Source organism: Companilactobacillus sp. y65-5 (assembly GCF_057541095.1).
Map to the genome: position 1 here is coordinate 1 of NZ_BAAJOA010000006.1, position 115,343 is coordinate 115,343.

At 41.6% G+C, this 115,343-nt stretch carries 109 protein-coding genes (1 of these 109 running past the window's edge); 26 read left to right on the top strand and 83 right to left on the bottom strand.

Translation table 11 applies throughout. The annotated features are described in order from the left end of the window. On the top strand, positions 1 to 834 hold an 834-nt coding region (locus AC27FM_RS10145), incomplete at its 5' end, for an RNA-guided endonuclease TnpB family protein (RefSeq protein WP_487087963.1). A gap of 427 nt (positions 835 to 1,261) precedes the next feature. On the opposite strand, the gene carB is transcribed toward AC27FM_RS10145, so the two are convergent. The 5 genes from carB to serC form a co-directional block, all read right to left on the bottom strand. Then, the gene (gene carB, locus AC27FM_RS10150; RefSeq protein WP_487087965.1) at positions 1,262 to 4,402 is read right to left on the bottom strand and encodes a carbamoyl-phosphate synthase large subunit; all 3,141 of its coding nucleotides are present in this window, start codon (positions 4,400 to 4,402) and stop codon (positions 1,262 to 1,264) included. Further along, complete coding sequence (locus AC27FM_RS10155; protein ID WP_487087967.1) at positions 4,389 to 5,477, bottom strand: carbamoyl phosphate synthase small subunit; 1,089 nt, start codon at positions 5,475 to 5,477, stop codon at positions 4,389 to 4,391. The genes carB and AC27FM_RS10155 overlap by 14 nt, the downstream gene beginning before the upstream one ends. Before the next feature lie 194 nt (positions 5,478 to 5,671). Beyond that, entirely contained in the window at positions 5,672 to 5,944 is a 273-nt protein-coding gene (locus tag AC27FM_RS10160; RefSeq protein WP_487087969.1) for a LysR family transcriptional regulator, read from the bottom strand. 70 nt (positions 5,945 to 6,014) lie between these two features. After that, positions 6,015 to 7,190, bottom strand: coding sequence for a phosphoglycerate dehydrogenase (locus tag AC27FM_RS10165; RefSeq protein WP_487087971.1), 1,176 nt, complete (start codon positions 7,188 to 7,190; stop codon positions 6,015 to 6,017). Positions 7,191 to 7,230: 40 nt separating this feature from the next. Next, positions 7,231 to 8,298 carry a 3-phosphoserine/phosphohydroxythreonine transaminase gene (gene serC / locus AC27FM_RS10170; protein WP_487087973.1) on the bottom strand — a complete coding sequence of 356 codons (1,068 nt, stop codon included), beginning with the start codon at positions 8,296 to 8,298 and terminating at the stop codon, positions 7,231 to 7,233. 302 nt (positions 8,299 to 8,600) lie between these two features. On the opposite strand from serC, the gene AC27FM_RS10175 reads away from it, so the two are divergent. After that, entirely contained in the window at positions 8,601 to 9,224 is a 624-nt protein-coding gene (locus tag AC27FM_RS10175; protein ID WP_487087974.1) for a histidine phosphatase family protein, read from the top strand. A gap of 53 nt (positions 9,225 to 9,277) precedes the next feature. Here AC27FM_RS10175 and AC27FM_RS10180 read toward each other — a convergent pair whose 3' ends face one another. Beyond that, a complete protein-coding gene (locus AC27FM_RS10180) occupies positions 9,278 to 10,222 on the bottom strand; it encodes a D-2-hydroxyacid dehydrogenase (RefSeq protein WP_487087976.1) in 945 nt (314 codons plus the stop codon). Positions 10,223 to 10,443: 221 nt separating this feature from the next. On the opposite strand from AC27FM_RS10180, the gene AC27FM_RS10185 reads away from it, so the two are divergent. Beyond that, positions 10,444 to 11,163 carry an MIP/aquaporin family protein gene (locus AC27FM_RS10185; RefSeq protein WP_487087977.1) on the top strand — a complete coding sequence of 240 codons (720 nt, stop codon included), beginning with the start codon at positions 10,444 to 10,446 and terminating at the stop codon, positions 11,161 to 11,163. A gap of 62 nt (positions 11,164 to 11,225) precedes the next feature. Here AC27FM_RS10185 and AC27FM_RS10190 read toward each other — a convergent pair whose 3' ends face one another. Next, complete coding sequence (locus tag AC27FM_RS10190) at positions 11,226 to 12,446, bottom strand: ABC transporter permease (protein ID WP_487087978.1); 1,221 nt, start codon at positions 12,444 to 12,446, stop codon at positions 11,226 to 11,228. Next, complete coding sequence (locus AC27FM_RS10195) at positions 12,439 to 13,335, bottom strand: ABC transporter ATP-binding protein (RefSeq protein WP_487087980.1); 897 nt, start codon at positions 13,333 to 13,335, stop codon at positions 12,439 to 12,441. The genes AC27FM_RS10190 and AC27FM_RS10195 overlap by 8 nt, the downstream gene beginning before the upstream one ends. A 112-nt stretch (positions 13,336 to 13,447) precedes the next feature. On the opposite strand from AC27FM_RS10195, the gene AC27FM_RS10200 reads away from it, so the two are divergent. Then, the gene (locus tag AC27FM_RS10200; protein ID WP_487087981.1) at positions 13,448 to 14,359 is read left to right on the top strand and encodes a DMT family transporter; all 912 of its coding nucleotides are present in this window, start codon (positions 13,448 to 13,450) and stop codon (positions 14,357 to 14,359) included. 3 nt (positions 14,360 to 14,362) lie between these two features. Here the strand turns inward: AC27FM_RS10200 and AC27FM_RS10205 are convergent, their stop codons facing one another. The 5 genes from AC27FM_RS10205 to AC27FM_RS10225 all read right to left on the bottom strand — a co-directional run bounded on the left by AC27FM_RS10205 (position 14,363) and on the right by AC27FM_RS10225 (position 20,142). Continuing rightward, positions 14,363 to 14,782 (bottom strand): cupin domain-containing protein, encoded by a 420-nt coding sequence (locus AC27FM_RS10205; protein WP_487087983.1) that lies wholly within the window; start codon positions 14,780 to 14,782, stop codon positions 14,363 to 14,365. 132 nt (positions 14,783 to 14,914) lie between these two features. Next, complete coding sequence (locus AC27FM_RS10210) at positions 14,915 to 15,352, bottom strand: MerR family transcriptional regulator (RefSeq protein ID WP_487087985.1); 438 nt, start codon at positions 15,350 to 15,352, stop codon at positions 14,915 to 14,917. A 123-nt stretch (positions 15,353 to 15,475) separates the two neighbouring features. Continuing rightward, entirely contained in the window at positions 15,476 to 18,055 is a 2,580-nt protein-coding gene (locus tag AC27FM_RS10215) for an ABC transporter permease (protein WP_487087986.1), read from the bottom strand. Between the two features lie 9 nt (positions 18,056 to 18,064). Then, the gene (locus AC27FM_RS10220) at positions 18,065 to 18,766 is read right to left on the bottom strand and encodes an ABC transporter ATP-binding protein (protein WP_487087988.1); all 702 of its coding nucleotides are present in this window, start codon (positions 18,764 to 18,766) and stop codon (positions 18,065 to 18,067) included. 125 nt (positions 18,767 to 18,891) lie between these two features. Further along, complete coding sequence (locus AC27FM_RS10225) at positions 18,892 to 20,142, bottom strand: MFS transporter (RefSeq protein WP_487087990.1); 1,251 nt, start codon at positions 20,140 to 20,142, stop codon at positions 18,892 to 18,894. 239 nt (positions 20,143 to 20,381) lie between these two features. Between AC27FM_RS10225 and AC27FM_RS10230 the strand changes: the two genes are divergently transcribed. After that, positions 20,382 to 22,580 (top strand): L-type lectin family protein, encoded by a 2,199-nt coding sequence (locus tag AC27FM_RS10230; protein ID WP_487087992.1) that lies wholly within the window; start codon positions 20,382 to 20,384, stop codon positions 22,578 to 22,580. Positions 22,581 to 22,636: 56 nt separating this feature from the next. Here the strand turns inward: AC27FM_RS10230 and AC27FM_RS10235 are convergent, their stop codons facing one another. From AC27FM_RS10235 to AC27FM_RS10290, 12 genes are all read right to left on the bottom strand, one after another. Continuing rightward, the gene (locus AC27FM_RS10235) at positions 22,637 to 24,580 is read right to left on the bottom strand and encodes a M13 family metallopeptidase (protein WP_487087994.1); all 1,944 of its coding nucleotides are present in this window, start codon (positions 24,578 to 24,580) and stop codon (positions 22,637 to 22,639) included. Between the two features lie 130 nt (positions 24,581 to 24,710). Then, positions 24,711 to 25,175: a universal stress protein gene (locus tag AC27FM_RS10240; protein WP_487087996.1), complete on the bottom strand. Its 465-nt coding sequence runs from the start codon at positions 25,173 to 25,175 to the stop codon at positions 24,711 to 24,713. Between the two features lie 17 nt (positions 25,176 to 25,192). Beyond that, positions 25,193 to 26,419, bottom strand: coding sequence for a carboxylate--amine ligase (locus tag AC27FM_RS10245; RefSeq protein WP_487088258.1), 1,227 nt, complete (start codon positions 26,417 to 26,419; stop codon positions 25,193 to 25,195). A gap of 318 nt (positions 26,420 to 26,737) precedes the next feature. Beyond that, positions 26,738 to 28,627, bottom strand: a complete 1,890-nt coding sequence (gene asnB, locus AC27FM_RS10250) for an asparagine synthase (glutamine-hydrolyzing) (protein ID WP_487087998.1) — start codon at positions 28,625 to 28,627, stop codon at positions 26,738 to 26,740. A gap of 12 nt (positions 28,628 to 28,639) precedes the next feature. Beyond that, positions 28,640 to 29,809 (bottom strand): metallophosphoesterase family protein, encoded by a 1,170-nt coding sequence (locus AC27FM_RS10255; protein ID WP_487088000.1) that lies wholly within the window; start codon positions 29,807 to 29,809, stop codon positions 28,640 to 28,642. Between the two features lie 168 nt (positions 29,810 to 29,977). Then, positions 29,978 to 30,502: a GNAT family N-acetyltransferase gene (locus tag AC27FM_RS10260; protein WP_487088001.1), complete on the bottom strand. Its 525-nt coding sequence runs from the start codon at positions 30,500 to 30,502 to the stop codon at positions 29,978 to 29,980. 17 nt (positions 30,503 to 30,519) lie between these two features. Next, a complete protein-coding gene (locus tag AC27FM_RS10265) occupies positions 30,520 to 31,194 on the bottom strand; it encodes a hypothetical protein (RefSeq protein ID WP_487088002.1) in 675 nt (224 codons plus the stop codon). Beyond that, complete coding sequence (locus AC27FM_RS10270; RefSeq protein ID WP_487088004.1) at positions 31,184 to 32,008, bottom strand: ATP-binding cassette domain-containing protein; 825 nt, start codon at positions 32,006 to 32,008, stop codon at positions 31,184 to 31,186. Before AC27FM_RS10270 ends, AC27FM_RS10265 begins: the two co-directional genes overlap by 11 nt. Further along, the gene (locus tag AC27FM_RS10275) at positions 32,008 to 32,496 is read right to left on the bottom strand and encodes a hypothetical protein (RefSeq protein ID WP_487088006.1); all 489 of its coding nucleotides are present in this window, start codon (positions 32,494 to 32,496) and stop codon (positions 32,008 to 32,010) included. Before AC27FM_RS10275 ends, AC27FM_RS10270 begins: the two co-directional genes overlap by 1 nt. A 39-nt stretch (positions 32,497 to 32,535) precedes the next feature. Next, a complete protein-coding gene (locus tag AC27FM_RS10280; RefSeq protein WP_487088008.1) occupies positions 32,536 to 33,081 on the bottom strand; it encodes a DNA-3-methyladenine glycosylase I in 546 nt (181 codons plus the stop codon). A gap of 93 nt (positions 33,082 to 33,174) precedes the next feature. Continuing rightward, entirely contained in the window at positions 33,175 to 33,645 is a 471-nt protein-coding gene (locus AC27FM_RS10285) for a universal stress protein (protein WP_487088010.1), read from the bottom strand. A 133-nt stretch (positions 33,646 to 33,778) separates the two neighbouring features. Further along, positions 33,779 to 34,903: a glycerate kinase gene (locus AC27FM_RS10290; protein WP_487088012.1), complete on the bottom strand. Its 1,125-nt coding sequence runs from the start codon at positions 34,901 to 34,903 to the stop codon at positions 33,779 to 33,781. Between the two features lie 64 nt (positions 34,904 to 34,967). Between AC27FM_RS10290 and AC27FM_RS10295 the strand changes: the two genes are divergently transcribed. Beyond that, on the top strand, positions 34,968 to 35,768 hold the full coding sequence (locus tag AC27FM_RS10295; protein WP_487088014.1) for a tyrosine-protein phosphatase: 801 nt from the start codon (positions 34,968 to 34,970) through the stop codon (positions 35,766 to 35,768). Positions 35,769 to 36,219: 451 nt separating this feature from the next. After that, positions 36,220 to 39,897 (top strand): LPXTG cell wall anchor domain-containing protein, encoded by a 3,678-nt coding sequence (locus AC27FM_RS10300; RefSeq protein ID WP_487088015.1) that lies wholly within the window; start codon positions 36,220 to 36,222, stop codon positions 39,895 to 39,897. A gap of 119 nt (positions 39,898 to 40,016) precedes the next feature. Here AC27FM_RS10300 and AC27FM_RS10305 read toward each other — a convergent pair whose 3' ends face one another. From AC27FM_RS10305 to AC27FM_RS10350, 10 genes are all read right to left on the bottom strand, one after another. Then, positions 40,017 to 40,205 (bottom strand): hypothetical protein, encoded by a 189-nt coding sequence (locus tag AC27FM_RS10305; protein WP_487088017.1) that lies wholly within the window; start codon positions 40,203 to 40,205, stop codon positions 40,017 to 40,019. Between the two features lie 483 nt (positions 40,206 to 40,688). Further along, positions 40,689 to 43,043: a phosphoketolase family protein gene (locus AC27FM_RS10310; protein WP_487088019.1), complete on the bottom strand. Its 2,355-nt coding sequence runs from the start codon at positions 43,041 to 43,043 to the stop codon at positions 40,689 to 40,691. A 104-nt stretch (positions 43,044 to 43,147) separates the two neighbouring features. Continuing rightward, positions 43,148 to 43,873: a GntR family transcriptional regulator gene (locus AC27FM_RS10315; RefSeq protein ID WP_487088021.1), complete on the bottom strand. Its 726-nt coding sequence runs from the start codon at positions 43,871 to 43,873 to the stop codon at positions 43,148 to 43,150. 145 nt (positions 43,874 to 44,018) lie between these two features. After that, positions 44,019 to 45,005, bottom strand: a complete 987-nt coding sequence (locus tag AC27FM_RS10320) for a choloylglycine hydrolase family protein (protein ID WP_487088023.1) — start codon at positions 45,003 to 45,005, stop codon at positions 44,019 to 44,021. A 170-nt stretch (positions 45,006 to 45,175) separates the two neighbouring features. Continuing rightward, positions 45,176 to 45,670 (bottom strand): PTS sugar transporter subunit IIA, encoded by a 495-nt coding sequence (locus tag AC27FM_RS10325; RefSeq protein WP_487088025.1) that lies wholly within the window; start codon positions 45,668 to 45,670, stop codon positions 45,176 to 45,178. Beyond that, positions 45,670 to 46,536 (bottom strand): MurR/RpiR family transcriptional regulator, encoded by an 867-nt coding sequence (locus AC27FM_RS10330; RefSeq protein ID WP_487088027.1) that lies wholly within the window; start codon positions 46,534 to 46,536, stop codon positions 45,670 to 45,672. Before AC27FM_RS10330 ends, AC27FM_RS10325 begins: the two co-directional genes overlap by 1 nt. Positions 46,537 to 46,550: 14 nt before the next feature. Next, the gene (murQ, locus tag AC27FM_RS10335) at positions 46,551 to 47,441 is read right to left on the bottom strand and encodes an N-acetylmuramic acid 6-phosphate etherase (protein WP_487088029.1); all 891 of its coding nucleotides are present in this window, start codon (positions 47,439 to 47,441) and stop codon (positions 46,551 to 46,553) included. A 1-nt stretch (position 47,442) separates the two neighbouring features. Continuing rightward, entirely contained in the window at positions 47,443 to 48,510 is a 1,068-nt protein-coding gene (locus tag AC27FM_RS10340) for a MupG family TIM beta-alpha barrel fold protein (RefSeq protein WP_487088031.1), read from the bottom strand. A gap of 15 nt (positions 48,511 to 48,525) precedes the next feature. Then, positions 48,526 to 49,983 (bottom strand): PTS transporter subunit EIIC, encoded by a 1,458-nt coding sequence (locus AC27FM_RS10345; RefSeq protein ID WP_487088033.1) that lies wholly within the window; start codon positions 49,981 to 49,983, stop codon positions 48,526 to 48,528. 19 nt (positions 49,984 to 50,002) lie between these two features. Next, complete coding sequence (locus tag AC27FM_RS10350; RefSeq protein WP_487088035.1) at positions 50,003 to 50,896, bottom strand: alpha/beta hydrolase; 894 nt, start codon at positions 50,894 to 50,896, stop codon at positions 50,003 to 50,005. Between the two features lie 202 nt (positions 50,897 to 51,098). Between AC27FM_RS10350 and AC27FM_RS10355 the strand changes: the two genes are divergently transcribed. Beyond that, the gene (locus tag AC27FM_RS10355) at positions 51,099 to 52,043 is read left to right on the top strand and encodes a Dyp-type peroxidase (RefSeq protein ID WP_487088037.1); all 945 of its coding nucleotides are present in this window, start codon (positions 51,099 to 51,101) and stop codon (positions 52,041 to 52,043) included. A gap of 38 nt (positions 52,044 to 52,081) precedes the next feature. Here AC27FM_RS10355 and AC27FM_RS10360 read toward each other — a convergent pair whose 3' ends face one another. The 4 genes from AC27FM_RS10360 to AC27FM_RS10375 form a co-directional block, all read right to left on the bottom strand. Beyond that, complete coding sequence (locus AC27FM_RS10360) at positions 52,082 to 53,560, bottom strand: PH domain-containing protein (RefSeq protein WP_487088038.1); 1,479 nt, start codon at positions 53,558 to 53,560, stop codon at positions 52,082 to 52,084. Then, the gene (locus AC27FM_RS10365) at positions 53,550 to 54,035 is read right to left on the bottom strand and encodes a PH domain-containing protein (protein ID WP_487088040.1); all 486 of its coding nucleotides are present in this window, start codon (positions 54,033 to 54,035) and stop codon (positions 53,550 to 53,552) included. Before AC27FM_RS10365 ends, AC27FM_RS10360 begins: the two co-directional genes overlap by 11 nt. A 61-nt stretch (positions 54,036 to 54,096) precedes the next feature. Beyond that, on the bottom strand, positions 54,097 to 54,621 hold the full coding sequence (locus AC27FM_RS10370; RefSeq protein WP_487088042.1) for a ClbS/DfsB family four-helix bundle protein: 525 nt from the start codon (positions 54,619 to 54,621) through the stop codon (positions 54,097 to 54,099). Between the two features lie 108 nt (positions 54,622 to 54,729). Then, positions 54,730 to 55,839 carry an SLC13 family permease gene (locus AC27FM_RS10375; protein ID WP_487088043.1) on the bottom strand — a complete coding sequence of 370 codons (1,110 nt, stop codon included), beginning with the start codon at positions 55,837 to 55,839 and terminating at the stop codon, positions 54,730 to 54,732. Between the two features lie 195 nt (positions 55,840 to 56,034). On the opposite strand from AC27FM_RS10375, the gene AC27FM_RS10380 reads away from it, so the two are divergent. Continuing rightward, the gene (locus AC27FM_RS10380) at positions 56,035 to 56,187 is read left to right on the top strand and encodes a DUF6095 family protein (RefSeq protein WP_487088045.1); all 153 of its coding nucleotides are present in this window, start codon (positions 56,035 to 56,037) and stop codon (positions 56,185 to 56,187) included. 81 nt (positions 56,188 to 56,268) lie between these two features. Further along, positions 56,269 to 56,463, top strand: coding sequence for a hypothetical protein (locus AC27FM_RS10385; RefSeq protein ID WP_487088047.1), 195 nt, complete (start codon positions 56,269 to 56,271; stop codon positions 56,461 to 56,463). Positions 56,464 to 56,519: 56 nt separating this feature from the next. Here the strand turns inward: AC27FM_RS10385 and AC27FM_RS10390 are convergent, their stop codons facing one another. Beyond that, positions 56,520 to 58,121 carry an Nramp family divalent metal transporter gene (locus AC27FM_RS10390; protein ID WP_487088049.1) on the bottom strand — a complete coding sequence of 534 codons (1,602 nt, stop codon included), beginning with the start codon at positions 58,119 to 58,121 and terminating at the stop codon, positions 56,520 to 56,522. A gap of 38 nt (positions 58,122 to 58,159) precedes the next feature. After that, the gene (locus tag AC27FM_RS10395; RefSeq protein WP_487088050.1) at positions 58,160 to 58,600 is read right to left on the bottom strand and encodes a universal stress protein; all 441 of its coding nucleotides are present in this window, start codon (positions 58,598 to 58,600) and stop codon (positions 58,160 to 58,162) included. A gap of 349 nt (positions 58,601 to 58,949) precedes the next feature. Between AC27FM_RS10395 and AC27FM_RS10400 the strand changes: the two genes are divergently transcribed. Continuing rightward, complete coding sequence (locus AC27FM_RS10400; RefSeq protein ID WP_487088052.1) at positions 58,950 to 59,612, top strand: metal-dependent transcriptional regulator; 663 nt, start codon at positions 58,950 to 58,952, stop codon at positions 59,610 to 59,612. Between the two features lie 3 nt (positions 59,613 to 59,615). Here AC27FM_RS10400 and AC27FM_RS10405 read toward each other — a convergent pair whose 3' ends face one another. Beyond that, positions 59,616 to 60,524: an ROK family protein gene (locus AC27FM_RS10405; RefSeq protein ID WP_487088054.1), complete on the bottom strand. Its 909-nt coding sequence runs from the start codon at positions 60,522 to 60,524 to the stop codon at positions 59,616 to 59,618. 152 nt (positions 60,525 to 60,676) lie between these two features. On the opposite strand from AC27FM_RS10405, the gene AC27FM_RS10410 reads away from it, so the two are divergent. Beyond that, complete coding sequence (locus AC27FM_RS10410) at positions 60,677 to 61,447, top strand: biotin--[acetyl-CoA-carboxylase] ligase (RefSeq protein ID WP_487088056.1); 771 nt, start codon at positions 60,677 to 60,679, stop codon at positions 61,445 to 61,447. 6 nt (positions 61,448 to 61,453) lie between these two features. Here the strand turns inward: AC27FM_RS10410 and AC27FM_RS10415 are convergent, their stop codons facing one another. From AC27FM_RS10415 to sdaAB, 9 genes are all read right to left on the bottom strand, one after another. Further along, complete coding sequence (locus AC27FM_RS10415; RefSeq protein ID WP_487088057.1) at positions 61,454 to 62,680, bottom strand: NRAMP family divalent metal transporter; 1,227 nt, start codon at positions 62,678 to 62,680, stop codon at positions 61,454 to 61,456. Between the two features lie 32 nt (positions 62,681 to 62,712). After that, complete coding sequence (locus AC27FM_RS10420) at positions 62,713 to 63,462, bottom strand: LamB/YcsF family protein (RefSeq protein ID WP_487088059.1); 750 nt, start codon at positions 63,460 to 63,462, stop codon at positions 62,713 to 62,715. A gap of 17 nt (positions 63,463 to 63,479) precedes the next feature. Then, positions 63,480 to 64,787 carry an acetyl-CoA carboxylase biotin carboxylase subunit gene (locus AC27FM_RS10425; RefSeq protein ID WP_487088061.1) on the bottom strand — a complete coding sequence of 436 codons (1,308 nt, stop codon included), beginning with the start codon at positions 64,785 to 64,787 and terminating at the stop codon, positions 63,480 to 63,482. An 11-nt stretch (positions 64,788 to 64,798) separates the two neighbouring features. Beyond that, positions 64,799 to 65,191 (bottom strand): acetyl-CoA carboxylase biotin carboxyl carrier protein, encoded by a 393-nt coding sequence (locus AC27FM_RS10430; RefSeq protein WP_487088062.1) that lies wholly within the window; start codon positions 65,189 to 65,191, stop codon positions 64,799 to 64,801. Between the two features lie 12 nt (positions 65,192 to 65,203). Beyond that, a complete protein-coding gene (locus AC27FM_RS10435) occupies positions 65,204 to 66,220 on the bottom strand; it encodes a 5-oxoprolinase subunit C family protein (protein ID WP_487088064.1) in 1,017 nt (338 codons plus the stop codon). Continuing rightward, positions 66,213 to 66,947 carry a 5-oxoprolinase subunit PxpB gene (gene pxpB, locus AC27FM_RS10440; protein ID WP_487088066.1) on the bottom strand — a complete coding sequence of 245 codons (735 nt, stop codon included), beginning with the start codon at positions 66,945 to 66,947 and terminating at the stop codon, positions 66,213 to 66,215. The genes AC27FM_RS10435 and pxpB overlap by 8 nt, the downstream gene beginning before the upstream one ends. Before the next feature lie 287 nt (positions 66,948 to 67,234). After that, a complete protein-coding gene (locus tag AC27FM_RS10445; protein WP_487088068.1) occupies positions 67,235 to 67,792 on the bottom strand; it encodes a ClbS/DfsB family four-helix bundle protein in 558 nt (185 codons plus the stop codon). Between the two features lie 180 nt (positions 67,793 to 67,972). Then, on the bottom strand, positions 67,973 to 68,845 hold the full coding sequence (gene sdaAA / locus AC27FM_RS10450; RefSeq protein ID WP_487088069.1) for an L-serine ammonia-lyase, iron-sulfur-dependent, subunit alpha: 873 nt from the start codon (positions 68,843 to 68,845) through the stop codon (positions 67,973 to 67,975). A gap of 11 nt (positions 68,846 to 68,856) precedes the next feature. Then, positions 68,857 to 69,528, bottom strand: a complete 672-nt coding sequence (gene sdaAB / locus AC27FM_RS10455; protein ID WP_487088071.1) for an L-serine ammonia-lyase, iron-sulfur-dependent subunit beta — start codon at positions 69,526 to 69,528, stop codon at positions 68,857 to 68,859. 193 nt (positions 69,529 to 69,721) lie between these two features. Here sdaAB and AC27FM_RS10460 point away from each other — a divergent pair, with 193 nt between their 5' ends. Then, entirely contained in the window at positions 69,722 to 70,933 is a 1,212-nt protein-coding gene (locus AC27FM_RS10460; RefSeq protein ID WP_487088073.1) for a GGDEF domain-containing protein, read from the top strand. Positions 70,934 to 70,984: 51 nt separating this feature from the next. Here AC27FM_RS10460 and AC27FM_RS10465 read toward each other — a convergent pair whose 3' ends face one another. The 5 genes from AC27FM_RS10465 to AC27FM_RS10485 all read right to left on the bottom strand — a co-directional run bounded on the left by AC27FM_RS10465 (position 70,985) and on the right by AC27FM_RS10485 (position 76,015). Then, positions 70,985 to 72,418: a C69 family dipeptidase gene (locus AC27FM_RS10465; protein ID WP_487088075.1), complete on the bottom strand. Its 1,434-nt coding sequence runs from the start codon at positions 72,416 to 72,418 to the stop codon at positions 70,985 to 70,987. Between the two features lie 83 nt (positions 72,419 to 72,501). Then, positions 72,502 to 73,908, bottom strand: a complete 1,407-nt coding sequence (locus AC27FM_RS10470; RefSeq protein ID WP_487088076.1) for a C69 family dipeptidase — start codon at positions 73,906 to 73,908, stop codon at positions 72,502 to 72,504. A 49-nt stretch (positions 73,909 to 73,957) separates the two neighbouring features. Next, positions 73,958 to 74,446, bottom strand: coding sequence for a cysteine hydrolase family protein (locus tag AC27FM_RS10475; protein ID WP_487088078.1), 489 nt, complete (start codon positions 74,444 to 74,446; stop codon positions 73,958 to 73,960). A 99-nt stretch (positions 74,447 to 74,545) separates the two neighbouring features. Next, on the bottom strand, positions 74,546 to 74,824 hold the full coding sequence (locus AC27FM_RS10480; protein WP_487088079.1) for a hypothetical protein: 279 nt from the start codon (positions 74,822 to 74,824) through the stop codon (positions 74,546 to 74,548). A 186-nt stretch (positions 74,825 to 75,010) separates the two neighbouring features. Beyond that, positions 75,011 to 76,015, bottom strand: coding sequence for an NAD-dependent epimerase/dehydratase family protein (locus AC27FM_RS10485; RefSeq protein ID WP_487088081.1), 1,005 nt, complete (start codon positions 76,013 to 76,015; stop codon positions 75,011 to 75,013). Between the two features lie 91 nt (positions 76,016 to 76,106). On the opposite strand from AC27FM_RS10485, the gene AC27FM_RS10490 reads away from it, so the two are divergent. Beyond that, complete coding sequence (locus AC27FM_RS10490; protein WP_487088083.1) at positions 76,107 to 76,754, top strand: TetR/AcrR family transcriptional regulator; 648 nt, start codon at positions 76,107 to 76,109, stop codon at positions 76,752 to 76,754. Between the two features lie 83 nt (positions 76,755 to 76,837). Beyond that, positions 76,838 to 77,866, top strand: a complete 1,029-nt coding sequence (locus tag AC27FM_RS10495) for an LCP family protein (RefSeq protein ID WP_487088085.1) — start codon at positions 76,838 to 76,840, stop codon at positions 77,864 to 77,866. A gap of 197 nt (positions 77,867 to 78,063) precedes the next feature. Here AC27FM_RS10495 and AC27FM_RS10500 read toward each other — a convergent pair whose 3' ends face one another. Then, positions 78,064 to 78,624 (bottom strand): TetR/AcrR family transcriptional regulator, encoded by a 561-nt coding sequence (locus tag AC27FM_RS10500; RefSeq protein ID WP_487088087.1) that lies wholly within the window; start codon positions 78,622 to 78,624, stop codon positions 78,064 to 78,066. Between the two features lie 116 nt (positions 78,625 to 78,740). Here AC27FM_RS10500 and AC27FM_RS10505 point away from each other — a divergent pair, with 116 nt between their 5' ends. Further along, positions 78,741 to 79,772, top strand: coding sequence for an SDR family oxidoreductase (locus AC27FM_RS10505; protein ID WP_487088088.1), 1,032 nt, complete (start codon positions 78,741 to 78,743; stop codon positions 79,770 to 79,772). Positions 79,773 to 79,831: 59 nt separating this feature from the next. Here the strand turns inward: AC27FM_RS10505 and AC27FM_RS10510 are convergent, their stop codons facing one another. Then, positions 79,832 to 80,155 (bottom strand): thioredoxin family protein, encoded by a 324-nt coding sequence (locus tag AC27FM_RS10510; RefSeq protein ID WP_487088090.1) that lies wholly within the window; start codon positions 80,153 to 80,155, stop codon positions 79,832 to 79,834. Between the two features lie 168 nt (positions 80,156 to 80,323). On the opposite strand from AC27FM_RS10510, the gene AC27FM_RS10515 reads away from it, so the two are divergent. Then, positions 80,324 to 80,593: a metal-sensing transcriptional repressor gene (locus AC27FM_RS10515; RefSeq protein ID WP_487088091.1), complete on the top strand. Its 270-nt coding sequence runs from the start codon at positions 80,324 to 80,326 to the stop codon at positions 80,591 to 80,593. A 30-nt stretch (positions 80,594 to 80,623) separates the two neighbouring features. On the opposite strand, the gene AC27FM_RS10520 is transcribed toward AC27FM_RS10515, so the two are convergent. The 5 genes from AC27FM_RS10520 to AC27FM_RS10540 all read right to left on the bottom strand — a co-directional run bounded on the left by AC27FM_RS10520 (position 80,624) and on the right by AC27FM_RS10540 (position 84,997). Next, entirely contained in the window at positions 80,624 to 81,553 is a 930-nt protein-coding gene (locus AC27FM_RS10520) for a DMT family transporter (RefSeq protein WP_487088093.1), read from the bottom strand. A gap of 113 nt (positions 81,554 to 81,666) precedes the next feature. Beyond that, on the bottom strand, positions 81,667 to 82,596 hold the full coding sequence (locus AC27FM_RS10525; protein WP_487088095.1) for a DMT family transporter: 930 nt from the start codon (positions 82,594 to 82,596) through the stop codon (positions 81,667 to 81,669). A 66-nt stretch (positions 82,597 to 82,662) separates the two neighbouring features. Next, positions 82,663 to 83,496, bottom strand: coding sequence for a putative RNA methyltransferase (locus AC27FM_RS10530; protein ID WP_487088096.1), 834 nt, complete (start codon positions 83,494 to 83,496; stop codon positions 82,663 to 82,665). Between the two features lie 83 nt (positions 83,497 to 83,579). Beyond that, on the bottom strand, positions 83,580 to 84,281 hold the full coding sequence (locus AC27FM_RS10535; protein WP_487088260.1) for a VIT1/CCC1 transporter family protein: 702 nt from the start codon (positions 84,279 to 84,281) through the stop codon (positions 83,580 to 83,582). Positions 84,282 to 84,298: 17 nt separating this feature from the next. Beyond that, positions 84,299 to 84,997 carry a VIT1/CCC1 transporter family protein gene (locus AC27FM_RS10540; protein WP_487088097.1) on the bottom strand — a complete coding sequence of 233 codons (699 nt, stop codon included), beginning with the start codon at positions 84,995 to 84,997 and terminating at the stop codon, positions 84,299 to 84,301. 238 nt (positions 84,998 to 85,235) lie between these two features. On the opposite strand from AC27FM_RS10540, the gene AC27FM_RS10545 reads away from it, so the two are divergent. The 6 genes from AC27FM_RS10545 to AC27FM_RS10570 all read left to right on the top strand — a co-directional run bounded on the left by AC27FM_RS10545 (position 85,236) and on the right by AC27FM_RS10570 (position 91,120). Then, positions 85,236 to 85,691, top strand: a complete 456-nt coding sequence (locus tag AC27FM_RS10545; protein ID WP_487088099.1) for a Fur family transcriptional regulator — start codon at positions 85,236 to 85,238, stop codon at positions 85,689 to 85,691. 129 nt (positions 85,692 to 85,820) lie between these two features. After that, positions 85,821 to 86,519, top strand: coding sequence for a response regulator transcription factor (locus AC27FM_RS10550; RefSeq protein ID WP_487088101.1), 699 nt, complete (start codon positions 85,821 to 85,823; stop codon positions 86,517 to 86,519). Further along, complete coding sequence (locus tag AC27FM_RS10555) at positions 86,509 to 87,903, top strand: sensor histidine kinase (RefSeq protein WP_487088103.1); 1,395 nt, start codon at positions 86,509 to 86,511, stop codon at positions 87,901 to 87,903. The genes AC27FM_RS10550 and AC27FM_RS10555 overlap by 11 nt, the downstream gene beginning before the upstream one ends. 164 nt (positions 87,904 to 88,067) lie before the next feature. After that, positions 88,068 to 89,576 carry an AMP-binding protein gene (locus tag AC27FM_RS10560; RefSeq protein WP_487088105.1) on the top strand — a complete coding sequence of 503 codons (1,509 nt, stop codon included), beginning with the start codon at positions 88,068 to 88,070 and terminating at the stop codon, positions 89,574 to 89,576. Positions 89,577 to 89,579: 3 nt separating this feature from the next. Then, positions 89,580 to 90,392 carry an ABC transporter permease subunit gene (locus tag AC27FM_RS10565; protein ID WP_487088106.1) on the top strand — a complete coding sequence of 271 codons (813 nt, stop codon included), beginning with the start codon at positions 89,580 to 89,582 and terminating at the stop codon, positions 90,390 to 90,392. Further along, the gene (locus AC27FM_RS10570; RefSeq protein ID WP_487088108.1) at positions 90,392 to 91,120 is read left to right on the top strand and encodes an ABC transporter ATP-binding protein; all 729 of its coding nucleotides are present in this window, start codon (positions 90,392 to 90,394) and stop codon (positions 91,118 to 91,120) included. Before AC27FM_RS10565 ends, AC27FM_RS10570 begins: the two co-directional genes overlap by 1 nt. A 111-nt stretch (positions 91,121 to 91,231) precedes the next feature. Here AC27FM_RS10570 and AC27FM_RS10575 read toward each other — a convergent pair whose 3' ends face one another. From AC27FM_RS10575 to baiB, 8 genes are read right to left on the bottom strand one after another with little or no spacing between them, the layout of a single operon-like run. Further along, positions 91,232 to 91,759, bottom strand: coding sequence for a nuclear transport factor 2 family protein (locus AC27FM_RS10575; protein WP_487088109.1), 528 nt, complete (start codon positions 91,757 to 91,759; stop codon positions 91,232 to 91,234). Between the two features lie 2 nt (positions 91,760 to 91,761). Continuing rightward, entirely contained in the window at positions 91,762 to 93,753 is a 1,992-nt protein-coding gene (locus AC27FM_RS10580) for an NAD(P)/FAD-dependent oxidoreductase (RefSeq protein ID WP_487088111.1), read from the bottom strand. Positions 93,754 to 93,791: 38 nt separating this feature from the next. After that, positions 93,792 to 95,225, bottom strand: coding sequence for an MFS transporter (locus tag AC27FM_RS10585; RefSeq protein WP_487088112.1), 1,434 nt, complete (start codon positions 95,223 to 95,225; stop codon positions 93,792 to 93,794). A 3-nt stretch (positions 95,226 to 95,228) separates the two neighbouring features. Continuing rightward, complete coding sequence (gene baiF, locus AC27FM_RS10590; protein WP_487088114.1) at positions 95,229 to 96,512, bottom strand: bile acid CoA-transferase BaiF; 1,284 nt, start codon at positions 96,510 to 96,512, stop codon at positions 95,229 to 95,231. 43 nt (positions 96,513 to 96,555) lie between these two features. Beyond that, positions 96,556 to 97,305 carry an SDR family NAD(P)-dependent oxidoreductase gene (locus AC27FM_RS10595; RefSeq protein WP_487088116.1) on the bottom strand — a complete coding sequence of 250 codons (750 nt, stop codon included), beginning with the start codon at positions 97,303 to 97,305 and terminating at the stop codon, positions 96,556 to 96,558. A 25-nt stretch (positions 97,306 to 97,330) separates the two neighbouring features. Beyond that, positions 97,331 to 97,834, bottom strand: coding sequence for a nuclear transport factor 2 family protein (locus tag AC27FM_RS10600; protein WP_487088118.1), 504 nt, complete (start codon positions 97,832 to 97,834; stop codon positions 97,331 to 97,333). Positions 97,835 to 97,849: 15 nt separating this feature from the next. Continuing rightward, positions 97,850 to 99,772 carry a bile acid Fe-S flavoenzyme BaiCD gene (baiCD, locus tag AC27FM_RS10605; RefSeq protein WP_487088120.1) on the bottom strand — a complete coding sequence of 641 codons (1,923 nt, stop codon included), beginning with the start codon at positions 99,770 to 99,772 and terminating at the stop codon, positions 97,850 to 97,852. Continuing rightward, positions 99,769 to 101,298 (bottom strand): bile acid--CoA ligase BaiB, encoded by a 1,530-nt coding sequence (gene baiB / locus AC27FM_RS10610; protein WP_487088122.1) that lies wholly within the window; start codon positions 101,296 to 101,298, stop codon positions 99,769 to 99,771. Before baiB ends, baiCD begins: the two co-directional genes overlap by 4 nt. Positions 101,299 to 101,641: 343 nt before the next feature. Here baiB and AC27FM_RS10615 point away from each other — a divergent pair, with 343 nt between their 5' ends. After that, positions 101,642 to 102,880, top strand: a complete 1,239-nt coding sequence (locus AC27FM_RS10615; protein WP_487088124.1) for a helix-turn-helix transcriptional regulator — start codon at positions 101,642 to 101,644, stop codon at positions 102,878 to 102,880. After that, positions 102,873 to 103,412, top strand: a complete 540-nt coding sequence (locus AC27FM_RS10620; protein ID WP_487088126.1) for a hypothetical protein — start codon at positions 102,873 to 102,875, stop codon at positions 103,410 to 103,412. Before AC27FM_RS10615 ends, AC27FM_RS10620 begins: the two co-directional genes overlap by 8 nt. Before the next feature lie 60 nt (positions 103,413 to 103,472). On the opposite strand, the gene AC27FM_RS10625 is transcribed toward AC27FM_RS10620, so the two are convergent. The 4 genes from AC27FM_RS10625 to AC27FM_RS10640 form a co-directional block, all read right to left on the bottom strand. Then, positions 103,473 to 104,414, bottom strand: a complete 942-nt coding sequence (locus AC27FM_RS10625; protein ID WP_487088128.1) for a metal ABC transporter solute-binding protein, Zn/Mn family — start codon at positions 104,412 to 104,414, stop codon at positions 103,473 to 103,475. Then, a complete protein-coding gene (locus AC27FM_RS10630) occupies positions 104,414 to 105,265 on the bottom strand; it encodes a metal ABC transporter permease (protein ID WP_487088130.1) in 852 nt (283 codons plus the stop codon). The genes AC27FM_RS10625 and AC27FM_RS10630 overlap by 1 nt, the downstream gene beginning before the upstream one ends. Then, positions 105,265 to 106,002: a metal ABC transporter ATP-binding protein gene (locus AC27FM_RS10635; RefSeq protein WP_487088132.1), complete on the bottom strand. Its 738-nt coding sequence runs from the start codon at positions 106,000 to 106,002 to the stop codon at positions 105,265 to 105,267. The genes AC27FM_RS10630 and AC27FM_RS10635 overlap by 1 nt, the downstream gene beginning before the upstream one ends. Positions 106,003 to 106,150: 148 nt before the next feature. After that, positions 106,151 to 106,594 (bottom strand): MerR family transcriptional regulator, encoded by a 444-nt coding sequence (locus tag AC27FM_RS10640; RefSeq protein ID WP_487088133.1) that lies wholly within the window; start codon positions 106,592 to 106,594, stop codon positions 106,151 to 106,153. A 99-nt stretch (positions 106,595 to 106,693) separates the two neighbouring features. Between AC27FM_RS10640 and AC27FM_RS10645 the strand changes: the two genes are divergently transcribed. Next, positions 106,694 to 107,728: an NAD-dependent epimerase/dehydratase family protein gene (locus tag AC27FM_RS10645; protein ID WP_487088135.1), complete on the top strand. Its 1,035-nt coding sequence runs from the start codon at positions 106,694 to 106,696 to the stop codon at positions 107,726 to 107,728. Positions 107,729 to 107,761: 33 nt separating this feature from the next. Here AC27FM_RS10645 and AC27FM_RS10650 read toward each other — a convergent pair whose 3' ends face one another. The 8 genes from AC27FM_RS10650 to fucP all read right to left on the bottom strand — a co-directional run. After that, complete coding sequence (locus AC27FM_RS10650; RefSeq protein ID WP_487088137.1) at positions 107,762 to 108,967, bottom strand: zinc-ribbon domain-containing protein; 1,206 nt, start codon at positions 108,965 to 108,967, stop codon at positions 107,762 to 107,764. A 9-nt stretch (positions 108,968 to 108,976) separates the two neighbouring features. Beyond that, on the bottom strand, positions 108,977 to 109,804 hold the full coding sequence (locus tag AC27FM_RS10655; protein WP_487088139.1) for an SGNH/GDSL hydrolase family protein: 828 nt from the start codon (positions 109,802 to 109,804) through the stop codon (positions 108,977 to 108,979). After that, complete coding sequence (locus AC27FM_RS10660; protein WP_487088141.1) at positions 109,804 to 110,655, bottom strand: DUF6574 domain-containing protein; 852 nt, start codon at positions 110,653 to 110,655, stop codon at positions 109,804 to 109,806. The genes AC27FM_RS10655 and AC27FM_RS10660 overlap by 1 nt, the downstream gene beginning before the upstream one ends. Positions 110,656 to 110,770: 115 nt before the next feature. Further along, complete coding sequence (locus AC27FM_RS10665; protein ID WP_487088143.1) at positions 110,771 to 111,430, bottom strand: histidine phosphatase family protein; 660 nt, start codon at positions 111,428 to 111,430, stop codon at positions 110,771 to 110,773. Between the two features lie 101 nt (positions 111,431 to 111,531). Next, positions 111,532 to 112,485 (bottom strand): DNA-binding transcriptional repressor DeoR, encoded by a 954-nt coding sequence (gene deoR, locus AC27FM_RS10670; RefSeq protein ID WP_487088145.1) that lies wholly within the window; start codon positions 112,483 to 112,485, stop codon positions 111,532 to 111,534. A gap of 183 nt (positions 112,486 to 112,668) precedes the next feature. Beyond that, a complete protein-coding gene (gene rbsK / locus AC27FM_RS10675) occupies positions 112,669 to 113,589 on the bottom strand; it encodes a ribokinase (RefSeq protein ID WP_487088146.1) in 921 nt (306 codons plus the stop codon). Between the two features lie 11 nt (positions 113,590 to 113,600). Further along, positions 113,601 to 114,620 (bottom strand): aldose 1-epimerase family protein, encoded by a 1,020-nt coding sequence (locus tag AC27FM_RS10680; RefSeq protein WP_487088148.1) that lies wholly within the window; start codon positions 114,618 to 114,620, stop codon positions 113,601 to 113,603. A 15-nt stretch (positions 114,621 to 114,635) separates the two neighbouring features. After that, positions 114,636 to 115,343, bottom strand: partial view of an L-fucose:H+ symporter permease gene (gene fucP / locus AC27FM_RS10685; protein WP_487088262.1) — the 3' portion only. Its footprint extends 579 nt past the window's final position; the window shows 708 of its 1,287 coding nt (coding positions 580–1,287); the start codon falls outside the window, past its right edge; it ends in the stop codon at positions 114,636 to 114,638.

Genomic DNA, 115,343 nt, shown 5'->3' on the forward strand with positions numbered 1-115,343 from the left:
TACCAGTCGAAATGTATCAATCACAATATCGAAACTACGGATGGTTTGATAAAGCTACCAAAGCTTGGTTGTATGAAGTTCAAAACAGGTAAAACTGTTCCTAAGATCATTAAATCAGTCACTGTCAAAAAGTCTTTTACTGGTAAGTATTATGCAATCTTACTCGTTGAATGTGAAAACCAAACGTTCGATAAGACTAATAAGACTATTGGTCTGGATATGGGAGTAGCCGACTTAATTATAGGTTCTAATAGCGAGAAATATCCTACCATTCGTTTCGATAAGCAACTAGCTAAAAAGAAGCACCAGTGGGAGAAGAAACTTGCTAGACGTCGTATTAGAGCATTAAAAGATATTCAATATCAAAACAAGCTCGGTTTAACTGGTGCCAAAGACATTTCTCAATACAAAAACTACATGAAGGCTAAAATTATGGTAGCTAAGTATAACGAGAAGATAGCTAATCAAAGAAACGATTACTTGCATAAGATAACTACTCAACTAGTCAAAGACAACGACATTATCATTATCGAAGATTTAAAGACTAAGAACATGATCAAGAACCATAAACTTGCAAGAGCTATCGCTAATCAATCATGGCGAAAACTAAGATTGATGCTTGAATACAAGTGTAAATGGTACGGAAAGCAACTTATTGTTGTTGATCCATTCAAGACCAGTCAAATCTGCTCTAATTGTGGTTACGATGACGGAAAACACACATTGGATATCCGACAATGGCGATGTTCTAAATGCAATGCCAAGCATGATAGAGATATAAACGCTGCCAAAAATATTGAATTAAAGGGCTTGGGACAAGCCTTAGTAAATTAGCTTTAACCTCTACTGATTAGTTGAAATACTGATCGGCAAGTTTGAAGTGTTCCTAGAAGCTCGTTACTTTAGTGACGAGTAGTTCACTTGGCATAATTTTTTAACATTCATTATAATGAACAAATATATTTATATTTCCGATCACACATAATATCAAAATATTTATCTAATGATATAGATATTATGTTATTTGAGCTATATAATTAAGATGTTTATACGGGCGGGATGTATAAACAAAATAACGAAAGTTATTGTTCAAAAGTGGTACTCCTTCTCAACTGCTTAAAGACTGGGGTTTGTGGTAGGCTCTAGTCTTATTCTCGCCAAGGGGGGCAGAGACTAGTGGTAGGTCTCTGCTCTTTCTTTATAATTAAATTTATAAAAGCAAAAAAAAAGGCTTAGATGCAAATGCGCATCTAAGTCTTTTTTACAAAGTTTGAATCGAGTAAGCTCTATCTTTGAGAACTAATAGCATTGCCTTGACGGTATCGATTGCCGTGAACAATGGTACTCCGTGGGCGATAGCCTCAGCTCTGACTTCGGCACCAGGATCGTCAAGTAAGTTATTGATGACTAGCTGGATATTTTTGTCGAGCATCATCTCGTCCAACTCTTCGGTCAGGATCGGCTGAACGTCGATCCCTTGTGCTTGCAGATAGTCGCTCTCCGTCACAGAAGATAGCTTGTAACCTAACTCGGAGAAGCCTTTGGCGAGTTCGATCAATTCATCGCTATCTTGTAATTCAGCGTCGATGACGATATTGCCAGCACTGGGGATGTGAGTTTTAGTAGCTTCAAAAGCCTTATATAGCGCCTTCTCCACCGTGGTATCAGTCCCCATGACTTCACCAGTGGATTTCATCTCCGGTCCCAAGAGACCGTCCACGCCTGCTAGCTTGAAGAATGAAAAGACTGGCGCTTTGACGTGAACTAAGTCATCTATCGGTGCTAAGCCAGTTTGATAACCTTGCTCTGCCAAGCTCTGACCTAAGATGACCTTCGTCGCAACTTGTGCCATCGGAATGTCCGTTACCTTACTCAAGAATGGTACCGTTCTGCTGGCTCTAGGATTGACTTCGATCACGTAGACTTCATCGTCATGGACGACGAATTGAATATTCATCATCCCGACACACTTCAAGTCGTAAGCTAATTGCTCAGTGATCTCCACGATCTGATCTTGAACAGCTTGTGAGAAACTCTGGCAAGGATAGACGGCCATCGAATCACCAGAATGAACTCCCGCACGCTCGATATGTTCCATGATGCCTGGGATCAAGACGGTTTCCCCGTCACAGATGGCGTCAACTTCACATTCCGTTCCGACCAAGTAATGGTCGATCAAAACTGGATGGTCGTGTGAGACTTTGACCGCCGTATGCATGTAGTGGTCTAGCTCGCTAGCTTGATGAATGATCCGCATGGCTCTACCACCAAGGACGTAGCTCGGACGAACGAGTACTGGATAGCAAACTTTTTCGGCGATGTCGATGGCGGCGCTGACCTCGGTCGCTGTATCACCAGTTGGGTGTTTGATGTTTGCGGCGTCGATGACTTTTTCGAACTCATCACGATCTTCAGCTCGGTTGATATCTTCAACTGTCGTTCCTAAGACTTTGATCCCATGGGCAGCCAGTGGTTCAGCCAAGTTGATCGCCGTCTGACCACCAAATTGTAAGACGACGCCTTCTGGTTGTTCGAGGTCGATCACATTCAAGACATCTTCTAAGGTCAGTGGTTCAAAGTACAGTTTGTCAGAGACGGAGAAGTCGGTCGAGACGGTCTCAGGATTACTGTTCATGATGATGGCTTCGTAACCGTGCTTTTGGATGGCCTTGACTGAATGCACTGTCGCATAGTCGAATTCCACGCCTTGTCCGATTCTGATAGGACCGGAGCCGATCACGAGGATCGATGGTTTATTGGTCACGATACTTTCGTTTTCGTATTCATAGGTCCCGTAATAATACGGTGTGCTGGATTCGAACTCACCCGCACAAGTATCGACCATCTTGTAGACCGGTTGGATCTGATGTGTTGCTCTGAACTGTCTGATCTCATCCTCAGTCTGATGCCAAAACTTCGCGATAGTCTCATCGGAGAAGCCGTTCTTCTTCGCTTCTAGCAAGACTTCATCGTCCTTTTGATGTTGTTTCAGTTTTGCTTCGATCTCAATGATGTGGAGCAACTTGTCTAAGAAGAACAAGTTGATTTGAGTTTTCTGGGCGAGTTTTTCGAGTGGCTCATTGCGGCGGAGTGCTTCAACTAGATAGAACAGGCGGTCATCTTTGGCATGAATTAGACCTTCGTCCAGTTCTTGAGTGGATAAGTCGTGTAAGTTAGCGTCGTCCAAGTAGTTCAAGCCGATCTCTAGTGAACGAACTGCCTTTTGCGTAGCTTCTTCAATGTTACGACCGATCGCCATCACCTCACCGGTGGCTTTCATCTGGGTGCCTAACAACCGATCGGCATTTGTGAACTTATCAAACGGCCAACGAGGTATCTTGCAGACGACATAATCCAAGGCCGGTTCGAATTCGGCATAAGTCGTCCCCGTGATCGGGTTGATGATTTCATCCAAGGTCAAGCCAACTGCGATCTTAGCGGCAACTTTGGCGATCGGATAACCAGTCGCCTTGGAAGCCAGAGCACTGGAACGACTGACTCTAGGATTGACTTCGATGACGTAATACTGATAGCTGTTCGGATCTAAGGCCAGTTGAACATTACACCCACCCTCGATCTTCAAGGCTCTGATCAGCTTCAGTGCGACATCACGCAACATCTGAACTTCCTTGTCGGACAAGGTCTGGACTGGTGCATAGACGATCGAGTCCCCCGTGTGGATTCCGACGGGGTCGAAATTTTCCATGTTGCAGACGACCATGGCATTGTCCGACGCGTCACGCATGACTTCAAACTCGATCTCCTTGTAGCCGGCAATGCTCTGTTCCAACATGACTTGAGTTACTGGTGAGAGGCTCAAGCCATTGTCGGCAATCTCGGTCAATTCATCGTCGTTATTGGCGATACCACCACCAGTTCCACCCATCGTGAAGGCGGGACGAACGATGATCGGATAGCCGATATTATTGGCTGCGATGACTGCTTCAGCGACTGTATGGACGATCGTTGATTCAGGGACTGGTTCGTGCAAGTCATTCATCAACTGACGAAACTTCTCCCGGTCTTCTGCTTGATCGATGGCGTCTAACTTGGTGCCTAATAATGTAATCCCTAATTCATCCAAGATGCCAGAGTCGGCTAATTCCATCGCCATATTGAGACCTTGCTGACCACCAAGAGTTGGCAAGATAGCGTCTGGTTGTTCTTTACGTAAGATTTGAGCGACGAATTGAAATGTGATCGGTTCGATATAAACTTTGTCGGCGATCTCTGTATCTGTCATGATCGTCGCTGGATTGGAATTGACTAGGATCACTTCATAGTCGAGTTCCTTGAGTGCCATGCAGGCCTGTGTGCCTGAGTAATCGAATTCGGCCGCCTGTCCAATAATGATGGGGCCAGAGCCAATTACCATAATTTTTTTAATATCAGTTCTCTTCATGCGCAACCTTCTCCTTTATGTTTTGTTCCATGAGACTCATGAACTTGTCAAAAATATAATCAGCATCGTGAGGACCGGGCGCTGCGTCGGGATGGAATTGCACAGAAAAAGCCGGATAGATATCATGTTGCACTCCCTCAACGGTATGATCATTGATCTCTTCATGAGTCACTGTAAGATCGGTACCTACGAGTGATTCGCTATCAACAGCATATCCGTGATTTTGTGACGTGAAATCTATCCGGCCAGAGTTAAGTTCACGAACAGGGTGGTTGAAACCACGATGTCCAAACTTCATTTTGAAAGTATCGGCCCCGTTAGCCAGTGAAAACAATTGATGACCTAAGCAGATGCCAAACATCGGTACGTGTTTTTCTACTTCTTGGATCATCGCTAATACATCAACGTCCTTAGGGTCTCCGGGTCCATTTGTCAGCATTACGCCGTCTGGATCCATCGCCAAGATCGTCTTTGCATCAGTCATCGCTGGTACAACTACGAGGTTACACTCTCGCTTCTTTAATTCTCTTAAAATCGAATGTTTCAATCCAAAATCGACCACTACGATTTTTTTGCCAGTCGCAGGGATGGAATATGTGTCGTCAGTAGAGCTAACTTCAACTTGGTCATGTCGCAAGCTGATTTTTCGCAAGTCTGATACAGTCGTGTCAGTTATCTCATCAACTAAAGTAGCTTTCATAGCACCTTTTGTTCGGATGTGTCTAGTAACTGCACGTGTATCGATACCACTGATTCCTGGGATTTTGTTCTTGCGTAAGAATTCATCTAATGACGCATTCATACGCCAGTTGTTTGATCGTCGGGCTAATTCGTGTACTACAACACCCTTTACGGTAGGGGCGTTTGATTCGAAATCATCGGGGTTGATTCCGTAATTACCAATCAATGGATATGTAAACATCAGTATTTCCCCATTGTATGATTGGTCGGTGATTGATTCTTGATATCCTGACATACCGGTACTGAAGACCAGCTCGCCGGCTGATGAAGCCTTTGCGCCAAATGCTTGTCCCGGATAGATATTTCCGTCTTCTAAAACTAAATAACGTTTCATTTAGACACCCTTTCTATGTGAATTAGCCTGTATTGATCACTGGAATTGAGACATTCAATTTTTGTGATTGTTAAAGATTTTACAACTGATTATTAAAAAATCAAATATTTTTTTAATCTATTTTTAATGATAGCAACAATAAAAGCCCCCAACCGCAAGGCTGAGAGCTCTATTCATAAAATCAAATTTATTTTTTAAGAATTAGTCGAATCGTCTAAGTCACGTTCGATATCCATACCATACAAGTCATTCACCGGTGCATCCTTTGGTGCTGGATGCACTACGAGAATCGTCGTGGCTCCTTTACTGCTGACATAGCCGACGAAGCTAGTCACTTCTTCAACGTAATATGGCAAGCCGTCAGAATGGATGATGTATTGTCCAGCAACGGGCATGTTCTCGACAAATACTTTGTTCATCCGAATGTAGTCGTCTCCATCATGGAGGACGATCAATACTTTATACATTTTTTGTTACCCTCCTTATAGTACCCTTTACTAAAAGTTGTAACATATTGGCGCCTGACTTGATAGTAATTTACTTGTGTCTGATCAGACGAACACGGTAGACTTCTGGGATACTTTGAATCATAGCCAGTGTTTCTTCGCTATTGTCACTGTTCAATCCGTCTACATCGATGATCGAATAAGCCGTATCTTTCTTAGCAGCATTTGACATGCTGGCGATATTGATCTCAAGCTTGGCGAGGATGGTTGTGATCTGTCCGACCATGTTGGGGACATTTTTGTGGATCACGGTGAAGCGATACGGTGCTTGGAATGGTACTTTCATCGCTGGCAAGTTGACTGACTGCTCCGTGTCACCAGTTTCAAGATAGTGCATGATCGTCAGTGCCGCTTGGGTCGCTCCGTTTGACTCTGCCTCTAGTGTCGAACCACCAATATGTGGTGTGATGATGACGTTAGGTTGGTCGGCGATGATCGGTTCACCGAAGTCAGTCACATAATATCTGATCTTCTTGTCGAGCACGCCCTCAAGCGCTACTTCGTTGTCAACGATACCGATTCTTGAGTAGTTGAATAAGATAACTTGGTCTTTCATGGCATTGACGACGTCACGGTCGATCAAGCCATCGGTCTCATCATTCTTGGGTACGTGGACCGTCACATAGTCAGCGTTTTTAACTGCTCGTTTGATCGTGTCCGCACGGTCAACTCGATTGTTGATATTCCATGCAGCGTCAGTTGACAGGTAAGGATCATAGCCGATAACATTCATCCCCAAGTCAAGTGCGGCTTCAGCGACTAACGAACCCACGTGACCTAGACCGATGACCGCCAACTTCTTGCCCTGTAATTCAGTACCATTGAACTTCGTCTTGTCAGCTTCCGTTCGCTTCGAGATGTCAGCTCCGACGTGGTCATTTGAATATTCATTAGCGGCGAAGATATTTCTTGAAGCCGAGATCATCAGTGAGATGACTAATTCCTTGACCGCATTGGCGTTACTACCGGGAGTATTGAAGACGGCGATACCTGATTCAGTTGCACGATGGATCGGTACGTTGTTCGTTCCTGCACCGGCACGGACGATGACCTTGAGGTGTTCAGGTAGTTGCTCTTCTCGTAAGTTGACCGAACGGATCAGATAGGCATCAGGGTCATCGGTCTGGTTGATTTGGTAGCGGCCATTAAAAGTATCGAGACCGCTCTTAGCAATGGCGTTGAATGTTTTGACTTGATAGTTGTTCATGTGGATTCTCCTCGTATGATTGATTGTATGATTGATTTTTTTATTTATGGGCGTTTTCGAATTCTTCCAAGAAGTCTGTTAGGGCTGTAACTCCTTCAAGTGGCATCGCATTGTACAAACTAGCACGCATGCCTCCGACTAGTCGGTGTCCTTTGAGATTGACTAGTCCACGTTTGGCCGCTTGGGCGATGAATTGTTGGTCTAGTTGTTCGTCCCCTGTCACAAAGGGAATATTTGTCAGTGATCTGTCTGCAGGTTTTATCAAGTTTTGGAACATTTCTGATTGATCCAAGAATTGATACAATTGCTGTGACTTTTGACGATTGATCTTCTCCATCTCAGCGATGCCCCCGATCTCCTTGAGCCACTTCAAGGTCAAGCCCGCTGCGTAGATGGCAAAGACTGGCGGTGTGTTCAACATGGAATTTTTCTTAGCTAGTAATTGATAGTCGAGCATACTTGGTAGTGGCTGTTGACCGATCAAGTCATCTCTGACGATAACGATGGTCAAGCCAGCGATACCGAGATTTTTTTGTGCCCCGGCGTAGATGGCTCCGAAATCTTCCACTCGATATTGTTGTGCCAAGAAGTTAGATGACATGTCACCGACTAAGGTGTGGTCAGTTTGAGGTAGTTTATCAAAGGCCGTCCCTTCGATGGTGTTGTTGGTGGTCAAGTGAATGTAGTCATAGTCTTGACCGTCATCTTGATATGTTGGCAAGCTGTGATAGTCGTCATCTTTTGATGTGGCAACAACTGTAACATCAGTTCCAATTCTTTGGGCTTCTTCACCAGCTCGCACTGACCAGTGTCCCGTGTCGATCAGACCAATATGATTGTGCACTGTCGCTAGGTTCATTGGCAAAGCTGTAAATTGTAAAGTTGCACCGCCTTGTAAGAAGAGTATCTTGTAGTTATCAGGGATATTCATCAATTCTTTCAAGTCGTTTTCAGCATCAGCGATGACTTGGTCGAACAAACTAGAACGATGAGAGATCTCCATGACGCTCATTCCTGAATCTTGGAATGAAGGGATATCTTCCTTGATCTGAGTTAGGACTGGCTTAGGCAACACTGCTGGACCAGCTGAAAAATTGTAAACTGTCATAATTGTTTCCACCTTTATATTTTTTTAGCACTTGATTTAGCACTGATTACGAAAAAAAGAGCCCTCACATTGTGAGGACTCAGGTACAAGAGTCTGAATTATTGCCCTCACAGCTTCAAAAAGAATCTTGAATCCATGAGGGCTTAACCGAAAGTTTAATAGGCCTACATGGATAACCGTGTAGACAAGGAGGAGCTTATTAAGCTAAAATGTAATTGCTTCATCATAATTAAAATACCTCCAATAAACTTAAGGACACTTTAACAATTAAACTGGGGAAAGTCAATCAGAAGGAGAAAAAAATGACAGAATTTTATTTCATCAGACACGGACAAACAGACGCCAATGCCGCAGGTATCAAGCAAGGGACGATCAATACCGAGATAACTCATCTCAATGACACCGGCAAGAGTCAAATCAAGAAACTACATCAGGTCTTCAACATTAGCTTCGCGGATGAATTGATTCACAGTCCGTTATTCAGGACTTCAGAATCCGCTGAGATCCTCAACGATGGTTATAATTTGCCCATGTCTACTGACAGTCGTTTACTCGAGATTTCATATGGGGAATGGGATGGACAAAAAAATTCTGAATTGCGCGAAAAATATCCTCGCTACTTCGATGAGCATCTGAATGATGTGATTCCAGAATACATCGAAGTGGCTACTAAAGGCGAATCATTCCCACAAGTAGTCGCACGCGTTAAGTCATTTATGTTAGAAAAAACACTCAACACGCCCGACAAAAAATACATCATCGTCACACACGGTTTCACTATCAAAGCCGCTGCCCTAGGTGTAGTTGAACCACAAAATCCAATGACACTGCCAGAACCGAGCAATGCCAGTGTGACTAAGATCGTCACGTTAGCCAGAAAACAAGAAATGTACTTGGAATACTACAACCGCGAGTTCAAATTTTAATTGGAAATGAAAAAGGATTAGTTGCCAAAATGACAACTGATCCTTTTGTTTTACTAATATCCTTCTGTATAATCGACAACATTTTCGACAACTTCACCGTTCTCTACATAGGACTTCAGATTACGCTTGAAGATACCAAAAGCACGGTCAGCATAGTGTACGCTCATGCCGGCATTGTGTGGCGTGATGATAACATTCTTCATCTCCCACAATGGACTATCTTCGTTCAGTGGTTCTGGAGTTGTGACATCCAGTGCTGCACCAGAAATCTTCTTATCTTGCAATGCAGCAACTAGATCATCCATGTTAGTCGTCTTCCCACGACCGATGTTGATATAAAATGCTTTTTTAGACATTTCATTGAATAATTCAGCATTAAAGATGCCTTTTGTTTCTTCAGTATCAGGCAATGCATTGATCACAAAATTAGCGTGCTTGACGCCTTCTTTGAATTCAGACATGGGGATCATCTCGTCAATATTAACATCAGTCTGATTAGAGCGACGAACGCCGACCGTTCTCATTCCCAATGCCTTAGCATATTGAGCGATCTTACTGCCGACATGACCGACACCTACGATCATTACCGTCTTACCATAGACTTCATTGTAAGGCTCGTCCCACTTCCACTCTTTCTTTGCTTGATGCAAGACTGACAAATTCATATTTCTCATTAGCATCAACATGTAACTCAATGTTTGTTCTGCCATATTGATAGCATTAGCGCCTGAACCATTTGTCAAAGTAATGCCCTTGTCTGATAGCTCACGCAGTGGCAATGATTCCACTCCGGCACGAACCACTTGAATCCAGTTCAGGTTAGAACTTTTCAAAATATCGTCCTTTAACGAATTAGACCAATTGAACAAAACTTCAGCGTCATCTAAATCGGCCGCTGTAACATCCTCTGGTGCAGCAACTTTTAGTTCGACACTAGGAATTCTCTCGATTCTTTCTCTCTGGTGATCTGTCAAATTTACCAAGCTTAGAACTTTCATATCCACTACCCTCTTATTTAAATTTTATCTTCAATTATAAGCATAACTTACAAAACTATCCAGTTTTCCATTTAATCTCTTAGAATATAGACAATATGTGGTACACTTATAATTGTTGCTCGTAAAATTTGATTTTTTTCTGTAAATGTGATAAGTGCTTTTCAGATTGCGGAATGAATCAATTTTGCGGAGATAAAATTTTTTAATAGGGGTAAAAAACAATGCACTATACGTTATTAACGCGATGTATTGCGGAATTCATTGGTACTGCAATCATGGTCGCTCTAGGTAATGGTTCTGTTGCCAATGTTGAATTAAAAGGGACTAAGGGATTCCACGGTGGGTGGATCTTGATCGGGTTCGGTTATGGTATCGGTGTTATGATACCAGCGATGATGTTCGGACCAGTTTCTGGTGGTCAGATCAACCCAGCTATGACTCTGGCGCTAGCCGTCAATAGCGAATTCCCTTGGGCAGAAGTTGGACCATATTTGATTGCTCAATTCTTGGGAGCTATTTTTGGGCAATTGTGTGTGGTAGCGGCTTACAAGCCATATTATGACAAGACTGAGAATCCGACAGCTATCTTGGGAACTTTCTCAACTATCGATAACGCTAATAGCCGTTTAAACGGATTCATTAACGAATTTATCGGTACTTTCTTATTGGTTTTCGGTGCAGTCATGTTAACTTCTGACCGTCTCGAACCACGTACCGATTTCATCGGTTTAGGATTCTTGGTTATGTGTTTAGTTATTTCATTCGGTGGTCCAACTGGTCCAGCTCTTAATCCAGCTCGTGACCTTGGCCCTCGTTTACTACACGCTCTATTACCATTCTCAAACAAGGGCTCATCACAATGGAATTATTCTTGGGTTCCAATCGTAGCGCCTATTTTGGGTGCTATCGTAGCCGTGCAGGCCTACAGCTTGATATTCTAAAGTGTTTTAGAATCACAAAAATAGGACGAACAAAATCTTTTGATTTTGTCCGTCCTGTTTTTTCACTTATTATAGGCAATTCCACGTTTGAGTCGTTTCCAAAAACTAGAATCATCAGTTTGTAACATCAGACCTTGATAGATCTTACCGATATACCAAGCCATCAAGATGATCGTCACGACCAAGATGGCTAAGGAAATCGTCATTTCAAGTGGTGTCACATCATTGTTGATGACACGCATCGGCATGAAGTATGACGAGAAGAATGGTACGTAGGAGAAGATCTTGACGACGATCGAATCAAGATTGTTTTGGAACGGAAAACTGAGAAAGAAAGCTAACATGCTCAGCATCGTAACTGGCTGTGCTGCCTTGGAAGCATCCTCTGACTTAGCGACGAGCGCTCCACAGAGTGCGGCGAGAATAGTATAGATAACTACCCCTAATAGTAAGTAAACCAAATTGATACTCAAGAGATTGTGTAAGACGGAACTGACCAAGTCGTGATTGTCAGCGATGAAGTCCTTGGTCAGTGACGCATGCTGGGCGAAGGCGAACATCCCCCAGCCGCCAACGACATAGATCAGTATCTGCAACAAGATAACTAATAACACGCCGAGGATCTTACCGATGAAGTACTTGCTGGCAGTCGTACTGGAGAAGATGACTTCCATGATCTTAGTTCCCTTCTCAGAAGCGATCTCCTGAGCCGTGATGGCAGTATAGGTCACGAGGATCATGTAGACGAAGAAGACGATGATCCAAAACGAAAGCATCTTGGCGAGATTGGCATCCCCCGTCTGCTTACTAACGACTTCCTTGAAGACCGGTTGGCGCTCTAGAGCTGTAGTTTGTGTCTCCATCAGCCGTGCACTGGCGTAATTCAGCTGTTGCTGGACCCCAGCCGTGAAGATGGAGAGCTTGCCTTTTAGTTCACTGTCGATCGAGCTAGAGCCGTGATAGGTGGCGATCACTTGATCATTAGCCACCTTGAAGACGATGTAACCGGACAAGTCGTCCTTTTTTATCTTCTTATCAGCGGCCTTGATCGACTTAACACTAGTATTCACGTCATCTTTGTTTTGTTTGATGAAGGCTTGTTTCAATTCTGGCTGACCGAAGACGGCGACATCGCTACTACCAGAAGAACTGCTCGCACTCATGAAGCCGGCGCCGATACTGATGCCGAAGACTAAAAATGGCGCCAGTATCAACATGAGAAATCCCCATGACTTGACTTGTCTCCAGAAGGTCTCAAGTGTTACGATCCAAAGTTTATTCATGATGGTCACCCGCTTTCATCCGGAAGATTTCATTCAAGGTCGGTGGCTGTTGGCTGAATTCTTGGATGTATTGACCGTGGGTCAGAGTATCGAAGATTTCTTTTCCAGCCTGTTCATCGTCCAAGTGCAACAAATAGCGGTCATCACCACGTTGCGTGACTGATTCGACATGCTCCAACTCAGACAGCTTCGCAGCACTCCAGTCAGTCGTGACGAATAGTCTCGTCTTACCAAACGTATCGCGAACTTCTTCGACCGTACCGTCCAAGATGACCTGTCCGTTCTTCAACATGACCAAGCTGTCGCAGACTTCTTCAACGTTAGCCATATCGTGACTGGAGAAGATAATAGCGGCGCCATTATCTCTGGCTGTCAAAATAGACTGCTTGAGTAGATCAGAATTGACCGGATCCAAGCCACTGAAAGGCTCATCTAAAATAATTAATTTGGGATCATGGATCAATGTACAGATCAATTGGACTTTTTGCTGGTTACCTTTTGAGAGCGACTTGATCTTGTCCTTGCGTCCCCCTTTGACTTCGAACTTGTGTAACCAACGTTCGATCTCAGGGCGAATTTCTTTGGCAGGTTTGTTCTTCAATCTAGCTAGATAAACGATCTGTTGTTCTACCGTCAACTTTGGCATCAAGCTTCGTTCTTCCGGTAAGTAACCGATCTGATCGAAGACGGATTCCGTTATTGGCTTATCTTCCCAAGTTATTTCCCCTTCGTAATTCAAGAAGTTCAGAATGCTGTGAAACGTCGTAGATTTACCCGCACCGTTTTGTCCGATCAGTCCTAAGATATGCCCGTTAGGTATCTCAAAACTGATGTCATCCAGTGCTTTTAATGAGCCAAAATTCTTGCTGACATGCTTGACCTGTAACATTTTGTCGCCCCCCTTATTATTATCTAATAAGTATACCTTATATTATTTTTTTTAGATAATAATACGGATGATAATGTGGTAGCATATGAATTGATATTAGGGGGCAACAGTTATGACAGATCAACAAAAGGGACTCTTTTATGCAATTGCTGGTCCAGTACTCTGGGGGTTTTCTGGAAGCATTGCGCAATACTTATTTAGCTTTGAAAAAATTCCAACGCAGTGGTTAGTAGGCTTGAGATTGATACTCGCTGGGATACTCTTAATTATTTGGTGTGGAATTTCGATGCCGCACGAGCTTTTTTCGATACTAAAAAAACCGAAGTATATTTTTCAATTACTATGCTTCGGCTTACTAGGGATGTTGCCAGCGCAGTACACGTACTTCATGGCGATAAAATACGGCAATGCTCCAACGGCAACGGTCTTACAATTTTTAGGACCATTATTTATTATTATTTATTTATCGATCAGAAACCTCAAGGCACCTCGAAGAATCGATATCTTGTCGATTGCCTTAGCCTTGTTGGGCACGTTCTTATTGGTCACACACGGTCATTGGAACACACTGGCACTCTCACCACTTGCCGTCATCTGGGGCGTGGGTTCAGGTCTCAGTCAAGCATCATATACTCTCTTACCACGTGAACTCCTGAAGAACTTTGATGCTCGCATCGTGACTGGCTGGTCCATGCTCTTAGGCGGAATCGTCTTCGCACCAGTGGCACATCTGACCCAAGTTCCTGCTTTGACTATGAAGGCTTGGTTGTTGATCGTCTTCATCATCATCGGTGGCACGATGTTCTCGTATTTATTTTACTTGCAGAGTTTGAACTACCTGACGGCAACGACTACTGGCATGCTGAGCGCCTTTGAGCCTCTGACAGCGACGATTTTGTCAGTCACCTTACTCAGCACACACATCGGCGGACCTGAGATCATCGGAGCTCTATTGATCCTAGCCATCACCTTCTTACAGTCACTACCACCACGCCTTTTCTTCAGTCGGCGCAGTCAGTCGTGATCATTAGTTTTGGTCTAGCTTAGCGTAGTCTTCGTCAGTCACTTTTTCTAACCATTCTGAGCTACCCTTAGTGATAGCTACATGGCTGAACCAGCTGTCCTTAGTAGCACCATGCCAGTGCTTGACACCTTCATGGATAGCGACGACGTCACCTTGCTTCAACAATTGAGCTGGCTTGCCGGCTTCTTGGTACCAACCTTCACCACCAGTTACTAGCAAGATCTGGAACCCATCATGATGGATGTGCCAGTCATTACGACATCCCGGTTCAAATGTTACATTGCCGACATTGACATCGATATTGTCATCAGCGGCTAATAAGTTCTTGAGGTAACTTTGACCGATAAAGTACTTGGCATAAGCTTCATTCTTATCGCCAACTGGAAATACACCTTCGTTTTTTAATTCTTCAAATTTTGCCATTTATTTTACTTCCTTTGATTTATTCTTGATTACAGAATCATTAAACTACTTCAAGTTAACTTTAAGTCAAGCAATTATTCAAAAAAAACTCCACTAAAAAAGGATTGAGTGCGCTCAATCCTTTTTTGCTTCTCATTGGTCATGATTCAAACGTTTCAAATAAGATGCGAAGTCTTCGCTGTCTTCAATGTGTCCGTTGACCTTGTTCTTATACCAGTCCAACTTGGCGTTTAAGATGGTCCAGCTCTGTTGTAGCTCGGCGAATTGTTGCTCAAAGTCGTCATGGACTTCCTGCAATAATTCTATTCGCTGATTGATCGTCGTATCACCCTCGGCACGTAATTGGACGTACTGCTTCAATTGTTCGATCGTCATCCCCGTGCTTTTGAGATGCAACAAGAACTTGATCCAGTCGACATCTTGATCAGTATAATAACGCAAACCATTCTCAGTGCGATGCGGTTTGATCAAGCCTTCTTTTTCGTAATAACGCAGCGTCGGACTGCTCAAGCCGCTCAGTTCTGCGAAGTCACCGATACGATATTGTTTATTTGTTGATGTTTGGTTCATTTCATCGTCCCCTTTTGGAGTTAACTTGAAGTTAGCTTAAAGTTAACTCCAAGTTAAGCACAAATCACCAATCAATTCCACTGTATCAAAAAAGAACTGAAAAAAAATTCAGTCCTTTGTTGATTATTCGTTAGATTTCAAGGCACCGATCATGTCGACACCCTTGAGTTTTTGATGCGTGATCAACATGACGATCAAGGTGAAGACGATCATCAGCACGGTCGCGACGATATATCCAAATAGACTTATCGTCAGTGGGAAGATGACTAACGCGGTGGATGCTTGATTCAAGATGTAGGCGGTCAGTAAATTACCTACCCCGTATCCGACCACGATGCCCAAGATAGTCAGGATGATATTCTCACGCACGATGTACATCGTTACTTCATTATTGTAGAATCCTAAGACTTTGATCGTCGATAATTCTCGGATTCTTTCGGAAACATTGATATTAGTTAAATTATAAAGAACGACAAATGATAATACACCTGACAGCAAGATGAAGATCAAAACAATTGGTTTTAATGACGATGTCATCTTAGAAATCGTCGATTCTTGATCATGTGTATAACTAGTACCCATCACTTGTCCATGCTTCAAGAGCTTGTTTGCCAAGGAATTTCGTTGACTGTTAGTCTGAGACTGCAACTTAACTAAGAGCGTGTTGACCTGTGGTTGCTTGCCGAATAATTCGTTATAAGTATTTTTATTAAGATACATAAAATGACTGACGAAGTTCTGGGTGATGGCAGACACTTTTATCTTGCCACCATTCCCATTGGCATTTTTCACGGTGATAGTATCGCCTGCCTTGACCTTGAGGATATTAGCCATCTTCCTCGTCAAGATCACTTGATCGTCTCGCAAGTGCAGTGTCTGATTCGACTGGTAGTCTTTCAAGTGAATGTATTGGTCGAACTTATCATTCTCCGGTGTGTAAAAGTTCACATCATCGACTTGTTCACCATTGGCACTGACTTTGCCAGTTGTGGAACTGATCTTACTACTGCCACGATACTGTCCATTGTCGTTGAGTATCTCAGTCGCTTTGTTGGACTGACCATTCTTAGCCAGCCTGACGACAGCTTGATAGTCGAAGATTTCATTGTATTGACGTTCGCCACTGGCACCGATGGAGTTTTGAATCCCAAACCCCGTCAGGATCAGTGCCGTTCCACCGGCGATACCGATGATCGTCATGAACATTCGTGACTTAAACCTAAATAAATTACGATAGCTGACTTTGCGATTGAAACTCAAATGATTCCAGAGTGGTTTGATACGTTCCAACAAGATTTTCTTCGCCGACTTAGGTGCTTTGGGACGCATCAAGGCTGACGGTCCTTCAGACAATTCACAGCGCACGACGATCATAGCCGCTCCAACTGTTGCTAACAAGGAGAAGACCAGTGCGATCAAGACGATCACCCATTGGAACTTCACATCCCACGTCAAGGGGATGTACTGCTTATACAGCGCTAAGACGATCCTCGGTAGACTCTCATTACCGATCACCGCACCTAAGATCGTTCCGATCAGGCCTGCGGCTAAGGCATAATAAAAGTAATTTTGGGCGATCTCCCACTTGGTATAACCGAGTGCCTTGAAAGTCCCAATCTGACCTCTCGCTTCTTCGATCATTCTGGTGATGGTAGTGAAGGTGATCAGCGCAGCAATCAGGAAGAAGAAGACGGGGAAGACATTGGCGATAGCGGCGATTCGATCAGAACTCTCACCGTAGGCAGAGAAGCCTGGTAAGTCCTCTCTAGTCTGCCACGTATAACTCGTCTTGGCTTGTTTATCGAGCTTGTCATACGCTGAGGTCAATTGGATCTGTTGTGAATTCAGCTGTGCTAACTGTGCGCTGACATCACTCGTAGCAGTTGCCAACATCAATTGTGACTTGGCCTCATTTAATTTGTTTTGTTGCTCATCTAGTGTTTGTAGATTATCACCGACTAGGGCTTTAGAACGTTGTTCAGCTCGTCCTTTGAACTCTGACTTGAGTTTTTTGACCTTAGCATCGACACTATCTTGGTAACTATCACTGAAGGTATTCTTCGTCTGTAAATTACTGAAGCGGACGTTCAATTGTGTCGCAAAGGGTAGATTCATCTGCTGGTCATAAATATACGCAAATATTCTGACCGTCCCATCGCCGACATTACTCGAACCACGAGATTCATTGTCGATATACTGGGGTGAATTGGCGAACCCTACGACTTGATACGTCCGTGATTTCAGGTCAGCCGACTGGTCGAAGGTGAACTTGTCACCCAGATGATAGCCGTACTTGGTCTTGGCTGCTTGATCCAAGATGATCTCATCTTTATTCTTAGGCAAGTGACCGCTTCTAATAATTAATTTATTTTGTTTATTAGATTTTTTGTAGCCATAGAGTGCTACTGCCACGTGACTTTTGCCGCCGACGACTTGCTTATACTTGACCGTCTCGGCACTAGCTCCAGCCACCTTCTCAGCCAAGCTGACATCTTTGGTTGTGAAGCCAGTATTTGATGTCAGCTGAACGTCAGACAGCTTGTGACTAGTCACTGTAGTATTCAGCGAGTCGTTCAAACTGGGACCAGCGGCTTTGACACCTACGAAGATCAAGACCCCTAGCATGATGATCAAGATGATGGCGATGAAGCGACCTTTTGACTTGGCGATATCTCTAAACATGTTTTTAGTCAGTGGTTTCAATATCTTCACCTACCATTCGATATATTGTACAGGCATAGGATTGAGGTTGTCTTCGATCGAGCGAACTCGTGCATCGTTGATCCGAATGATTCGATCAGCCATTGCTGCTAGAGCGGAATTGTGCGTGATGACGACGACAGTCTTATTGTTCATGTGACTAGCATTTTGTAACAAGGTCAAGACTTGCTTACCCGTCTCATAATCTAGGGCACCAGTAGGTTCATCACACAATAACAACTTAGGATTCTTTGCCAGAGCACGGGCGATAGCGACTCTTTGTTGCTCCCCACCAGATAGTTGCGATGGGAAATTATCGATACGGTCGCTCAATCCCACTTGATTCAGTATCTGTGTGGCATCTAAGGCGTCATCGACGATAGCCGAAGCTAATTCGACATTTTCCTTGGTCGTTAGATTAGGGATCAAATTATAAAATTGAAACACAAAACCAACGTCGTTACGGCGATACTCGGTCAATTGTCGTTCTGAAAAACGAGCGATATCGGTTCCGTCAATGATCACCTGACCGTCACTCGGAGTATCCATCCCCCCTAAAATATTCAAGACTGTTGATTTACCCGCCCCACTAGGACCAAGGATCACAGTCAACTTGCCTCGTTCAATATCAAATGACAGATCATTATTAGCGATGATCTGCGTCTCTCCCATCTGATAACGTTTGAACTCATGTCTAACTTCGATATATGCCATTAAGTCACCTTCATCTATAAAAAAAGGCCAGACAAAAGTCATAGCCTCTTAAATTTTTAAATTATCGTAATAATTATAGCATTTTTTAGAAAAATAATTTTGGAACAAAAAAATGCCGTAATATTTTACGACATTTTCTTTTGTAATTCTTGATCGTATTTTCGAGTTACTGGCATCAAAATTGTGAATAGTCCACACAACAAAGTTCCGACCCCAGCGATGATAAACAAGCTATGCACGCCGATCTTATCTGCCAATGGACCAGCAAAGACTAGTCCGACTGGACCGGAGATACTCATCAATGAGTTCAAGATACCTAAAACTCGACCGAGGTTTTCAGGTGGGTAACTCTGTTGGATCATCGCCATCAATAAGGTATTGAAAAATGGTGTTGCCAAACCGGAGATGGCATTCAAAACCGCAAACCACAAGAATCCGGTCTGATTACCCGGCAAGATCCCGCTGAGTACGTAAGCGATACCCATGATCCACATGGAATTGAGGATCGGCTTCATCCGATCCGACCAGTTTCCGAGGAAGCCAATAATAGCTCCACCCGCCAACATCCCGACAGAATACACGACTTCGATGATACCAGCTTGCGCTACTGTCCCGTGGAAGTACGACATCGTCATCAGTGGATACATACTAACTGCAGGCATGAATAATAGCGTGAAGACCGTCCCCATCAAGGTGATATACCAGAGACCACGATTGGAGCGTAATTGATTCAAGCCGAATTTTACATCAGTCAACACGTGTACTCTCTCATCATAAACAGGGTTCTCAGGAATTATTACAAAGACGATGATCGCTACACCGATGATGGCACCTAAGACATCTAATAGAATTAAGTAGGCGATCGGTACGATTGAGAACAAGAAGGCTCCCAAGGCAGGTGCAATGATCATATTAGCCGATTGGACCATCCCCAATTGCCCATTCATCTTGGTGATTTGATTCTTGGGCACCATCGTTGGCATGATCGACTGGATCGTCGGCATCTGAAATGTCTGTGCGATCGAGCGCATCAGTAGTGATACGAAGATCAACCACAATGGAAAATCCTTGTTGACGATTCCGACGACCGCTAAGATGATCGCCAAAATAGCGGCGATGATATCGGGTACGATCAACAAGAACTTCTTGTTAGTTCGATCGACGAATGGACCGACAAACGGACTCAACAAGACCATCGGTAACATCCCCAATAAGGTCGCAAAACTCAAAATAGTCGCCGAACCAGTCTCCTTGGTCAAGTACCAGATGATGGCGTACTGCACTACCATACTAGTGATTCCCGACATGAACTGCCCGAACAAGAATAAGTATATATTGCGACGCCAATTCGGAATCGCAAAAGTATTTTCTGACATAAAATCCCTCCCTTAAGTGAATTTCACAGAATTAGAATTATCACATGATAACGTTCACAAGTCAAGGAATTATATTTAAAATTGATAAAAAATATCAAATAATATTTATATTTAATAAGATTTTCATTTTATTTTTAATCAATCTATTAAAAAAATAAAAATATGCAAAAATAATGATTAGATTTTTGGATTATTTTATAATAATTTTATCAAGGAAACAACTGAGAAGGATAATTATTATGAAAGTTACCAATAAATCAAGCAATTTTCTACTAATATACGTTATAACATTATGTATTTTATTCATCATCTCGCCTACCACCGTCAAGGCCTTTCACAGCACTAACAATCCCACCCCTCGTGGCGAGACTATCAGTGACGTCTTCAAAAAGCCTATGCCCGAAGGTCTCACTACCACTAAGGAGCTCTTCTTATTAGGACGGATCAATAACTCCTCTAACGGGGCTTATTTCGCTAACGCAAGCAACGGTAGTGTCCCGATCGTTATTTCAACTGACAGTGCCACGACTAGCGCGACGACTTTTGGCTCAGTCTGGTCTAATATCGACAACAACAACTACATCGATCTCAATTACAAACAAACCATGTCGATGTGGCTTTATTTTGGGAATCGCAAAGAATACGCCGGTGACGGAATGGCCTTCGTCCTCCAAAACGACAGTCGCGGTATCGGCGCCTATGCCCAAAATGACAGTGGCCCGATCGGTGGTCAAACTCTCGGCGTCTGGGGAGCTGCCAATTCCAACTCAAATATTTCTGCCAAAAACGCCATCCAAAACAGTTGGGCCTTAGAGTTCGATACTTTCTTTAACAACGAATACGCTAATACGCCTGAAGCCCAAAACAGTAAGTTCGATTCGTCGCTGTCTTATTTGATTGGCAGTAAGAACCACATTGCTTACAACTACCCAGGATCAGCTTCAACTTATGGGACTGGTCGGGTGCTCAATCACTTGGGAGTGTTGGATATTTCAAAGAGCTTTGGGCAGGAGGCGTATTTGAGCGATGGAACTTGGCATCACGTCTCAGTCAGTTGGAATCCTGTTGACAGGCGTATCACCTACAAGTACAATGACCGCAATCTGGACGGTAGCCCGACCGAGGACTTCATCCAAGAAACGACCGCTCCGATCAATACCGACATCTTCCAGTTCAACAATAACTACCCCAAACTCCGCTGGGGCTTCACTGGTTCGACTGGTAAACAATCCGAAAACAACATCGTCATCTTCGAGTCCATCCCCTCACTGATCGAAGGCGAGGCTGAAGCCAAAATCATCGACATCACCCAAGACAAGGTCATCACTGCCGGCAGTACTGTCAATGGTCATGACGACTTAAAGGTCGTCTACAATCTGCACTATTCCAGTGGTAAGGAAGATTGGTCCCGCATCACCGCTAGCATGAATCTGCCCAGTCACATCGACTATACTAAAGGACTGATCACCTACGCTAATGGCTCTAGTGAGACTTTTGATCTCTCTGGACTATCTAACTATCAAGTCCAACAAAAACTATCAGAAGACCTGACTAAGGACAATCCGACCGCTACCATCGTCTTTGATGGAAGAGTACAGGAGAGCAGTTCTGAGATCCAAGTCGCCAAATCCACTTCACTATTTGAGAGTGAAGACTTGATCGTTCATGCCACGACAGACGCCTTCACCGTCAAAGTCCCTAAGGAACTGAGTATCAAATCCAATATCAACAGTGTCTTGGAACTCAAAAATAACGAAGATGCCGATCTGTCAGGAACTATTCAATACAAGAGCGGTTTAGCGATCGACAATCAGGCGCTAACTTTGCACACTGACTTCAACAATACCGGCTTCACAACTGAATCAGTCGCAAATAACAGCCAAGATGCTGGTATCTACAAGATTCACATCCCTAACAGCAACTCCACTACCGACCCGCATCTACATGAGGGAGTTAACACGATGACAGTCTTCGTCAGTGACGCTGATGGCAATCATTCCAATGCGATCATTTACACCATCAACGTCCATGGCATCTTGGAGATCAAGACGAACAATGACGTCTCCTTCAAGACTAGCTTCGGCATCTATCCTAGTCAGATCATCGAACGCAACCCCAATTGGGACGTGCAGGTGATCGACAATCGTCTATCAGGTGCCACTTGGCATCTGCAAGCCAGCGCAGACAAATTATCATCTGATGGCGTGGAGTTCAACGGTGACATCGTCTTTGTCTCGCCAGATGGGAAGGCCCATTCGATCACTGGACGTTCAGTTACGATCGCTTCCGGTCAAAAAAACAGCGATACTTCGCAGACGACTGATATTACCAACGCTTGGAATAACAGTACTGGTATCTTGTTGAAGACGACTAATACTAATGCTTCGGGCAAATACAGTGGCCAGATCACCTGGGATATCGTCGATAGTTTGTCGTGATCTTCACAACAAAAAAAGAGAAACTGAAAAATTCAGTTTCTCTTTTGGATATCTAATTACCAAATATTGACACGTTTGTCTTCATCGAGCCACATGCCGTCGTCCTTACTTACATCGAAGGCATCGTAGAACTCGTCCATATTTTGTGCTTGAACGTTGGCACGGAGTGGACCGGGTGCGTGAACGTCGGTCGATAGGAGCAACTCGTTGAATTCCTTAGTTGCCTTCAAGCGCCATACTCGTGACCAATTAATGAAGAACTTCTTCACGTCGTAGTCAGCTTCAGTCTTAGCAGCTTCTAAGGCACAGCGAAGACCTCCGACATCAGCGACATTCTCACTAACGACTAACTTACCGTTGACCTTGCCGCCAGCATATGGGATGCCGTCGAATTGATCGATCATCTTTTGCGTCAAGTCCGTAAACTTAGCGTAATCCTCATCGGTCCACCAATTGTTCATGTTACCGAACTCGTCGAATTGAGCACCATTGTTATCGAAGGCGTGTGAGATCTCATGAGCGATGACCGCACCGATACCACCGAAGTTCTCGCTACTCGTTTGCTCCAAACTATAAAATGGAGCTTGCAAGATAGCTGCTGGGAAAGTGATGTCGTTACGTGATGGATCGTAACAAGCATTGACCATATGTCCGGGCATCAACCACTTAGTCCGATCGACTGGTCTGTGGTACTTGTCGAGTGAATCTTGAATGAAGATCTGTCTGATACTACGGATATTATCGTACAACGAGTCATTTTCGTTGATACTGATCTTACTGTAAATATCATCGATCTTATCTGGATAACCGACTTTGACTTCGATCTTATCCAACTTAACGATCGCCTTTTTCTTAGTGTCTTCACTCAACCAAGTGTTGGCACTGATACGTTGCTCGTAGATTGCGATCATCTTCTTGATCATGCCACGGACATCATCCTTAGCATCTTCACCGAAGTACTTCTTACCATAATAGGTACCGACTACTTGACTGAAGAAGCCAGCCGCCTTGTGATAGGCAAACTTCGTCCGATTTTGTAATTCCTTAGCACCACTCAAGGCCAAGTTGTATTCGCCGATAACTTGACGGAATTCCTCATCCAAGTTTGAGGCATTGCCAGTTAAGAAGTTAACCATCATCCAAGCCTTGATGTTTTCAAAACTATCTTGATTGACGATCTGATCGAGATTATCCAAGTAACGAGGCTCGGTAATGATGACCTTGTCTGGAGTGTCATGGATCTGTTCTGTCACTTGCGACTTCAAGTCCAAGAACTCTGACTTGGTCACATATTCAGAGAATGGCATCGGATTGTAGATCTTAGTATAGTCAGCCCACTCTTCTGAACCTTTGACGATAGGCACCAATAACTTATCAAAGGCCAGAGCCTTGTCAACGATCGCCTTAGCATCGTCCAAGTTATAACCGATCATCGACAATAACTTCGTTGCGACTTCAGCGAATTTTTGTAACAAGAGCTTACCAGACTGGTTGTCCTCTTCATAGTAAGTCTTGTCAGGTAGGATCAAGCTGGCGCCGCCGATATAGACTACATTCTTAGATGTATCTTTCATATCAGCATCGATCGAAATATCGATCGGTAGTGGATAGCCAGCCTTGGATAATTCTGCCAATTTGTCACTGAACTCTTGTAGACTCGTAATGTCATTGATCTTTTGGATATCCTTCAAGATCGGTTGATGATGGAATTTATTCAGATGATCGACATTGTTAGCCAAGCGATATAGTTTTATGGCTTGGAGCATCAAGTCATCATCGACCTTATCCTCATCGTTGGCGAATTCGTGGAATTCCTTCATCAGAGTCTTCTCGACACCCTCATCCAAGTCCATGAACCCACCTGTACGAGGCTTATCAGCTGGAATCTCGGCTTTTTCTTGCCAAGCACCATTGACCGCTAGGTACAGGTTTTCTTGATAATCAGCAGGTTTGGCATCGATCATATCACCAGCGCCGCCTATAATTTTACTAGTAAACATACATACACCACCATCTGAGATTTTAATTACTACTATATCACTCTTTGTTTTTCATTAAAAAAATTATAAACCAGTACAATAATAAAAAAGCCTAGGATTTTTCCTAGACCTTCTAACGTGATTTATCTCTCTATCTGATAACACTTACTGATACTCTGGAGTTATTGACGATCTTTGAAGCTTGAGAACCGATCGTATTACGTGTCCGATTCTTCTCTTCAACTCCAACGATAACTAAGTCTGGCTTGAAGCTAGGGATCACTTCATCCACGATCGTTGTTCCGGGATTACCTTCAGTGACCATCAAGTGTACCTTTTCAACACCATAAGTCTTGGCCTTTTGACCATATGTTTCGAGTAATTGCTTGATCTCATTACGACGTTCCTTGAGAACTTCTGGGTCTAGTGATTGGAAGATGTTCAAGTCACCAGTCTCCAAGACTGAGGCGATGCCTAGTTCTGCGTCATAATGTTTTGCTAAAGAACAGGCATAGTTAAAGGCATTCTTCGATGATATGAAATCATCTGAATCAACACAAATCAAAATTCGAGAATACTCGATCTTCTTTACCTTATACTCTTTTAATTCATCCATCTAATCAAAACCTCCTATTATTTGAAGTCACGACCCTTATTAGCTTGGAAGTAATTGTCAAAGCGCTTAACGTAGTTATGGAACATGTAGTTCATTAACAACCAGCGTTTAAAGGACTTGTCTTTGTCATAGAAAACAGTAGTACCGATGCGGTCTTGCTTGATCAGTTCTTCAGCGTATTTGCTGGCATCATTGTCAGCAGCGTACTTTCTGAAGACCTTAACAGGAATACCCAACCACAACTTGTGTTGGGCTTTATTCTTATTAGCATAAACAGTAGGTTCATTTTCTAGACTACCTTCAATATAATCTTCAACTACGTATTTAGCAAGGTTATAGCCATTCAATGTTACAAAGAAGCTACTTCTACCTTGACGTAAGTTGATCTCGAAGAACTTGAAAGTATCATCGCGAGCATCATACTTCATATCAAAATTGGCATAGCCTGTAAATTCGATGTCTTCAAGGAATTTTTGGACTAAGTCATAGACGTCTTGATTGAATTCGGGCACGATTGCCACATAGTTACCGATTGATTGAGGAGTTGGGTCTTCCAAGATCGGATGGCCTAGACACATCATCTTAACGTGATGTTCTTGGTCAACATAGGCATTCAACACACGCATGTTGGAATCGTCACCGGGGATGAAGTCTTGCAAGATCAAGTCAGACTTATAGCCGTTGTCATAGATTTTACCGACGATATCCAGATATTCTTCATTTGAATGAATAGTGAAAGCTTTTTTTCTACCTTCAAAGTGAATGTCCAGCCACTCAACACTGTTAGCAGGCTTCAAAGCCACAGGAAAATCAAACGGAACTTCTAGCCCCGCCTTATCTTCGTCTTCATAAGCTGCTTTAGTGATGATCTTCGTCAATGGATGTGGAAGTTCATGTTCGTCAGCGACCTTATAGAAGCTCTCCTTGTTGTTTAACGTCTTCAATAGGTCATAATCAACGTATGGACAAATAAACGTCTTAGAGAGCTCTTCCTTGTGTTTACTGATAAGTTCAGCGTATCCATCTCCGCAACCGATCAAAATAACAGGTTCTTGATGATCAGCATACTTCTTAGAAATCTCACGCATCTTTTCGATAAAGACAGGATCTTCAGCAAATCCAGGATTAATAGTCAAATTTATAATTTTAGTATAGCGAGTTGGTGCCAGTTGTGCTTCGGCATAAGCATCAACTACACCACCATAAAGTTCATGGAATGCACGCGCCATACCATATACATTCATGTCACTACCTAATAATACAGGTGTGAATTTTTTTCCTGATTCAGTTTCGATAGGGATCAACCTCTTACTTTATTTAATTCATAATTTTATAAATACACACATTTCAAACAAAATTATACCATATTACAAAATATACAACGATACCATTATCAGAATTAGCTCAATAGACCTACAAAAATACCGTTTTAAGAGCTTTTTTAAGCGTTGTTAAAATCAAACAATTTCGCAAGCTAACAATTATTTATAACACATCGACGGCATTTTTTAAGCGTTATAGCGGTGAAAACAAAAAGCCAAGACAGAATTGTCTTGACTTATTTATTTTACTTGTGGTTCCACAGCAGGCTTCTTACCGCCTTCGATGAAGAAGACCTTATACCAGATCAAGAAAGTATAGATCGTCCAGATCTTACGACGATCGTCATTTTCACCCTTGTAAAAACCATCCAAGATGTCGATGATCTTGTTTTGGTCGAAGAATTCACTGACGTAATCTTCACTGAATAGTTCGTGGAATTGATGATAGACGTCCTCCGTGCGGATCCAGTCACGGATCGGTACAGGGAAGCCTAACTTCTCACGCTTAGCCCAAGCAGCTGGTAGAGCGCGTTCAGCAGCCACACGGAGTGCATACTTGCTGTCCTTGCTGTTGAGCAGATACTTCGTAGGAATACCTGCGGCTACTTCTGCTACTTCCTTATCGAGGAATGGCACACGTAGTTCCATCGAATTAGCCATACTCATGCGGTCGGCCTTCAGTAAGATGTCGTTTGACATGAATTGATGAAGATCGAGATATTGCATCTTCTTAACTTCATCATCGTAGTCAGCCACCTTACTGTAACTTCTCATGACGATGTCCTTGACAGTACGGGACTTCTCATAGTCAGGCTTGACGATATCAGCCGCTTCTTTTTCTGAGAAGATCTTAGCTTGCCCAATAAAAAACTCTTCAGCCTTAGCGGTTGATTCGTACAAGTGTAGACGACCGGGGAAGTTTGGCATCTTCTTCAAGCCATGAGCTAACTTGTAACGTGCAGACTTAGGTAGCTTCTTCAAGTCCTCGGCAAAAACACGTATCGCCTTAGAGTGAGAATGATAACCATAGTTAGCATAGCCGGCGAATAATTCATCAGCACCTTCACCTGAAAGGATAACAGTAACATCTTTGCTGGCTAATTTGGTCAAGAAGTATAATGGCACGCATGACGGATTGGAATCAGGTTCGTCCATGTAGTATTGGATCAACGGCATGGCCTTGATAGCCTCGTCCTTAGTCACGACACCACGTGTATTCTTCAAGCCTAATTGATCGGCTAGTTCCTTAGCGGCACTACCTTCTTCATACGTACTAGTATCAAAGTCGATCGAATAAGTATGTTCTGGCTTCAAAATAGCCGTAACATAACTAGAATCAACACCACTTGATAGCAATGAACCGACAGGAACATCACTGATCGCATGTTCTTTGACTGAATCACGTAGTGACTGGTCGATCTTATGGACAGTATCTTCAAAGCTCAATTGGTTCTCTTTGAACGACATGTCCCAGTACTTCTTGATGCTCAACTTGCCCTTCTTAAATGTGAAATAATGTCCTTCAGGAATCCGGAAGACATTCTTAAAGAAAGTCTCGTTAAGAGCTGAGTATTGGAAAGTTAAATAAGGCTTCAAAGCCGCCTTGTTTAGTTCTTTTTTGAAGTTAGGTTGTTCTAAAAATGACTTGATTTCTGAACCAAAAATAAACGTACCTTGGCGATTATAATAATACAGCGGTTTAATACCGAAAAAGTCTCTGGCTCCAGTAATATCACCGGTCTCTAAATCATAGATCACGAAGGCAAACATGCCACGAATTCTTTTGAGCAAGTCAACAATGCCCCATTCTTCGAATCCGTGTAACAAAACTTCGGTATCAGTATCGGTACTGAACACGTGTCCAGCCTCTAGTAAGTCTGTTCTAACATCTTGATAATTGTAGATTTCACCATTGAAGATGATAGCCTTGCTACGATCTTCATTGTATATAGGTTGCATACCACTTTTGATATCGATGATACTCAAACGGCGAAAACCTAATGCAGTATTACCGTCTACCAACTCTCCAGAACTGTTAGGTCCACGATGTTTGATGGTTTCCATCATTGATTCGATCACTGGCTTCTTGTCAGCAATATTCTTGTCTACAAATCCGACAATTCCACACATAATAATTCTCCCTTATATCTCAAAACTTACATATCTTGTTGCTGCGCCATAACCAAAAATCTGCAACCGTAATTTGTCGGGATCGATATTGATGAAATATCCAGCTAATTCAGAGATCTCATTGTATCGTCTATCCCACTTCTTGTTATAATCCGTAGTTAATCCGTGCTTTTTCCCCATCAAAGCCGAACAATTTAATATTATATGATTAATTTCCGAAACTTTATAGTACTTTTCGTAATGCATGTGCCCACAAATATAATTGGAGATCTTGGAAATACCCGTCGATGAAAAATCATACCGCACGTCTACTCCAAAGTCACCAGTAAGTTCATTTTTGATCTGCCCACGACCTTTATTATTGAAACTTACGAATATTTGTTGTACCAAATCTCCATTGAAATTCAATGCACTGCGACCACTAGGACTTATGATATTTGCATGTCCAAAAACTACGACATGCTTGTCGACAGTGTTCTCTAAAACAGTGACTAGATCTTCTAACTGCTGTTCTCTGATGCCTCTAACTTTTTTGAAGTCATACTTCTTCGAACCATTAGTTAATATATAAGGTATGTCACTAGTATCTATAAAAATAAGGCGCACATTGCCCTTGTCATACCAGCCGACTTTTGAAACTGCGTTCAATCGCAAAATATCATCTTGTTCAAAGTTGTATTTTGTGACCAAACTATCGTAGTCGTCACGATTGAAGGACGCCATGTTGACGAAACGATGCTCGTCGTACTTGTCGTTCTCATCGTGATTCCCTTCAGCTATATAAAAAGGACTGGCACTCTTTTGATAATTTTCAACAGCGAATTTTAATAACCCGCGACTAACTTCTGGCTTATCACTTCCGTCAATTAAGTCACCGAGATGAAGATTCAAATCGATCTTCAAATCATCACTAGCGCTGTTAGCCTCTATTATATGACGTATACCATTAATTCCATAGTAAGAAGCGCTAGCGATCGCCTTGGCGTGAGTATCAGTCAGAACAGAAAGAGTCACCGTTTTGTTAGACACATTCGGTCTAACGTTATTATCATAAACACCCGTAATATAATCTTTAACGAAGCGTCTCGGTTTGAGCCTATGTAAGAAACCATCAGTTCGTGTTGAAATCATTTCCGAAGGCTTTGGATTTAAAACTTTTTTAACAAAATTTTTAATATTCAATTTTTCTGTTCTCCCAATATCTCAATACTATCATTATTTTTATGAAAAAATAGTAAAAAAGTCATCTAAATACGATGGCTTTTCAAAATGTACGCAAACGATTGTTGGGAAATAATCGCCTACGAAACTCTATTTTCACACAGTATCATACTGTAATGCAATGTTTTCCTACACAAGTAAAATTTGATAGGCCTTACGTGTCCCGTCATCTACGTCCATAGTGATATTTCCTTTTTCTATGAATCCGCATTCAGTGATGACGTGTTGCATGACCAAGTTATCAGGATGGGTGTCGATCCTCACGTCACGGTAGCCGAGGTAATAAGAGATCGTCAACAACTGTTGTAACAAGGCGGTGTACAGCATCTTCGTCTGGTGACCAGATTCAACGGCGATCCGATGGATGATCGAGTAAGTCACACCTGAATCTTCACTCCAGTTACCTTTATCGATATTTTGATAGTCACGGTCATAGCCTTGTTGTAAGGCCGCCGTACCCACGACTTTTCCGTCTGTGACTAAGACATAGTTGATGCCTTCTTCAATGTCACGCTTCAAAATCTCATCATCAGGATAACCCGCCTGCCACTGATCGACCCCGCGGTCGAATAAGGCCTTCTTCGTGCCATTGATTATAGCAACGACTTGGTCGTAATCATCCAGATGTGCTTGCCGCAAATAAATGTTAGTCATTAAACTACCCCCTTGATCTAATTGGATAATTTTTTCTCATGAAAAGTTCCACTCAAAACAATCAAAACACAGGCGTATACAAACTGTTGTATGGCAACTGGGATCAGAGCCGTAATCGAAGACTGTTCTTGGAAAATCGTAATCATCTGAGAAACTGGTGGCAAAAACCAACTAATGTAGTGCAATAGATCGATGCTACTACCAGCTAGTGCCACGTATACAAGTATTATTATACCCATTTGTCCCACGTATGGGTGATTATTCCACTGTGATTTACACAAAAAGGCAATTCCCACACCTACAAAGCCAGTTGTAGCTAATGACATTATGGCAACTAGGTCGACTAGGATGTTGGGACTGATCATAAAGCTGAATAAAAAGACAACGATCGCGCTGAATATCGTGATCAAAAATAGCGTTAAAACTTGCATCAAAAAGTACAGCCAGTAATTGCTGATCTTCTGCACGAAGTACTGGTTGTATTGTGTATCGTTCTTCAAAAAATTCATACTCGTCAATAACAACATCAAAAAAATACCGACGATCAAAAAACCAAACTTCTCGTCCGTCTTCAATGATAATAACGAGTTCATCGTCAATTCAAATGCCAAGAATGACAATAAGAGCGTCGGGTACAAGAAATTTTGTAACACCGAGTTCATAAAATTATTCATCAAAATTTTAGCCTTCAAGGATTCTTGCCCCCTCAAATTGATAATTCAAATCTATCATTTCCTTGATGAAAGCATCTTTCATCCCTAAGGGAACCTTTAATTCAACTAAACTACTGACATTAGCTGCCAGATAATGACTGATGTCAGTCGTCAGAGCCATCGAATTGGACTTGACCGTGAATATCAGCATACACTTGATCTCCGTATCCTTGTCCTTGACTAATTCCATGGACTTATTCTTCATAATATAATTATTATCAAAATAACTCGTCATGCTGCCGTCCTGTGTCGAGCTAGCAATGATCACTCCTGAACCGTTGTCGGCTAAGTCTTGGATTATCTCTAGCATGTTGGACTTGTACTTGTTGTTTTGGAACGAAAATGGCTCATCGAGCAATAAGACGTTGGGGTGTCCTGAAACGGCAGCCAAAAAGTCTACCCGCTGTCTCAAGCCAAACGATAACTGACGAACTTGCCGATCCAAATACGGACTCATCCCCATGAAGGCGATCAATCCCTTGAGTTGCTCTCTAGAAACAGCTAATTTGCCACTCAATTGCCGGATCTCATCCAGATACAGCCCGACAGTTTGATTGATGATCTGTGGGTCGAATTGAGGTAGATAGCCGATCCGAACTCCCGGTGTGAAGGTTAGCTTACCACTGTCGGCTTTTTTGAGCTTAGCTAGTGCTGATAACAATTGTGTCTTGCCGCTGCCGCTGTCACCAACTACACTGATGATCTCATTTTGAGACAAAGAAAAGGTTACATGCTTGAATGCAAAGTAACCTTCGTTTTGTAAAGATAAATCTTTAACTGTTATTAATTCCACTATTGCCAGTCCTCGATTGCATGAGCTGCTAATCCGATCGATAAGATTGCATCCTTGGAGATTGAGTTCCTAACATCAGCGACAATTGTATTGTTATAAACAGCACCGATAACTACAAATGAGTAGGTTACTAAATTCAAGTCCGTCTTGGCCTTATATTCACCATCAGAATATGGATCTTCATGATTGTAAGTGAAGTTGATCTGGTGCTCTGACAGTGAGCCATCCACGTGGTTCACTTGCACACGGTCTTGTAATTCACTCAACTTATGAGTTGGATTTTGTAACGTCAGCCTATGATCAGATTCGTTTTGGTAATAATCATCCTCTGTCATATCGAAGTATTCTTTAATCGGTTTTCTCAACACTTCCAAAGAATCGATTATCTCGTATACCTTTGCGGCATCGAACTTTTCGTTTTTCTTTTCGATGTCCTTGTCGTTTTTATCTAGCCACTCGGCTAATTTACTAATAGTCTCAGAATCCATAATTTTCCTCCATTGATTCTATTATACTGAAAAACATTTCTATTTGAAGTCACAGCTATCTAAATGATCATTAATTACCCCAACGGCTTGCAAAAATGAATAAACAATCGTTGGACCAACAAAACGAAAACCACGTTTCTTCAAGTCCTTACTGATGGTTTCAGATAATTTTGTTTGAGCTGGCATTTGTTCCATGTCACTATAATGATTAATTATTGGCTTATTATCAACAAATTTCCAAATATAATCCGAAAAATTTTCATTTTGGTCGTGCATTTGCTTGATCAAGCGGGCATTATTGATCGTCGCACTGACCTTCAGCTTATTGCGGATAATCCCTGGATCTTGCAGTAACTCTGACTTCTTAGCGTCATCGAACTGAGCGACTTGATCCACATCGAAGTCCAAAAAGGCCTCCCGATAGCCTTGGCGTCGCTTGATAACGGTCGACCAAGACAGGCCCGCCTGTGATAATTCCAAGGTCAACATCTCGAAGAAATATCTCTCGTCGTGGCTGACCTTGCACCACTCATTGTCATGATAACTTTGCATTGCTTCTGAACTATCTGCCCATGGACATCTCATCGTTTTTCCTCCACATAAAAAAGAGCGTGGGAAAGCACAGAAATGAAGTTTAGATTCATTCCCAGCGCTCTTCCTCGCTCCTCATGATATTTTTTATAGTTTGTCATTCTCTGTATCTGTACGAACGATGATAACATCCGTTCTAGCATTACGAGTAACATATTCTGAAACTGAACCGACTAATAGACGAGTAACAGCATTCATACCAGTTGAACCGATCATGATCAAGTCATTCTTGTATTCTTCAACGAACTCATCTGAGATGACCGTCTTTGGTTCACCGAAACGAACGTGGATATCGATCTCGTCTGCTTCGAAGCCATCCTTTACAGCATCATCTTTTAGTTCATTAAGATATTTTTGAGCATCCTCTGATAGTTGGTAAATTACATCCCCATTCAACATGCCACCGTGCAATCCGATGAATTGCTTAGTATCTAGGACGGTCAGAACATCTAGGTGACCACCATTCATCTTGGCAACTATCACAGCCTTGCGGAATGCCATTTCGGCTTCCTTTGATCCATCTACGGGTACTAAAATCTTCTTGTAGTCTTGTTCCATAATGTAATCCTCCTAAACGAGCTGCAGCTTGGCATCTCGGTTATTTTCAATGTCTTTATTGAAAACTTCTTAATGTAAGATTAATGCATTAATATAGATTATTCAATCTTTTGTATTGCTTAACTACATTATATCAGTGAAAGGACATTAATGTGCGTGCTAATTGATTGGCGACCGCCTCATAATTGTCAAAAATCGTCTTTTCATCGAATTTATTGACACTATACTCTGACATTTGAGCTGAAAATATACCTGTAAACAACTGCTCGTAATCCTCAAAATTATCAATAAAATTATTACACAATACAAATGTGGGTATCCGATTGTTACCCGCGATCTTACTCAGGTGATACAGTAATTCATCATGCATCGATGCCGCCGAGATGTCATCCGTAGCCGTAACTAGGACATCAGCCGACTGGATCGTTTGGTCCATCCCCGTGACATTGGCGACCCACTCGAATGACGATCGAAAGATGTGGGCACCGATCATGGCGAAAGCACCCGCCAACGTCTTGATGGCGTCAGAATTAGGCATCGGATGTATGTCTAAATTATACTTCTCATTGACCTTTTCGGTAACATAAACCAAATTATCTTCTAAAAAACTTTTTTGGGCCTCGTTCAAATATTCGATATTGCTCTGCATCTCATAGCCACTAGAGTAATTCAACAAGACTGTGATCCTCGTTCTAAATGGTAGGATCTGCTCGATACCATCCAAGTCGATCGTATGACCACTGATAAGGGGGTTCTCCCCCTCAGGTATGATCTGACCTTGTTCGTCATAGATCTTCGCTCCTAGAGCTTGTAAGGCTCCTAGACCGCCGTCAGCTACCGCCGTCTTACCTAGACAGATCACGATATTCTTGTGACCACTGGAGATGGCATCGAGAATGAATTCCCCCAAGCCGTGACTAGTCGCATGGAACAACTCATCACGTGTCTTGCCGACTGCCAATTCCCAACCGACGATCTGTTCAGAATCCATAATAGCCGTATCTTGCCCATCGATCTTGGTGATCAAATACCGACCTAACTTATTGTGCCAGAAGGCATCGAAGAATGGTAACTCCGCCCACTGACCGCCTATCGTATGCTTGACTAACGCTGGCATGCCGTCACGACTATCCGTAACTGGCATAGTAATTATCTCTGCATTCGGCAAAGCACGCGAAATACCGCTATATATAGCCTGACCAATCTTTCGAGAGCTAATATGGTCAGAATATTTCCCCGGAGCGATGATAAATTTCATGGATATTCTTCCTTTTTGTTATAATAAACTAGAAACATTTATCTAGATATAGAGAGGTATGACTATGGACAAAGCTACAAAGCAATCACATCGTATTTTGGATCTTGAGAAAGGTCGTAATTTTCGTGAACTCGGTGGATATAAGACTATGGATGGTCAGATCATCAAGTATCACAAAGTCTTGCGCTCAGCTGGTTTAGGTGATCTCACTGATAAGGATGTGGATTACCTCGGTGATTACGGATTGAAGACTGATATCGACTTCCGTTCGAAAGACGAAGCTGACAAGAAACCCGATCGCATCCCCACAGGAACCAAGTATCTTTCACTTCCCGTCTTCAAGGAAGACGAAACGGAAGCATCTAGAATCCAAGAGACGTCGATCCCTGAGCTAGACTACGTACCGATCGACGGTTACAATCACATGCTCGAAGCCTACCTTGATATGATCAATGGCGAGCAGGCTAAGAAAGCATATCAAAACTTCTTCGGTGAGTTGTTGACCAACGAGACCGATAACGAAGTTCTCTTGTTTCATTGTAGTGCCGGTAAAGACCGTACAGGTATGGGCGCCTTCTTCTTGATGTCTGCCCTAGGCGTACCGATGACGACCATCAAAGATGATTATTTATTGACTAACAAGGCCAGCAAGCCATACACTGACCACTTGTTGAGTGAAGTCCTCGAACACGAGCCTTCACTGGTAGAAACGATCAGAGACCTCATGACCGTCAACATCAATTACTTAGAAACTGCTGAAAAAGCTATAAAAAAATCATCAGGAAGTATAAATAATTATATCAAAGATGAGTTAAAAGTTAGTGACAATGATATCAAGGATTTGAAAAAAATCTATTTGATTTAAGTTTCATCCCAAAGCTTCTTCTTTCTGTAACAATTGGGTCATACTTTCTTCACATTTACTAGTTATTATATAACCATAAGCTAAAGGAAAACGAATAACACCTTAACTTATAACCCTCCCTATATAATAATCTTCATATAAAATAGATATTAATTCTCACAATTACAACTTAGTGACCCTCCTTCCCCCCTGATATAGGGTCACCGTAAAAAAAAATCCGCTGGATGTACTCATCCAACGGATTTTTTTTGTTTTCTCATAAGTTTTAATTTTGGGTCTCTGTACACTGTAAATAGTCAATTTTCACAGTCGCTATGGATACTTTTATAACCCCATTCGTGGTATATTTAACATATATTAAATATATTTTAATGTATTTATATAATTGTTTTGATGGATTTGCATTTACTAGATTTAATAAACATGAAATTATTTCTCGGGGGTGGATATTTTGAAAAAGCAAGTGAAAAAAATTCCGGTACCAACGCACTATGATCAACCAACTAAGAGTTACAAAGATGGTAAGTGGCTAGTCTGTGCCAACATCGCTGCTCTGAGTATGGGGCTGACTTTCACACTCAACAACGTACAGGCAGCAGAGACGGATAACACAGTATCGTCTACTCAAAACACAGACACCAAGACTGCCGACAGTTCTAAAACTACGACTGAGACGAAGCCCGTCTCATCTGTAACGAACAGTGAACCGGAAACTGCTAGTAATAAGGATGCTACTGTAGGGGCAACTGATAATACTGGTAATACTGATGGTAATAAGGATGCTACTGTAGGAGTAACTGATAATACCGGTAACACTGATGGTAATAAGGCTGCTACTGTAGGAGCAACTGATAATACCGGTAACACTGATGGTAATAAGGCTGCTACTGTAGGAGCAACTGATAATACTAACGACATAGAGAACACTGACAAGAATCCAGTCACAACTGACGGTATAGAGGTAACTGAAAAAGCGACTCCAACCGCCTTATCAACGACTGCTTTAGATACACCAGCAACTACGACCGATACCGAGCCGGCAGGAGATTTGGACGAGACTTATAATACAGCTAAAGACCAGACCGACGCGGCCAATGCTGCAGCGAATACAGCCAATCAAGATTTGGCTGATTTGCAAAAACTGCTCAACGATCCTGACTTGAAGACTACTGAAGGCTGGCAAAAAACGTTACAAGCTGCTTTGACGAAATTTCAGACAAGTTCTGAGACGTTCAGTGGTTCTGTAGAAACCACGGATGCTACGGTAGCCGCTTATCAAAAAGCCATTGACGCTTTGATCACCAGCAAACCTAACGCGGTCGACCAAGTGACACAAGGCGGCGACAAAACGGGCAACACCATTGGCGACTATGATAAGTTAGCTAAAGATTACCAAGACGAAGTTGCAAAGCAAATAGCTAGTCTTCAAAACGACCTCACTAAGTATGACGATGCCACTGCGGTGAACACAGCCCAGACTGAGTTACAGACAGCCGCTGAGGCTTTGAATACCGCTATCGGTGCTGCTGACACAACCGTCGCTAACTTGACCGATTTGAAGTCCGCCTATGATACGGCTTTGACGGCTTACAATGCGGCAGTGACCGCTTATAACGATAAATTGACAACGGATACTGATGATATTCCGACCATCGAGACTAACGAGACAAACGGCACGGAGGACACTAAAAATCCTAGCGACCAAGCCTTTAAAGATTTGAAAAACTATTTGAACACTAAAGAAACTTATACCGCAGCTAACGATGCCTACGATGAGACGACCAGTAAAGCCGACCAGGTGACTGCGGATTTGACAGCTTGGCAAGCGGCGGTCAAAAATTACAATGCGGCTTTGAAGACGTTACAAGATATTGATTTGTCAGATATCACCGCCGCAGATGCGAAAGAAATCGAAGCGGCCAAACAAGCGGTACAAGATGCCTCTACTGCAACGATCACCGCTCAAAAAGCCTATGACGCTGCCATTGCTGCCGATACTGCCGATACTTCCGATCCAAAAGATACTAGCGATTTGGCCAGCACAGCCAAAGAGTTGAATGACAAACTGGCAGTTTTACAGACGACAGTCGATGCTTGGAATGAGACTTATACGGCGTATTTAGCCGCAGTGAAAAATAAGGCAACTGAAGGTATCACCATGCCGGATTTACCGGATTTGGGGACTTTAGGCCAAAGCGTTACCAACGCCCAAACGGCATTAAGTGGTTCTACAGCGGACTTACAAACGAGCCAAGATAAGTACCAAGCCGCCTTAGACGCTTATCAGGCTGCGTTAGACGCTAACAAAATTGATAAAAAAGCTACGGATGGCGTTTTGCCAGATTTGACAGCCTTCAATGCCAGTTTGCAAACGCAATTCACCGCTAACAACAAGACGATGGCTAGCGCTGAAGCTTTAGTCGCTGTGAAAAATGCCGAACGCGCTTTACAACAAAAGGTCAATGAAATCAATGGTTATGTGACGGGGATCAATAATACGCAAGCGGTTTGGCAGGCGACTTCGGATGCCGGTGCTGAAACCGGAGCTTGGAATTTATTAGCCAAGCAATTGGCGGCCGTCGGTGGTCAATTCTTGGCAACCGGTGCTGCTTATAAAGATGCGGGTGCGAATTATGAGACGTTGGTGAACAACTATTTGGCAACTATTACAGCTTATAATGATACTGTCACCGAAAAGGATCGCTTAGTAGCGTCAACTTACACAAAAGTCGCAGACGTTACTAAAAACATCAGTGACTTTCAAGATTCTATGAGCAACTTCAAAGAGGCTTATAAAACTCTGATGGAAACCATTACAGCTAATGCCCCTGATGCAGAAGCAAATGAAAAGGCCCAGACTAGCTTGAGCAATGGGACCCAACTGTCAACGGATGGTACGCCATCAAAGGTCGTTGCGTTAGGTGAGATATTTGCTCCGCAAGGAATTTATATGATCGGCGGGTCGAGCTTAGAGAGCATTGCCGGTCAGCCTTTTAATGAGGATGATCTGGCAGACGGTTTAGTTAACTTTAACAGTGGTATGGAGAATTTTGACACTGATGATCTAGGCACGATCAGAAAAGCGAAGTTAATAAAAGGTGAGGATGCACAGGGCAATCCAATTTACATGCTATCTGAGGCCGATAAAGAACGCTGGATGGGTGTTTTTAGGCAAAACTTACTGCCGACCTTTGTGGACAATGATAAGACTTATCATTTGGCGGGTTATTTTGTTCCGGGGACAGATACTGATGCCACTAACCCGAAACAACCTGATGGTTATTATACGTTTACGACCCTAGATCCAATCACCGAATTTTTCAATAATTTTTTGGGTAGTACGCTGAATCTCCGTACGAATCCTAGCTTTTATTTCTATTATGTGGCTGAACCGGATGGTATAACGAAGACAGAGACCGATGAAGAGGGCCAAACAAGTACGATTTCGGCCATTACGATGCCAACCGCCGAAAGTATTGCCGATTTAACGGCAGTGAATACGGCCTTGGCGTTAACTGCCGAGGGCACATTGACTGCAGAACCTAAAGTCAATAGTTTGGCTAACCCGGCGACGTTGACTTATCTTAGCGGCCAGAGGGCTAATACAGATCTTTCTAAGTTGGATATCAGTCAAGCGCCAATCCTTACTTTGAACCATGTGACGAAACCAACGAACCCCAGTGGTGGCGGTAGTACGACGACGGATCCAAAAGATCCGACTGACCCAGAGACACCGACCGATCCTGAAGATCCGACCGATCCAACGGACCCAACGAATCCAGAGACACCGACTGATCCCGATGGTGAAGATCCTGACGGTAATGGTGACCCAAATAACCCAAGTGACCCCAACGATCCGAACACACCTGACGATCCTGATGATAACGTAGTTCACGATAACGATACTGACACAGCACCGTCTGGAGATACTATGGAGACGATCTATACTAGCCAAAAACACGGTTATAGTATCGTGGTCAATTCACAGGTTAGCCAAGCAAAAACACTGAATACTCTACCACAGACGGGCGAAAGTCAAAATCGTGGTATCTTACAATCACTCGGTGCGGCACTGCTTGCATTGGCAGCCATCTTTGGAGCGGGTTATCGCAAACAAGAAACTAAATAAGTAAATCTGAAATGATTCTGATTATGACTGGTATTGGTGAAAACTGATACCAGTTTTTTTGCGTAAAAAAATAGAAGACTTGAAGTTCAAGTCTCCTACTAATCGTTCCACACGATCCTTTAAACTAGGAATTTTACATCATGTTTCTTTGTGAAAACATTCTCTAAGTATACTGCAAGGATCACAGCAGTAACTGCAACTGCGGGCATGGAATATCGATACTCCAACACGAATAGTAACATTAGTAATACTATTACCACAGCCATAATTGAGATTTTTGTTAATTGACGTACGATTTGCATTGTCATAATAATCCACCCCTTAGTTGATTTGAATTGGGAACTTTCAGTTTTCCGTTTACATTCTGATAGCTCTCTCCATCTGCTAAACTACCATGTCCTAGAGGGATTTACAAGCATCTGATTCGCCCATTTGGGGGGATTTTGCAAACGTTTACTTTTTTCTAATAATGAGTCTGCCTATCTTAGACAGAATTAAGAAATGAATGTAAGGGCGAGTAGGTTTTTCAAAATGCTTCAAATTATCATCAGCCTATTATTAACTTTTCTTAGATTAAAACTTATAGAATTATTTTTTCACTTATTTATAAAACACGCTATAACAGTCGTTATAGGCTATACAACTGTCTGCGAGCTTTGAACAATGGTATTTTTTTAATGTAAAAGAGCACCCAACCAAATTGGTTGAGTGCTCCTGAAGAAAGCTCTAGGGGTTGCTTTCCTTTATTGCTGATTTTATTGAAACAAATTGTAAGTAATATTATTGATTAACTAAATGTCCCATTTCCAAGCTTCAACTTCTGGTAAGTCTGTACCGTACTTACGGATGTACTTGTTGTGCTTGTCCACTTCGGCTTCCATCTTATCGGCGAAGTCATTAGCCTTGTCACCTTCAACGGCAACGGCAGCTTCTTCAGCCAAGTGGAAACGGTCCAATTCGTTTACGACACGCATGTCGAATGGTGTTGTGATATCACCATTTTCACGGTAACCATGAACGAATAGATTGTGGTTGTCACGGTCGAAGAAGATATCCTTGATGAGACCTTCGAAGCCGTGGAATGCAAACAAGACTGGCTTGTCAGTAGTAAAGATGTCGTTGAATTCTTCATCAGACAAACCACGAGGGTCAACTTCTGGTGATCTCAACTTCAATAGGTCAACGACGTTGACGAATCTGATCTTAAGTTCTGGCATTTCCTTACGCAAGATGCTGATGGCAGCTAATGCTTCTAGGTTAGGCTCTGTACCGGCAGCAGCGAAAACGATATCTGGATCGCCGTTATCGTTTGAAGCCCAGTCGATGACTTTGAGACCCTTATCAGCTAATTCTTGACCTTCTTCAATTGTATAGAATTGAGGACGTGGGTGTTTTGAAGTAACTAGTAAGTTGATCTTCTCTTGGTCATCCAAGATCTTAGGCATGACAGCAAGCAATGAGTTTGTGTCAGCTGGGAAGTATTCACGGATGTACTCTGGTTTCTTTTCAGCCAAGTGAGTGATGATACCTGGGTCTTGGTGAGTGTAGCCATTGTGATCTTGTTGGAAAGCTGTTGATGTAGCAATAACGTTGAGTGATGGGTACTTCTTTCTCCATGACAATTCGTTAGCTTTTCTCAACCACTTGAAGTGTTGTGTCAACATTGAGTCGACAACTCTCAAGAATGATTCGTAACTAGCGAAGATACCGTGACGACCTGTTAGTGCATAGCCTTCTAGGAAGCCTTCAGCTTGATGTTCTGAAAGTTGTGAATCGATCACACGACCAACTGGTGCTTCGAATTGATCGTTTGGTTCTTTGACATTTTCCATCCATTGACGTGGTGATGCTTCAAAGATGTGGTTCAAACGGTTTGACATTGTTTCGTCAGGTCCGAAGAGTCTGAAGTTAACAGGGTTTTCTTTGATGACTGCTTCGAGATACTTACCTAATTCGATCATATCTTGAGCTGTCTTCTCGCCCGGTTTGTCAAACTTCAAAGCGTAGTTCTTGTAGTCTGGCAATTTAAGTGCTTGAGGATCAACACCACCGTTAACGATTGGGTTCATAGCCATGCGCTTGTCAGCGGCAGGGATAACTTCTTTGATGTCATCTTTTAATGTAGCATCATCGTTGAATAGTTCCTCTGGCTTGTATGACTTCAACCAGTCAACTAGTGCTTCGGCATGTTGCATGTCGTTTTGGTCAACAGGAATTGGAATTTGGTGAGCTCTGAATGAGCCTTCGATAGGTTCGCCATCCCAAGTCTTAGGACCAGTCCAGCCTTTAGGAGCACGGAAGATGATCACTGGCCAATGTGGCATTTTAGCTTCTGAAGCTGGGTGTTTTCTAGCTTCTGTTTGGATGTTTTCGATCTTCTCGATTGCTTCATCCATGACCTTAGCCATTGCTGGGTGCATCTTCTCAGGATCGTCACCTTCAACGAACATTGGATCCCATCCAAGTCCTTGGAAGTATTGTGTTAATTCTTCATCAGTCTTACGTGAAAGGATAGTTGGATTAGAGATCTTGAAGCCGTTAAGGTTCAAGATAGGTAATACAGCACCGTCATTTACTGGGTTGATGAATACATTTGAGAACCATGATGTTGCTAGAGGACCTGTCTCAGCTTCACCATCACCTACAACAACTGCGGCGATTTGGTCTGGGTTATCTAAGATAGCACCAACACCGTGTGAGATCGAGTAGCCAAGTTCTCCACCTTCATGCATTGATCCGGGTGTTTCAGGAGCGGCATGAGATGCGACACCACCTGGGAATGAGAATTGTTTGAATAGTTTTTGCATACCCTTTTCGTCTTGTGTGATTTCTGGGTAGATCTCTGTGTAACTACCGTCAAGGTATGAGTTAGAAACCATAACTTGCCCACCATGTCCTGGTCCTTCGATGTAGAACATGTTTACGCCGTACTTATTGATGGCACGGTTCAAATGAGCATAAATAAAGTTTTGACCTGCAATAGTTCCCCAATGTCCGATTGGGTGAACCTTAACGTCTTCAGCTTTAAGTTCACGTTTTAATAATGGGTTGTCTTTTAAGTATAATTGACCAACAGAAACATAGTTTGCTGCACGCCAATATTTATCAACTAAATTTAAATATTCTTTTGATGAGTAATCTGTCATTACCAGCACACTCCTTATTTATTTACAAACATATCATAACCGCTTTATCACCCAAAGTCAACCATTTAATTAATTGGGTCGGTCCAATTTTTGAGAAAGTAATCCTAACGATCTAAATCGACGAATGAATCATACTTAAAGTACTTGTAATGTAGCTTCATCGTTGAAAATTCAAAGGGAGTACCGTCGTTCAAGAAGAAGATTCCTTCCATTAAGCCGACGGGTTCGTTCTCTTTTAGTTTCAGTAGTGCTTGGCCTTCTTCATCTGAAGGCTTAGCTGAGATGGTCAAGTAAGTCTTGTTAACTTCTTTACCCAATTCCGATTCAACGTAATTGAAGACTGATTCGGAAGCGATCTGCTCTGATAGCTCTGGGGCGAGTTTGATCGGGATATACCCCGTCTCGATCATGAACGGCACTTCATCTAATAAGCGCAGGCGCTTGAAGGAATAGACGAATTCACCCTTGTTCAAGAAGAGATTGTCACGCAGTTCTTCGTCTGGTCTGATCACGTCGAAGCTCAAGACTTTGATGCCGGGTTTTTGACCATTGGCCTTGAAACTATCAGTGATACCTAAGTTTTTGCCACTGTAATTGAAGTATGAATCCTGTTTGAGATAGAGCGGGTTGACGAAGGTACCTGAGCCACGCTTCTTGAAGATGATGCCTTGTTCGGACATGTTGCTCAAAGCTCGCTTGATAGAACTGCGACTAACTTGGTAATTCTCGGCGAGTGATCGTTCATCTGGTAAGCGCATGTCGGGGAACTTGCCGGTATCGATCTCTTGCTTCAAAGAATCGATTACTCTTTGATAAATTAAATCTGCCATGTTTTCTCCTTTTTGGGTCGTACCAATTTTTTATATGGTTGTTATCTTTCGTGATGATTATATCTCATTTCCGATCAAAAACCCACTCCAAAATATTTTTGGATATCAAAAAAGAGCAGCCACGCGGTTGCTCTCATAAAAAACATTAATTCAAACCCACTGTATTCTGAGCCATTGGCAAGTCGAATTCCTTAGGTTCAGTCTGATCTTGTAACAACTCATCTGTCATTGATATTTTGAAGACAGTACGATTTGAATATGGTACAAAATACATAGCCTTATTTGTCAAATCAAAGATAGCTTGATACTGTGTATAGCTCGGTCCATTGGGCTTGACGTTGACGCCCTTAGGTACTACGACACTGTCTAGGATGTGCAAGATAGTATTGATAGCTTCGATACCATCTTGGGGCTTCTCAGTATAAGTCCGATTGAAGGCAGTTCTGACGAATCTGTCGACAGCCGTATAGCCACCCGGCAATCTAAACGTACCATTCTGGCCTAAGGGTTTTATCTCCTCGTCACCAAACTTCATGGCACCGAAGTTATTAGTCTGGGCACCGAGGTAATTGGCTAGATTAGTCTTGTGCCAGTCGAAGTCAGGTGTATTCGTCATGACACCGATATCGTTCTTTTCTAGGATCAGTCCGTCACCTTCTGGCTCGATGATGTAGGTCTCGCCGGTAGTGTCACTGATGATCCAGTGGAGCGGTTGATTGGATCCCATGACCCCTCTGTCAGAATCAATGATATGAACTCGTTGAAGGTTATCCCGTAATTCTGCGATCGACTTGTTGTTTCCTAATATCCAGAGGATGAATTCCTCTGCAACTAGATTAATGGCTCCTGCAGTCGGTTCTTGATCGTAGACGGCCGCATGCGCAAAGTATAATTCCTCACACGACAGGCCGTATTCATTGAATCCATCCGCTACCATGTAGTTCTTACCATATTTGGCACCGGTGCCGATAATGGCATAATCATTGTGATATGTTTGGTCATCAAATGACGAGACCCAAGCATATTGTCGAGGTAAAAATGTAGGTTGTCCATTCAACTCAAAGGCGAAGTCCATTGTTCTTGCCAAAAATTTTGTTCCATCTAATGCTTCATAACTAATACCTGTACACATCTGTTCTGCTTCCCTTCGAATTCACTACTTAGCTATTTTCTATTCTCGCTAATTATTAGACAAATTGTTGACAAAATCAACAATTTTATTTTGTGTTTTTTAATTTTTTATAATTTTAAACAAAAAAATGAACTTGAGACTTTTTGTCCCAAGTTCATCTTTGATTGAAATTATAACTTAGCGGCTAAATCATTATGAACCACTGTACCTTGAGTTTGCAAGTGAACTTGCCAGCCCTTGTCCAATGAATTAGTCACTGCCAATATAATAGTGGTCTCTTTACCCGCAGCTTTCACTTCGGATAGATTCATTTCTGCGATTTTTTGACCGGCCGTGATCTTCTCACCACTGCTGATCATAACTTTGAAGGGTTCGCCTTTTAATTCAACTGTATCGATACCCATGTGCAACAATAATTCTTCACCATCAACTGTTGTGATGCCGATGCCGTGCTTAGTGTCAGCGATCATCGTCACGGTACCAGATACGGGACTGTAAATATCATTGGAGCTAGGGACTAATCCAAAGCCTTCACCCATAGCTTTCTGTGCGAAGACGGGGTCGTTGACTTCCTCGATCGGGATCAACTCACCATCAGCTGGTGCTAAGAAGGTCGTCTCATCCCAATCCGGTAGATTCTTGTGTTTCTTCAAAAAATTAAACATTATTTCTTACTTCCTTTATGAAAAATTTCATCAACTAAACTATGCGTCTCTTTGAGTTTTTGAACATTGCTATCATAATCTCGTTGTAAATAACAATAGTATATCAAATCTACGGCATATAACTGACTCATTAATGAGGTTGTGGCGGCAGACCGTATCTGATCACGTGGCATCGAGTCACTCGTTAGTAACAAAATATCAGATATCTTTGCTAGACTGCTCTCACCATCAGAGGTCACACCGATGATCGGGACTTTGTTGGCGACTGCCAAGCTACCGATCTTGACCGTCTCCTTGGACTCGCCTGAATCTGAAAATAAAATCAAAATCTGTGATGACGTCTGCGTCAGTAAATTTACAGCAAACTGATGCGTATCATCAGTATTGATCACGGTCTTGCCGATCCGTGAGAACTTCTGGGTGAAGTCTTGAGCAACTAAGCCTGACGCACCTAAGCCGTATGCTTGGATCACGGCATGAGCTTGTAGTTCGTCTACCGTCTCATCTACTAGCTCCGTCCTCAATTCTCGATTAGTCACATCGATGGCATGTTGCACTCGTAGTGACATCTTTTGCTTCAGTTCATCCAATGTATCAGTCGGTGAAATTTCACTGGACAAACTCGTACTGGTATTGCTCGTACCGCGTGCGAGTTCGACCTTTAATTCTTTGAAACCATTCAAGCCTAGGTTCTTCGCGAACCTGACTACGGTGGCTTGGCTAACACCGCTCTTACTTGCCAATTCAGCTACGGTCAGTTGCGGGACCATCTGAGCGTTATTCAAGATATAATCTCCCAGTACGTTCTCGGCCTTGCTATTGATATTTTGTTGTGCTCGAATCGACAAAAGAATAGTGTTATCCATTAGACTCACCTGCTTTACTTGATAGCTTTTCGGACGAAACCTCCAGCTTGGTTTAGGTCTGCCTCTGCTTGAGCTTTTGTGTCCGAATTCATAATTATAATTATAGCTAATTTAACCGAATAGTCAGCCTCTTTCAAGGCTTTTTCAGCTGTGGCGTCGTCAACCTTGGTAATATCCATGATGATATTCTTCGAACGTTGAACCAGTTTTTCGTTAGTCGGTTGCACGTCCACCATCAGATTACCGTACGTCTTGCCGATACCGACCATCGAAGCGGTCGATAGCATGTTCAAGATCATCTTTTGAGCTGTGCCAGACTTCAAGCGCGTTGAACCGGACAATATCTCTGGTCCGGGAACGACTTCGATGGCGATTTTAGCGTGCTTACTGATCTCGGCCTGGTCATTACAAGAGAGCGAAACGGTGCCAGCACCGATACTTTCAGCGTAGTCTAGAGCACCGACGACATATGGGGTTCTCCCACTTGCGGCGATGCCCACGACGACATCGTTAGATGTCAGTTGCTTGTCTACTAAGTCTTGCTTGCCTAGTTTGGCGTCGTCTTCAGCACCTTCGACGGCAACGATCATCGCATCCATACCACCGGCGATCAGTCCTTGGACCATCTCGGGATCAGTCCCAAAGGTTGGCACACATTCAGCTGCATCTAGGACGCCCAGACGACCACTAGTTCCAGCTCCCATATAGAAGAGACGACCGTTTTTTTTGAAAGATTTAGTGATCAATTCTACTGCCTGTGCTACTTGTGGTAGAACTTCCTCAACTGCTTCTGAAACCTTTTTATCCTCAGAATTCATAACTGTAACAATGTCTAATGGGCTCATCAAGTCCAGATTGGTTGTCATAGAGTTACGGCTCTCTGTGGATAATTTGTCTATATCCATATTAGTTCACTCCATCCTCTGTCTTGCATATTTCAATTGCTTGATTTGCTCCACAATTATTTAGTAACTCGATATCGGTTTTGGTTATCTGTCCGATGACATTGACCGTCTTATCCAGTGGCAAGGATGATCTCAGTAACTGCAACTCGCCTTGATAACGACCAGCGACTACATTATCCATGGTGATAGCTCCAACTGGTCGTACAGTTGTATTCCTAGGTGGTATCATGACCGTATTCCACAAGCGTCCTTCTCGCAACCTGACTACATCCCTAGCCACATCAGCTCGTTGGTGCATTACTTGTGTCAGATATGCTGGGGCATTGGCGAAGATTTGTGCATGTAATAGGATGACATCGTCTTGGAAATATTTTTTGAACTGTTCCAGAGTTTGGCTCTGAATCAGTGGGTCACCTAGGTAGATTCGATCGACTGATGACTTTAGACGAATCGCTGAAGCTAGTGGATGACGCTCGCGGTCTGATTCTAAGGTCGGCAAGCCAGCGTGTACAGGACCACGCAACTGAGTGTCACCGGGGATAAAGGCCATCACGGTGAAGCCATTTTCCTTGAGCCAGTGATTTTTTTGGTCGAACCACTCGTCGCTCAATCCGGTATTTTTGCGTGGGTAGTAGTTGTGCCATGCTTCTAGATTGTCGAAGTCAGCTCCTGCCGCTTGTAATTCACTGACATCTTGGTCAACGATCGTGCTGGCATTCAGGGCCAACTTGAGTTGGTGAGAAATCTCAGCAATCTGTTGATTAGTTATCCCGTCATCGATACGCAACATGTCGACGTGCAAGCTGGTCAAGCGTTCGAAGTCAGCGGCATCTAATTGTAAGTCCAGTCGTTTCATCGAAGCTGAAGAAATATCCACGGTCAATTGCAAGTCATACCGCTGACAGACTTCACCCAACTCAGCTAAGTTAGCGAGTAAGTTTTTCGGGTCATCTTCTGGCAGATTGATCGATGTGAAGACACCTTCAAAGCCTGCTTGAGCGTAGCGCTCGATCTGGTGGAGCTCGTCATTTGTTAATGGATCGTGTAAGTATACTGAGAATCCTAGCATCTTTACTACTTCCCCTTATTCTGGATAGATTTCGTTAATACGATCTTCATTGAAGCCGAAGAACCAAGTTACGACGAAGCCACCGATATAGGCGATGAACAAGGCGATCAAGAATTGCAATTGTTGACCTGGTTGCATGATCAATAGTCCGAATAAACCAGACACACCCTGTGATACAGCACCTAGATGGAACAATGATGCGGCGATACCACCGAATCCTGCTCCGATACAGGCAGTAATGAAGGCTCGACCTAGTGGTAAGGTAACGGCATACATCAATGGTTCACCAACTCCGAGGATAGCAACAGGAATTGAACTCATAACCATTTTCTTGAAGCGCTTGTTCTTAGACTTGAAGTATAGAGCAAATCCAGCACCAACTTGACCACCACCGGCCATCATTAGGATCGGTAACAAGTAGTTGATACCCTTAGTAGGACCTGTTGGGTCATTCAAGAGTACGTGGATAGGTGTTAGAGCTTGGTGCAAACCAACTGAAACTAAAGCTAAGAAGGTTGATGATAATATGAAGCCACCGAAGACACTCAACTTGGTATAAGTGAAGTCCATGACTACGTAGATAGCAGTTGTGAGCCATGCACCGACTGGTTGTAGGAAGACAACGGCTAAGAGTGAACCGATGATAACTGTCAATAATGGTGTGAAGAAAGTATCTAGTACACTAGGCATGAACTTGCGAATGCTACGCTCTAACCATGCGAAGAAGATACCCATGAATAAGGCTGTGATCAAACCACCGACACCAACGGTATATGGTGCATCAGTAAATGGCATCGAGATAGCTTGTGAGCTAAGTGGTGAGCCTGTGATAGTAACACCGAGGCACAGCGTACCACCGATACCACCTAAGATGGCACTACCTTTGAATTCACGTGCGGCATTCATACCAACGAAGATAGGTAAGAATGTGAATAGTCCCCAACCAATGGTCTTGATAGTCATGTACCACCAGTCAGTGACGAACGCCTGCCCAGTTTGATAGTCGATAACGTTAGCTAGTCCATTGATCAATCCAGCAGCAATGATACCTGGTAACAATGGAATGAAGACGTTAGCGATATGTTGTAGACCACGTTGTAGTGGTTTATCGTGCTTGGCCTTATTGGCCTTTTTGTTCTCACTAGCGATGTTCTTGACGTTGTGCAATTCAGCAGCCTTACTATCAGCCGCAACCGTGGCCTCATCATCTTCTTCACTGCCGAGTGGAACACCTGTCATTTCTGCGAATGGTTCCGCTACTTTATTGACCTTACCTGGTCCTAAGACGACTTGAAGCGTATCGGCTTCGACAACAGCTAAGACCCCGTCGATCCTCTTCAATCCATCTACATTAACTTTGTCATTATCCTCAATGCCTAATCTCAAACGTGTCATACAAGCGACGTTTGCCGTGACATTATCTTTGCCACCAACATTTTCAAGGATTTCACTTGCTATATCTTTATTACTCATTTCAAGTTTCCCCCCTTATTTAGAATTGGTTCATAACCCAGTTGTAACCTTTTGGTGTTGCTTTCGTCCAATAAGCCCAATTGTGGTTGTCGCCAGTATCCTTAACGTATTTAACTGAAACTTTGTCTTTCTTCATTTCTTTGACGAATTTATTAACGTCTTTTACTGGAACAGTCGTGTCGTCTGTGGTTGATTCAACGTAGAATTTAACTGATCTTGATTTGTCATTGACGTAATTAGTTGGGAACAGATCATCATAGACTTTGTCCGACCAGTTAGTCTTGCCATTAGTGAAGGCGTGCATGTTCATTCTGATAGGATTGTCCTTTGGTAGTTTGTACCAAACTGATGGTGAGATCAAAACTGCCTTTGAGAAGTAATCAGGATATTTGAGTGCTAAACGAGCGGCACCGTAGCCACCCATCGAGATACCGCCAACAGCGTGATCCTTCTTTGACTTAGATACTTTGTAAGTCTTGTCGATCGTGGGTACGAGGTCTTTCATGATGGCACTTTCCATCTTCAAACCACCCTTTTGGTTCACGAAGAAACTATTGAAACCATCAACGAAGACGACGATCGCCTTTTGATGTTCACGATTCATGGTTCCATCGAGCATTTGTTGAGAGTTGAATCTCTCTAATAAGTTACGATGATTTCCGTATAATCCATGCATCATATATAAAACTGGATATGTCTTATTGCCCTTAGGATTGTAACCTGCTGGTAGATAGACATCATAGTTCCAATCCAAGTGCATTTGTTTCGAATAAACTGTCGTAGTTACGACCTTACTGATAGGTGAAACTGCATCTGCAGCTTTTACCTCTGTTTCTGAATAGCCGATCAGTAGTGACCATAAGCCTACAAAGCTTGCAACAATTGCCAAAAACTTTGTAATACGTGACTTCATTTGAATCCCCTCCAAACATAATTTAACGTAGTGGTACCGTTTACACTGAAATAATACTTCATATGAAACTTTATTTCAATATTTACTTAAAAATACCTTAATAAATAAAATTAAATTTCATAGACAATAAATCTTTATCACTATATTTATTATCCCAATATGATAAGCTTATGGCGTACAAATAAACCTCGGAGGTAATGATATGACTGTTGATATTAAGCGTGCTCAAGATGTTTATAAGGACGCTGGAGAAAGTGTTATTTTTACTACTCTCATGCTCAAACGTGAGGATCAAACCGAAGCTAGAGAAGCGATCGCGGAATTCGCCGACATGTCGAATTCGATCATCAATAGTATGCGGGTCCGTGCACCCGAAGCTCAAGCACACATTGCTTGGGGATTTGGTTCTGACGCTTGGGATTACTTGTTCCCTGACGCACCTAAGCCAAAGCAACTGGCACCATTTGAGGAGATCGAAGGTCCCAAGTACACTGCGGTCTCTACCCCAGGTGACCTCTTCATCCACGTTCGTGCCAGCAAGATGGCAGTTTGTTACGAATTGATGGACCAATTCATGGGCATCCTACGTCCGATCACTACTGTTGAAGACGAGACACACGGTTTCCGTTACTTTGAAGGTCGTGCCATCATCGGCTTCATCGATGGGACTGAGAACCCTGCCGGTATCGAGTCGATGGATTACACTCTGATCGATGAAGAAGCAGACCCTGAATTCGTCAACGGATCCTACGCCTTCGCTCAGAAGTACACTCACAACATGGAAGCATGGGATGCCTTGAAGACTGAAGATCAAGAGAAGTCGATCGGTCGTCACAAGTTCAATGACCGTGAATTAGCTGACGACGTCAAATTACCTAACGCACACAATGTCGCTTCAAAAGACGAAGAAGGTGGCGTGGAGCACAAGATCGTTCGGATGAACGTACCTTATTCGGAGCCAGCAAAGGACATCAAAGGTACTTACTTCATCGGCTACTCGAAGGACTTCTCGATCACTAATCGTATGTTAAAAAACATGTTCACTAAGAGTGACCGCCTACTAGACTTTAGTACACCGATCACTGGTAACTTATTCTTCATCCCTTCCAAAGATACTTTGGACAAAATCGCTGAAGAAGAATATTAAGCCAAACAAAAAACTGAGACGATGATGTCTCAGTTTTTTTAATGCTTATACCACTCAACTATCGCATCGATCTGCGCTTGAGGTAAATACTTGACCTTCAGGACCCGCTCACCGATGCCTGAACGACAACTCAAACGCATGTGCGCGAATTTTTTGTGGCCCAACCAAATACTCTGCCGCCGATCCAGCATTTGAATGCTATTTTTGGGGACGTAATACGAGTTCTTCGAGGTCACTTGGTTGTTTTGGAGGAACATGTAATCTGCACTGAGCAGTGACAAACGTGCCCTTCTGGCGTTAAGATACGCCACTGGTAGCCAATAAATCGCTGAGATGCTCACCACTGCTAATAACCACCAGAGAGACAGACGGACTACGAACACACCGATCAAGACGTCAGTTATCAGACTGAAGATCGCCGCGTTGCGCAGGTCATAATAGTACGTTCTGCCACTAACATCGTGTAAGACTAGCTCATCAATGGGGATGTGTGGGAAAAACTGCTTCAAGAAATCATTCAGATTGGCCGTTTCGATCACCGGCATCACGATGATGTCTTTTTCAGTCTCGTTTTTTTTGGAGTTAGAGATGATCACTAGCTTGACCGAAGCGATATGGAGCATCCTTCTCAATAAGGTCTGCTTGACGACGACTGCTTGGATACGATTTTGTGAGATGCTGGTTTTTTTCGTCTTGAAATAACCGTATTGCATCCGGAATTGATTGTCTTCTTTGACCAGCTGAAAATGATAATATTGTGCGATCAAAACTAAGACGGAAACTAAATAAAAGACTAGTAAGACGATGAACAGACCTACTAGCACGAGCATCCAACCTAAGTGGACGAATTCCTTAGCCGCTGCGGTATAAAATCGTTCACTGATACCCTGCTGAATCTTACCGTAAAAAGCTAGCACGACCAATAATCCGGATAAAAACGCTGGTGAGGTCAGAGAAAACTTCAGTAACTCTTGCCAAGTTATCGAATACGTCTGTATGTTAGGCGCTTCATTCGTTGGTGTTACCGGCTTTTCAGGCGAAAAAGTTTCCTGTGAAACATTTTGAGTAGCTTCTTCCGAATTGAATCTTTTACGATAAAGATTTAGTTCGTCCTTGAGTTTCACATCGACTGCTGACAAAGTCACTTCGAGACCATCTGAATGCCCCGCCGTCTCGATCTCTAGTTCCTCCAGATGAAATGGCTTTAGGAAGAACCACTGATTAGCCGTGATATTTTGGATTCGATCATACGGGATGTGATTAACTTTTTTGATGAAGACACCACTCTTGACTAGGATTTCATCTTTGAAAAATTGATAGCTGAAAGTCACATAACGTAAGACGTCCTCTGCGATGACTAAGACTACTACGGCAATCATGATAGCTACCGCCAATAATTTATTGTAGTTGTACAACACGATCATCGAGATGGCGGCAGGAAAAATCGCATTCTTGATATCCTTATATAAGAAGAACAACATGGCGGCGGGATGCAAACGTCTAGGTTTAGATGTCATTTTTTGCCTCCTGCGCCAGCTGCATGATCATTTCCTTCAAGTCATCAGCTCGCTTAGATTCGATACCGTCGATCTCACTCTGTCCTGCCGCCGTTACGATGACTACTTTTTGAAGATTCTTCCATCGTAAGATAGGACCTTGCTTGAGCGTGACGTTTTGGACTCTAGCGATCGGGATGATGACTTGCTTCCTGAAAAAAAAGCCACTGTGTAACTGGACTTGGCGTTCATCGATAAAGTACGTCCAAAAATTCCACAAGTAAACGACCCAAAACAGACTTAAAACAAAGAAAGCAGCCCCCACTGCCACAACAATCCCAACACCGAGGTCGTAATAGCCGACGATATTGTCAGGTAATACTAATCTGAGCAGGCTGACTAATTGAACTATTATCAAAAAAATCACAAATTCGATAACTGCATGTATCCTCCAGATAGTCTTGATACTCTTAGGTAATTTCTCTACTTCATTCATATGCGCTCCCCTCACGACATTTTTATTAAGTATATCAAGGGCTGAGGTAACGACACAAATGTTACCCATCAGTGGCAGTGATTTTATTTAGTTTTTTCCATTTACGAATCTTAGGACGAAAATTCGTAAATGGTGCCACGCTATTGATATGGATCCATTTCCACAGCGGCCACTGCGCGTCGTTGTTCGCCCACTGTCGTTGGTGCAACCCAAATAATTCGGTAGATGATAGCGATAGCACCCATGTACAGAGATCTGCGACTAATTGGTCTAGTTGTTTACATTGTTGGCTGATCGGGGCATCATAGTCCAAGTAAAACTTCTGATAAAGTCCTCCGAGATTATTCCACTTGTACTCAGCTGTCGGTGTGATGACCGTCTGTCCTCGCTTTTCTTGTTGTTCCCAAGCCAATAGCAAACTCAACCAGCCGATTTGATAAGCTAATATTTGTGACGGCGTCTTATCGACTGGTTCGAGCAATACATTTCGTTTGTCCTCAGGAACATCATCGAATTCAATAATAAACTTGGCGTATGTAGATCGTACTTGAGCCACCAGTTCTTCCTTGTCAACATATGTTCTCATAGAGTCAGCCCTCCGTTAGGTTTTATAAGATCCATTTTATCCTATACACAAACAAATAGCCTCTAATATCTGATGACAGATGTTAGAGGCTGATTTTTTATGTAATAATTATAATCCGAAGTCGATCAAGAAGTAGCCGATAGTTCCGATGATCAGTAACATCGTAAAGTTGATGGCACCAAAAATTGCCAAATATCTACCGGGATGTTCCTTGAAGAAGAAACGATATTGCTTAAAGGCTAATAAATTAGCCAGTGAGGCCACTACTGAACCCAAGCCACCGATATTAGTTCCTAAGAAGATGGCATGAACGTACTTAGAGAACTTCGAAACTAAGATAGTCGTTGGCACGTTACTGATGAATTGACTAGTGATGATCGAAGTTAGATACGTGCTACCGCGGGTCTGAATGAAGTCATGTAGGTGATTGACGATCGCCGGTTCACGATTGATATTGCCCACGGCGATGAAGAAGCACATGAATATCAAGACGATCGAATAATCCACTGATTCCAAAATATGCGGATTGATGAAGATGACTAACAAGATGGCGGCGATCAATGCTCCCCACATCGGGATGACGGAGAAGATTCCTAAGAAAATAACGATCGTCACGAAAACTGTCAAACTCAAACTAGGAATATTCAATTCCACAGTTGGTAGTGCACTCAACTCGACCTTGTCCTTGGGGAAGAACCTAGTTAATAGGAAGATCGCCAAGAAGTTGATGATCGTGATCGGTGTCGACATGATAAAGAATTGTTTGATCCCTAAATCAAAGTGCGTCAGCAAGAACAAGTTGTGCGTATTACCGAATGGGGTGAATATACTACCGAGGTTGGCCGCCATTGCAATAATAATGACGGGAAAGATCGGATTGATTTTTAAATGTTTCGAAAGCTGGTAATATAAAGGAACCAACGTCAGGATCGCAACATCATTCGTCAAGAACATTGCTCCGAAAAATGCTATACTAGCAAGCATCAGCATCATCTGTCGTGTGGTCTTTGCCTTATGTGTCAAATACGCAGCGTAATATTTCAAAAAGTCTAGATAGTCGTAGATTTGAATTATGATCATCATAGACGTCAGTGAAGCAATTGTTTTCCAATTGATGTCCATCAATTGCGGTGGACTTATAAAGATGGAAGTGAGAATTGCTGCTGCCCCGGCAATCCACAAGACCTTATCTGAAAAAACTCGTTTTAATACAGCCATTTACGTTTCCCCTAAAAAAAGAAGTACCCTTACTAGTATAAGGATATTTCTTGAAATGAAAAAGATAATTATGGAAATTTGCTATTTAATTTTTACCTATTATTATATTAGAAATAATTTATTACAAAAAGCCTTATACATTTTAACTTAGATATAATTAAAATGAAAGACTACCAATATCAAGGAGATGATAATATGCAAATATTTTTTGCGGTCTTAACTTTAATAATTGGCATCACAATTTCCACAATCTCATTCAAAGCTCGGAAAGAATCGGTATATTATCTTCTCTTATCGGTTGGCACAGGGATTTCTTTCTTCGGAATTTTTTTGATAATTCCGAAATAAATAATCATTTTTCTCTTCCCTCAATAAAGCGTTTTCTGTTATAATTCCCTTACAAAAAAAGTTTAAGGGGGACGACGTCTAATGATCTTAAAAAGAACATCCATCTTATTATTGATTTCAATGATTCTGTCAGTTCTGGAGATGACGATCAATCCGGGATTTCACGTTGGAAGAATTTTCTTGATCGTATCAGGAATTTTATTAGTCGCCGCTGCTTTGTGGTTCGTAAAAGATAACTACCAAACCACTCCTAAAGCAGAAAAAATCAAAAAATAACACAAAAAAATTACGTACAGGATTAATTTCCCGATACGTAATTTTTTTTGTTATTTTTATTCTTCAGCTAATTTTTTGGCTTCTTCAGCTTTTTGCATAGCGGCTTGTTTCTTGAGTTTCTTATCACCACGATGCAAATCATAGACTGTCCATACCAACAGTGCAAGGACTGCAGCGATCAAGATGTAGGCGATGACGTGAGCTGTTAAAGTATCTCCAGACGTAGGATTGTCACCGTAAAATCCTAAAATTTGGTCTGGTAATCCAATAAGGTTTAATACGGTCAAACCGATAACGGAAACCCAACCTAGAATCTTGAGCCACATGCTATTCTTGAATCTGTCCCCCATCTCTGTTGCACTATCGGTCATCATCAATAGTGGCAACATCGAAAATGGTAAGGCGAAAGCTAAGAACACCTGTGAATTATTCATTAAGTTATTCAGAGCCGTATGTTCGTCGATAGCACTCTTACCGCTCGTCAACATAACACAGATCAAAACTGGGATAACTGAGATAAGACGTGTAACCAATCTTCTCAACCATAGAGGCATCTTCATGTGAACGAAACCTTCCATGATGACTTGACCAGTAAGTGTACCAGTTATGGTTGAATTCTGACCTGAAGCTAATAGGGCCACGGCGAATAGTGTCGAAAGGATCCCTGACTTAGCAACGCTGATCAAAATACCATTACTTAGAGTTGACGTATCCGATAGTGCTTCGTACAAACCAAAGAATGATGGATCCTTGACAGCACCGCTCTTGAAGACAGCCACACCCATGATCAATAGTAATGCGTTGACGAAGAAAGCTGCTGTCAATTGGATATTTGAATCCCAAGCTGAGAACTTAACGTTTCTAGCTACTGATTCTTCGTCAGAGTGATCGACTTTACGAGTTTGGGAAATAGCCGAGTGTAGGTACAAATTGTGAGGCATAACCGTCGCACCAATGATTCCTAGTGAACCACTGAGTGGTGTCATACCAGCGACCTTCTCGGAAGTTGAGAATGTCTTAGCATTTGGTACCAATCCTGCAAACACTGCACTCCAATCAGGGTTTGATAGAGCAACTTGATAAATAAATACAAACAAGATAACTAAGATCAAGCAGACAACGATCGCTTCGATCTTTCTGAAACCGATCTTGGTCAATAAGAGCAACACTAGAACATCCAATACCGTAATGAATACGGCGATGACTAGTGGGATATGGAACAACAAGTATAAGGCAATAGCTGCACCAATAACTTCAGCGATATCAGTCGCCATGATAGCAAATTCTGTTAAAATCCATAAAACGATACCTAATGCCTTACTCGTTCTGGCTCTAATAGCTTGCGCTAGATCCATACTGCTTACAATTCCTAGTTTAGCTGCCATATATTGCAATAACATGGCAATTAAACTAGAAATTAGAATAACTGACATTAGTAGATATTGGAAATTTTGACCACCGGTGATAGATGTTGACCAATTACCTGGATCCATGTATCCAACTGCGACTAGTGCCCCTGGTCCTGAATATGCCAATAAAGTTTTTACAAAACCCTTATCCTTTGGAACATCAACGGTACCGTTGATCTCTTCTAGCGATGGACCATTCGCATATTGGATAAGTTTATGTTTGCGTGTTACATCATTTTCGTCCGCCATAACTAATCTCCTTTAAAAAAATTGCATTAATAAAATCTCTATCTCACGATCATTACAGATATCGGTGAATACTTTGCCATATAAGCTGCTTGTGAGCCAAAGTACTTGCGTATGCCTCGTTTTGATAATGAACCGATAACCAAGAGGTCAGCTTCTGTACTAGGAATAACTTTTTTAACAATCGTCTCACCCGGATCCCCTTCTGCAACTACCGCTTCAACTTTCTTAATGCCGGCTTTGATTGCTACATCTCGATACTCAAGTATGTGCTCCTCTAGTTCCTCTCTCTCACCGTGGACATAGTCCTTAGTTAGAGCTTGATAAACATTCATTTCATCGCTTTCCAATATCGAAGTGATGATCAATGTCGAATCATCCTTGATGCATCGTCTCATTGCATAGCGAAACGCAAGTTGTGCATCTTCGGAATCATCGACACCGACCAAAACTCGATCAAAACTTCTTTTTGCCTCAGACATTTTAATCGCTCCCTTCTACGGCTTCAATTCTATTACAAATTAATAATCTGTAAAGAATTTTTTAGTGATAACTAACAAAAAATATACAATTTGTTAATTTTTTCGGTGTTTTTGAAAGCGATACCTTAGGCGCCGTAGTAACAATCTTTTGCATGTACATTTCGTCTGAAAAAAATATGAAAACATATCAAACAGGCATTACTATTCAAGAATGGTTGATCTATAAAGGAACTTTATTTACTTACAATTCATCGTTTTAAATATTTTTGTTAGCCAATCCTAATTTTTAGTTGACAGTCACTGGTTACAAAAATATGATTAAAGTATCAAAAAAAATCTGGTGATTAAAATGAATGATTTGAGCTTTTTGAAATTGATATATGAATTAGGCGGTTCATGGCACAGTGTCAGTAATGGCGATATTGCCAAGAAATCACATCTCAGTAATGCCTCAGTGACTGAGCGCACTAAGAGCTTGGCGGAGAATACTGAACTGCTGTCTTACAAAAAATACTACGGGGCTAAGCTGACTAAAAAAGGGATCGATACGCTCAATCCCTACATCCAGCAACAGCGCCTGATCGAGGTCTGGCTAGTGAATGAATTAGACTTTTCACTGGTTGAAGCACATAGGGAATCGGACATCTTGACTAATCAAGTCAGCAAGCCCTTCATCGACAAGCTCAATGACCGCTTGAACTATCCTAAGTTTTGTCCACACGGAAATGTGATCCCTAATAATTCGCCGATCATCATCCACGACCAGACGACACTGATCGATCATTTGAATACCAATCAAAAATACCAAGTAAAAAGTTTCGCTGAAGATACACACATCCTTGATATTTTGGAAACAGTCGATATCAGATTAGGTGATGTCGTTCAATTGCTCAACGTGGCAGAAGACAATATCATCATCTTGAATTTACGGACCAATACGAAGCAACTACTACCACGAACCCTAGCAGAATCCATTCGCGTCAACAAAAAAAGCCCAGTCATCATCGACTGAGCTTTATTTTTTGATTTCTTGTATCAACTGATAAACTGGCCCGATCATCTTGGCATCATCACTATCTAATTCACCAATAACGACTTGAGGCTTGCTCAAGACCGCGATACTGTGACGAGAGCGCTGAATCCGAGCGACTTCTTCTTTTAGCTTGGCGACGAACTTGGCGTCTTTAGTGATCTTACCACTGACGACGACTGCTTCAGGATCGAAGGCAGCGTTCAAGTTGATGATCTCCTTAGCTAAGCTATGGCAGTAGCTGTCTAGGACTTTGCTGGCGAGTGGTTCGCCGTTATGTGCACGAGTGAGGACTCTTTCGGGACTACTAACGTTGTATTTTGAGAACTGATTATAACGCCGCAATAACCCCAAGATCGGCGCTCCACGATAATTGAGCGAACCCATCTCAGTGTCCAATTCGTCTTCATCCGTCAGCATCCAACCGAACTCACCGGCTCGTGAATTAGCGCCGTGATAGATCTGGTCGTTGATTACGATAGCACCACCTGCACCGATATCTAAGAGCAGACCGACATAATTGTGATATGACTTAGCGACGCCGAGCCACTTCTCAGCAATTGCGACGGCATTCGCATTGTTCTCAATATAGACTGGCAATTCCGTCTTTTCTTCCAAGACGTCCTTCAAATTGACGTCGTATAACGGCGTGACAATGCCGGCTGTCGTCAACAAGCCATTATCTTGCACGATACCTGAGACACTGACACCGACACCTTCGAAGATGCCTGCTTGTTTGTCCAAGTCGAACAGGGCATTTTGAAGCCGAACCAATACTTCTTCTTTATCACCCGTCGCCGACAGTTCATTTCGATTAGACAGTTTGCCATTATCGTCAATCGCCGCATATTTTATTGATTTTCCACCAAGATCGACCCCGATATACCCGCTCATGTTTTCCCCCATTGATTAATTTACTTATACAATCATTATAACAATTTTATTCGTAAGTTTAGTAAACGTCCGTATCTAATTTTGACGATCATCCCTATAATACTTATATACACTTAGTAAATTAATTATAAGTTATCAGTGAAAGGAATAATATGTCTAATCCAGCAATTGATAGAACTACTATCCAGTCACAATTAAAAACACCGCTTGAAGTCTTAGTCTTCGATAAGATCGATTCTACGAATACTTTTGCCAAGACTTATCTTGAGAACCATCCCGATCAGACCGCGGTCATCGTCTCCGAGAGCCAGACTGACGGTTATGGTCGCTTCAAACGAGATTTTTATTCGCCACAAAATACTGGTATCTATATGAGCCTGATCATGCCAGTAACGTCCATCATCCCCGGCTTGTTAACGACGATGGCTGGACTAGTGACGGTACAGACTCTGAGACAGAGTTTTCCCGAAGCGAACTTGAAACTCAAGTGGGTCAATGATATCTTATTGAACCACAAAAAAGTCGGCGGTATCCTAGTCGAGAACGTCCCCGCCTCAGCTGGTCAAAGTCACCTTATCTTAGGCGTCGGCATCAACTTGAATACGAGTATCTTCCCTGAAGAATTACAAACTATCGCTGGTTCTATTTCTAATGACAGTAATATAGATAGGAACAAGATCATTTCTACTTGGATCAACTTATTCTTAGAGCAATTCCAACTCTATCTGACTGGTGATTTTTTGACTGAATATCAACAATTATGCGAGACTATCGGTCAAACTGTCAAGGTCGTCAATGGCAAACAAGAATTGGTCGGCGAAGCTGTCGGCATCGCCGCTGACGGATCACTGATCTTATTGGACAATCAAAAACTCCGCCATCTCATTAACAGTGGCGAAGTTACCAAAATCTATCAAAAATAACTGAAACTAAAATAGCTTCATTAATGTTTCGATACTGGCGTAAGTCATGAATAAAACCACGAACCAGCCAGTTACCGTCAAGATCATTGGGTGATGATAACTCCCGATGATCTTTTTCTTATATGCGGCTAATAATAATATTGCTAATGAAATCGGTAGTATGAATCCATTGATAGCCCCTACTACTACTAAGACTTTGGCAGGATTACCCACAAAGTAGAAGATAGTAGCCGAGATGACGATGAATGCCATTACGAAGACACGATTGTACTTAGCTAGTTTCAGCGCTGACTTCTCGCTAGTAGTGTAATTCAAAAATGAGATCGAGGTGAACGTCGAACCTAAAGTCGAAGTCATCCCTGCAGCGAAGAGCAAGATACCGAAGAACTTGTAGCCAAACTGACCAGCGGCATACTTGAAGATCGAAGCGGCTGGGTTAGCTGGATCGAGCTTGTAGCCCATAGTAACGACCGCTAATCCAGCGAGGAACAACAGGATACGAATGACTGATGCCAAGCCGATACCAGTGGCGGCACCTTCATTGACATATTTCAATTCCTTCTCGCCTTTTAGTCCCCCTTCGATCAATCTGTGACCACCAGAGAAGGAGATGTATCCACCCACCGTTCCCCCAATGATCGTGACGATCGAATAAAAGTCTATGTGTGCGGGTACGAAAGTGTGCGTCACCGCTGTTTTGTATGGTACTGACATAACACAGATTATATAGATCAAGATGGCGATCTTTACGACTGCCAATAACTGCACCGTTCGATCCATCACTGTCATCGCATTCTTAGCGACAAAAATCGCGATCGCGATACAGGCGGCGATGATGGCGCCATTTTCAGGTGAAATACCGAATAAAACATTCAACCCTAATCCAGCTCCACCGATATTACCGATATTAAATAACAGTCCTCCGGCAGCGACTAGAAATGATAGAACATATCCCAACCCCGGAAGGATGTCGTTAGCGATAACTTGAGCTCTTTTACCGCTGACAACAATAATTCTCCAAACGTTCATTTGTACGATGAAGTCGACGATAATGCACAGCAGAATCGCAAATCCAAAGTCGGCTCCCATTTGTCCGGTAAAAGTGGCAGTTTGCGTTAAAAATCCCGGACCAACAGCCGCCATGGCCATCAAGAAGGCTGCCCCCATGGCAATACTTCTTGGGGAACGAGTGGTAGTTAGTTTGTCATCAACAATTTCTTTTTCATCTTTCATGGCTCTTTCCCCTATAATTTATTATTTAATTTTTAAAAGGTCTTGATCGTGATACCTGCAGCCGCCAAGCCGACGTGTAACTCCTTGACGATATCCAAGGCGGCCTGATTGTCGCCGTGAACACAGATCGAGTCTGGCTTTAGCGGAATCACCGTCCCGTCTAGAGCAACGATCTCTTGGTCATTGACCATTGCGGCGACACGCTTTGCGATCAGCTGAGGATCCTTGATGACGGCATTGGGCAAGCTCCGACTTACTAGTGTACCGTCAGCATTGTAGTTTCGGTCGCCAAAGGCTTCTTGTGCGAATGGCAAGCCTACTTCTCTAGCTGCTGAGATCAATTCACTATTTGCCAAACCATAGATCGGCAAGTCAGGATCGACTAGATAGATGCCTTGGCAAATGGCAACTGCTAGTTCATGATCTTTAGCGGCAGCGTTGTAGAGTGCTCCGTGCGGCTTAACGTGATGAAGTTCTTTTGCGGTTGTAAAGGCTAGTAGGGCACCGACTTGATAGGTCACCATATGTTCGACTTGGTCTGGTTTCATATCCAATTTTCGACGACCAAACCCCTGCAAGTCAGGAAATCCGGGATGGGCACCAATGCCGACGCCAGCATCTTCGGCTAATTTGACCGTCTCTGCCATGACATCAGGGTCACCTGCATGATAACCACAGGCGACATTGACCGAACTGACTAGGGGGATGATTTCAGAATCACGACCCAAGCTATATCTACCGAATGCCTCACCTAAATCACTATTCAAATCTATCTTTGTCATTTGTCATTACCTTCCTATCATTCTGTTAATCTGTCCAACCAACCAATGTCTGTGTGATTGATCAAATAATCTGGTTCCTGTAAAACTTGCGTCAAAAAGTCCAAGTTAGTTTCGATACCACCGATAACAGTTTCATCCAAGGCCCCTTCCATCTGCTTGATAGCCGTCTCGCGGTCGTGTCCAAAGGAAATGACCTTGGCGATCATCGAATCATAGTTAGATGGAACGGTATAACCTTGGTACAAAGCGCTGTCGGTTCTGATCCCGTGACCAGCTGCTAAGTGCAAGGCGGTGATTTTTCCCGCCGTCTTAGCATTTATCCGACACTCTAATGCAAAATTATGCCGAGAAATCTCTGCGAAAGGAATCGGCTCCCCTTGAGCAATCTTGATCTGCAGATCGACTAAGTCAACATCCGTCGTCAACTCTGTCACTGGGTGCTCGACTTGAACTCTGGTATTCATCTCCATAAAGTAAAACTGCTCTGGACCATCAAACAAAAATTCCATCGTCCCTAAGCCTTCGTAATGAATATCCTTGGCGGCTTTGACTGAAACGTCGAACATCTGCTGTCGCGTGACCTCGTCTAAGGTACTAGCAGGTGCTTCTTCGATTACTTTTTGATGGCGCTGCTGCAAGCTACAATCACGTTCACCGATCGCAATGGCGTTGCCGAATTGGTCGGCAGCTATCTGGACTTCGATGTGGCGTGGGTGCGGTAAGTATTTTTCCAAGTACATGTGATCGTCACCGAAGTCATTCTGAGACTCAGCCTGCGCCAAGTCGAATTGATTTTGAAAGTCGATGCTGGATTCGATCACTCGCATTCCCTTACCACCGCCACCAGCACTGGCTTTGAGCATTACTGGATAGCCGATCTCTTCGGCGGACTTTATCGCCTCTTCAAAAGTGGTGAAATCAGTGCTACTACCGGGTATGACTGGGACGCCAGCTTTGATCATCGTCTTACGGGCAGTGGACTTCTCCCCCATAGTCGAGATGACTTCCGAACTCGGTCCAATGAACTTGAGCCCTTGCTCCTCACATAACTTGGCGAAGTCGGCATTCTCTGATAAGAAGCCATAACCGGGATGGATCGCATCAGCGTGGGTGATCTGTGCGGCAGTGATGATACTCTGCTGGTTCAAATAACTGTCTTCAGGATTGGGACCACCGATACAGACGGATTCGTCAGCCATCGCTACGTGCATTGCTGCAGCATCAGCCGTGGAATAGACCGCTACGCTCCAGATGTCCAACAACTTGCAGGCGCGAATGATTCGAACGGCAATCTCGCCACGATTAGCAATTAATATTTTTTTCAAATATCTCACCCTCAATCTTTCAGAGTAAATAATGGCTGATCGTATTCCACCGTATCGCCATTTGAGACCAATACCTTATCGATCACTCCGCCGACATCAGATTTGACTTCATTCATTATTTTCATCGCTTCGATGATGCCGATCAGTTGACCAGCTTTTATTTTGTCACCGGATTTGACTAGTGGCGCCTTATCGGGTTGTTCTGAAGCATAGAATGTTCCCACAAACGGAGCTTTGATCGAATTAGTCGCTTCTGACTGCTGCTGTATAGGCTGTTCGACTGTTGGTGCCACTGTGACATTCTTGTCCAAGACCACCCGTCCTTGGTCATCCTCAAGTTCCAAATGACTTAAATCTGCTTCTTGCAACATCTTGATCAACTTTTCAATTCTATCTAACTCCATGATGTTCTCCTTTTATGAATTACGTCTGATTAATTGTTCTATCTTGATCGAGTTTCTTCTCAGCGGACCGATCGGTTCTCGGTATCGCTCTCGATACCATTTTTCATAAGTATCATTCAATATTTTTTGATGTGCAATCAGTGCACTCATCGCAGTATCCATGTCTACTTCCACAAAATGAAAATCTGAATTGACTTGTAGCTGGACGAACTTGCTCCAATCGGCACGAATGATCGTCCCGATGACTGGATAACCGCCTGTCGTCTGTCGATCTGCCAACAAGACGATCGGACTACCGTCACGAGTTACTTGGATATTGCCAAAGACCGTCCCCTCTGACAGCAAGTTCTTGCTGGGGACTGGTAAGGACTGCCCATTCAAGCGGTAACCCATTCGATCCATCTGTTCTGAGACCCGATAGCTCTGCTGCGTGAACTGCTGCTGAGCTTCATCTGAAAACATCGTCCAATGTGGACCTCTGACGAAGCGGATCACATTAGTCGTCTCTACTTCCCAATCGATCTTGCGTGATTGAAAGCTCGGCATGATGACACTGTCGCGGATCGGCAAGTTATCTCCTGCCAGTAATGCTCGACCTTGGATGCCACCCATCTGGGTTCTCAATGTCGTCGAGCGACTGTCCAAGACTGGCTGTGTCACTATCCCTCCGTTAGCAAAGGCGATGTAGCCGTAATTGCCAGTGATCATCGGTCCACATTCCAAGACATCACCGACATTGACTTTGATTGCTTGATTCTTAGGAATCTCCTGCCCGTTCAATTTGGCATGCATCTGACCACCAGTCAGTGCGACGAAAGAATCACATTCGAACTGCAAGCTCGGTCCAGTCATGACGAATTCTAAAGAGGCGTCATTCTTGTGATTATTCACCAGCATATTTGCCAGTTGATATTCAAATCTATCTATCGCCCCTGACTCAGGGAATCCCTCAATCTGATGACTAGTTCTGCCCAAGTCTTGGATCGTCGTCGACAATCCCGGTTTGAGGACCTTCACGATATTAGCCATTGACGCGACCACCTTCCGTAATAATCTTCAACTCATAGTCACCAGCCAGGTCTTGTTTTTGAATCTGATAATATTCTGACTTAGAGATAGCCTTGAAGCGGACGTACTCGCCTGATTGGTATTTTAAGACTGGGTCGTTTCGATCGTATAATTGTATCGGCGTGCGACCGATCAAGCGCCAACCGCCAGGTGATTCGACTGGATACATCCCCGTCTGTGCTCCAGCAATACCTACACTTCCCGGAGCGATCGACTTGCGTGGCACATCTAGCCTTGGCATTGCGATTCTCTCGGGAACTGAACCCATGTAGGCGAAACCCGGTAAAAAACCCATCATAAAAATAAAATAGTCTGTTCCGGTGTGTAATTTGATTAGTTTCTCAACGCTAACAGAAGCAAATTCTGCAACATCCTCGAGATCGGGACCAAATTCCTCATCGTAACAGACTGGTAATTCAACAATTTTTTTGATTGACATATCTTCGCCACTAGACGAAGCTATCAGCGAATCTATCTGACCTTCTAATAACTTAAAACTAGTCAAATCATAATCAAAATTGACTGTTAATGTATGATATGCGGGAATAACGCCTTTGACCCCGGCGGTCTCTTCTTCGATTAGTTTCTGGGAAACCTGCTGGACTAACTTGTTCTCTTCAACATTGATCTGCTCAGGAAATACAACTTCCAAAGCTTGTTCACTAATCTGAAAATAAGAATAATCCATAAGTTTGACCTCCATATTATTAGAAATAAATTAAATTAATTGTAATCTCATTTTTAGCATGATTCAATGAAAATTTATCTGTTAATTGATTTTTTCTACCGTTAATTCGTTCATATCAACACTTGTGACCAAATAATATTTTTTTATCGTCAGATAATTTATTAGTATTTTTGTAATAATAAATCATTTTCTATTAGAAATAATAATAATTAAAAAAACTCTGGTGCGACTAAAATACTTCCTAGTCGTACCAGAGTTTTTTTGTGGTATAAATCTTTTACCGATCATTATGCCCTTTGTCTTAAGTTGAAATTCTTCCATTTCTTCACTTGACGGCTGTAATTGGTAAACGGTGAAACAGCATTGATCCTGATCCATTTGGAAACAGGCCACATGGCCTTTGTGGTCGCCCACTTTCTTTCACCTGGTTTGAATAATTCATCATGAGACATTTCGTCGATCCAATCGATCAATTCCTCAACTACCCGCTTGAGCTCTTTCTTCTCATCTTCCAAGTCTTGGGAACCATATTTGACATTGAAATCATCATACAATTGTCTAATTTGATCCCACTTATAACCCGGCGTTGGTGTAGTAATATCTTGACCGCCCTCTTCGGCTCTTTCCCATGATAAGATCATATGAATCCATCCTAGTTGCGATGAGAGCATCTCACGTGGAGTCTTCTCCACTTGTTCGATCCTATCGTCTGCAACATCATCTGTAATACCTTCATATTGATCAATGAATTGATGATAACTCTTTCTAATTTGGTCTATTAATTCTGCTGAATTCTTATATACCTGCATACATTCGCTACCTTTCATTGATTTTAAAGATTCCACACGGGACCTCTCCAATATCTATTATAGACGGTTACTTGTCACAAATGTTGTAAATTGGCTTATTATTAAATTTATTCTTATTATTAATATTATTTTTGACTAATTATTCGTGAAATCATTCAGCTAATACTTTTTTTCATAAAAAAAATCCACACTTGACTATTACAAGTGTGGAATCAATTATTTTTCGTTACCGAATATTTTTTCTTTGAGTTTCAAGCCTGTCGGTGTCGTTGCCAAACCACCTTCAGCGGTTTCTTTGAAGATCGATGGCATCTGTTGTCCAACTCGATGCATGGCTTCGACGACTTCATCGACGGGGATAACGTTCTTGATCCCTGCCAAAGCCATATCAGCGGATATCATCGCCTGTGATGAACCCATGGCATTGCGTTTGACGCAAGGTACTTCGACTAATCCCGCGACTGGATCACAGATCAAGCCCATTAGGTTTTGTAAGGTCATGGCGACTGCATAACCTGCTTGCTCGGCAGTACCACCTTTAGCGATGACTAGTGAAGCTGCAGCCATAGCACTGGCTGAACCAACTTCCGCCTGACAACCTCCCTCAGCCCCGGCAATCGATGAATTATTGGCAATCGCCAAGCCAAAGGCTCCGGCAGTGAATAAGAAGTTGACTTGATCTTCATGGGACATATTCAAACGGTCACGCATTGCCATCAGAACACCGGCTAAAACACCGGCACTACCAGCCGTAGGAGTGGCACAGATCAAGCCCATCTTAGCATTGACTTCATTGACAGCGATCGCATTTCTAGCGGCTTCCAGGATCGGTTGACCGCTCAAGAAATCACCCTTTTCGATGTATTCGTCCATGCGCTTAGCGTCACCGCCAGTCAACCCTGTAACTGACTTAACGCCGGCGACTCCTTGCTTGACAGAGCCTTCCATGGCTTCTAGGTTGCGTTCCATCAATCGAAAGATCAGTTCACGAGTACGACCCGTGTTTTCCATTTCAGTTGCGATCATCAATTCCGCAACTGATGGATAATCATGGCTCTGTTTTATTAAATCACTAACTGTATAGAACATAATTCTATCTCCTATTCAAAGAACGTAACGTTGTCCATGTATTTCAAGGAACGCAATTCTTTTAAGATTTCCTCTTCGCCTTTTTTGTCATCGACTTCAATGATCATGATCGCTTTTTCACCTTTGGATTCACGAGTTACGGTCATCGTACCGATATTGATCTCTCGCTTAGTGAAGGCTTCGGTCACTTTGGTGATCATGCCAGCGACATCTTGATGAACGGTAATGTACGTCGGTGTCCCCATACTCAACGATATCTTGAAGCCGTTGATCTCGGATATTTGGATATTACCGCCACCGATCGAGACACCAGTAACGGTCAGCTTATGATCACCTTTGGTCATCGTGATCTTAGTCGTATTAGGATGGTCGACTTTGTCACTCTTAGGAACGAAGGCGACCTTGATGCCGTCTTCATAGGCTATCTTCAAAGAATCCGATAGTCGTGGGTCGTCAGGTTTCATCCCCAACAATCCAGCTACGATCGCCACGTCAGTCCCGTGTCCACGATAAGTCTTGGCGAATGATTCATATAGATCAATGGTGATTTTTTCCGGCTTCTCACCAAAGATATCATGTACTACTTTTCCAATTCTAGCAGCGCCGGCGGTATGCGAACTACTAGGTCCCACCATGACTGGTCCAATTATGTCAAACACACTATTAAAACGTAAATCTCCCATAATATGTACCCCTTATCAATTATCTAAACAGAATACTACACGAATTTATTAAACAAGTCATTCAATCGCTTCAATAATTTTTATAATATTTAAAAAAGTATTATTCACTATCACATGATGTGTATATTATTTTATTTAATTAATATATTAATGGTAAAATAATTATATTAATATATGGAAAGTAAGCGAATTCATGTCAAAATTTATTGAAGAATATTTGACCACCACCGACCTAGTAGTAATGCTAATTACGATCGGTCTAATCACGATCATCACACTACTCGCATACTCCATGGAAAAAAAGGTAAGTAAGGCTTCACCCTTTTTCATTCGTTTGAGTGAGCATATTTTAGAAACGGTTTTATTATTAGTTAGTATTTTCGTTTTGAGACTAGTCTTTTCTACTATAAATGATGGACATTTCATGAATGATGCGTGGCTGTACGCAAATGCACAGATCGCCGTATCTTTCTTTGGAATTTTGATTCTCAACAATCGCTTAGTAGAATTAATGATCCTAGCCTTTCCTTTTCTGTACAATACGTCTTTCAACGAAGCTCGATTCGACGGGCCGCATATGATCTCCTTCTTCATAATCTTTGTAACCTTGTTGGTAACGGTTGATTATTCGTATGGCAACAAAAACGAGATGTTGATATCTAGCTACAAATATACAACGGCACAGACCATCTACGGTCTCTGTTGGTGGGGGATCTTGTGGATCGACTATCAACTCAATCCTTGGAATATCGCCATCTCAATGGTCTTCTTCGAGATATTTATGTTTTTGATTCGGACTACCGAAAAAAGACTGCGCATGTCGTTTTCGGACTTGAAGGACTTGGAGATAAAAGCCAATTACGACGCTTTGACAGGTGTCAGGAATCGCTCATCGATGAATACCATCTCTAAGGAAGTCTTCGATGAGTATACGCACAACGATGACGATCTAGTCATTGCGATGTTTGATATCGACCACTTCAAAAAATTCAACGATACTTACGGGCATGAAGTCGGTGATGAAGTCTTGCGACACGTCGCTCACTTGTCTGAACGAGAGATCATGTCGGACGCTTCGGGCAATACCGCTGGTCAGCTATTTCGCTATGGTGGTGAAGAATTCATCATTATCTTCCGCGACTCCAATGTCGATAACGCTGCTAAGGTAGCCTATGATATCCGCAAAACCATCCAAAACATTCCTTTATTCATCAATGGTAACAAGCTAGACGTGGCGCTTTGCTTCGGTATCACGGCACTGCAAAATGACGACGTAGCTATCAAAAGTACTTTCGAACGTGTGGACAAATATCTCTATCAAGCCAAGAACAACGGTCGCAATTGCGTGACCGTCGAAGGTGAGACTTACTCTTACGATAATCTAAAAACTGCTATCGAAATATAAAAAACGAGGTTGGAATAAAAATTCCAGCCTCGTTTATTTGTTAATCAAATATTATAGATTTGGATCCATCTTGAAGCTCAACTTCGACAATTCCGCACCTTGTGTTACTAACTCAGCTAATAGATCCTTAGTAGCGTCGTTGTAATGTGTAGCGATCTCGTGATTTTGAGTCGTCAAGTACTCAGTTAATTTAGCGCCTGACAGAGTGGCTGCTTTTTCATCCACTTCTTCGATCTTGCGATGAGCCCATTCTGACAGTTCTTTTTGATAATCAATATCTGCTTGAATGAATTCAGCGTAGTGTGACTCTACGATCATAGCCAAAGCTTCATACATCCAGTAAGCACTCTTCAAGTTCATCTTGTCTGGCAATTCACGGTAAGACTCGTCCGTATCGTTGGCGTTAGTGAAGAATGGTACGTGTGGACAAAAGCTTGGAATACCGAAGCCGAGCCATTGGACACCAGCGGCACCGTTCTTGTCGGAGTCACGCATTTGAAGGATGTGTGAGTTAGCCGTCCGTGATAATGAGATAGCACGATAAGTCTTCTTATCATGTTCACTACCATGGCCAAGTGGATCGTATTTTGTTTCATTATAATGTGATTTTAGAATATATTGGATATCCTCTAGTGAAATCTTGCGTTCTGGTTTGAGGATAAATGGTAATTCAGGAGATTCTGGGTCTTGTTCGATGCTTGGATTCAAGTATCTTTGCGCGAACCAAACTCGTGGCGTGTTGTAATGATGGTCTTTTTCAGTATCTGTTCCGAAGATGTGTCTGAAGTCCCAACGATCAGAATCAGGATTCAAGTTGTGTTCTTCAACGAATTCTTGGATACCTTCGGCCCACATGTAATTGTCAGGATCACTGAAGTCAATATCTTCGATAGCGATCTGGTTAGCTGCTACGGCATAGCAATCATCAGGGATACGAACTGCTACCCATTGATGACCAGTAACGATCTCCATATACCAAACTTCGTCTTTGTCATTAAATTGGACACCGTTTCCTTCGGCAGAACCGTATTTTTTAACCAGCTCACCTAAGTAACGAACACCATCACGAGCTGAGTCGATGAATGGCAAGACCAAAGTTGTCAGTGAATCTTCTGCGAGACCATTCTTGATATATGGGTCATAAGCTAAGACACGTTCATTGGCGTAGACACTTTCAGTTGCACTCTCACCAACATTCTTCTCATTGAAGCCGTCCTCTTCATTAGGACCTTCACTCTGATCACCATTCGGTGTGGAAGTGTATCGATAACCACTCTCAGGTAGTGGAACAGTCAATTGATTGTATGGTGACACGTATGTCTCCTTGCGTCCGGATACAGCTGGTTGTACGAAAAAGCGCTTAGGATGGATTGCGACTACACGATCTTCGTTTCTAGAAATATAAGTCGAACCCTCCATAGCGGCCTTTTTACCAACCATCATTGAAGTACATGCTGAAAGTTCGATGTGATCTGTCTCTGTCATATTGCCCTCCTGTATTGAGCAAGTCATCATAAATAACTTTGCTCGAAATTTGGTTATTAATTTAATTATACTCTTTTTAATAATTAAAGATTAGGGTCCATCTTAAATGTTAAGTTTGACAACTCAGCACCTTTTGTAACTAACTTGGCTAACAATTTTTTAGCCTGATCATTATAGTACGTAGCGATTTCATGATTCTGTTCTGTTAAATAACCGACCAACTCAGCGTCTGACAAGGAACTCACTTCTTGCTCAACGGTATCGATCCTATCTCTAGCCCATTGTGACAGTTCCTTTTGATAATCTAGGTCTTCTTCAATGAAGTCAGAATAATGTGTCTCAACTACCATCGACAAAGCTTCATAGATCCAGTAAGCATCTGTCAAGTTCATCGAGTCAGATATGTCCCGATAGCTAGCATCAGTATCATTGGCGTTGGTGAAGAATGGTACGAATGGTGTAAAACTTGGGATTCCAAAGCACTTCCATTCGACACTCAAGTGTTTGGGATGTAGTTGCAAGATATGGGCATTGGCCGTCCGTGATAATGAGATAGCACGATAGCGGCGTTTGTCATCCTCACTTCCACTGCCTAGGGGATCGAATGGTGTTTCGTTATAATGAGATTTCAGCACATACTGAATATCCTCGACTGAGACCTTCTTCTCTGGCTTACACAAGAATGGCAGCTCTGGTGACTCAGGATCCTGCACCGTGCTAGGGTTTAGATATTTCTGGGCGAACCAGACCCGAGGCGTATTGTAATGGTGGTCAGTCTTCGTATCCGTTCCGAAAATATGCCGGAAGTTGAACTTATCTTCATCCGGATTCAAATCATGTTCGGACACGAAATCTTGAATACCCGCCGACCACATGTAACTGTCAGAATCATCAAAGTCGATCTCCTCGATACCGATCTGATTAGCCGCAAAGGCATAGCAATCATCCGGAATCCTGATAGCGACCCAATGATGACCTGTGGCGATCTCCATGTACCAGATCTCATCTGGATCACTGAATTGGACGCCATTGCTCTCTGCAGATCCATACTTTGCGATCAAACTGCCCAAGCGTTCGACCCCGGCTCTAGCTGAGTCGATATACGGCAAGACTAGTGTTGTGATCGAATCTTCTGCTACTCCGTCGGGCAGTAATGGATCGTATCCTAAGACCCGTTCGTTACCGTAGACGCTCTCCGTTGCACTCATAGCAACATTCTTCTCATTGATACCATCTTCTTCATACAGACCCTCGGTCGTATCAGCGTCAGGCGAAGAAGTATAGCGATAGCCGTCTTGAGGAAGTTTCTCAGTCAGATTATTATAGGAAGACTTATAAGTCTTATCTTGTCCGGAGACAGCTGACTCCACATAAAACTTCTTGGGATAAATGGCAACAAAGTTGTCCTCGTTCCTAGCAATGTAAGTACTGCCGTCCATGGCAGCCTTCTTACCGACCATAATCGATGAACAGGCCGAATGTTTTTGCATGTTATCATTCCTCCATCTATCTAATACTCATTCTGTATTTACTTATTAATTAAACGAACGTTAAAAATCTACCGCTCCAAATGCTTTCATAAAATTCAATCGTATTTTCGGCGGTCATGTAGTTGTTATCATAAGTCGACGTCATATCGTGTCTCATGATGAGCTTATAACCTAGTCCGTGCGCCATCTTGATAGTGGCATCACAACATATCTCCGTCTGCACGCCACAGAATTCGATCGTACTCATACTATTCTGTTGTAATAAATTATTTAAATTAGTCCTATAAAAGGCATTGGCATGAGTTTTTTCAACCACCAGGTCGCTATCCTTGACCTCTAGTCCCTTTGAGAATTGCCACATCTGACTGCCTCTGATTATATCTTGATCATTATGTTTAACAAAAATAATGGGTAAATTGGCAAAACGATATGTGTCAATTCTCTTATTGACTGACCTCAAGAGCGCATCGTAATTGTAACTGTATTTTAAGGCATCTTGCATATCTATGACCACTAGAACTTGTGCTAGTTTTGGCATATTATCATCCCCTTATTCACCTCTATCATAACAAATATTTTATACAAAGAAAGAGCTACCATGACAAATTTAATTTTGTCTCGGTAGCTCTTTCTAGCGCTAAATATTCATTGATACTGGCAAGAACTGAATGACATATTTATTCGGATCGACCCTTGAATCCGACAGTGCTCTGACTAAGTCGCCCTCGCTGTAGTCAATAAGATGTTTAGCATTCAACGTCAAAGTATTTCTGATCTTATCATGAGTCCACTTACCCATTTCAGCCAATTGTGGATAGTCAATCGGATCGAAATTAGTAGGCTCAGAAAAAACCACCTTCACCTCAAGAGCATCAACATAATCTTTGATACTTCTAATTACGTTCTTGTTTGTCATAAGATCATCTCCTCATAAAATACATTTTGCAAACGTTTTCATGTTACAACTATATAATATCACTTAGCCTAAAAATAAATAACCCTTTTGCTCACAAAAGGGTCACTTATACCTATATTAATTACTCATATTATGAGAATTATTCTAATAATTATTATCAAATATTTAAGATGATTATATTTAGTTTTATATCAAATATAAGTCGATCATTGATTGAGCTGAATCGATCACAGTTTGCGCAGGTTTGTGTTGCTTCCAACCTAACTCTGATTCTGCCTTATCAGTCGTATGACGATATTGACGATCCAACATTGGTACTAGTGATCTGATACTAGGGACGAAGCGTGCGGCAATCCTCACCAATCCATCCGGTGCTGTCCGAACAGTGACCTTGCGATCAACAAAATGTGCTCGATAGACTTGAGCGATCTCTGCCATCGTTAGTGATTGTGACGCTGCCAAAAAGCGTTGGTCGATGGCATCGGCAGATTCAAAAGCTAACCGATGTAAGTTAGCTAGATCACGGACATCAGAGATTTCCATTGGTACTTTGGGAATCGCTGGTAGACCTTTAAGAATTTGTCTGAGAATCCCATTCGAACTCATTGTTTGTTCCGACATGATCGGACCAAAGATTGCTCCCGGTAATACAGTCGTCAAATCAAGCTCATTTTCTTTAGCATAGGCCCAGGCGGCTTTTTCTGATTCGACTTTGGAGATACGATATGGATCTAATTCAGGATTGTTGATGTCAGTCCAAAAACTCTCATCCAAGACTACTGCACGTGCTGAATCAGTCGGTGTGGAAACCGCCTGTGAACTAGTCATGACTACTCGCTTGACCCCCGCTTCCTTGGCGGAACTCAATACATTGAGGACGCCACTCTTAGCTACACTAGTCAGTTGTTCGACCGACTCGGTACCATTGCCCATTGGGGATGCGACGTGAATGACACCGTCGGTACCACTGATAGCTTCTTCCCAACCAGCTTTGCTCGATAAGTCAGCCTCGAAGAAGGACAAGTTAGCTAATTCTTCTGCGCTGACAAAATGTTCAATATTTGCTTGAATAGCATCAGCTTTTTTCATTGAACGCAAACTACCTTTGACTTCATATCCATTCTTTAAGAATTCTACGATCACCCAGCCTGCGACGAATCCAGATGCACCTGTAACTACTACTTTTTTCATTTGATTGACCTCTTATTTTTAAATTAGACAAATAATACAATATATTGTCTAATTTGTAAAGTAGTGTATAATTATTTTTTGAGGTAATAGTATGGACAAAAAAAATCAGCTCATTATCAAGCTCAATCACATCATCCTGATCAAGGGATTTCAAAAACTATCCATGGCAACACTCGCCAAGGCTATCGGTATCAGTCGTGCGTCATTATATTTGTATTTTAAGAACAAAGATGAAATAGTTCAGGCAGTGGTCGATCGGCATCTAGACTTCATCGAAAGAAATGACTTCGACCATGAGGACACTCTCGATGATTTACCGAAGGTACTATTGAATACAATGTTACTGACCGGTTCCTCGACTACTAAGTTTGAGAATGAATTGCAGGAATCGTACCCTATGATATTTGTTAAACTTCAAAACGAATACGAAAACTACTTCAATGGCTTCTTAGCTTATTATCAAAAGATGCAGATGAAGAACTATCTCGTCAGTAATATTTCTGGCGAATTCATCAACTTTCAAAACAAGGCGACGATCAACCAGATCTTGCAACAAACCTTAAATGGTAATTTGGCGATCAATCATGCTGAAAACTTTTTGAATGAATATTTTACAGCTCAACTCAACAGTATCTTAGTTCCAGAAGTAAGAACTAAATTAAATCTGAAACAGATCGAACAGTTCAAGGCTAATATCATCAAGGAATTTCAGACGACTTACTCGATTGCTTCCAAGTAATTACTTTACATTATTAAGTAATTATGATTAAAATAGATACATCATAAGTATGATCGATCTTATTTTTATATTTGGAGAAAATCATGAAAATTTTTAAACGAGTAGTTATTATCTTAGTTTCGATATTGGTGATCATGGGGATTGCTTTAGGCGTCTATGTTTATCAAGGTAAAAAGGCGCTAGATTCTGTGGATAACAACCAAACCAGTGTTTCCAAAAAAATCAATCAAGGTAAACCCATCTCTATATTACTGTTGGGAGCTGACACCGGTGCTGACGGTAGAGTTGACCGCGGCAACTCCGATACGATGATGATCGTCACGCTTAATCCGAAGACCGATTCGTCCACGATCTATTCGATCCCCCGTGATACGATGGCAGAGATCGTAGGTGCAAGTAAGAACTCGAAGGACGTGCAGAAGATCAATGCCGCCTACAATATCGGCAAGGCTAAGATGGCTAAAAAAACCGTAGGCGCACTGCTGGGGATCGATGTCGATTACAGTGTAGCGATCAACATGGGCGCCTTAGAAAAAACCGTCAACTTCGTCAATGGAGTGACGGTCACTACTCCGATCAAAGTGAGCTATGACGGCATCACCATCCCCAAAGGCACGCATCATCTAAACGGCAAACAGACACTATCGTACGTTCGGATGCGTTATCAAGACCCACGTGGTGACTACGGACGACAATTACGCCAGCAACAAGTCCTAAAGGCCGTAGTGAAGAAGTTGGAGAAACCTAAGTACCTAGTGAAACTACCTGAATTGATTTCTAAATTAGGACCCGATGTCAATTCTGATCTGACTGATTCACAAATGGAAATGTTCCCGCTCAAGTATCATAGCGCTGGCAAGCATCTGACTTCTCTACAGTTACAGGGACAAAATGCTTGGATCAACGGTAGTTCATATCAAGTCCTCTCGACCGACACTCTGCAAAAAGCTTCTGATACGTTACGCGACAATCTCGGATTGCCACAAAAAACACTCAACAATACTGAGACAAAATTAAATAAGTTGAACGCTGACTACTTCAAAGATCCTAATAACACTGATTATGATACTCATGGCTTGGACACTACTTATTACACTGATAATACTTACTAGGTTAGGGTTAACCAGAAAGTTTGTCATCGTGATATGTGCCGTCTTAGATATCATGTACGAGAAAAAATTCTTCTCTAAAATAGTTTCAACCGTCAAAAAAGTACCTGTAAACTCAGCTGAGAAATAATTGAGTTATAGGTACTTTTTCGCTTAACTTACAATTTCAGTTTCAATGACGACTTTACGCACAGCGTTTGTTAATGGTGCAAAAGACTCGTCAGAGTTCCTTCGTGGAAAGCCGCTAGTAGTTGATGGATCTCTAACAATGATTCAGTCTGACCACCTAAGAGCCATTCACGCCAAATCGCATAAACTCCAGCAGCCATAAACCGTGACCAATACTTACTCTGAGTGGCACTCAAGGAATTGGTCAGACTGGTTGTTTGATAGAATCTAGCAATATTATCACTAAAGATCTCTTGGATAATGTATTCAAAACCGTGTTTCTGTGCTAATTTTAACGGTTCCGCAAAACTTGAAAAAAAGTTACCCATGGCCTGTAATTTCTCAGATTCGATCACCAATTGATCAATATCCGCAAAGCGGGCTGCTATTTGGGGGGCAAAATAGGCTTTCAAAACATCATCTAATGTCTCAAAATTACGATAAAATGCCATACGACTGACACCAGCACGTTTGACCACTTGTGTCACGGTGATATCTTTAAAATTTTGGGTTTCTAATAGCTGTAATAAAGCGGTCGTCAAATACGCCTGTGAATCTTTTTTGATGTTTTGCGCGTGATTAGTTGCTGCCATTACAATTTTCTCCTTTTGTCACAGATGCTGGTTATTTACTTGTTAATTGCTTATTGTCATTGTAAGATACCTTCACAGACGTTACAAGTGTAACAAATATGGAGGCTTATTAATTTATGAAAAAAGAACTAGTTGTCGTTACTGGCGGAAGTGGATTTATCGCCGTACACATCATCTTACAATTATTACAACAAGGTTATCCCGTTCGCACCACGATCCGTTCATCTAAGAAAATTGACTTGATCAAAAAAATGCTGACAAATGGTGGTATTACTGATTTTTCAGGACTATCCTTTGCTGAAGCTGATCTGACTGAAGATACCGGTTGGAAACAAGCTGTGAGTGGCGCCACCTATGTCATCCATGTTGCTTCGCCCACACCAACTCTTAATTTCAAAAATGAATCTGAAATGATTCGTCCAGCAGTCGATGGTGTTCTAAGAGTTCTCCAGGCTGCTAGAGATGCTGATGTAAAACGAGTTGTCCTCACTTCAGCTTACGGCGCCATCTTTGCAGGACATAATCATCGGACTACCCCCTACACTGAGAAAGATTGGTCCAATTTGGAGGGCAAGAATATCCATCCCTATCAAAAATCAAAAACTCTTTCTGAACACGCCGCTTGGGATTTCATTGCTCGCGAAGGTAATGGTATGGAGTTAGCGACCGTTAATCCAGTCGGCGTCATGGGACCAGTCCTTGCTGATGACTATTCTCATTCCAACATTCAGATCCAAGACTTATTAACAGGCAAAATCAAAGCAGTTCCCAATGTCGATTCAGGTTATGTGGACGTACGCGACGTAGCCAGTTTACATATCTTAGCTATGACCAGGCCAGAGGCAGCAGGTGAACGATTCCTCGCTTCCACTGGTGAGACGCTCTCCATGCTCGACGTAGCAGAGTTATTGCGAGATAACTTCCCTAGCTTTGCGAACAACCTTCCTAAAAAAGTCATGCCAGACATGCTCGTTAAAGCCGCAGCCGTAACTAATCCCATGCTGAGAATGGTGGCATCAATCGTTGGTAAATATGCCGAGACCAGTAATCAAAAAGCCATTACCTTGTTAGACTGGCATCCACGCTCATCACGAGAAGCCATCCTAGCAACTGCACAATCAATGATTGATTTGGGAATTGTGAAATAAGTCCAAAAAAGCCAGTCGGTTAAAATCATCAGATTTTAACTCACTGGCTTTATTTTTGATTACATGTATTGTTCCAATGCAGCACGGAACTTAGCTTCTGGTTGATAACCGACCATACGACCGACTACTTCACCGTCTTTTTTGATGATAAAGGTTGGAATACCTTGAATACCAAAGTTATTAGGTGTTTCGGGATTATGATCCACATTCATCGCAGTAAATTTGATTTTATCACCTAATTCATCATTTGATGATAGTTTTTCAAGGATTGGGTTCATCATCTTACATGGAGGACACCAGTCAGCATTGAAATCAGTAATAACTAATCCTGAAGCTGTCTCATCATTGAAGGTCTTGTCAGAAATCTCTTTGATATTGCTCATATTAATACCCCTCGTATTTATATTTGTTTTCAATTAACAATATACCCCCTATGGTACAATATATCAATCAATTTGCTTCCCCTTAAAATACTAGCTTCAGCATATTATTTGAAGTACAATACCCGGCTGGGTATAATAGCGGTAATAAAAACTAATTAGGAGGCCAATATGTCTCAAACTGAAGAAGAACTTGCCAGCAAAAAAATCACCAGTCAGATCAAACGTTCACGTGGTCAGCTGGACGGCATCTTACATATGATGGAAGATGGCCGAGCTTGTGATGAAGTGTTGGTCCAACTGTCCGCAGTCAAGTCCGGTGTCGATAAAGCGATGAAACTAGTGATTGCTCAAAATATCCGCCAAAATGCCAACTGTGTCAGTGAACAGCAGATCAAGGAATTACAAAATTCTTTAGACTTGATGTTGAAGACAAAATAAAAAGAATCTGGTGCTGACCAGATTCTTTTTTTAATTGTTAGATTCAGCTTCTTCTAATTGTTTAGACTGCTCTGTCCGCTTCGTTGGTAAGGCTTGAAGGAACGTCGTCGATAAGATCAAGATCCCTCCGAGCACTTGCACTAAGGTGAAAGGTGTACTCAACAACGTCACTGATAAAATCGTCGCCGTCAGTGGCTCGAATGAACTCAACATACTCGTCGTACTTGGTGACAAGTCACGCAAACTGCTGAGATAGAACAAGTAAGCTAGCATCGTACCGAAGATGATGATAAAGAGAATACAAGCGATCCCCAGCAAATTGAGCTTAGGTACTGGCTTAGTGGTGACTTCACCAATGAAGGCAAAACTCCCAATAAACATCGCCCAACCTACGACTGAACGGGCATCGTATTCTTTTAACAAGCCACGTGGCAATAAGGTATAAGTCGCCGAAGCAACACCAGACATCACTCCCCAGAACAATGCCAAGGGTGATAAGACTAATCCTGTTAATTTACCATTCGTCACGAGTAAGAAAGTCCCGATCAAGGCTAATATAACTGAAATAACGTCAGTCCGCCGTGGTAATTCTCGATTGGCTATCGTCAAATAACCGATGATGAATAACGGTCCCAAAAACTGCAATACCGTTGCTGTCGGTGCATTACCGTAATTGATGGCTAAAAAGTACGTCCACTGCGATGGCAAAACTCCCAAAGCCGCAAATAATATCAACATGATCCAAGAAGATTTTTTCTTCCAGATATCAAAGACAGCCTTACCTGCTGTTGCACCATACCACAGCAACAATAATAATCCTGCCGTAAATAGTCGTATACCCACTAGCCAGTTGGGTGACACGTGTAGAACTGAAAATACATATTCAGCACTACTTCCGGAGGCTCCCCACAGTATTCCCCCGGATATAACAAAAAACAGACCTCTTTTTTTATTCTTCATTCTAAAATCCCTCACAAACACTAACCATTATGAACTTATCAGCCTATCGTGCAACACTTCCGCTCAATTTGTCACAACAGAATCAAAAAGAATCTGGTCACCCAGATTCTTTTTTAAGCATTCGCTCTTAATTTTTCTTCTTGATCAGATTGCTCTGCTTGCTTCACTGGTAGTGCCTGCAAGAAGGTCGTCGATAAGACTAGGATGCCTCCGAGCACTTGCACTAAGGTGAAAGGTGTACTCAGTAATGTTACTGAGAGAATCGTCGCTGTCAGTGGTTCAAAAGCACTCAACATGCTGGTCGAACTAGGCGACAAGTCACGTAGACTGCTGACGTACATGAGATAAGCCATCATCGTACCACAGATAATAATAAAGATTATCGAAGCGATTCCAAAGAAATTTAACTTAGGTATTGGTCTAGTAGTTAATTCGCCAGTGAAAGCCAAACTACCGATCAACATCGCCCAACCTACAACGGACCGAGAGTCATACTCCTTGAGTAGTCCGCGTGGGATCAAAGTATAAGTTGCCGTAGCGACACCAGACATCACACCCCAAAACAGTGCTAAAGGTGATAGGACCAATCCATTCAAGCTACCACTCGTGACTAATAAGAACGTGCCACCTAATGCTAAGACTACCGAAATACTATCGATACGTCGTGGCCATTCTCGATTAGCTACCGACAAATAGCCAATGATAAATAACGGTCCTAGAAATTGTAAAACCGTTGCCGTAGGTGCATTACCGTAGTCGATCGCCAAGAAGCAAGTCCATTGTGATGGAATAACTCCCAAAACGGAGAAGACTATCAGCATAATCCAAGAAGTCTTTTTTTTCCATATATCAAAGACAGCTTTGCCAGCTGTCATACCATACCACAGTAGCAACAAAGCTCCGGCAGTGGACAATCGGACCCCTACCAACCAATTCGGTGAAACATGTAATACTGAAAATAAATACTCGGCTGCACTTTCGGAAGCTCCCCAAAGGATCGCCCCGACTATGGCGTTGAATAGACCTCTTTTTTTATTTTTCATTTTTTACACCCCCAACAACATTAACCATTCTGAAAGTAGTAATGATTATCTGGCAATACCGCTAGTTTAGGCTTTTCCAATTAAAATCTTTGAATCAACTGTTATCTCATTAATTTCCTCCCAGTTTATTTTTTTAGTATCGACATTGAATAACAATGGAGTCATCTGAATGAACGCGGCACGTACTTCTGGTGAAACGGAATACGTCTGCGTTGCATTGATCTCATCCACGACCTTGAAGTGTTCTTCGAAATATTCCAAAACTTTTTTGTTAGAATAACTGTCATTTCGCAAATAATCACTGGCTTTTTGACGTAGCTCGACCACGTGATTTTCCCCAGGTATGACCTTGATCAAGTACCCTGAATCAGTCAAAATCCGGTGAAATTCGTGGTAATTAGCTGGCGAAAAAATATCCAAGATACAATCGATGCTTTGATCTTGGATGGGTAGCTGTGCTAGATCACCGACGAACCACTTGACCGCATTCTCTTGGTCTTGGCGAGCAGCTTGCTGGACGGAGTCCTTGGAAATATCAAAAGCCAATAGTTGTTTTTGTAGAGACCGCTGAATCTCTCGAGAATAGTAACCTTCTCCACAGCCAGCGTCTAAGATATTCGTAACTGATAAATCTCTGATTATCTCGATCAATCGGTTCAAGATGTGATCGTACAATCCCTCTTGCAGGATCAGACCACGATTGGCGAAGTTTTCTTTGTCGTAATTCTTTTGTTGTTTCATATTTAATAGGAAGTTAACGTAACCATACTTTGAAATATCAAAATTATGATTATTGGCACAAGTTAAGCTGGTTCCTTGCAATGTCAATTGGTCCTGACAAATAGGACAACTGAAAAAATCATCGCTATCCGCAAAACGTTTAATTTTATTTTTATTCATTTTATTACCATTCTTATCAATCTTATTTCAGTCTACCATACCAAAGCCAAAAAAAATAAGGGGCACACTCAGTGTTCCTTATTTTATAGCATCATACCAACTGAATAGTGAATGATCATCGTAATAATACCGACAATGACATTTCGGATAATAGCCGTTTTGACCAAGCCATCACCGAGCTTTGCACTCAAGAAGCCTGTCAAAGCTACTGACAATGTGACTGCGATAATCGTTCCGGGCCACTGCATCGATACTGGTAGCAGTGTCATTGCGAACAATGGGAAGACCCCACCTGAAGCGGCGGCGGCTAGTGACGAAAAGGCCGCATCCCAAGGGTTCATATAATGACCAAGGTCAAGGTCATACTTTACTTTGACGACTGTTCCTAGAGCATCTTTTTTCATTAATTCTTCTGCGATTTCCTTAGCCGTCTGTGCAGTTACGCCACGTTCAACGTAGAAATCAGCTACAACTTGTACTTCATCTTGATAATTAGTTTTGATCAATTCACGTTCTTTTTCAATAGCTGCTTTTTCTGTATCCTTTTGGGAGCTGACTGATGCGTATTCGCCAGAAGCCATTGAAAAAGCACATGCTAGAAGATCTGACAAACCCGCAATAAAAATAGTAAATTGGTTAGTTGTCGCAACGGCAACTGAGAACAAGACACCAACGACTGTTAGAATTCCATCATTTGAGCCTAAAACTCCGGCACGAAGTGTATTCGAACGTTCAGCCATCGTTCTCTTTTGCTTTTTTGGTTTTGGAACATTGATTGCCTTCATCAATTTTTTTCACTTCCTTAATGTGCGAATAATGAACCTATGAAGTAAGTTACGATCATAGTTAAAACTCCTGAAATAACATTTCTAAACACAGCCTTGGCTCTGTTAGCATTACCCAAAGCGGCAGCTGTATAACCAGTGATCGTCAATGCGATCACAACGGCGATGATTGTCGCAATAATTCTAATATCCTCTGGAAAAAGAGTGATCGAAGCTAGTGGCAAAATAGAACCGGCAGGAAATGAGATCATCGAAGCCATTGCGGCAGCGATAGCACTCGTGTGTTCCCGCGGATTGAAACCAAAACGTTCACGCACGGCTACATCTAGTGGATCATCACTCATCATTTCTTTAGTCGCCTTGTGAGCTAGTTCTTCTGAGATACCAGTTTCTTGATACTTCTTCTTAATAAACTCGAATTCCCCGTCGTAATTACCGTCCAGTGCGGCTGATTCTTTTTCGATTGCATGGCGTTCACTGTCACGTTGTGTGCTGACAGAGACCCACTCACCCATAGCCATCGAGATAGTTCCGGCAAGCATACCAGCGATACCGGCTAAGAAAATCGCGTAACTATTACTCTTGGCGCCAGCAACACCGATAACGATACCGGCTACTGAAAGGATCCCATCATTAGCGCCCATTACACTGGCACGCATAACATTGATTTTTTCAGCTAAACTCTTGGTCTTCTTTACATTTTGTGCCTTCTGCATTTTCTTCGCTCCCTTATTAATACTAATGATTAGTATCTTGTAATCATTTCTAGTTTGGAATGATTCTTATCTGCTAACGAGTACATAATAATCCTTTTTAAGAAAAAAGTAAACTCATAAACTAACAATACAGCAATTAATTTCAAACAATATTAATTGATATTTTTATAGTTCGGGTATTATAATTAGGTTGTAATGATTCCCAGGTAGGAATACATCACAGAAAGGAAGTTCGCTTATGGCTAATAACTCTGTCATGGAGGAGACATTAAAAGTTCTAAAGGATCGCAAGTTACGTGTCACTCCACAGCGTCACATCATCTTGGCATATCTTGCCAGTCATCATAACCATCCAACGGTAGAAACCATTCGTGATGCTCTAAGCAAAGACCTTCCCAACATGGGCTCTTCAACGGTCTACAATACTCTCAACACTTTTGTAGAGCATCATCTAGTGGTCGAGCTCCAAAATGGCGATGGCAGTACCCACTATGATTACTTTGGCACGCCACACTACCATGCCATCTGTACTAATTGTGGGAAGATCGTCGATGTAACTTATCCCGGATTCGATAAGGACGAGAAGAACCTCGAAGCACGCACCGCTGATATCTCTGGCTACATGATCTCCGGTAATCACATGGAAGTCTACGGATTGTGTCCTGAGTGTCAAGTTAAACTAGGTGTTAAATAATAACTAACTAAAAAGCCCGTGAAAATCTCACGGACTTTTTTTGCACTATTTAAAAAAAAAGATTTAACTTAAAATAAAGATTTATCTATTATAATGGATACAACTAATACCTTTCAGGAGGTTCTATTGATGAAAAACACCATTTTGATCGTTGAAGATGAGCTAAGTCTATCTAGCTATCTGACTAAGGAATTACAGTTCGAAGATTTCAATGTCGTCGTGGCTAACGACGGCTTGGAAGCGATGGACCAATATGAAGCTAACCAAAACGAATTACTACTGATACTGTTGGACTGGATGTTGCCCAAGCTAGATGGGATGGAAGTTTTGCGCCGCATCCGTAAACACGATCAAGTTCCTGTCATCATCATGACTGCCCGCGATTATGTCGGTGACAAAGTGGCTGGATTAGATAATGGAGCTGATGATTACATCACTAAACCATTTGAGATCGAAGAATTATTAGCTCGCGTGCGTGTGATCCAACGCCGAGTGGAACAAATGACTGAACCTGATCAAACTTATCAACTTGCGGATCTGACTCTGAATACCAAGTCACATCAAGTCGTTCGTGATAACCAGAACATCCAATTGACTAGACGAGAATACGACTTATTATTATTCTTTTTACAGCATATCGGTCAAGTCTTCACACGCGATGAACTGCTTGATAACGTCTGGGGTGAAGACTTCTTAGGACAACAAAACGTCGTTGATGTTTACGTCGGTTATTTGAGAAACAAGATCGACGGTAAAAACAATCAGCCTTTGATCCAAACCATCCGCGGTGTCGGCTATTCGATCGAGGATACCGCCAATGAACACTAAAAAAACTCAAACCTACGAAAAACTGATCAATCAAGGCATCAATCGCTTAGTCGTCATCATCACTCTGTCGATCAGTCTCTTGATCTTATTGTTCGTGGGAATCCAGCAGTCACTGATGACTTCCCGTGATGCGCAAGGGTTGATGATCAGCCTGAATCGTTCTAACATCGAAAGCATCCCCAGTTTTATCCAGTGGAACAACGCGAATGAGCGCCATTCTAAGCAAAATTCATTTATCCGGGTCAAGACCAAAGATAAGTCTGTCACAGCCGCTTCACTGAAGCGTGAGCGGATCATCATGACTTCTCCATCCTCCAAGCACTTCCTATCACAACGTCAGTACCATGTTTTCTTCTCCAAGGATGTCGTCTATATTCCACAATACGGCTTATTCTTATACTACAAACAAAAAAACAATGCCACTACCTACCAACTCTGGGTCAGTCTCAACAACCTACTGCGAAGTCTCTTACTACTATTAATAGTCATCGTCCTCGTGATGTTCATAACCCTAGGCTTTGGTACTTGGTGGTCCAGACGGCTGGCACAGCGCTTCAGCGCACCGACTTTGGCATTGGTCACTGAAACTAAGAAGACGACTCAAAATCTCGACGTGAATCAACCCACACTGAACGTCCCTGAGAATCCAGTCGAGATCAATGAACTAGGTAATTCCTTCAATGAACTGCTGGGAGCTCAAAACGAGCGCTTGGCTCGTGAAAAACAATTCGTCTCTGATTCATCACATGAATTACGGACCCCGATTGCTGCCATCAGAGGAAACATCAGTCTGATCAAGCGCCGCGGTGACCAACATCCCGAAGTGATACCTGAATCACTCGAATTCATCGACGAAGAATCATTGCGCATGCAGAACCTGATCGAAAACTTATTGCACCTCTCCCGTGCGGACAAGGCGGAGATAGACTTACAAGAAGTGAATCTCTCTGAATTGATGGACCAATTAGTCCTTCACTATCAGAACACCATCCCCCAAAAGCTACAATCTGAGATCGAACCAGATATTAAGATACTCGGTAATGAAGATATGTTACACCAGATGGCGATCGCATTATTGGACAATGCTAGTAAGTATTCTCCCGCCGATACCCCGATCACGATCGGCGTACATCAAGCAAATAAAAAAATCCAACTGAGTGTATCCGATCTGGGCATCGGCATCCCAGATGAAAAAAAAGACAAGATCTTTCAACGTTTTTATCGTGTTGACGAATCTCACTCGACCGAGGTCAAAGGTAGCGGTCTAGGATTGTCGATCGTCGCAAAATTAGTCACCTTAAATAATGCTCAGATAGAAGTAAATGATAATGAACCACAAGGTAGTGTCTTCACCGTTACCTTTGCAGCACTCGATCAAAAATAATGATCGAGTGTTTTTTTAATATAAGTATTTTAATAAGAAAATCTTATTTAATGCTTAACGAAAACCAGTAGTTGCTAGTGCGATATATTTGTAAACTAGGTTTATTCAATCAGAGAAAACAAACTTAATAAAAACCACGGACTTGAAAGGACTTGGTGATATATATGTCTAAACTCACTACTCAACTAAAACAACAACTAACTAACAATCCAAAACGTCAAATCATGCAAGATGCTGAAAAGCATTGGTATACCGGTACTGAACTGAACGACGAGCGCAAAACTTGGCTGCAATATTTTGATAACCAAGGTATCGGCTACAACGATGTCGTCCTAGTCGCCCTGACTAATTCAGTCACCTATTCATTAGTCGTTCAAACACTCTGGGAAGTCGGTGCGATCGTTCACCCTATCAATCCCGCCGTAACTGAGATTCAATTGAATGAATTCGAAGAACAATATAATTATTCTGCTATGATCCTCGATTCTGACATCGAAGAACCCGATACACTCACAGAAACCTTTGAAAAACGTCCTAAGCTAACGACACTTCACGAAGCTGAAGTAGAATTATACATCCGCAAGATCCACGAAGCTCATGCTGCCAAAGAACCGTTTGACAATCAATTCGCCATGATCATGCACACTTCGGGCACGACTGGTAAACCAAAACGTGTCGGTTTGACACACAGTCAATTGCTCGCAAATGCCAATAACATCATCGAGAGTGAGGACTTAACCGACTTCGACCGTACGATGGTCGTCATGCCCCTATTCCACGTCAATGCAATGGTCATCTCCAATCTCGCCACTCGTATCTCAGATGGACAGTTGATCTTTCGCTCTTGCTTCAGTGCACACCTATTCTGGAAAGAAGTCTTCGATGAGCAGTTGACTTGGGTCTCACTAACACCAGCTATCATCGAAATTCTACTTCAACGCGATGAGCAACCTAAGCCCAACAAGCTGAGATTCTTGAGAACTGCTTCAGCTCCATTATTACCAAGTACACATGAGGAATTCAGATATCGTTTTGATATTCCTTTGATCGAAAGCTATGGTATGACCGAAGCTGCCAGTCAAATCGCTCAAAATCCTTTAAACGCACCTAAACAAAACAGTGTCGGTCTACCTTATGGAACTGACGTCAGAATTCTCGATGACCAACACAATGAGTTGGGCAAAAACGTCGTCGGAGAAATCGCTCTTAAAGGCGCTTCAGTCATCGACCACTATCTCGACCCTCAACCTGAGACCTTCGCAGAAGGTTATCTCTTGACTGGGGATCTCGGTAAGATTGATGACGACGGCTACTTATTCATCGTTGGTCGTCGCAAAGAAATGATCATCCGTGGTGGTGAAAACGTCAATCCACTTGCCGTCGAAGATTGCTTGAAAGTCTTGCCATTCATCAAAGAAATGGCAGTTGTCGGTATTCCTGACAAAATCTACGGTGAAGCTGTCACTGCTGTGATCATCACGAATGATGACCAAGCCGACCACCGTTATCAATTGGCGCTACTCAAAAACTTGGCTAATAATCAGTTGATGCCTGCCGAACGCCCGACGGAATACATCTTCGGTCAAAGTTTGCCAAAGAATGCAACTGGTAAAGTTCAACGTAATTTATTAGCTAGACAAATCAGCGAAAAGCAATCAATCAAGGAGGCTTAATGAATGCAAAAGCCTATCGAAATCAGTAATACTCGCGTCAAACGCTTAAACATCCCTTATGAAAAGGCCCTACCTTTCTTGATACCAGTGATCTTGGTATTAGTTTGGCAACTAGCTAGTTCAGTCGGCTGGTTATCGAGTTCTGTTCTACCTTCACCTCTGGCCGTCTTACAAGATGGAATCACCTTGACTGCAAGTGGTGAATTACCAAAGAACTTGAGCATCAGTCTGTATCGTGCCACGGTTGGCCTGTTGATCGGTGGTGGCGTTGGCTTCCTTCTCGGATTCGTTAATGGGATGTCCAAGACCTTCAGTCTTCTCTTCGACTCCTCGATACAGATGTTTAGAAACATCCCGCATCTAGCTCTGATTCCCTTGATCATCTTATGGCTAGGGATCAACGAGTCAGCTAAGACCTCACTAGTTGCTATCGGGACGATGTTCCCCGTTTATATCAACACGTACGCTGGGATTCGTTCAGTTGATAAAGACTTGATCGAAATGGGAAAATCCTACGAATTATCACGCTTTGATATGTTCAAAAAAATAATTTTCCCCGCCGCCTTGCCGCAGATATTAGTCGGTATCCGCTACGCCTTAGGTGTTATGTGGACCACGCTTATCGTTGCGGAAACAATTTCAGCTAGTTCAGGAATTGGTTATATGGCTAATAATGCCGAAGACTTCGTTGATATGGAAACAGTGGTCTTATGTATCGTCGTCTACGCGATCTTAGGTAAAGTATCCGACTTAGTCGCTAAAAGTTTTGAAAGTTTATTGCTAGAATGGCAAACAACTGGAAGGAGTAACGCTTAATGAATACAAATACAATGATAAAAGTAAATAACATCGGTAAGAATTATGGTAATCTCACAGCCTTACAAAACGTCAGTCTCGATATCCATCAAGGAGAATTCGTGGCACTAGTTGGCATGAGTGGTGGTGGTAAAAGTACCCTCATGCGCCTGATAGCCGGCTTGGAAAAACCCACGACTGGTTCGATCGATATTGCCAAAGGTCAGGACAAGTCCCTGACCAGAATGATGTTCCAAGAGGATAGACTATTGCCGTGGATGACCGTGATCGAAAACTTGTCATTCAAATCAAAAAAGTCGGCCGAAGTCGAACATGCGAGAAAACTATTGGATCTAGTAGAATTGACCGACTACGCTGACCAATATCCTAATCAATTATCCGGTGGTCAAAAACAGCGAGTCGCCTTAGCACGAGCACTGATGACCGACCCTGAGATATTGTTGCTAGATGAGCCACTGGGTGCACTCGATGCCCTGACTCGTAGAAAAATGCAAGATTTGATCCTCGATATTTGCAAGAAACAAAACCTTACTACTATATTAGTGACACACGACGTTGACGAAGCCGCCCGGATGGCTGACCACATCGTCGTTATGAAAGATTCTACTAACTACTACGAGACCGACGGTCCAAAGGACAAACGCAATCCCGGTCAAGTTGGACTGATCGCAGAAAATGTTCTTGATGCAATTTTGGAAGAAGATACTCGTATTATGAAGACAGCATAAAAAATCTCAATCTCCTTGGTGGGGGATTGAGATTTTTTTGGTATATAAAAGAACCCCTGAGTTGGCACATTTATCCAACTCAGGGGCTCTAAATTTTATACACAAGATGTTTTACAAATGAAAATCTTCTGGTGGTTGAATATTACTATACTTACCATCTTCTTGCTTAGGATAAACTCTGAGACTACTTATTTTCCAGCAATCATTTACTTTAACAAAATCATTGCAGTATACCATCCACGTTTCAACTTTTTTACCATCTTCAACGTACACTTGATGATCTTCATATTGAAAGATTCCTCGGGCATGGTCGTCATCTTGCAACCAAACGAGTGGTTGATGTCCCATGTGCATTGTTACCATGGCTGCATTGACCCATTTATCTTGTCGGGCCTGTGCGGCTGGCGATGTTGGTACCTTATATCCATTATAGATATATTCAAAATCATCAGTGAAAAGTTCTTTCGCTAATTCTTCTTGTTTGGTATCCATTATCCACCAATAATAATATTGAGTTTCAATTACCTTTTGCAGAACACACAATTGATCTGGCGTATAATTTTGCGTTCTAGCTTCTTTCACCACTTCAGAGATTAGTCTTTTGCCATTCGCATCTTGTTTAGAAATTTTAATTGTCATATCTACTCACCTATTCTGTATCCAGCTTCAAATCCCTCCCAGATGGCGTTGCTTGCGAGACGTGCACGTTTTGCATCTCCAATTACTTGCACTTCTGGAACTAGATCTTTCAAAGCTTCTGAAAGTGGGTCATAGTTACGTGATCCTAAGCCAAATACTACGTAATCAAATCCTTTTAGCCATTCAACACTACCATCATCACGCTCAACTTTGACATCGTGATCTGTAACTTCAAGAATCTTAGTATTAACATTGATATGTGTATCACTAGCATGTAATCGTCTCAACATAGGATCTCTATTTGGAGCTGAAAGACCTGTCAACAATTGTGATTTCATTTCGATCAGTGTCACATCGATATCACCAATACTAGCGTTCTTACCAAAGGTATATGAGTTAGGACGTCCATTAGCATAAATCGTTTCAGCTGTTTCACATGCAACAGCCCCACCACCTAGGACACACACTTTTCCTTTTGGAATAACGAACTTGCCCGATAAGAAATCATGAGCATTTAAAACTGGATAATCCTTAGTTCCCTTAATTGGTGGAATAAGTGGCGTAGCTCCAGTAGCAACAATCACTGATTCAGGTGCGAACTCAGTAATATTTTCCACCGTTGCTTCTTGACCAAATTCAACTTTAACTTTATATTTTGCGGCTTCGTGGTTTAGATAAACCATCCATTTAGTTAAATCTTGTTTCCCAGGACTAGCGACAGCTAGGTTAAGTTGTCCACCAGTTTGATGATCCTTTTCCCAAACAGTAACATCGTGTCCACGTTTAGCTGCAGTCACCGCAGCGTACATACCACCTGGTCCAGCACCTACTACCAATACCTTCTTAACATTTTCAGCAGGCACTTCTGGATAGTCGTACTCCTTACCCACAAGTGGATTAATATGACAGTGACATTCTGGAGCTTCCTTGGATCTAGAGATACAACTACCACCACAATTAGCACATGGAGCAATTGCATCATAATCTTCTTCTAGTGCTTTATTACATAAATCAGGATCGGCGAGTAGAGGTCTACCTAAAGCAATACCATCGACTAAACCTCTCTCGACTATTTGAGCGCCATATCGAATATCATTAATCTTACCAACAACATAAACTGGTATATTAACAACTTGTTTAATCTGAGAAGCCTCTATAATATTTCTCCCAATAGGTTTAGCCTGACAAGGAATGATATTTTCTAAATTCTCATATTGAGTACCACCAGAAACTTCAAGAACGTTTACACCTGCTGCTTCCAATTCAGGAGCTAGGTAAACCATTTCTTCAAGGCTCATTCCTCCAACAGCTCTCTCATCACCTGAAACTCTTAAAAAGATCGGAAAATCATCACTAACATTTTTTCTAACTTCCCGTATCATTTCTAATACAAATCTGGCTCTGTTATCAAGACTTCCACCATACTCGTCCATGCGCTTATTTCTAAGTGGTGATAGGAAGGCACCTGGAAGCATATACGCATGTGCGGCATGGAGGAATATCCCACCACAACCAGCTGCTTCTACACGTCTAGCAGCTTGTCCAAATTGGTGAATAATAGTGTGGATCTCATCAATTGATATGGCACGACTAACATGATTATTTGCATTAGTATTTACAGATGGTCCGAGTGGAGCAATCTTGCGATAACCACATATGGACTCTGGACCCGGATGAATGATCTGGGGAATCAACGTACTACCTGCATCTTTAACTCTCTGTGCAAACTCTCTCAGACCCGGAATGTATTCATCGGAATCAATATAAGTAGTATTACCCATATATGGATATTTACGATCAATAGTAACAGCATCGATCGTCACGTATCCTGTGCCACCTTCTGCACGTCTAACAAATATATCCGCCAAGCGCTTAGGGATAGTCCCATCTGCGGATTCATAGTCCATGCTCATTGGTGCCATTCCAATACGATTTTTTAAAGTTAAGGACCCAACCTTAAGCGGGGAAAATACCTTCGATTCTCTCATTAACATAACAACTCACTCTTTCTCATTGATAATTGTGTCTAAAATTATGCTGTTTTCTTCTCATGAATTTTAGGTAAAAATCTAACTAAAATTATGCCGATTACGATACAAACCAATTCAACGATCGTGAGCGTTCTCATAGATGAGACTGCGGCTTGTGCCATCACTGTTCCCTTGGCGACTGTTCCGTCTGCCATTTGAGACATATGACTTGTAACACCATTAGCAAACATGGGAACAAACACAGCAACACCAAACGGTGCCGAAATATCACGGAACAAACCATAAGTACCTGTACTTTGTCCTGCTACATCTTCTGATAGTCCAGATAATGCCACCTTCATAAAGATAGTTGCATTACCACCTAAACCAACACCAAGTATTCCAAGACTGGAAGCGAAAACTAAGAACGATGAATCTGCTTGGAACAAGTACATAATGGCGCATCCTATCCCTGTGAGGATCAAGGAAAAGGTTAATATAGATCTTGGTTCTTTTTTATCAGCCAGAGGACCTATTGCGACCGATCCAATTGACATCCCTAAATACATAATTGAAATTGCAAAACTGGAGATAATTACATTGTTTGGTTGTGTATTTCTAACAAACAAAATTACATTAGTCATATTTGCCATCATTAGTCCTTGTGTTAAGAACAAAATCAATACCGGCAAAACAAATTTCTTTCTGGCCATAAACTCGCCATTTAAAACTGGATTCTTGGCTTTTCTTTCGATTAAAACCAAAGCAATCAGTGAAACAACTGCTGCAATAACTACCAGTATAAATACGGTGGAGTTCCATCCGATATTTTGTCCAAAGGATGGAACGCAAAGTAGTAAACTAAAGAACACCAATACCAAAGCTGCCCCTGGTCCATCAAATCCCTTCATTCCCTTCTTAACAAAATCTGTTTTCTTGATTGTGGCTGCGCAAATGAAAAATACCAATACACACATAGCTACACAGACCCACATCATTGCTCGCCAACCAGCGGATTTCATAATCAATCCCCCACCAGTTGGTCCAACGACCACCGCAGCACTCGAGATCAACATATAGAGTCCAAACGCTTGTCCTGTTTCTTCATCTGGATATTCAGTGATAATGTATGCCATTACGACTGGTGCAATGGCAGCGGTACCGATACCAACAATAAATCTAGAAACCAACATAAACATCAATGTTGTAGCAATAGCTGTCAAAATATTTCCGATCGTAAAGATCACTATACCGATCAGTAAAGTCGTTCGTCTGCCTAGAACGTCTCCGAGCTTACCAAGTATTGGAGCGCAGGCGGCACTGGACATAGCTAAAGCTAACGAGATCCAAGTAGTATTATTGTCACTAATACCGATATCAGCTACGAATGCAGGAGCTAAAACAGCTGTAAATCCACCAATTAAACCGACTAAAAGCGCTGCAATCGCATACGGGATAAAACCTTTTTTATAATCTTGACTTATCTCAGCTTCCATATCCTATTCCTCTTTGTTTTCTCTCATGTGTGGAATAACTTGGTCCAATTTATATTTCTTAATGGTTGTTTCACGATCAAACTCATTGATAATGCCTTGGTCATATAGATCACTAATCTCAGCCTCTGTGTATCCTAAGTCTTTCAGTATGTCTTTGTTGTCCATACCAAATAATGGAGCGCCTCTCCAGATCTTTGATGGTTGACGTTTGAACTTGTTAATCAAACCTAGACCCTTGATATGTCCCATCATTGGATCGTCCCATTCTGTTACAGTTTCACGGGCCTTCCAATGTGGATCATTTAGACAGTCTTCTAATTCATAGACACGTTGACAAGGTATCTGATTCTCTTGCATTTCTTTTTCAACGTCTGCCATGTCATGTTCAGAAACATATTTTTCCATGGCTTTTTCCATTCTTTGACCAACTGGTGTATCGATCATCCAGCCTGTGAATCCTTCTGGGAAGTCTGGGTCTCCTGTTCCTGGAACTGGAAGTCCGATGATTGGGAATCCACGTTTACAAACAGGGGCTCCTGTCATACCAATAAAGATCGTCTTTCCGTCTTTACATGTATAGAAGCTGAACAATGCAGCTTGTGCATCTTTATTTCCGGTTCTTGGCATTTTGACACCGTCAGTAGCATATTGAATCATACGTCCATCCATGATTCGAGAAAGCGCTTCGTACTGGGCAATATCAACTGACTCACCTTTACCTGTCAATTGCGTACTTACGTAACAAGCAAGCATTGCCCAACAAGTTGTTAATCCACAGACGAAATCGCTCAAATATGGATTGATCTTTAAAGCTTCACTGGTACCGTTCAATGACATGTATCCACTGAATGCTTGTCCAACGGCATCATATGATGCACGTTTAACGTAGGCCTCATCCCCTGTTTGTCCATAACCTGAGACATGCACAATGGCAATTTTAGGATTGACTTCCCAAATGATTTCATCTGATAATCCCAAACGATCGTATTGGCCACCTTTGGAAGATTCAACCCAGATGTCAGCCCATTTGATTAAATCTAAAAAGATTTTGCGGCCTTCGTCAGATTTAAGATCGGCAACCATTGATAATTGATTTCGATGATTTTGTGGATAGCCATACCATCCTCTTTGATTATCGGGTTTCTTAGGACCCTCAAAATGAATAACTGTTGCGCCACATTCAGCTAATAGTCCACCACCGAGGGGACCAGCGATATTTGATCCACTATCCAAAATATTTAGTCCAGATAATGCACCAAAACTTGGAAAATCTTTTAATCCTGTCATTGTGTGTAATCTCCTTTTGGGTTTTTAATTTTAATTGTTTGAACTAAGGTCTGTATGCGCCGTCAACGTTAATAGTTGTAGCTGTGATACCACTTGCCAAATCTGAAGCTAAGAATAGATATGTATTTGCGATTTCTTCAGGTTTTAACATTCTCTTCATAGGTAGTGTTTGTAGATAGCCTGATAAGATTTCTTCTGGCAATCCACCAGTCATTGGTGTGTCAACAACACCAGGAGCAACGCCAACTACACGGATATTCTTTCTGATGATTTCTCGACCTAATCCGTGTGTAAATCCGATAACTCCAGCTTTACTTGCAGGGTAACCACAGCCTGATAGTGAGCCATAAACTCCAGTTACTGAGGCAGTATTGATAATTACGCCTTTCTTTACACCTTTCATGCATTGGTAAGCAGCCCATGCACCGTTGAATACACCCACGACATTTACTTCCATGATGTTCTTGAATTCTTCTTCAGTAACTTTTGAGAATACGTGATCAGAAGTAATTCCGGCATTATTGATCATTACGTCCAACTTGCCATATTTTTGAGCAACTGCGCCTACTGCTTGTACCATTTCATCTCTAGAAGTTAAGTCTGGAGAAAATCCCAGCACTTCTTTGTCTGGATATAATTCCTTCAATTCAGCTAATGCACTGTCTACTTCTTCTTGCGTTTTGCCAAAAATAGTAACGTTTGCGCCATTATCAATAAAAGTCTTTGCGGCTGTGAATCCAATTCCGCTTGTTCCTCCAGTAATGATTGCTACTTTATCTTTAACTAATTCCATGATTATATGTCCCCTCTTATTTTTATTATTTGTTATGCATATTAGTTGTGATATGAATCTTAGGATCCCTGTTCAAATGTTCTTCATAAATCCGAACGTAACCTGTTTCTTTAATCAACCAGTTACCATCGACCTTTTCGTACTTATCTGTATAAAAAGCTCCACCATTAATTTCCACACCTTTAAACTTGCCATCTGTAAAAATCAACTTATCTTGTAGATACCACTTACCGGTAGCTTCGTTTTCACTATCAATTGTGATTTCTGGTGTATGTCCCATGTGCATGCTTATTTCTTCTTTAGGCATTACTTTTGCTAAATATCCAGCTACTTCTTTGGGACTATGGAAGACTAGTTTTCCATCTGAATACGATGTCTCGATGTTAGGTGATAGTGTTGCTTCCAACCCTTCCCAATCCTTACTATCCAAACACCTAAAGTAATTAGCTTTTAGCGCCTTGATAGCTTCGATATTACGTAAATCATTGATTTGTTTTTCTAAAACTTCAATTCTTTCTTCTAAAGTCATTTTTAAAATCCCTTTCTAGTCAATTGACATCGCTGTTTGATAACCTTCAGTTGTAGCAATTGTTGCATCACGTGTATCTTTGGCATCCCCGATTACGTGGAATGGAATATCTGATTCTTGGCAGATACTTTGTAAGTCTTCACTTGGTTTAGATACGATTCCTGTACATACGACTACGGAATCAGTTTCATAAGTTCCTTCGTGAACTTCTTTAGTTTTGTGATCGACCATCATGTATGAGACTTCATGGCCATTGATAGCAGTGATTGTTGTTCCTGGCATTTTATTGATCTTGTAGTGTTTTAATTCTGGTTTTAAGAGCATGCGACGCAACATTGGAATTCCTGTTCCGACACCCTTCTTCTCAACAACCGTTACGTTGACACCTTTTTCAGCTAACATCTTCGCAACATTGGCACCTACAAGGCCACATCCCAAGACTGTGACATTACCGGTTGGATTTACATCACCACGTAATACTTCGTATTGAGAATAAACATGTTCGCCATCGATTCCAGGAATCTCTGGTGCTTGATAAACGGCACCTGTGGCAATAATAACTTCATCAGGATTAACTTCTTTGATCAATTCCGGAGTTACAGCAGTGTTAAGATGAACTTCAATTCCTAGACGTTCCACTTCTTCGGGTTCCCACTTAGCCATATAAGCCCAATCTTCTTTCATTGGTGACTTTCCAGCTAGAGTGAATTGACCCGAGAGTGCATCCGTAGCTTCATAGATCACTGGGTTATGACCACGCTTTTTCAATCCTTCTGCGGCAATCATTCCTGCCATACCACCACCGACGATCATGACTTTCTTAGGACTTTCTGTCTTTGGTAATCCTTGGTATTCAAGACAAAGCCCTGGATTATGTGTACAAGTAATGTGTTTCATCTTTGGATTGATGACAGCGTCATAACAACCTTGATCACATCCAATACAGTTACGAATAAGATTTTCTTGACCATTTTTAACTTTTGTTACCCAATCAGGATCAGCAAGTTGTGCACGACCAATGGCAACTAAATCAAATTTCCCATCTTCGATCACTTCATTTGCTAACTCACCAGTATTGATTCGACCAACACCCATTACTGGTATATTGATTTGCTTTTTGATGTTATAGATATTTTCAATATTAAATCCATGAGGAATGTTGTAAGGTGGTACTTCATAGGCAGTAGCTAATGATTGAGCATTACCACGTGATAAGTCGGCTACGTCTACTCCTAAGTCAGCAGCTTGATTGATGAAGGATACGATTTCTTCCTCACTCATAACTTGTTCCATCATTTCATCGATAACATCTGTTCTCATAAAGAAAGGCATGTCATCAGGAATGTTTTTTCTGATGGCTTGAATTACTTCCAATGAAAAGCGGATTCTATTTTCAAAACTGCCACCATATTCGTCAGTACGCTTATTCATTCCTGGACTCATGAATTCATGTGGTAAATAACTATGAGCAGCATGAAATTCAACACAATCAAAACCTGCTTCAACAGCACGTTTAGCACCAGCTCCAAATTCTTCGACAATCTCATGAATTCTTTCAACAGTTAAGGTTTCTGGTGTCTCAAGTGTGTTGGTATCATCAAAGAATAGTTGTGGACTGAATCCACCATGCCATAATTGAATTCCAATTTTTCCACCTGCTTCGTGAACTGCATCTGTAACTTTTTTGAGTTCTTGAACGTGGTGATCGTTATAAAGTCCCATATACATGTAGGCGTGAGGAGCGGGAGATAGAGCAACACATTCAAAAATATTCAAACCACATCCAGCCTTTACACGAGCAACATGATAGGCAATCATATCTTCCCCAATATCATGTTTATTTTTTGCCATTTTCGTATTCATTCCCGGAAAAACGATGCGATTCTTTAGTTCCATTCCTCTAATTTTAATTGGTGAAAATAATGCATCAAAACTCATAGTATCTTCTCCTTTTTCTTCGTATAAGATTCAATCAAAACTTTTCGGTTGATCTTTCCATTTTCGTTACGATTAATCTTTCTTACTACTTCGATACTTTTCGGTATCTTGTAAGGAAGTAAATATATCTTTAAAAATTCTTTTACTTCTTGCAGGGTCAAATCCTTTTTTGACTCAATTACCGCATGAATTTTTTGGCCCCACTCACTATCTGGAATACCTATTACAACAGCATCATCAATATCCTTGTGCCTCAGCAAACAGAGTTCTACTTCTGTCGCGTTGACGTTTTCACCCCCCGTAATCAATAAATCTGCTCGCCGATTAACAAAATACAGATAGCCGGATTCATCTACATATCCTAAGTCTCCAACACTTCTGAATCTGTCAACTTTTCTTTTGACGTTATCCTGATTGATATACTCGGTCATAAAACAACCTGTCGGAGTTTTCATGAATATTTCCCCCACCTGATTCGGTGGTAAAATATCACCTTTAGGATTCTTAATTAAAATTTGGCCTCCCCCGGCTGCCTTACCGACGCTTCTGCGATGTTTGAGCCATTCATCGCCTCTAATGCTGGTTAATCCAACGACCTCAGTCATTGAATAGATTTCATAAACTTTTTTAGCTCCAATCAGATCGATCCATCTTTGCTTATATAACTCCGAGCAGACACCGCCAGTGTGGCACATAGCTTTTAAGGAGCTTAAATCTTCACTGCTGATATTTGGGAGGTTAATTATACGGTTCATCAGCGTTGGAACCATTTGAATGTATTCAATTTGGAATTTTTTGATTATCCTAACGATATTACTTGGACATAGATTCCTGATGATCACGAGTTGATTCCCAGAAAACAATCCATTGAATGCGGCAGAATGTGGCGCTCCGTGTGACAGTGGCCCCGTCAATAACTGTCGTTCATCAAAATCCATACCTGATATTTGGAACCAACTTTTCAATAAATCATCGGATAATCCGCTAGGCATATTTTGTTTGATGATTTTCAATTTCCCACTAGTTCCACCCGATAGTGAAATCATATTGGGATTCGCTACCCTATCCGGTGGTGTTTCATCCGATACATTTTCTTCTATTTCTTTGATTTTTTTGGATGTGATATTGATACAATTGCTAATTTGACAATGATTCGAAAAGTCTATTTTGAATTTTACTTCCGAATGAATCCTCCGCATTTCTACTGCACCAGTTTTATAAGAGATCGGAGTGTAGCAGGCTCCTGCCTTCCAAATTGCGAAAGTAGCAATGATATGATCTAATCCGTTAGGAAAACTTACCAGCACTGTGTCACCCGATCCGATTCCCATATCAATTAGATAATTAGCAACTTGATTGGATTTACATTGCAGTTCTTTCCAAGTTAGCTTTTCCTCAATATCATTTTTGTCGATGCTAATAATAGCAACATCATTTGGTTTCTTCTGAGCAATAAAATCTAACTGTTTTCCAGGAGTAACAAACTCTGAATCTCCATTTCTGTATTTATTAAAAAAGTTCATCATTTGGCAGTTTTACTCCCTTCGTCAGTTAAAATAATTTTTGGAATTCTTTCTACAACTAATACTTAATAAATTAGAAAAACTAATTTTACTTAACATAGTGCTATTTTTAACATTAGGGATTAGTGTATAATACCTCCATGAAGGTGTTTCTAATATGAAGAATTATTAATATCCTTAACCTTGTTACAACTTTAACATTTATAATTTATGTACTTGTGCACATTTCAGAAGGACTTATCACCTCAGAATGTTCAATAATTCACTAAATCATAATTGTTCATGTGACAAAAAATGCCCTAATACTTACAAAAAAATCTCATAATAATATTGAGGAGGATAGCTTATGCAATCAGAAGTTAGGTCCATACCAATTATCGGACTACCAATCAATTCATATTTCACTGGAAAAGAAAAACTACTTAAACTTAAAACTTATGAAATTGATGACATTACTCCCCCCATTTCAGAAAACGATTCTGTTTTCATCCTAGTAACTAGTGGTGTCGGTTTTATTACGATCAATGGTATAAACATGCCTTTCTCCGCTGGCACATTTGCTTGGTTACAGTCCTATCACACTTACTCCATTCACGCTGACAACGATTATCCATTAAAATTAAAAGTTCTAGTTTTCGACTATAACTTGTCATCGTTTTTAACAATAGAGAGTCAGTCCTTAGATAGTATTCAAAATATCGTCGATGCAACACCAATCCTTTACTTGAGCAAAGAATTATATGACAACGTCTTTGAGTTATTTGATGAATTTGAAGGGTTTAATACTAATTTCCTTCCTGGCTCATCTTTGATCAAAGTGGCGATTCTAGGCCAACTCTCTCAGGTATTACTATCTGAAAGTTTAAGAACTACTGACAAGGATGAATCACTTAATCGTCCTTTAGGATGGCGTGTCATGTTATATATGAGCACCAATTTCTCAAGACCTTTAACAATAGAGAATGTTGCCAAACACTTTAAAACTACCCCGACATTCTTGAATCATGAATTACGAAATATCACTGGATATAATTATTTACAAAATTTAAATAGAATTAGAGTAAATATCGCATGCATGGCACTACTATATGAAGACATGCCACTCACCAGCATTGCAGAACATTCCGGATTTTGTTCCGAAGTTAATTTCTACCGTACTTTCAAAAAACAAACTGGCAAAACACCGATTGAATATCAAAAAGGCTTGCTCCAATCCAACGATAACGATATCTACCGTGGTTTTATTATGAGCAAGCCCTTAATGCAACTCATGAACTATTCATACAACAACTTTTATAAGACGACTGACATCAAATCAGTTTCTAAAGATCTTTATTTATCTGAGAAAACTATCAGAGATATAATCTCTAGAGAATTTGGAGACTCTTACAAGAAATTAACGGAACTCACCAAGTTAAGACACGCTGAAGCACTTCTTTTGACAAGTGATTTGCCGATCATCGATATAGCACTTAACGTGGGATTCGGTGGCAGTAGGTCTTTTTCCAGGTCTTTTCAAAGAGAATACAAAATGCTACCTGGAGAATTTCGACAGCGAGCTAGGGAGGGTAAACATAATGACTGATAATCTTCATCCACCGGTATTTGCTTCTGGAGGTTACTATACAAAAAGTGATTTTTCAGCACCGATAATAGCTATTGATAAAGAGGTTAAGCATCCTACCATTTTAAAAAACAAACCTGGGATAAATATTTTTTATTTTTATGACGATAACGGACAAATAATCGTCAACTCCAAGGAATACCAAACTAAACATGGATTACTAATGTTCTTAGGGTCCTATCATTACTTCCAGTTGAAGCCGAAAAAAGATACTATGCATTTAATAAAATGCCAGATAAGCTATGATACCTTCTTGTACATGGCAGCCAATCCTTATTATGATTTCAACGAATTGACACTGGCATCTACCCCTCTCAACACGATTGTTAATGACGAATATTTAGTTTATACAGAAAAAATTCTAAATGATTTAGTAGATATTACTGGGAAGCATAATAAGAAGGGCGGAAGAACAGAATTCTTCTTAAGCATGAAGTTAATAGGAATCATGCAGATGAATTTTGATAGATCTATTTTAAAAAACGAAAATTAATTTTTATACACAAAAACTGCATTATCCGAATCGGATAATGCAGTTTTTGAATTTTTTCTCTTACTTCGACAATCCCGCATGAATATGATCAATATTCCACTTCATCATCGAGTAATAAGTATCACCAGTCGTACCTTCTTGTGCCAATGAATCGGTAAATATCTTAGAAGATATTTCCAGACCCGTCTCTTTAGCAACTTTGTTCATCGATTTAGGTGAAACTGAGCTTTCTACGAACAAGCTCTTCACCTCTGAATCACCGATCTTAGCTAAGACTGATTGCATCTGCTCTGGCGTTCCCTGTGCTTCAGTATTGATCTCCCAGATATAAGCCGGTGTGACGTGATAGGCTTTGGAGAAATACTTAAAGGCTCCTTCTGAAGTAACCAACAAGCGTTGACTCTCAGGAATATCCAAGAACTTGGATTGTGCTGATTTATGTAACTTACTTAATTTAGCAATATAATCATCAGCGTTTTGTTGATAATATTTCGCATTCTTAGGATCTTTGTCCTTGAGCACTTCAGCGATCGTCTCAACGTACTTGATCCCGTTCGCCAAGTCTAACCAAGCGTGCGGATCTTCTTCATCCACATTGGTGGTCAAATGTTCGGCTGTAACGCCTTCACTAGCTGAAAAGACTTCCTTATCAAAAGCTTTGTTAGATGTTTTGACTAGCTTATTGAACCAACCATTTCCACCAGTTTCTAAGTTAAGTCCATTGTGGAAGATAACGTCTGCTTCAGCTGATTCTGAAACATCCGTTGGACGTGGTTCATATTCATGTGGATCAGTCCCACGTTGAACGATACTATACAACTTGATACGGTCCTTACCAACATTATGAACCATATCTTCCAAGATCGAGTTGGTCGTGACTACTCTAATCTTCTCATTATTAGTAGTAGGTCTAGCTTGCGAGCTAGTTCTGACATTTAAGAACCAAAATACCCCACCGATGATGGCAACTACTGAAAGAATAGTAATTATAGCTTTTTTCATTAGGCGACTCCCTTCTTACTTAGCTTCAAGAATGCTTGTTTGGGAGATACGATAAATGAAATCAAGAACAACATCGCAGCCACAATAACGATTGCTGGACCAGATGCCCAGTTGAAGCTGTAACTAAAGTACAAACCGGTAATTGATGACACCACACCTACACCGGCAGCTAAGAACAACATCGTGGATAATTTGTCAGTCCACAAGAAGGCAGTAGCAGCAGGAGTGATGAGCATTGCGACCACCAGGATGATTCCCACTGTTTGCAATGCGGAAACAGTAACTAGAGTTAATACTAGCATCAATGAATAATGTAAGATCTGAACATTCAAGCCATAAGTTTTGGCAAATGTCTCATCAAAAGATGTGATCAAGAGTTCCTTGTAGAAGAAGGAAACGAATAAAATAACAATTCCTAGCACGATGGCTGTTGTCATAATATCAGAATCACTAACTGCCAAGATATTTCCAAATAGAATATGATGCAAGTTAGTTGAACTCTCTGCCATGGAAATCAAGATGAACCCTAGAGCATAAAAGGCACTGAAGACTACTCCTATAGAAGTATCTGTCTTGATCTTACTATGTGATGCCACAAAACCGATCAAAAGTGCTGCCATGATTCCAAATAACGAAGCACCGATCAAAATATTGATACCTAACATGTAAGCAAATGCCACACCGGGTAGAACTGCATGAGAAATCGCATCCCCCATCAGTGACATTCCACGTAAAATAATAAAACTTCCAATAACTCCCGACATGACACCTACCATGATGGCAGTGATCAACGCGCTCTGTAAGAAATCATATCGTCCTAATGCTGTAACAAACTCGACTAATGAGGCCATTACTTTGCACCTCCATTTTGGTCGAATAAGACTGCTGAAAGATCAGCACTAAAGGCCTTTTCGATATTTGTTGAATTATAAACATTTTCAGTCGGTCCGAAATCAACGATACCGTGATTCAAAACTACTAGGTCATCGAAGTAATGACTGACTTTGTTCAAATCATGATGAATAACAATAATCGTCTTGCCTTCATCACGCCATTGCTTGAGTATCTTCATGATCGCCGTTTCACTCTGTAGATCGATACCAACAAATGGCTCGTCTAAGATGATGACTTCTGCCTCTTGAACGATCGCACGTGCTACGAAGACTCTTTGTAATTGTCCACCGGAAAGATTACTGATTTGGCGCTTTGAAAATTCTGATAGTGAGACTTGAGCTAGAGCTTTTTTACTAGCTGCTCGTTCCTTCTTTCCCGGATCTTTGAACAATCCTAACTTCCCATATGTTCCTGTCATAACGACATCGAATACATTTACTGGGAAAGTCAGATCGAGATCTTTTCGTTGTTCCACATACGCGATCTGTTTTTGAATATCCTTGATTGGTCGATCGTCATATGCGACCGTCCCCTGTGACTTGATCAAGCCCAACATTGCCTTGATCAGAGTCGATTTACCTGCACCGTTTGGTCCAATGATTCCAGTTATTTTGCCAGCGTTAAAGTTCACGGCAACATCAGAAAATACTGGTGTGTCATCGTAAGCAACAGTCAGGTTCTTCACTGTAAGCATAAGAGCCCTCCTATAGTTATCTTTGGAATTTTCGAATCAATGTTCAACCATAGTATATCGAAGCCCAGAGATTAGCACAAGTATTTTTTAGCTAAGGCTAACTTTTTAATTAGTTAATAAAAATATTATTTTTACAATATAAAAAACATCATTCCGCAAACGGATTTGCCAGATGATGTTTTTCTTTTTCAGTCGTCATATATTCAATCTGCGAACCTATGATTTCTTTAGCATTCGGAGCTGAATAGCGACTTATTTTGATATCTATTTCTGCTAAATTATCCTGTAATGCTCTCTGTTTGTCGAGAATATCTTGCTTATGTTGGACGAGCATTAGACGCCGTTGTTCGATAGTATCAGTTCCTTCCATACACAGGTGAATGTATGCTTTGATCTCCTTTAGCGGCATGTCAGTATCCTTTAGACAACAGATCGTCTTGACCAGGCCCATATCAGCGCGGGTGAATTCCCGATGGCCTGATGAATTTTTGGAAATAAACGGTAATAATCCTTGCCGATCATAGTAACGAATCGTTGAGATCGAGATATCAAAATACGCTGCTACATCCTTGATCGAATAAGTTTCATCCATATCTTTCTCCTTCAGTTTGATAAATCTCTTGACCTAAACTATGGTTCAGGTTTTATCCTAAAATAAATCAATTAATCAAAAAAGGCAAGGTATAAATTTATGAGTGAAAAGGTTTTAGTAACTGGTGGTACAGGATTTTTAGCATTAGAATTGATCAGCCAACTGTTACAACAAGGATATGATGTGAAGACTACTGTCCGTTCGTTATCCAAACAAGAACAGGTTCTGCAGATAATGAGCGATAACAAAATCAATAATCTAGATCATTTGTCATTCATCGAGGCTGACTTGAACAGTGACCGCAATTGGGCCGAGGCTATGAGTGATCGACAATATGTCTTCAGTGTCGCTTCACCGATTTTTTTTGGTAAGCAAACTGACGAGGCTACCGCGATGAAGCCAGCCGTCGATGGCATCAAGAGAATATTAAAATTCTCTCAACCAAATATCAAACGGGTCGTTATGACTGGTAATTTTGGTGCAGTCGGGTTCAGCCACATGGATCATCGTCAGCCAGTGACTGAAAGAGACTGGACTGCTGTCGATCAACGTGGTTTATCACTGTACGAAAAGTCTAAGTTGATGGCGGAAAAAGCCGCTTGGGAAATAATCTCTCAACCGACTAACACTGTCGAATTTGCGACGATCAACCCCGGTGCTATTCTAGGCCCAGCCATCAGTACACACATAACCGGCAGTTTTGGACTTATCAACAATCTATTGAGCGGTTCGATGAACCGAATCCCTGACATGCCCGTCAATATCGTTGATGTTCGCGACGTAGCCGCACTACACATCAAGGCCATGTTCACACCCGATGCCGACGGCAAACGTTTTATAGCCGTGGCTTCTGAAGCTACTTCACTACCACAGATTGCTCAAATCTTACGTGACAAACGCCCTGAAGTCTCTCAAAAAATCACCACTAAACCACTGCCTGATTTGATAATCAAAATAGGTACTCTATTTAATGAACAAGCTAGAGAAGCCAGACTGTTCCAAACTGTCAATCACCATGTCAGTACAGCTCAAGCTCAAAAAATCCTCGGCTGGACTCCTCAATATAGCGTGGAAGAAACTATCACACAGTCAGTGGACAGCCTAGTTAAGTTTGACTTAGTTCAAAAAAAATAAGCTTGATATGATCATCAAACTTACTTTTATTTATTAATTCCACTTGTACCAAGAAGTATCATACTTGGACGAATACAACTCGCTACCATCAAAACTGTATGATTCAGTGATCGAACCACCGCCATTTTGATTGTATTTGATTTGAACATGATTGCCATCTCTATTGACGATTTGGTATGTTCCAGACTTGTCGCCTAATTGATACGAACCGTCAGAATAAAGTGACAGATCTGGATCTCCAGTATAGTCACCGATCAAGGTACCATCGAAGTCACGAGAGTTATCATTCGCAAAGGAATTATCTCTACTTGCTGAAGCGATCTCATCACGATCATCATCGTTGGTGTCTACGTCGTTATCATCATCGTCATCGGTATCTTTTTCAACAGTCGTCTTTGCCTTTTTCTCTTTTTTGACATTCATAGTAACTTCGCTGTCGTCATCGCCAATGCTGATCGTCACTTGTTTAGACTTAGCTTGGCTAGACTTATTGTTACTCTCAACTGTTAAATCGTATATACCTGGAGTCAGATCTGACACCTTGTACTCATCACCGTCAGATTGGGCGGCAACATTCTTATTGTCGACAGTAAAGACTGGATTATCGATGTTAGTCTCGATCGATAATTCCTGACTCCGGACTTGTATTTTGTACTTATTGTATATCCCTAAGTATTTTCCAGTTGCTTTCACGGAGAAATTATTCTCTGGGTCAGTACTCTTAAGTTGATTCCTGACCTTTTGTATCGAGGAACTGTCCTTTACATACAGCCGTTTCAAAGCTCCAACTTTCTTAGTCGACAATTCCTTACCATCTTCGCCGATAAGTGCTGACTGCATTTTGTCAGTCTTGCCACTAGTTATGTCATCTTGGAGATTTTGTACTTGCCGATTCTTGCCATAATACCAATTTCCACCCATGTAGCCTACCAGTAAGACTACAATTACAGCGACTATCCAAACTATCACCTTATTGTTCTTCTTAGGTGGTTGATTAGATCCGTCAAAACCTACACTCACGGTCTTAGCTTGAGTAGGAACTGACTGTTGCGCAGCGTTAGGCGCTGCTTGACTGGCTTTGGATGAGTCTTGAGCAGATGTTACTGGCGCCACTTTCTCAGCCTTTTTGTTGCTATTTTCTTCAACATATTTTTTAACATTAAATCCACAGTTTGGGCAAAAATCGTCATTGGATTTAAGTTTTTGACCACAATTAGGACAATATTCTAAGTTCTCCATATTTTTCCCCTACTTCATTTCTTTACTTTGAATCGTTTTGTACAATAATTCCGCAATCTTCTGATGTCCTAATTGATTAGGATGGAATTCGTCTTTTTGGATACTATAAACTTCACTATAACCCGTATCGTTTTGGGTCACACTCGGATTATTTTGCCAAATCGTTGACAAGTCTACTACTGGAACACCGTATTTTTTACCGATCTCTTTGATCTTTTGGTCATACACAGCGTCATTTTCCATGAATTGACCGTCACTCGGTGACCAAGTCGTCATCAATAATATCTTGGCATCTGTCTGTGACTTAACTCGTCCTACTAATTTGTCGAGATTAGTAACGAAATTACCAAGGTTTTGTTGGTCGACCCCATATGCGGCATCATTCGTCCCGAATTCGATCGTCACGAGGTCGGGTTTTGCATTGATCAAGTATCGAACGACAGGTAAACCGAAGTTAGTCACAGTTTTGCCTGACAAAGAATTGTTATCTTCGATCACTTGCTTGCCTGTACCCTTACGAAGTTCTTCAGTGAAAAGGCTAGTAAATCGGCTTTCTTTTGAATCTGAGAATAAGCCAACTGACAATGAATCACCCAATGCATAATACTTCAGAGTTTTTTTGTCGGAATCTTTTAAATCAGATAAAATCGTCGGATTCGAAGTGGTTTTATCATTTGTTTCCTTATTTTTAGTCTTAGAAGTTGTGATTTTCTTATCCCCTTTGTTCTCCGTCTTAGTCTCACTAGTAGCGCTACTCTTTTGGTGCGAACAAGCGGTAGTCAGTACGACTAAACAGAGGATCAATACCGAGAAAAATATTTTTTTCTTAGTATTCATTATAGAATACCGGGAATCATGACTGCGCCCATAATCATATAAGTAAATGTATTCATAATAATTTTTGAAACAAAGAATACTGCAATGCCCCCAATGATTTGAGAAATGATGATAGCATAGATTCCATCGATTCTAGTCTTTTCGTTTGTGATCAACATTGAACCGAAAAAGGCACTAGTCCAAAGCAACAATAAAAATAACATCGTTAGTGTAAATAGTGAAGCTGAAGCTGCCGCCGAAGCTACGCCAGTAATAGATGTAGCATCTGGCTTAGATAGCCATAAGATAACGACACTGATTACATCAACTACTAGCATGGGAGTGATGTAACTTCCCAATTGATTCATGTAGTCATAGACATTCACGTTATCCTTCATAACATACTTACGAGTTACGAAGCCTGACAAAACAAAGGCTGCCATGTATAACATTATTATTATTAATAACCTAATATATACTGAAATACCTGCGTGCGCTGTAGAAACTGGTTCCGCTGCACCGAATAAACTACTTAACCCATTGGCAGCGCTATTGAAAGTCGATAATGCTTGATTGCCAATGATGTGAAGCATTAAAGCCAAAAGTGCAGAATTTAGTATCAATGTTGTCAGTCCATAATACTTGCTCTCATTAGATACTATCGTTGGATGCTTAATAGCCTTAGAAAACCAACCGAAGTAATTCATTGAATGCTTCTTGAATTCTTGTATTCGCTCATTCGTTTGTGCTGGGTTAGCTTGAGCACTTGTACTTTGATCGACTTCTGATTCTATCGCCAAGCGAGTACCACACTTCGTGCAGAATTTTGTCCCCTCTTTATTCTCTGATCCACAATTTGGACACTTAATCATAATAATCCCCCCTATAAATATACTCATAGTATATCAAAAACTTGAGAAATATCTGGCTTTTGTGAGCTAAAACTTATTAAAATATGGATTTTAAGGCACAAAAAAAGAATCAGGCTTAGCCCAATTCTTCTGGTAAAATATTAAATTCTTCAAGTTTGAAATTATCTTTAGTTAAATTGGTGATCGTGACGCTACCATTATCTGGGAAAGCCTCTTGTAGATCAAACTTATCACCAAAATATTTTAGGATTAGCGTTTCTAGATATGCCCCATGTGAGACTACTAAGACTGTGGAATCATTACTGTTTTCCTCAAGTAGTTGGTGTAGGCCATTTTCCACTCGCTTGCTGACATCGAGCGCATCTTCAGCTATCCCCATAGGATCGGCCTTCTTTAGTTCGCCTCGAGCTACTAGTGATGAGAACTTCTGAATCATTTCGGCTTGGGTAGAAACTCCGAATTGAGAGCCGACCTTTTCCCACACACTGCCGACACTGTCACCTTCAAATGAACCAAAACACATCTCACGAAAGTTGAAACTAGGTTGAACCTTATTGTCGCTGACCAAATTCTCATCATTGATAATGTTGGCCGTATCGATCGCCCGTTTTAAGTCAGAGCTATATATAGCATCGAAATAAGTATTCTTCAGGTAATCACCTGTCACTTCTAGTGTAGTTATACCATCGGCCGTCAATGGTGTATCTGACCATCCCTGCATCTTACCCATCATATTAAACATAGTCAGACCATGCCTTACAAAATATACTTTCATCAATTTACCTCCAGATTAGAAGCTACTTGCTTCTATTATAATATATTGGAGTTGGTAAGTTTGCATAATTAAAAAAGAGCTCAGGTTTTCACCTAAACTCTCTACATATCCATTAATTTTTTAGCGGTAGTCTCATCAACGATCAAAACATTAGGATACCTTGCTACTAATGCTGCATGGATCGAATTCAACTTTCTTTCACCACCAGCCACCATAATAGAGTATTCTTTATCTTTCAGATCCTCTAAATTGATACCAATCGTACGACTATTAAGTTTTTCGTCAGCAATTTTACCTTCGGAATTAATAAATCGAGAACTGATATCTCCAACTGCTTCTTTTTTCAACTTAGATATTTCAGAATCATTTAAATATCCCAAATTAAACAAAAGTGCATCATCTCTGACTGTACCTACGGTAAATAATGCTATATTGGCCTTCTTACCTTGTTTGATAATATATTCGATATGCCGATCTTGTTGGACCAATTTACATGTCTCAGCATTATCAAAAATAACTGGTAAGGGTAAACTCTCTGAATCAGCATGGAAGGCCTTGGTAAAGTCATTGATAACTTCTGTCGCAAAGTTATTCGTCATCGAATGGGTAACGCTGCCCTTCAATTGAACCACTTGCACACCCTGTTGATTATTGTCCTCTGGGGACAAATTATTAGCAATTTCCCGCATAGTTTGACCCCAAGTAACACCAATGATGTCATTATCACTGACAATTTCTTCCAGATACTTAGCCGCTTCCTCACCAATACTACGAATAATAGTTCTATAACTATTGGAAGGTGCATAGGCGACGATGACTTTTTCTAATGAATACTTCTCTTTCAAGGCGTTTTCTATATTTGAAGTATCATCAAACGGATCCTTGATATTTATTTCTACATAACCATTATCTCTAGCGTATTGTAATAAACGAGAAACGGTTGGTCGGGATAATCCCATTTCTTTTGCAATCTTACTTTGGTCGAGATTATTTTGATAATAATATCTAGCGACTCTAAGCGATTGCTTTATTCGTTTTATTTCTGTACTCTCCATAATAATTAGAAGCTCCTTAAATACTTATGCGTCAATTATCACATATTTTATAAGATAACGTATTCAATCGTTGTAAAAAAATAATCTTAACTCAACAAAGGCATTAATTTACCATGTAAACTAGTGATTTTGTATAGTTAAGACTTTTTTTATTTCCAATAATATTTATATAGTTCTAAAAACTTACGCCTCCACTTTTAATAACTCATCCAGTTCAACTTTAGTAGGATATGACTTCTGTGTTCCCTTTCGAGTAACTGTAACAGCAGCGTATTCATTAGCATGTTTCAGGGCGTTTGGAACGCTCTCACCATCTGTGAAATAATGTGCGAATGAACCGATAAAAGAATCTCCAGCTCCGGTGGTATCAACTGCGGAAACTTTCTTTCCCGGAACTATTTCGCTGTGATCTTTGTTTACCCATAGAGCACCTTTTGATCCTAATGTAACAATAATATTACCGACACCCTTTTTGATAAGCGCATTAGCAGCGATTTTTATTTCTTCTAAATTACCAGTTGGCAACCCTGTTAAAGTCGACAACTCAGTCTCATTAGGTGAGAAAAATTCAACTTTAGATACGTATTCTAAGTTTAAGTCTTTATTGGCTGGTGCAGGATTTAGTAATACTGGCACATTGTGTTTAACTGCCAAATCAATTGCATGGTAGTTTGTTTCTAGTGGTATCTCTTGTTGTAAGACGATCAATTTAGAATTCTTGATTTTATCTTCATATTGATCCAGCACTTCTGGTGTCAATTCGTTATTAGCACCCTTGATGACAATAATTCTATTGTCAGATGACGGATCAACGAAAATTGGTGCTACACCACTATTACTATTACCTACGCCGATTGCCGTAGTATCAATACCTGATTTTTTGAAGTTCTCTAGTTGTTCTTTTCCAAAATTATCGTGACCTACCATGGAAATAAAACTCACATCTGATCCCAATCGAGATGCTACAACTGCCTGATTGGCACCTTTTCCACCAAAACCCATTTCAAACTCTGGTGCGGATACAGTTTCACCTTCAACCGGCATTCTGTCGAGATATGTCATTAAATCTATCATATTTGAACCAATTACAGTAATGTCACTCATGTTAATGCCTCCTAATGTTCCAATCCAGTAGTTACACTGAATCTGCGTTCTTCTAATGGTTCTAAGAAAATCAAAGTTCCTGCTTTTTCGACTGCATGATAACCTTCGGGACGACTTGTACCAGGAAGAGCGAATGCAGCAACTTGTTGATCCTTGTTATAAAGAATCCAACGCGTAACAATTGGAAATTCAGATGTAGTAATTTTCGTCACGAAATTCTTACCATTTTCCAAATTCATTCTAAATTCGGCTTTATCAGCAAATTTTGTTAAATCACTGGTGAAGAATACGATCTCAGGATCATAGTTACTTGAATCATCCAATTTACTGATGATTTTTCCACTTGATTTGAGTTCGTCATTATACGCTAACCATTCTTTGGTTGGATGAACATGTCCCGGAATACTTTCACGTAATTTGAAAGCATCATCTGGAACTGATTGTGTCATTGTTGCATTCTCTGGATATGCATAATTCATATGGCACATATATTGAAGAGGCATCTTTTGATCTTTGAGTAAATTAGTAACACTCATCTTAATGTCAAATAATCCACTACCACTATGCATTGTTACACTTGGCTTTGCTAAATAATGATAACCAAATCCCTTAACATACTCATGACTACTACCGACTTTCAATGAGTCACCATCGATTTCGATGAAGGCATCTACCATCTTAGATGTTGGGAATTCCCCATGTAATTGATAGTCATCTTCTGGACCTGGGGTACCATTTGCAAGTAACCCTGATGAAAATTGGAAACATCCATATGTATCAGCGATTCCTTTGCCAGGAAGTGGTTGTGAAAACATATCTTTCATCTTGAGAGATTGTCCATCAAAAACGGCATCCCAGATGATCATTCCCATGTATGGTAACAATGTTAAATGTCCACGTGAATTGCTTACTTTCAAGCCTTCCACTCCAGATAGATAAGTAAATGATTCAACTGTAAAGTCAGCATTTTCTAAAATCTTAAATGGTTTTTCATTAAATAGACTATGTGATAAATGAATTATACTTGTCATTTTAAAGTCTCCTAATTAAATTTGATTACTCTTTTTTTGTTTGATCTGTCCTAGTGAGTAGAACAAAACAACGATGAAACATACTAGTGAAACAACGAATGAATATGACATTGACTTAGTGATATCAGCAGCTAGTCCTTGAATCAATGGAATGAATGCTCCACCGATAATTGACATAACAATAATTGCTCCAGCTGTTTCGGTATGACGTTTATCTTTAACTGTATCTAGGGTTTCAGCATAGATAGTTGCCCAACATGGTCCGAATAAACCACTTACCAAAATTGCTGCATAAACAGCTGTCATATTGTGAACTAACATAATATAGATCAAAGCTAATGATCCGATGGCACTGAACCAAAGAAGCACTTTGGAAGGACCGAATTTATTCATCAATACATTAGCAACGACTTTTCCTAAGAAAAATGCTATATAACTGTAAATCATAAATGTTGAAGCATCACGCTCATTGATACTTGTGTTCAAACTCATAGCCAAACGAATTGTGAATGACCATACTGCTGTCTGCATTCCGATATACATAAATTGCGTAAAAATACCTTTTTTAAAAGGCTTGTTATGTAACAAGTACTTCAATGTTTCAGTGATCTTAGCTCCCTTAGCAGAAGCATCGTCTTTAACTTTACTTGCTGGGAATTCTGTTAATGCGAAGATCAGGATTGCGACAATTAGCACTACAATAATGTATTTATACGGTAGTAA

Excerpts from the sequence above, each read along its gene's own strand:
- rbsK (WP_487088146.1), bottom strand. The coding sequence starts at position 113,589 with ATGAGTGACATTACTGTAATTGGTTCAAATATGATAGATTTAATGACA.
- AC27FM_RS10185 (WP_487087977.1), top strand. The coding sequence starts at position 10,444 with ATGCACTATACGTTATTAACGCGATGTATTGCGGAATTCATTGGTACT.
- AC27FM_RS10550 (WP_487088101.1), top strand. The coding sequence starts at position 85,821 with ATGAAAAACACCATTTTGATCGTTGAAGATGAGCTAAGTCTATCTAGC.
- AC27FM_RS10405 (WP_487088054.1), bottom strand. The coding sequence starts at position 60,524 with ATGAGCGGGTATATCGGGGTCGATCTTGGTGGAAAATCAATAAAATAT.
- AC27FM_RS10420 (WP_487088059.1), bottom strand. The coding sequence starts at position 63,462 with ATGACAAAGATAGATTTGAATAGTGATTTAGGTGAGGCATTCGGTAGA.
- AC27FM_RS10220 (WP_487087988.1), bottom strand. The coding sequence starts at position 18,766 with ATGGCATATATCGAAGTTAGACATGAGTTCAAACGTTATCAGATGGGA.
- AC27FM_RS10205 (WP_487087983.1), bottom strand. The coding sequence starts at position 14,782 with ATGGCAAAATTTGAAGAATTAAAAAACGAAGGTGTATTTCCAGTTGGC.
- AC27FM_RS10325 (WP_487088025.1), bottom strand. The coding sequence starts at position 45,670 with ATGTTTAATTTTTTGAAGAAACACAAGAATCTACCGGATTGGGATGAG.
- AC27FM_RS10370 (WP_487088042.1), bottom strand. The coding sequence starts at position 54,621 with ATGAGAACATATGTTGACAAGGAAGAACTGGTGGCTCAAGTACGATCT.
- sdaAA (WP_487088069.1), bottom strand. The coding sequence starts at position 68,845 with ATGTTCTATACAGTTAGTGATTTAATAAAACAGAGCCATGATTATCCA.
- baiCD (WP_487088120.1), bottom strand. The coding sequence starts at position 99,772 with ATGAGTTTTGATGCATTATTTTCACCAATTAAAATTAGAGGAATGGAA.
- AC27FM_RS10290 (WP_487088012.1), bottom strand. The coding sequence starts at position 34,903 with ATGAAATTTATCATCGCTCCGGGGAAATATTCTGACCATATTAGCTCT.
- AC27FM_RS10395 (WP_487088050.1), bottom strand. The coding sequence starts at position 58,600 with ATGTCTGAGGCAAAAAGAAGTTTTGATCGAGTTTTGGTCGGTGTCGAT.
- AC27FM_RS10505 (WP_487088088.1), top strand. The coding sequence starts at position 78,741 with ATGAAAAAAGAACTAGTTGTCGTTACTGGCGGAAGTGGATTTATCGCC.
- AC27FM_RS10490 (WP_487088083.1), top strand. The coding sequence starts at position 76,107 with ATGGACAAAAAAAATCAGCTCATTATCAAGCTCAATCACATCATCCTG.
- AC27FM_RS10390 (WP_487088049.1), bottom strand. The coding sequence starts at position 58,121 with ATGGCGGACGAAAATGATGTAACACGCAAACATAAACTTATCCAATAT.
- AC27FM_RS10630 (WP_487088130.1), bottom strand. The coding sequence starts at position 105,265 with ATGGCCTCATTAGTCGAGTTTGTTACAGCATTAGGACGATATGATTTC.
- AC27FM_RS10180 (WP_487087976.1), bottom strand. The coding sequence starts at position 10,222 with ATGAAAGTTCTAAGCTTGGTAAATTTGACAGATCACCAGAGAGAAAGA.
- AC27FM_RS10165 (WP_487087971.1), bottom strand. The coding sequence starts at position 7,190 with ATGAACAACTATCAAGTCAAAACATTCAACGCCATTGCTAAGAGCGGT.
- AC27FM_RS10195 (WP_487087980.1), bottom strand. The coding sequence starts at position 13,335 with ATGTTACAGGTCAAGCATGTCAGCAAGAATTTTGGCTCATTAAAAGCA.
- AC27FM_RS10175 (WP_487087974.1), top strand. The coding sequence starts at position 8,601 with ATGACAGAATTTTATTTCATCAGACACGGACAAACAGACGCCAATGCC.
- AC27FM_RS10460 (WP_487088073.1), top strand. The coding sequence starts at position 69,722 with ATGTCAAAATTTATTGAAGAATATTTGACCACCACCGACCTAGTAGTA.
- AC27FM_RS10280 (WP_487088008.1), bottom strand. The coding sequence starts at position 33,081 with ATGAGATGTCCATGGGCAGATAGTTCAGAAGCAATGCAAAGTTATCAT.
- AC27FM_RS10570 (WP_487088108.1), top strand. The coding sequence starts at position 90,392 with ATGAATACAAATACAATGATAAAAGTAAATAACATCGGTAAGAATTAT.
- AC27FM_RS10485 (WP_487088081.1), bottom strand. The coding sequence starts at position 76,015 with ATGAAAAAAGTAGTAGTTACAGGTGCATCTGGATTCGTCGCAGGCTGG.
- AC27FM_RS10655 (WP_487088139.1), bottom strand. The coding sequence starts at position 109,804 with ATGAATACTAAGAAAAAAATATTTTTCTCGGTATTGATCCTCTGTTTA.
- deoR (WP_487088145.1), bottom strand. The coding sequence starts at position 112,485 with ATGGAGAGTACAGAAATAAAACGAATAAAGCAATCGCTTAGAGTCGCT.
- AC27FM_RS10310 (WP_487088019.1), bottom strand. The coding sequence starts at position 43,043 with ATGACAGATTACTCATCAAAAGAATATTTAAATTTAGTTGATAAATAT.
- AC27FM_RS10495 (WP_487088085.1), top strand. The coding sequence starts at position 76,838 with ATGAAAATTTTTAAACGAGTAGTTATTATCTTAGTTTCGATATTGGTG.
- AC27FM_RS10350 (WP_487088035.1), bottom strand. The coding sequence starts at position 50,896 with ATGAAGTCACGTATTACAAAGTTTTTGGCAATTGTTGCAAGCTTTGTA.
- AC27FM_RS10235 (WP_487087994.1), bottom strand. The coding sequence starts at position 24,580 with ATGTTTACTAGTAAAATTATAGGCGGCGCTGGTGATATGATCGATGCC.
- AC27FM_RS10360 (WP_487088038.1), bottom strand. The coding sequence starts at position 53,560 with ATGACATCTAAACCTAGACGTTTGCATCCCGCCGCCATGTTGTTCTTC.
- AC27FM_RS10525 (WP_487088095.1), bottom strand. The coding sequence starts at position 82,596 with ATGAAAAATAAAAAAAGAGGTCTATTCAACGCCATAGTCGGGGCGATC.
- AC27FM_RS10520 (WP_487088093.1), bottom strand. The coding sequence starts at position 81,553 with ATGAAGAATAAAAAAAGAGGTCTGTTTTTTGTTATATCCGGGGGAATA.
- AC27FM_RS10665 (WP_487088143.1), bottom strand. The coding sequence starts at position 111,430 with ATGAAAGTATATTTTGTAAGGCATGGTCTGACTATGTTTAATATGATG.
- AC27FM_RS10210 (WP_487087985.1), bottom strand. The coding sequence starts at position 15,352 with ATGAACCAAACATCAACAAATAAACAATATCGTATCGGTGACTTCGCA.
- AC27FM_RS10285 (WP_487088010.1), bottom strand. The coding sequence starts at position 33,645 with ATGGAACAAGACTACAAGAAGATTTTAGTACCCGTAGATGGATCAAAG.
- AC27FM_RS10410 (WP_487088056.1), top strand. The coding sequence starts at position 60,677 with ATGTCTAATCCAGCAATTGATAGAACTACTATCCAGTCACAATTAAAA.
- AC27FM_RS10260 (WP_487088001.1), bottom strand. The coding sequence starts at position 30,502 with ATGACTAACATTTATTTGCGGCAAGCACATCTGGATGATTACGACCAA.
- AC27FM_RS10660 (WP_487088141.1), bottom strand. The coding sequence starts at position 110,655 with ATGATTAAGTGTCCAAATTGTGGATCAGAGAATAAAGAGGGGACAAAA.
- baiB (WP_487088122.1), bottom strand. The coding sequence starts at position 101,298 with ATGATGAACTTTTTTAATAAATACAGAAATGGAGATTCAGAGTTTGTT.
- AC27FM_RS10245 (WP_487088258.1), bottom strand. The coding sequence starts at position 26,419 with ATGAATGTATATGGTATGGCGCGTGCATTCCATGAACTTTATGGTGGT.
- AC27FM_RS10330 (WP_487088027.1), bottom strand. The coding sequence starts at position 46,536 with ATGGATAACACTATTCTTTTGTCGATTCGAGCACAACAAAATATCAAT.
- AC27FM_RS10380 (WP_487088045.1), top strand. The coding sequence starts at position 56,035 with ATGCAAATATTTTTTGCGGTCTTAACTTTAATAATTGGCATCACAATT.
- AC27FM_RS10315 (WP_487088021.1), bottom strand. The coding sequence starts at position 43,873 with ATGGCAGATTTAATTTATCAAAGAGTAATCGATTCTTTGAAGCAAGAG.
- AC27FM_RS10465 (WP_487088075.1), bottom strand. The coding sequence starts at position 72,418 with ATGACAGAGACAGATCACATCGAACTTTCAGCATGTACTTCAATGATG.
- AC27FM_RS10385 (WP_487088047.1), top strand. The coding sequence starts at position 56,269 with ATGATCTTAAAAAGAACATCCATCTTATTATTGATTTCAATGATTCTG.
- AC27FM_RS10430 (WP_487088062.1), bottom strand. The coding sequence starts at position 65,191 with ATGGAGTTAGATAGAATTGAAAAGTTGATCAAGATGTTGCAAGAAGCA.
- AC27FM_RS10515 (WP_487088091.1), top strand. The coding sequence starts at position 80,324 with ATGTCTCAAACTGAAGAAGAACTTGCCAGCAAAAAAATCACCAGTCAG.
- AC27FM_RS10580 (WP_487088111.1), bottom strand. The coding sequence starts at position 93,753 with ATGTTAATGAGAGAATCGAAGGTATTTTCCCCGCTTAAGGTTGGGTCC.
- carB (WP_487087965.1), bottom strand. The coding sequence starts at position 4,402 with ATGAAGAGAACTGATATTAAAAAAATTATGGTAATTGGCTCTGGCCCC.
- asnB (WP_487087998.1), bottom strand. The coding sequence starts at position 28,627 with ATGTGTGGAATTGTCGGATTTGTAGACAAGAATATTGCTGACAAGAAG.
- AC27FM_RS10585 (WP_487088112.1), bottom strand. The coding sequence starts at position 95,225 with ATGGAAGCTGAGATAAGTCAAGATTATAAAAAAGGTTTTATCCCGTAT.
- AC27FM_RS10400 (WP_487088052.1), top strand. The coding sequence starts at position 58,950 with ATGAATGATTTGAGCTTTTTGAAATTGATATATGAATTAGGCGGTTCA.
- AC27FM_RS10365 (WP_487088040.1), bottom strand. The coding sequence starts at position 54,035 with ATGAATGAAGTAGAGAAATTACCTAAGAGTATCAAGACTATCTGGAGG.
- murQ (WP_487088029.1), bottom strand. The coding sequence starts at position 47,441 with ATGGATATAGACAAATTATCCACAGAGAGCCGTAACTCTATGACAACC.
- AC27FM_RS10305 (WP_487088017.1), bottom strand. The coding sequence starts at position 40,205 with ATGACAATGCAAATCGTACGTCAATTAACAAAAATCTCAATTATGGCT.
- AC27FM_RS10535 (WP_487088260.1), bottom strand. The coding sequence starts at position 84,281 with ATGAAGGCAATCAATGTTCCAAAACCAAAAAAGCAAAAGAGAACGATG.
- AC27FM_RS10555 (WP_487088103.1), top strand. The coding sequence starts at position 86,509 with ATGAACACTAAAAAAACTCAAACCTACGAAAAACTGATCAATCAAGGC.
- AC27FM_RS10620 (WP_487088126.1), top strand. The coding sequence starts at position 102,873 with ATGACTGATAATCTTCATCCACCGGTATTTGCTTCTGGAGGTTACTAT.
- AC27FM_RS10200 (WP_487087981.1), top strand. The coding sequence starts at position 13,448 with ATGACAGATCAACAAAAGGGACTCTTTTATGCAATTGCTGGTCCAGTA.
- AC27FM_RS10320 (WP_487088023.1), bottom strand. The coding sequence starts at position 45,005 with ATGTGTACAGGTATTAGTTATGAAGCATTAGATGGAACAAAATTTTTG.
- baiF (WP_487088114.1), bottom strand. The coding sequence starts at position 96,512 with ATGACAGGATTAAAAGATTTTCCAAGTTTTGGTGCATTATCTGGACTA.
- AC27FM_RS10355 (WP_487088037.1), top strand. The coding sequence starts at position 51,099 with ATGACTGTTGATATTAAGCGTGCTCAAGATGTTTATAAGGACGCTGGA.
- pxpB (WP_487088066.1), bottom strand. The coding sequence starts at position 66,947 with ATGGATTATTCTTATTTTCAGATTAGTGAACAAGCTTTGGAAGTTGTA.
- AC27FM_RS10340 (WP_487088031.1), bottom strand. The coding sequence starts at position 48,510 with ATGCTAGGATTCTCAGTATACTTACACGATCCATTAACAAATGACGAG.
- AC27FM_RS10415 (WP_487088057.1), bottom strand. The coding sequence starts at position 62,680 with ATGAAAGATGAAAAAGAAATTGTTGATGACAAACTAACTACCACTCGT.
- AC27FM_RS10640 (WP_487088133.1), bottom strand. The coding sequence starts at position 106,594 with ATGGATGAAACTTATTCGATCAAGGATGTAGCAGCGTATTTTGATATC.
- AC27FM_RS10530 (WP_487088096.1), bottom strand. The coding sequence starts at position 83,496 with ATGAATAAAAATAAAATTAAACGTTTTGCGGATAGCGATGATTTTTTC.
- AC27FM_RS10575 (WP_487088109.1), bottom strand. The coding sequence starts at position 91,759 with ATGACAATTAAAATTTCTAAACAAGATGCGAATGGCAAAAGACTAATC.
- AC27FM_RS10275 (WP_487088006.1), bottom strand. The coding sequence starts at position 32,496 with ATGGATTCTGAGACTATTAGTAAATTAGCCGAGTGGCTAGATAAAAAC.
- AC27FM_RS10680 (WP_487088148.1), bottom strand. The coding sequence starts at position 114,620 with ATGACAAGTATAATTCATTTATCACATAGTCTATTTAATGAAAAACCA.
- AC27FM_RS10625 (WP_487088128.1), bottom strand. The coding sequence starts at position 104,414 with ATGAAAAAAGCTATAATTACTATTCTTTCAGTAGTTGCCATCATCGGT.
- AC27FM_RS10155 (WP_487087967.1), bottom strand. The coding sequence starts at position 5,477 with ATGAAACGTTATTTAGTTTTAGAAGACGGAAATATCTATCCGGGACAA.
- AC27FM_RS10240 (WP_487087996.1), bottom strand. The coding sequence starts at position 25,175 with ATGGATGAATTAAAAGAGTATAAGGTAAAGAAGATCGAGTATTCTCGA.
- AC27FM_RS10190 (WP_487087978.1), bottom strand. The coding sequence starts at position 12,446 with ATGAATAAACTTTGGATCGTAACACTTGAGACCTTCTGGAGACAAGTC.
- AC27FM_RS10540 (WP_487088097.1), bottom strand. The coding sequence starts at position 84,997 with ATGCAGAAGGCACAAAATGTAAAGAAGACCAAGAGTTTAGCTGAAAAA.
- AC27FM_RS10475 (WP_487088078.1), bottom strand. The coding sequence starts at position 74,446 with ATGCCAAAACTAGCACAAGTTCTAGTGGTCATAGATATGCAAGATGCC.
- AC27FM_RS10500 (WP_487088087.1), bottom strand. The coding sequence starts at position 78,624 with ATGGCAGCAACTAATCACGCGCAAAACATCAAAAAAGATTCACAGGCG.
- AC27FM_RS10345 (WP_487088033.1), bottom strand. The coding sequence starts at position 49,983 with ATGAGTAATAAAGATATAGCAAGTGAAATCCTTGAAAATGTTGGTGGC.
- AC27FM_RS10600 (WP_487088118.1), bottom strand. The coding sequence starts at position 97,834 with ATGACTTTAGAAGAAAGAATTGAAGTTTTAGAAAAACAAATCAATGAT.
- AC27FM_RS10615 (WP_487088124.1), top strand. The coding sequence starts at position 101,642 with ATGCAATCAGAAGTTAGGTCCATACCAATTATCGGACTACCAATCAAT.
- AC27FM_RS10645 (WP_487088135.1), top strand. The coding sequence starts at position 106,694 with ATGAGTGAAAAGGTTTTAGTAACTGGTGGTACAGGATTTTTAGCATTA.
- AC27FM_RS10435 (WP_487088064.1), bottom strand. The coding sequence starts at position 66,220 with ATGGCTAATATCGTGAAGGTCCTCAAACCGGGATTGTCGACGACGATC.
- AC27FM_RS10225 (WP_487087990.1), bottom strand. The coding sequence starts at position 20,142 with ATGTCAGAAAATACTTTTGCGATTCCGAATTGGCGTCGCAATATATAC.
- AC27FM_RS10595 (WP_487088116.1), bottom strand. The coding sequence starts at position 97,305 with ATGGAATTAGTTAAAGATAAAGTAGCAATCATTACTGGAGGAACAAGC.
- AC27FM_RS10375 (WP_487088043.1), bottom strand. The coding sequence starts at position 55,839 with ATGGCTGTATTAAAACGAGTTTTTTCAGATAAGGTCTTGTGGATTGCC.
- AC27FM_RS10650 (WP_487088137.1), bottom strand. The coding sequence starts at position 108,967 with ATGGAGAACTTAGAATATTGTCCTAATTGTGGTCAAAAACTTAAATCC.
- AC27FM_RS10160 (WP_487087969.1), bottom strand. The coding sequence starts at position 5,944 with ATGTATAAAGTATTGATCGTCCTCCATGATGGAGACGACTACATTCGG.
- AC27FM_RS10560 (WP_487088105.1), top strand. The coding sequence starts at position 88,068 with ATGTCTAAACTCACTACTCAACTAAAACAACAACTAACTAACAATCCA.
- sdaAB (WP_487088071.1), bottom strand. The coding sequence starts at position 69,528 with ATGGGAGATTTACGTTTTAATAGTGTGTTTGACATAATTGGACCAGTC.
- AC27FM_RS10510 (WP_487088090.1), bottom strand. The coding sequence starts at position 80,155 with ATGAGCAATATCAAAGAGATTTCTGACAAGACCTTCAATGATGAGACA.
- AC27FM_RS10565 (WP_487088106.1), top strand. The coding sequence starts at position 89,580 with ATGCAAAAGCCTATCGAAATCAGTAATACTCGCGTCAAACGCTTAAAC.
- serC (WP_487087973.1), bottom strand. The coding sequence starts at position 8,298 with ATGACAGTTTACAATTTTTCAGCTGGTCCAGCAGTGTTGCCTAAGCCA.
- AC27FM_RS10480 (WP_487088079.1), bottom strand. The coding sequence starts at position 74,824 with ATGACAAACAAGAACGTAATTAGAAGTATCAAAGATTATGTTGATGCT.
- AC27FM_RS10230 (WP_487087992.1), top strand. The coding sequence starts at position 20,382 with ATGAAAGTTACCAATAAATCAAGCAATTTTCTACTAATATACGTTATA.
- AC27FM_RS10470 (WP_487088076.1), bottom strand. The coding sequence starts at position 73,908 with ATGCAAAAACATTCGGCCTGTTCATCGATTATGGTCGGTAAGAAGGCT.
- AC27FM_RS10545 (WP_487088099.1), top strand. The coding sequence starts at position 85,236 with ATGGCTAATAACTCTGTCATGGAGGAGACATTAAAAGTTCTAAAGGAT.
- AC27FM_RS10635 (WP_487088132.1), bottom strand. The coding sequence starts at position 106,002 with ATGCTTACAGTGAAGAACCTGACTGTTGCTTACGATGACACACCAGTA.
- AC27FM_RS10295 (WP_487088014.1), top strand. The coding sequence starts at position 34,968 with ATGGACAAAGCTACAAAGCAATCACATCGTATTTTGGATCTTGAGAAA.